The sequence below is a fragment of the Paraburkholderia sp. GAS199 genome (assembly GCF_050436585.1).
In the GTDB taxonomy this organism is placed as follows: domain Bacteria; phylum Pseudomonadota; class Gammaproteobacteria; order Burkholderiales; family Burkholderiaceae; genus Paraburkholderia.
This window is the reverse complement of the sequence record NZ_JBNDMM010000001.1, coordinates 1-115,343: the sequence shown is the minus strand read 5'-3', so window position 1 is coordinate 115,343 and position 115,343 is coordinate 1. Positions and strand designations below refer to the sequence as shown.

91 protein-coding genes and 2 pseudogenes (1 of these 93 running past the window's edge) are annotated in these 115,343 nt (G+C 57.8%); 52 read left to right on the top strand and 41 right to left on the bottom strand.

The genetic code is table 11. The annotated features are described in order from the left end of the window. Window positions 1-861, bottom strand: the 5' portion of a protein-coding gene (locus P3T18_RS00465) for a multidrug effflux MFS transporter (RefSeq protein ID WP_429297943.1). Its footprint begins 417 nt before the window's first position; only the first 861 of its 1,278 coding nucleotides appear in the window; it begins with the start codon at window positions 859-861; its stop codon lies off the left edge, out of view. 106 nt (window positions 862-967) lie between these two features. On the opposite strand from P3T18_RS00465, the gene P3T18_RS00460 reads away from it, so the two are divergent. Then, entirely contained in the window at window positions 968-1,336 is a 369-nt protein-coding gene (locus P3T18_RS00460) for a helix-turn-helix domain-containing protein (RefSeq protein WP_429297942.1), read from the top strand. Between the two features lie 302 nt (window positions 1,337-1,638). On the opposite strand, the gene P3T18_RS00455 is transcribed toward P3T18_RS00460, so the two are convergent. The 3 genes from P3T18_RS00455 to P3T18_RS00445 all read right to left on the bottom strand — a co-directional run bounded on the left by P3T18_RS00455 (window position 1,639) and on the right by P3T18_RS00445 (window position 4,676). Continuing rightward, complete coding sequence (locus P3T18_RS00455; RefSeq protein WP_429297941.1) at window positions 1,639-3,396, bottom strand: phage integrase family protein; 1,758 nt, start codon at window positions 3,394-3,396, stop codon at window positions 1,639-1,641. A 675-nt stretch (window positions 3,397-4,071) separates the two neighbouring features. Then, complete coding sequence (locus tag P3T18_RS00450) at window positions 4,072-4,395, bottom strand: CcdB family protein (protein ID WP_429297940.1); 324 nt, start codon at window positions 4,393-4,395, stop codon at window positions 4,072-4,074. Then, entirely contained in the window at window positions 4,395-4,676 is a 282-nt protein-coding gene (locus tag P3T18_RS00445; protein ID WP_429297939.1) for a type II toxin-antitoxin system CcdA family antitoxin, read from the bottom strand. The genes P3T18_RS00450 and P3T18_RS00445 overlap by 1 nt, the downstream gene beginning before the upstream one ends. A gap of 774 nt (window positions 4,677-5,450) precedes the next feature. On the opposite strand from P3T18_RS00445, the gene P3T18_RS00440 reads away from it, so the two are divergent. The 5 genes from P3T18_RS00440 (at window position 5,451) to P3T18_RS00420 (ending at window position 7,971) form a co-directional block, all read left to right on the top strand. Beyond that, window positions 5,451-5,729, top strand: a complete 279-nt coding sequence (locus tag P3T18_RS00440) for an HU family DNA-binding protein (protein WP_429297938.1) — start codon at window positions 5,451-5,453, stop codon at window positions 5,727-5,729. Between the two features lie 191 nt (window positions 5,730-5,920). Then, on the top strand, window positions 5,921-6,316 hold the full coding sequence (locus tag P3T18_RS00435; RefSeq protein WP_429297937.1) for a P-loop NTPase fold protein: 396 nt from the start codon (window positions 5,921-5,923) through the stop codon (window positions 6,314-6,316). Further along, window positions 6,313-6,807, top strand: coding sequence for a hypothetical protein (locus P3T18_RS00430; RefSeq protein ID WP_429297936.1), 495 nt, complete (start codon window positions 6,313-6,315; stop codon window positions 6,805-6,807). The genes P3T18_RS00435 and P3T18_RS00430 overlap by 4 nt, the downstream gene beginning before the upstream one ends. A 147-nt stretch (window positions 6,808-6,954) precedes the next feature. After that, window positions 6,955-7,497, top strand: a complete 543-nt coding sequence (locus P3T18_RS00425; RefSeq protein ID WP_429297935.1) for a hypothetical protein — start codon at window positions 6,955-6,957, stop codon at window positions 7,495-7,497. Window positions 7,498-7,809: 312 nt separating this feature from the next. Further along, entirely contained in the window at window positions 7,810-7,971 is a 162-nt protein-coding gene (locus P3T18_RS00420; RefSeq protein WP_429297934.1) for a hypothetical protein, read from the top strand. A gap of 82 nt (window positions 7,972-8,053) precedes the next feature. Here P3T18_RS00420 and P3T18_RS00415 read toward each other — a convergent pair whose 3' ends face one another. Together P3T18_RS00415 and P3T18_RS00410 are read right to left on the bottom strand one after the other, a co-directional pair. After that, the gene (locus P3T18_RS00415) at window positions 8,054-8,506 is read right to left on the bottom strand and encodes an immunity 26/phosphotriesterase HocA family protein (protein WP_429297933.1); all 453 of its coding nucleotides are present in this window, start codon (window positions 8,504-8,506) and stop codon (window positions 8,054-8,056) included. 46 nt (window positions 8,507-8,552) lie between these two features. Then, on the bottom strand, window positions 8,553-10,025 hold the full coding sequence (locus P3T18_RS00410) for an RHS repeat-associated core domain-containing protein (protein WP_429297932.1): 1,473 nt from the start codon (window positions 10,023-10,025) through the stop codon (window positions 8,553-8,555). Between the two features lie 69 nt (window positions 10,026-10,094). On the opposite strand from P3T18_RS00410, the gene P3T18_RS00405 reads away from it, so the two are divergent. Then, window positions 10,095-11,269 (top strand): IS3 family transposase gene (locus P3T18_RS00405; RefSeq protein WP_429297931.1). Its coding sequence is split into 2 segments (ribosomal slippage): window positions 10,095-10,365 and window positions 10,365-11,269, totalling 1,176 coding nucleotides; the frame shifts between segments, so codons are not numbered across the junction. Window positions 11,270-11,743: 474 nt separating this feature from the next. Beyond that, complete coding sequence (locus tag P3T18_RS00400) at window positions 11,744-12,019, top strand: hypothetical protein (RefSeq protein ID WP_429297930.1); 276 nt, start codon at window positions 11,744-11,746, stop codon at window positions 12,017-12,019. Here the strand turns inward: P3T18_RS00400 and P3T18_RS00395 are convergent. Together P3T18_RS00395 and P3T18_RS00390 are read right to left on the bottom strand one after the other, a co-directional pair. Further along, window positions 12,012-13,316, bottom strand: coding sequence for an MFS transporter (locus tag P3T18_RS00395; protein WP_429297929.1), 1,305 nt, complete (start codon window positions 13,314-13,316; stop codon window positions 12,012-12,014). The genes P3T18_RS00400 and P3T18_RS00395 overlap by 8 nt on opposite strands. A gap of 68 nt (window positions 13,317-13,384) precedes the next feature. Next, on the bottom strand, window positions 13,385-14,488 hold the full coding sequence (locus tag P3T18_RS00390; protein ID WP_429297928.1) for a glycerol dehydrogenase: 1,104 nt from the start codon (window positions 14,486-14,488) through the stop codon (window positions 13,385-13,387). A gap of 339 nt (window positions 14,489-14,827) precedes the next feature. On the opposite strand from P3T18_RS00390, the gene P3T18_RS00385 reads away from it, so the two are divergent. Continuing rightward, complete coding sequence (locus tag P3T18_RS00385; RefSeq protein ID WP_429297927.1) at window positions 14,828-15,511, top strand: SDR family NAD(P)-dependent oxidoreductase; 684 nt, start codon at window positions 14,828-14,830, stop codon at window positions 15,509-15,511. A 122-nt stretch (window positions 15,512-15,633) separates the two neighbouring features. Here P3T18_RS00385 and P3T18_RS00380 read toward each other — a convergent pair whose 3' ends face one another. Continuing rightward, window positions 15,634-16,314 carry a GntR family transcriptional regulator gene (locus P3T18_RS00380; protein WP_429297926.1) on the bottom strand — a complete coding sequence of 227 codons (681 nt, stop codon included), beginning with the start codon at window positions 16,312-16,314 and terminating at the stop codon, window positions 15,634-15,636. 60 nt (window positions 16,315-16,374) lie between these two features. After that, a complete protein-coding gene (locus P3T18_RS00375) occupies window positions 16,375-17,202 on the bottom strand; it encodes a shikimate dehydrogenase family protein (RefSeq protein WP_429297925.1) in 828 nt (275 codons plus the stop codon). 303 nt (window positions 17,203-17,505) lie between these two features. Here P3T18_RS00375 and P3T18_RS00370 point away from each other — a divergent pair, with 303 nt between their 5' ends. The 14 genes from P3T18_RS00370 to P3T18_RS00305 all read left to right on the top strand — a co-directional run bounded on the left by P3T18_RS00370 (window position 17,506) and on the right by P3T18_RS00305 (window position 33,981). Further along, complete coding sequence (locus P3T18_RS00370) at window positions 17,506-18,375, top strand: transketolase (RefSeq protein ID WP_429297924.1); 870 nt, start codon at window positions 17,506-17,508, stop codon at window positions 18,373-18,375. 2 nt (window positions 18,376-18,377) lie between these two features. Beyond that, complete coding sequence (locus tag P3T18_RS00365; protein WP_429297923.1) at window positions 18,378-19,367, top strand: transketolase family protein; 990 nt, start codon at window positions 18,378-18,380, stop codon at window positions 19,365-19,367. A 142-nt stretch (window positions 19,368-19,509) separates the two neighbouring features. Continuing rightward, a complete protein-coding gene (locus tag P3T18_RS00360) occupies window positions 19,510-21,108 on the top strand; it encodes a GMC family oxidoreductase (RefSeq protein ID WP_429297922.1) in 1,599 nt (532 codons plus the stop codon). 123 nt (window positions 21,109-21,231) lie between these two features. Then, entirely contained in the window at window positions 21,232-22,656 is a 1,425-nt protein-coding gene (locus tag P3T18_RS00355; protein WP_429297921.1) for an aldehyde dehydrogenase family protein, read from the top strand. A 460-nt stretch (window positions 22,657-23,116) separates the two neighbouring features. Beyond that, a complete protein-coding gene (locus tag P3T18_RS00350; protein WP_429297920.1) occupies window positions 23,117-24,217 on the top strand; it encodes a glycerol dehydrogenase in 1,101 nt (366 codons plus the stop codon). Between the two features lie 72 nt (window positions 24,218-24,289). Continuing rightward, a complete protein-coding gene (locus tag P3T18_RS00345) occupies window positions 24,290-25,555 on the top strand; it encodes a sugar ABC transporter substrate-binding protein (protein WP_429297919.1) in 1,266 nt (421 codons plus the stop codon). Between the two features lie 60 nt (window positions 25,556-25,615). Beyond that, complete coding sequence (locus P3T18_RS00340; RefSeq protein ID WP_429297918.1) at window positions 25,616-27,106, top strand: sugar ABC transporter ATP-binding protein; 1,491 nt, start codon at window positions 25,616-25,618, stop codon at window positions 27,104-27,106. Window positions 27,107-27,117: 11 nt separating this feature from the next. After that, entirely contained in the window at window positions 27,118-28,104 is a 987-nt protein-coding gene (locus P3T18_RS00335; protein ID WP_429297917.1) for an ABC transporter permease, read from the top strand. A gap of 36 nt (window positions 28,105-28,140) precedes the next feature. Further along, window positions 28,141-28,872 (top strand): SDR family oxidoreductase, encoded by a 732-nt coding sequence (locus P3T18_RS00330; protein WP_429297916.1) that lies wholly within the window; start codon window positions 28,141-28,143, stop codon window positions 28,870-28,872. 25 nt (window positions 28,873-28,897) lie between these two features. Further along, entirely contained in the window at window positions 28,898-29,650 is a 753-nt protein-coding gene (gene deoC, locus P3T18_RS00325; RefSeq protein ID WP_429297915.1) for a deoxyribose-phosphate aldolase, read from the top strand. 51 nt (window positions 29,651-29,701) lie between these two features. Then, window positions 29,702-31,252: a xylulokinase gene (locus tag P3T18_RS00320; RefSeq protein ID WP_429297914.1), complete on the top strand. Its 1,551-nt coding sequence runs from the start codon at window positions 29,702-29,704 to the stop codon at window positions 31,250-31,252. A 45-nt stretch (window positions 31,253-31,297) separates the two neighbouring features. Continuing rightward, on the top strand, window positions 31,298-32,056 hold the full coding sequence (locus P3T18_RS00315; protein WP_429297913.1) for a GolD/DthD family dehydrogenase: 759 nt from the start codon (window positions 31,298-31,300) through the stop codon (window positions 32,054-32,056). Between the two features lie 91 nt (window positions 32,057-32,147). After that, a complete protein-coding gene (locus tag P3T18_RS00310; RefSeq protein ID WP_429297912.1) occupies window positions 32,148-32,900 on the top strand; it encodes an SDR family NAD(P)-dependent oxidoreductase in 753 nt (250 codons plus the stop codon). Window positions 32,901-32,997: 97 nt separating this feature from the next. After that, window positions 32,998-33,981, top strand: coding sequence for a zinc-binding dehydrogenase (locus P3T18_RS00305; RefSeq protein WP_429297911.1), 984 nt, complete (start codon window positions 32,998-33,000; stop codon window positions 33,979-33,981). A gap of 32 nt (window positions 33,982-34,013) precedes the next feature. On the opposite strand, the gene P3T18_RS00300 is transcribed toward P3T18_RS00305, so the two are convergent. Together P3T18_RS00300 and P3T18_RS00295 are read right to left on the bottom strand one after the other, a co-directional pair. Continuing rightward, entirely contained in the window at window positions 34,014-34,871 is an 858-nt protein-coding gene (locus tag P3T18_RS00300) for an SIS domain-containing protein (protein WP_429297910.1), read from the bottom strand. Between the two features lie 150 nt (window positions 34,872-35,021). Further along, the gene (locus P3T18_RS00295; protein ID WP_429297909.1) at window positions 35,022-36,461 is read right to left on the bottom strand and encodes an FAD-binding oxidoreductase; all 1,440 of its coding nucleotides are present in this window, start codon (window positions 36,459-36,461) and stop codon (window positions 35,022-35,024) included. Window positions 36,462-36,716: 255 nt separating this feature from the next. Between P3T18_RS00295 and P3T18_RS00290 the strand changes: the two genes are divergently transcribed. The 6 genes from P3T18_RS00290 to P3T18_RS00265 are packed head-to-tail and all read left to right on the top strand — an operon-like array spanning window position 36,717 to window position 42,336. Beyond that, window positions 36,717-37,364 (top strand): glucose-6-phosphate isomerase, encoded by a 648-nt coding sequence (locus P3T18_RS00290; RefSeq protein WP_429297908.1) that lies wholly within the window; start codon window positions 36,717-36,719, stop codon window positions 37,362-37,364. Next, on the top strand, window positions 37,361-38,323 hold the full coding sequence (locus P3T18_RS00285) for a shikimate dehydrogenase family protein (RefSeq protein ID WP_429297907.1): 963 nt from the start codon (window positions 37,361-37,363) through the stop codon (window positions 38,321-38,323). Before P3T18_RS00290 ends, P3T18_RS00285 begins: the two co-directional genes overlap by 4 nt. Window positions 38,324-38,363: 40 nt before the next feature. Further along, complete coding sequence (locus P3T18_RS00280; RefSeq protein WP_429297906.1) at window positions 38,364-39,137, top strand: SDR family NAD(P)-dependent oxidoreductase; 774 nt, start codon at window positions 38,364-38,366, stop codon at window positions 39,135-39,137. Next, entirely contained in the window at window positions 39,128-40,066 is a 939-nt protein-coding gene (locus P3T18_RS00275) for an MBL fold metallo-hydrolase (RefSeq protein ID WP_429297905.1), read from the top strand. The genes P3T18_RS00280 and P3T18_RS00275 overlap by 10 nt, the downstream gene beginning before the upstream one ends. Window positions 40,067-40,113: 47 nt before the next feature. Continuing rightward, entirely contained in the window at window positions 40,114-41,628 is a 1,515-nt protein-coding gene (locus P3T18_RS00270) for a xylulokinase (protein WP_429297904.1), read from the top strand. Between the two features lie 3 nt (window positions 41,629-41,631). Then, on the top strand, window positions 41,632-42,336 hold the full coding sequence (locus P3T18_RS00265) for an HAD family hydrolase (protein WP_429297903.1): 705 nt from the start codon (window positions 41,632-41,634) through the stop codon (window positions 42,334-42,336). A 6-nt stretch (window positions 42,337-42,342) separates the two neighbouring features. Here the strand turns inward: P3T18_RS00265 and P3T18_RS00260 are convergent, their stop codons facing one another. Together P3T18_RS00260 and P3T18_RS00255 are read right to left on the bottom strand one after the other, a co-directional pair. Next, complete coding sequence (locus P3T18_RS00260) at window positions 42,343-43,329, bottom strand: alcohol dehydrogenase catalytic domain-containing protein (RefSeq protein ID WP_429297902.1); 987 nt, start codon at window positions 43,327-43,329, stop codon at window positions 42,343-42,345. A 49-nt stretch (window positions 43,330-43,378) separates the two neighbouring features. After that, window positions 43,379-45,103, bottom strand: coding sequence for a GMC family oxidoreductase (locus P3T18_RS00255; RefSeq protein ID WP_429297901.1), 1,725 nt, complete (start codon window positions 45,101-45,103; stop codon window positions 43,379-43,381). A 182-nt stretch (window positions 45,104-45,285) separates the two neighbouring features. Here P3T18_RS00255 and P3T18_RS00250 point away from each other — a divergent pair, with 182 nt between their 5' ends. The 4 genes from P3T18_RS00250 (at window position 45,286) to P3T18_RS00235 (ending at window position 49,259) form a co-directional block, all read left to right on the top strand. Continuing rightward, window positions 45,286-45,975 (top strand): GntR family transcriptional regulator, encoded by a 690-nt coding sequence (locus tag P3T18_RS00250; protein WP_429297900.1) that lies wholly within the window; start codon window positions 45,286-45,288, stop codon window positions 45,973-45,975. A gap of 64 nt (window positions 45,976-46,039) precedes the next feature. Further along, window positions 46,040-47,140, top strand: coding sequence for a lactonase family protein (locus tag P3T18_RS00245; RefSeq protein ID WP_429297899.1), 1,101 nt, complete (start codon window positions 46,040-46,042; stop codon window positions 47,138-47,140). A gap of 4 nt (window positions 47,141-47,144) precedes the next feature. Further along, window positions 47,145-48,056, top strand: coding sequence for an NAD-dependent epimerase/dehydratase family protein (locus P3T18_RS00240; RefSeq protein ID WP_429297898.1), 912 nt, complete (start codon window positions 47,145-47,147; stop codon window positions 48,054-48,056). 15 nt (window positions 48,057-48,071) lie between these two features. Beyond that, the gene (locus P3T18_RS00235) at window positions 48,072-49,259 is read left to right on the top strand and encodes an alpha-hydroxy acid oxidase (RefSeq protein WP_429297897.1); all 1,188 of its coding nucleotides are present in this window, start codon (window positions 48,072-48,074) and stop codon (window positions 49,257-49,259) included. A gap of 783 nt (window positions 49,260-50,042) precedes the next feature. Here the strand turns inward: P3T18_RS00235 and P3T18_RS00230 are convergent. The 4 genes and pseudogenes from P3T18_RS00230 to P3T18_RS00215 all read right to left on the bottom strand — a co-directional run. Then, window positions 50,043-50,990: a TIGR03571 family LLM class oxidoreductase gene (locus tag P3T18_RS00230; RefSeq protein ID WP_429297896.1), complete on the bottom strand. Its 948-nt coding sequence runs from the start codon at window positions 50,988-50,990 to the stop codon at window positions 50,043-50,045. A gap of 81 nt (window positions 50,991-51,071) precedes the next feature. Then, on the bottom strand, window positions 51,072-52,274 hold the full coding sequence (locus P3T18_RS00225) for an MFS transporter (RefSeq protein WP_429297895.1): 1,203 nt from the start codon (window positions 52,272-52,274) through the stop codon (window positions 51,072-51,074). A 509-nt stretch (window positions 52,275-52,783) separates the two neighbouring features. After that, on the bottom strand, window positions 52,784-53,683 hold the full coding sequence (locus P3T18_RS00220; protein ID WP_429297894.1) for a fumarylacetoacetate hydrolase family protein: 900 nt from the start codon (window positions 53,681-53,683) through the stop codon (window positions 52,784-52,786). Window positions 53,684-54,573: 890 nt separating this feature from the next. Beyond that, window positions 54,574-54,762: pseudogene (locus P3T18_RS00215) on the bottom strand (fumarylacetoacetate hydrolase family protein); the annotation flags it as partial. Window positions 54,763-55,932: 1,170 nt separating this feature from the next. On the opposite strand from P3T18_RS00215, the gene P3T18_RS00210 reads away from it, so the two are divergent. Beyond that, window positions 55,933-56,391, top strand: coding sequence for a carboxypeptidase regulatory-like domain-containing protein (locus P3T18_RS00210; protein ID WP_429297893.1), 459 nt, complete (start codon window positions 55,933-55,935; stop codon window positions 56,389-56,391). Window positions 56,392-56,673: 282 nt separating this feature from the next. Then, a protein-coding gene (locus P3T18_RS00205; protein WP_429299006.1) for an IS3 family transposase occupies window positions 56,674-57,872 on the top strand; the annotation gives its coding sequence in 2 pieces (ribosomal slippage) (window positions 56,674-56,989 and window positions 56,989-57,872; 1,200 coding nt in all). 450 nt (window positions 57,873-58,322) lie between these two features. Here P3T18_RS00205 and P3T18_RS00200 read toward each other — a convergent pair. Further along, window positions 58,323-59,486, bottom strand: a complete 1,164-nt coding sequence (locus P3T18_RS00200) for a porin (RefSeq protein ID WP_429297892.1) — start codon at window positions 59,484-59,486, stop codon at window positions 58,323-58,325. Window positions 59,487-60,756: 1,270 nt separating this feature from the next. Here P3T18_RS00200 and P3T18_RS00195 point away from each other — a divergent pair. From P3T18_RS00195 to P3T18_RS00180, 4 genes are all read left to right on the top strand, one after another. Continuing rightward, window positions 60,757-61,116 carry a DUF485 domain-containing protein gene (locus tag P3T18_RS00195; RefSeq protein WP_429297891.1) on the top strand — a complete coding sequence of 120 codons (360 nt, stop codon included), beginning with the start codon at window positions 60,757-60,759 and terminating at the stop codon, window positions 61,114-61,116. Continuing rightward, the gene (gene actP / locus P3T18_RS00190; protein WP_429297890.1) at window positions 61,113-62,810 is read left to right on the top strand and encodes a cation/acetate symporter ActP; all 1,698 of its coding nucleotides are present in this window, start codon (window positions 61,113-61,115) and stop codon (window positions 62,808-62,810) included. Before P3T18_RS00195 ends, actP begins: the two co-directional genes overlap by 4 nt. 146 nt (window positions 62,811-62,956) lie before the next feature. Beyond that, window positions 62,957-64,474 (top strand): aldehyde dehydrogenase, encoded by a 1,518-nt coding sequence (locus P3T18_RS00185; RefSeq protein WP_429297889.1) that lies wholly within the window; start codon window positions 62,957-62,959, stop codon window positions 64,472-64,474. Between the two features lie 40 nt (window positions 64,475-64,514). Next, window positions 64,515-65,669, top strand: a complete 1,155-nt coding sequence (locus tag P3T18_RS00180; protein WP_429297888.1) for an amidohydrolase family protein — start codon at window positions 64,515-64,517, stop codon at window positions 65,667-65,669. Window positions 65,670-65,991: 322 nt separating this feature from the next. Here P3T18_RS00180 and P3T18_RS00175 read toward each other — a convergent pair. The 9 genes and pseudogenes from P3T18_RS00175 to P3T18_RS00135 form a co-directional block, all read right to left on the bottom strand. Beyond that, window positions 65,992-67,336, bottom strand: a pseudogene (locus P3T18_RS00175) (NAD(P)/FAD-dependent oxidoreductase). A gap of 94 nt (window positions 67,337-67,430) precedes the next feature. Next, complete coding sequence (locus P3T18_RS00170) at window positions 67,431-68,591, bottom strand: NAD-dependent formate dehydrogenase (protein WP_429297887.1); 1,161 nt, start codon at window positions 68,589-68,591, stop codon at window positions 67,431-67,433. A 496-nt stretch (window positions 68,592-69,087) separates the two neighbouring features. Then, window positions 69,088-70,887 (bottom strand): D-lactate dehydrogenase, encoded by a 1,800-nt coding sequence (dld, locus tag P3T18_RS00165; protein WP_429297886.1) that lies wholly within the window; start codon window positions 70,885-70,887, stop codon window positions 69,088-69,090. Window positions 70,888-71,749: 862 nt separating this feature from the next. Continuing rightward, window positions 71,750-73,327, bottom strand: coding sequence for a methyl-accepting chemotaxis protein (locus P3T18_RS00160; RefSeq protein WP_429297885.1), 1,578 nt, complete (start codon window positions 73,325-73,327; stop codon window positions 71,750-71,752). 147 nt (window positions 73,328-73,474) lie between these two features. After that, on the bottom strand, window positions 73,475-73,666 hold the full coding sequence (locus P3T18_RS00155) for a hypothetical protein (protein ID WP_429297884.1): 192 nt from the start codon (window positions 73,664-73,666) through the stop codon (window positions 73,475-73,477). A gap of 308 nt (window positions 73,667-73,974) precedes the next feature. After that, entirely contained in the window at window positions 73,975-75,090 is a 1,116-nt protein-coding gene (locus P3T18_RS00150) for a porin (RefSeq protein ID WP_429297883.1), read from the bottom strand. A gap of 667 nt (window positions 75,091-75,757) precedes the next feature. Beyond that, complete coding sequence (locus P3T18_RS00145) at window positions 75,758-76,069, bottom strand: fumarylacetoacetate hydrolase family protein (protein WP_429297882.1); 312 nt, start codon at window positions 76,067-76,069, stop codon at window positions 75,758-75,760. A 191-nt stretch (window positions 76,070-76,260) separates the two neighbouring features. After that, window positions 76,261-76,602 carry a hypothetical protein gene (locus P3T18_RS00140; RefSeq protein WP_429297881.1) on the bottom strand — a complete coding sequence of 114 codons (342 nt, stop codon included), beginning with the start codon at window positions 76,600-76,602 and terminating at the stop codon, window positions 76,261-76,263. Window positions 76,603-77,922: 1,320 nt separating this feature from the next. Continuing rightward, a complete protein-coding gene (locus P3T18_RS00135) occupies window positions 77,923-78,249 on the bottom strand; it encodes an HdeA/HdeB family chaperone (protein WP_429297880.1) in 327 nt (108 codons plus the stop codon). A gap of 1,944 nt (window positions 78,250-80,193) precedes the next feature. Here P3T18_RS00135 and P3T18_RS00130 point away from each other — a divergent pair. Next, the gene (locus P3T18_RS00130; protein ID WP_429297879.1) at window positions 80,194-80,799 is read left to right on the top strand and encodes a hypothetical protein; all 606 of its coding nucleotides are present in this window, start codon (window positions 80,194-80,196) and stop codon (window positions 80,797-80,799) included. Window positions 80,800-80,883: 84 nt separating this feature from the next. After that, window positions 80,884-81,276 (top strand): hypothetical protein, encoded by a 393-nt coding sequence (locus P3T18_RS00125; protein ID WP_429297878.1) that lies wholly within the window; start codon window positions 80,884-80,886, stop codon window positions 81,274-81,276. A gap of 1,194 nt (window positions 81,277-82,470) precedes the next feature. Here the strand turns inward: P3T18_RS00125 and P3T18_RS00120 are convergent. From P3T18_RS00120 to P3T18_RS00095, 6 genes are all read right to left on the bottom strand, one after another. Beyond that, on the bottom strand, window positions 82,471-83,388 hold the full coding sequence (locus P3T18_RS00120; protein ID WP_429297877.1) for a LysR substrate-binding domain-containing protein: 918 nt from the start codon (window positions 83,386-83,388) through the stop codon (window positions 82,471-82,473). Window positions 83,389-83,477: 89 nt separating this feature from the next. After that, a complete protein-coding gene (locus P3T18_RS00115; RefSeq protein WP_429297876.1) occupies window positions 83,478-85,064 on the bottom strand; it encodes a methyl-accepting chemotaxis protein in 1,587 nt (528 codons plus the stop codon). A gap of 90 nt (window positions 85,065-85,154) precedes the next feature. Continuing rightward, entirely contained in the window at window positions 85,155-86,285 is a 1,131-nt protein-coding gene (locus P3T18_RS00110) for an NADH:flavin oxidoreductase/NADH oxidase (protein ID WP_429297875.1), read from the bottom strand. Window positions 86,286-86,804: 519 nt separating this feature from the next. Then, window positions 86,805-87,713: a LysR family transcriptional regulator gene (locus P3T18_RS00105; protein WP_429297874.1), complete on the bottom strand. Its 909-nt coding sequence runs from the start codon at window positions 87,711-87,713 to the stop codon at window positions 86,805-86,807. Window positions 87,714-87,766: 53 nt separating this feature from the next. Continuing rightward, window positions 87,767-88,465 carry a VOC family protein gene (locus P3T18_RS00100; RefSeq protein ID WP_429297873.1) on the bottom strand — a complete coding sequence of 233 codons (699 nt, stop codon included), beginning with the start codon at window positions 88,463-88,465 and terminating at the stop codon, window positions 87,767-87,769. A 55-nt stretch (window positions 88,466-88,520) separates the two neighbouring features. After that, window positions 88,521-89,774 (bottom strand): MFS transporter, encoded by a 1,254-nt coding sequence (locus P3T18_RS00095; protein ID WP_429297872.1) that lies wholly within the window; start codon window positions 89,772-89,774, stop codon window positions 88,521-88,523. 780 nt (window positions 89,775-90,554) lie between these two features. Here P3T18_RS00095 and P3T18_RS00090 point away from each other — a divergent pair. Beyond that, entirely contained in the window at window positions 90,555-91,034 is a 480-nt protein-coding gene (locus tag P3T18_RS00090) for a redoxin domain-containing protein (protein ID WP_429297871.1), read from the top strand. Between the two features lie 17 nt (window positions 91,035-91,051). Further along, window positions 91,052-91,579 (top strand): DsbA family protein, encoded by a 528-nt coding sequence (locus P3T18_RS00085; RefSeq protein WP_429297870.1) that lies wholly within the window; start codon window positions 91,052-91,054, stop codon window positions 91,577-91,579. Between the two features lie 112 nt (window positions 91,580-91,691). Here the strand turns inward: P3T18_RS00085 and P3T18_RS00080 are convergent, their stop codons facing one another. The 7 genes from P3T18_RS00080 to P3T18_RS00050 form a co-directional block, all read right to left on the bottom strand. Beyond that, window positions 91,692-93,956: a molybdopterin cofactor-binding domain-containing protein gene (locus P3T18_RS00080; protein ID WP_429297869.1), complete on the bottom strand. Its 2,265-nt coding sequence runs from the start codon at window positions 93,954-93,956 to the stop codon at window positions 91,692-91,694. Beyond that, a complete protein-coding gene (locus P3T18_RS00075) occupies window positions 93,953-94,465 on the bottom strand; it encodes a (2Fe-2S)-binding protein (RefSeq protein ID WP_429297868.1) in 513 nt (170 codons plus the stop codon). The genes P3T18_RS00080 and P3T18_RS00075 overlap by 4 nt, the downstream gene beginning before the upstream one ends. Then, a complete protein-coding gene (locus tag P3T18_RS00070) occupies window positions 94,462-95,742 on the bottom strand; it encodes a c-type cytochrome (RefSeq protein WP_429297867.1) in 1,281 nt (426 codons plus the stop codon). Before P3T18_RS00070 ends, P3T18_RS00075 begins: the two co-directional genes overlap by 4 nt. A 74-nt stretch (window positions 95,743-95,816) precedes the next feature. Further along, a complete protein-coding gene (locus tag P3T18_RS00065; RefSeq protein WP_429297866.1) occupies window positions 95,817-96,935 on the bottom strand; it encodes an alkene reductase in 1,119 nt (372 codons plus the stop codon). A gap of 151 nt (window positions 96,936-97,086) precedes the next feature. Then, entirely contained in the window at window positions 97,087-98,301 is a 1,215-nt protein-coding gene (locus P3T18_RS00060) for an MFS transporter (protein ID WP_429297865.1), read from the bottom strand. 38 nt (window positions 98,302-98,339) lie between these two features. Further along, complete coding sequence (locus P3T18_RS00055) at window positions 98,340-99,488, bottom strand: FAD binding domain-containing protein (RefSeq protein WP_429297864.1); 1,149 nt, start codon at window positions 99,486-99,488, stop codon at window positions 98,340-98,342. Further along, window positions 99,485-100,138 carry a DsbA family oxidoreductase gene (locus P3T18_RS00050; protein ID WP_429297863.1) on the bottom strand — a complete coding sequence of 218 codons (654 nt, stop codon included), beginning with the start codon at window positions 100,136-100,138 and terminating at the stop codon, window positions 99,485-99,487. The genes P3T18_RS00055 and P3T18_RS00050 overlap by 4 nt, the downstream gene beginning before the upstream one ends. Window positions 100,139-100,251: 113 nt before the next feature. Between P3T18_RS00050 and P3T18_RS00045 the strand changes: the two genes are divergently transcribed. The 9 genes from P3T18_RS00045 to P3T18_RS00005 all read left to right on the top strand — a co-directional run bounded on the left by P3T18_RS00045 (window position 100,252) and on the right by P3T18_RS00005 (window position 115,253). Then, window positions 100,252-101,172 carry a LysR family transcriptional regulator gene (locus tag P3T18_RS00045; RefSeq protein ID WP_429297862.1) on the top strand — a complete coding sequence of 307 codons (921 nt, stop codon included), beginning with the start codon at window positions 100,252-100,254 and terminating at the stop codon, window positions 101,170-101,172. Window positions 101,173-101,539: 367 nt separating this feature from the next. After that, window positions 101,540-103,009, top strand: coding sequence for a mechanosensitive ion channel family protein (locus tag P3T18_RS00040; RefSeq protein WP_429297861.1), 1,470 nt, complete (start codon window positions 101,540-101,542; stop codon window positions 103,007-103,009). 195 nt (window positions 103,010-103,204) lie between these two features. Continuing rightward, entirely contained in the window at window positions 103,205-103,846 is a 642-nt protein-coding gene (locus P3T18_RS00035; protein WP_429297860.1) for a phosphohydrolase, read from the top strand. 32 nt (window positions 103,847-103,878) lie between these two features. Beyond that, entirely contained in the window at window positions 103,879-105,603 is a 1,725-nt protein-coding gene (locus tag P3T18_RS00030) for an FAD-dependent oxidoreductase (RefSeq protein ID WP_429297859.1), read from the top strand. Between the two features lie 237 nt (window positions 105,604-105,840). After that, window positions 105,841-106,215 (top strand): response regulator transcription factor, encoded by a 375-nt coding sequence (locus P3T18_RS00025; protein ID WP_429297858.1) that lies wholly within the window; start codon window positions 105,841-105,843, stop codon window positions 106,213-106,215. Continuing rightward, window positions 106,212-111,803 carry an AAA family ATPase gene (locus P3T18_RS00020; RefSeq protein WP_429297857.1) on the top strand — a complete coding sequence of 1,864 codons (5,592 nt, stop codon included), beginning with the start codon at window positions 106,212-106,214 and terminating at the stop codon, window positions 111,801-111,803. Before P3T18_RS00025 ends, P3T18_RS00020 begins: the two co-directional genes overlap by 4 nt. A 289-nt stretch (window positions 111,804-112,092) precedes the next feature. Continuing rightward, a complete protein-coding gene (locus P3T18_RS00015; RefSeq protein ID WP_429297856.1) occupies window positions 112,093-113,130 on the top strand; it encodes an alpha/beta hydrolase in 1,038 nt (345 codons plus the stop codon). 75 nt (window positions 113,131-113,205) lie between these two features. Next, the gene (locus tag P3T18_RS00010) at window positions 113,206-114,525 is read left to right on the top strand and encodes a chloride channel protein (protein ID WP_429297855.1); all 1,320 of its coding nucleotides are present in this window, start codon (window positions 113,206-113,208) and stop codon (window positions 114,523-114,525) included. A 476-nt stretch (window positions 114,526-115,001) separates the two neighbouring features. Continuing rightward, window positions 115,002-115,253 carry a helix-turn-helix domain-containing protein gene (locus tag P3T18_RS00005; RefSeq protein ID WP_429297854.1) on the top strand — a complete coding sequence of 84 codons (252 nt, stop codon included), beginning with the start codon at window positions 115,002-115,004 and terminating at the stop codon, window positions 115,251-115,253. The last annotated feature ends 90 nt before the right edge of the window (window positions 115,254-115,343 follow it).

Below are 115,343 nucleotides of genomic sequence, written 5' to 3'. Positions count from 1 at the left end.
GGTCACCATAATCCCAATGATTCCCGCTGCGAACAGCAGGCCGTACCCCTGTGGCGAAATATGGTGGTAAGTAATAAAGGCAAATGGCGTTCCGGCAATGTAAGCGTAAATGCCGCCGTAGAAAAAGCCACCTGTCCCGGCGTAACCCAACAGTGGCCAGCTTCGGAGCAATTTTCCGTACGCTATGAACGCTTGCTTCAGCGGCTCCTGGTTTCGGCGCGCCGGCGGCAACGTCTCAGGTAAAAGCGTCAGGGCCAACAGAGTGAAAAGCCCAACGCCGACAAGCGTCCAGAAGATGGCGCGCCACGATGCGAGATGCAGGATGACGCCTCCCACACTCGGTCCCACCAGCGGTGCAATGGCCATGACTGTTATCAGCGTGGACATCATCTGCGCTGAACGAATACCTGTGTATAGGTCTCGAACTATGGCACGCGCAAGGACGACGCTGGCGCACGCGCCGACGGCCTGCACGGCCCGCCACACAATCATCGTGTGCGCGTCAGTGGACAATGCGCAACCTGCGGACCCCAACACGAACAGCACGAGGCCCGCAGAAATAGGCAATTTCCGGCCGAATCGGTCGCCGATTGGACCCCACAGCAGCTGGCCAAGACTGAAGCCGACGAGATATCCAGAAATGGTGTATTCGAGCGTTCCCGCGTCGGCACGAAGAGCCTCTGCCATGCCTGGCAGTGCGGGCAGATACACGTCTGTGGAAAACGACGCGAAGGCCATCAGCAAACTGAGAATGGCCAATGTGCGCAGGCTGTGAGTCCTCGCGTCTGCCACAGCCACAGATTGTCCAACCACCTCGACATTGCGAGCGTTCTTCGCGGGTGAATCTGACAGGTTGGTCATGCGATGTGGGCGCGCCGGTGGATTTTGCTAAGTGCTTAAGATAGACCACCATCTTAAATTCAACAATCCGCAACTGATTGCAAAGCCTTTTGAGAAATATTCATGAATGCTTTGCGCCACCATAGCCGACCTCTCTACCTTCATCGCAATTGCGCAGCTCGGAAGTTTCAACGCTGTGGCACGGGCGTTTGGCGTCACACGTTATACGCTCAGTTATGCCATGTGTGCCCTCGAGGCTCTCCACCAGCGTTGTGTCCGTTCGTGGCCGCGTATCACCCAGTTCAGATTCAAAACCAGACTGGACTGCGTCGTCTTTCTGGTATCAGCCACATCGTCGACGCGCGCTAGAGAGCCACCTAAAAAACATCCGGTGCTCGCGACTAACCAGCTAGGACGAGGGTTCATCATGGGCATTTGGAAATGTCGCCGGCCGCCTTCGGGTCGAGAGCACGGCCGTGTGGATTTCGTCTGGTGAGGCTGCAACCTGCAAGAGAGCACGTCCCAGAAGTGGGCGTTGCTAAACTGATTTCAATAACGCGAACTACTGTCAGTTCGCCGCGTGTCGCCGTTAGCAACCGACTGCTAGCTTTGCATTCGAGCGGGGGCGCACCTAAAAGCGCAGGGCGTGGTGCCATGACCAGACGTTTACGGATCGCGGTTGCGTCACGACGCTGTGATGCTGCCGGCGAGCCAGCATCATGTCCGCCATGGCAGTCATTCCGATCCACGCGTTCCCGAAAATCCTCACCATTCGGAATCACGTGATGCGAGACATCTTCACGACCGCCTTCCAAATGCCGCATCAAGCTGCCGTGCACGTTTCACTTCATCACCCTGCAGATAGATCGATGTCGTTGCGATCGACGCATGACGCAGATTGTCACGTACGGTCGTGAGTTCGGCGCCATGGGCGAGGGCGTGTGTCGCGTGTGTATGCCGCATCCAGTGCGGACTCGCGCGCCGGAGCTTTTCCGCCAGTGGCGGGTGATCTCCTTCAATCAGGCCGGCGGCTTGGTGAAAAAACCGCCGCATGACATGCCACAACCTCGCCGACGTGATACCTGAGGTGTCACCGGTCTCGTCGCCAAGGCGCGCCAGCAGCGGCATCTTCGGCTTCCAGTGTGTGGGCGTGACGGGCAGTCCGCGCTGGACCAGCGACTGCTCCAGTGCATGCCGTGCGAGGGGCGGCAGCGCGACCTTGCCCGGGCGACTGCCCTTACCGATCAAACGCAGCCAGTGATCGCCGTTTGCATCGGTCAGGATGTCGCCCAGCGTCGCGTTGACCATTTCGCCGGCACGCAATCCCGTCGCGTAGGCGAAGTCGAGAACAAACCGCAGGCGCTGTGCGGCCGGGACCTCCCAGCCGTACGACCATTCCAGTCCGTCGGCGAGTGAGCGCACGATCTGCCATTCGCCGTCCGTGAATCCGCGGGATGTGTCGAGCGGCGCCACCCGCGTGCGTCCTCGTACCTTGACGCCTGCAAACGGGTTGGCCAGCACGTAGCGCTGCTCGATCAGCCACCGGAACAGCGCCCCAAGGACCGACAACGCGTACGCGGCCGAGCGCGGGGACAGCGCGCGGGCGAATGGGCGCCAGTCGGGCGCGTGCCGCGGCCTGGGTGGCCCGACCCAGCGACTTCGTGGCGTCGGATGGGTCAGGAACGCGCGATACGCGATTGCATCTTCGGTAGTCAGCGACGACAGCGCGCGGCCTCGCTCCACGATCGCCCAGAGGATCAGTCGCTCGGCTTCCTTGCGATAGGCACGCTGGGTCGATGGCGCCTCCTGGAGCGAAAGCCAGGCGTGCACGGCCTGGTAATCGTTATTTGCATCGAGTGTGCAGGCGCCGCGTGGTGCCCTGAATGCTCCATTTTCACCGTCCACGTCCGGCGGCACGCGCAGGCGCTCCCATGGTGCGACCACGCCGTCGCCCGCGACGCCCCGTCCGCGCAAGGCGGACGGTTGGCTCGCGACCAGGGCGCGGGCGCGCTCAGTCAACCCGGGATGGTTGGCAAAAAACGCTTCAATCTCCTTTGCGGTGGCGGCACCCAGCCCTTCGATCGCACGCCACCATTGACGGCGGCGCGGTACCCGAACGGTCAGGTCGGCGAGACTGGCGATACCGTGCGCACGCAGCACCCGCACGGCGCGCGGACGTAACCACTGTGCGATGTCGTCAGCGAGTTGTGGCTCGGGGTCGGCGAGCGCCGGCAGAAGGGTGATCGCGTGAAGCACGGCGACAGCGCGTTCGATTCGTTCGTCCGCGGGATGTCTGAACAGAGCAACGAGGTCGGATCGGTGGCGGCGCGCGGCGAAGGCGGCGAGTTGCCGGCGGATCTGGCCGAGCACGCCACGCGCGCTTGCGTGAGGCGCGCGTAACGCGTGCGGCAGGTAGCGTCCGACCGTCTCGCGTGAGGAGAGCCCCGCATACCAGCCGCGCAGGGCGGCGAGGGCGTCAGCATCGGGCAGCGACGGGGCGGCTGAACGTTCGCCCGCAGAGCTGACAGATCCAGGTGAAGTGTCACGCGTTTTCATAAACGCAAGTTTAAGACAAAAACAATGCTACTGTGATAAGAAGGATTATCTGAATAGATTCGTCTTGCCATCGGCTTTTGAGAGGAAGCTCGTCTGATCTCGCAACCAATGTTTCGTCCAGCGCGCTGATGCGTAGCGAAATCACGGTCAACTCGCGTTTTCAGGCGTAGCTCTTAGTATTAGCGTAATGGTACGTTGTCGCGGTTATGCGTTGGCAGGTCACTCGCAGCAGCAATTAAGAAGAGATCACGGCAAGTGCAGCAAGGCAGCGATCCGCTCCTGTCATTCAATAGTCTGCGGGGCGCGAGCGAGCTCGTCGCGGACGATGACAAGAGCTTTGTCGCGTCTAGCTCATGTAAATGCGTGGCCGCGTCGATAAGACTGACAGACAGGGTCGTCCGGAAGGAATTTGCTGATGGTGACGCCACTGTTGCGCGTAGAAAGAAGCCAGCCGCTGCCGGGCAGGTCCATCCGAGCAAGGTATGGCATCCGGACCCCGGCTGGCTGGAGTTCGAGCCGCAACTACAAGCCGCCATGATCATCGGGAATCAGTCGCCTCCCGTACTGACAGAGCAGCACGTCATGACAGTCGAACTCGCCAGAGTCATGCTCGATTTGCTTCATGCCGTCGATGGTTGGGCCTGGCAAGATCCGACTGGTCCACGGCACCTCTAATCAGTAAGCGCCGAAAAGACGATCAAGCGCAGCCGCAATGCGGCCCTGCTCGGATTTAAGCGTCCCGGTTGCGAGACCCAGATCGCTCGTTTTAATAGCGGCAAGGAACGGTGTTTCCAATACGAACTTCTCGCCGCCGATCTCGATGATCGGAGCCAGATCCTGTGCAACCTTGCCCGACGTGTAATTTCCTGCCACGTGTGTGAGCGGAATTACAACCCGTGACAATAGCTCTCCCAGATGGTCGCTCTGCACGTCAAGCAGGTATGGCGATTTTGCCCTCGACCTGGATGAAGGGTTTTTGTAAAAATCGAAACGGGCCATCAGAACATCCGGTATTCGTCGAGCGGTAGGCCATCGCGCTCGACACGCGCGTTAAGCTCCGCAATGAAATCCGCGTGCTGACCTGACCACGCGCGTGCTTCGGCCTCGCGCACTTCATCGCGCAAGCCACGTTCACTTGCACGAGAGACGTTGACGTCCAACTGTTTCGCTCGGTCGAGCAGGTCGGTCGGCAATGACACATTGGTGGGTTTCCGAGTAGCCCTGCGCGCCTGTGGAGTCCCGGTTCGCTCTTTGGCCTGCCGAATTTGTTCAGAAGTCATGTGCTGTTCCTATGCGCATAAACATGCGCATTGTATCGCATATCCGTGCCCAGCGAGGAGGCGTCCAAAAAGGCTGAGGCCATCCTCCACGATCGGATAACATCAAATATCCAGATTAAGGTGGCCCCAATTTAAAGATGCTTTTTAGCCCTAAGGCTCGCCATTAAATGCAGTTTTGGTACTAGCAGCTATCAAAACTGGAGCGAAGGCCATATTCGGCGATTGATGCCTACAGCGCCGGTCGAGCAGACGGCCGTCGCCGTGACCAGATGCTGCTGGGGTTTCGACGCGAAGATCCAGTCTTACTCACTTAATTGCGGAAATCCCCGAACCATGCAAGGCTCGCAAGGCGGGGAAGATTGAAGGCCCGGATAGTTGTGGCTATCCGACCGTTCGTTTGAGCACTATCGAGGCAGGAGGGGATGAAAGTTACGGCTTTCATCCCCTTAGTTTCGTGTAGTTCGGATGGTCGCCGATTCACCCGGAGCGCCGACCCTGCCTGCGGGGCCCGGCACGGTATGCCTGTTCTTGAGGAAAAGTGCCGGCGTCCGGTCCGCTGGCCGCCTGCGCATAAAGGGTCCTTTCTGCTTTGGAGGCGTCGTAAAGCCAATCGCGTGACGGGCGTCCGTGTAAGGTGAGCCGATACGGGAGGCCTGCTGTGCATGGACGCGCGGTCCGGTTTTCAAACCGGTGTGCAGGGCGCGGCCGGCTATTGCGGACGGGGGAGCCGATCGGGTAGGGTGGCGCAATCAACAACCATCAAAGGGAATAGCCATGAACAAGCAGGAACTGGTCGACGCCGTCGCCGCAAAAACCGGCACAAGCAAGGCGGCCGCCACCGCCGCCGTCGACGCACTGATCGGCACCATCACAGCAACCGTGACGCAGGGCGACACGGTGCAGCTCATCGGGTTCGGGGCGTTTTCGACGGGCGCGCGCGCGGCCCGTACCGGTCGCAATCCTTCGACGGGCGCGGAGATCCAGATCCCGGCCGCGAAGACAGTGAAATTCACCGCTGGTAAAGCCTTCAAGGATGCAGTGAACGCAAAGTGAAATCAGTTTGCGCGCATTGCGACGCGATCCCGCCTGACGCGTACCATCGATTCTGACTCAAGCGCCCAGCAGCATATGCGGTCCCCGGCTGTAGCCGGGATCGACGCTGGATAACGGGGGGCGCCGCCCGACTGACAAATTAGGCCTGTGCGTTACCAGGTCAGGAAATCAAACACCGGGGACTCAGATCAATGAGCAAGGCCATCATCGAAAAGGTGGTTACTGATTTCATTGGCGCCAGGACACCGGGGGTGCTTGCCGTAACGGGATCATGGGGAGTCGGAAAGACGTTCCTTCTCCGGGAAACGATTGCAAAGTATCGCGGGACCGATGGCCTGACGAAGTATGCGTACGCTTCTGCCTTCGGCGTTCAGACGATTTCCGAGATCCGGACGATGCTGCTGGCGAAAACCCGGAAGCTTCCGTTCGAAGACAGTTCATCAAGGGGAGTGAGAGGCTGGGTCGAGGAGAAGGCGGCAAAACGGAACCTCGGGGCAGCCACCAGGGCGTTGAAGGAAAATGATTCCCTAGGGAGGCAAACACCTGGTCGTTGCGCTCGAAGCCGTCGCAGGCTCGCTGCAAGGTGATCCTGGTTTTCAACCATGACCAGCTGGATGAATCTGCGAAGAAGTCGTATGAGCGGCTCGCGGAAAAGGTCGTCGATCAGAAGCTGGACTTCGTGCTTGATGTCGCTGACGCGATCGACATCGGGCTATCGCCTGATACACCCATGCGGGAAATGCTCGTTGCTCCACTCACCGCACTTGGAGTGAGTAACATCCGGGTCATCATGAAGGTTGAGGCCGCGGCTCGCATGGTTGCCCAGGAGATCGCCGCCCGTTCTCAACGCGTGCATCAGCAGGCGGCGACCACCATTGCGGTGTTGGCGTGCTCGCTATATGAGCGGGGCAGGGGTTTTCCGCCGCCGGATGAACTGGTCAGATATAACCGTTTCACGCATCGACTGGCTCGCGACGAGGCCAACAGGCAGAATGCGGAAGCGGCCCAGGAGTGGATAGACAAGCTGGAAGCGTGCAACTATTCGGCAACCGATGATTTTGACAAGGCGGTGCTGTAGGCGATACGCCGGGGCTATGTCGAAGGCACCGACATCATCACGCAAGCGCTTGCCCTCGACGCTGTCATCGACCGCGAACACCTGGAAAGCGTCTTCTCCGATGGCTGGGACCTTTTCCACCAGCGTTTTGATGCCGGCCCGAATGATGTGGCGGCTGCCCTTTCGAGTGCCGTTGCTCAATGTGCAAGCGTCATTTCGCCGTTGAACCTGAACGCTACAGTGAAGCTTTTGCGAGAGCTTGGCTTCGACGATCGCGCGGATGAGGCACTGGAGATATACATACGATCGCGACGCGACCGGCCAGAGATTTTCGACCTGGATCACGCCGGAAGGATGGGCGATATTGACGACCCCAAAACACGAGCGAGGTTCGCTGAAGAGTTTGTCGCGGCGCGGCCGTCGATGACATTGGAACAGGCGGCCGACATGATCATTCGAAACACCGACTGGCATGACGGCATACCGGTTGCGTTTGGCAGCGCTACGGTCGAGCAGCTCGTTGTTCTGTTATTGAGCCATCAGGGCCCATATTTGCGCCACCTTGTTTCAGGTGTTTTCCGGATGCCAGTTCCGGAAGATGAACGCGAGGGCATCAGGCTGAAAATGGTTGCGGCGCTGCGGGTCGTCGGGCGCCGATCAGTTATTGATCGCATGCGGGTTGAGAGACTCGGCGTTTCGATGGATGTCTGAGCGTAGTCCTCATGGTTCGGCCGCCCCGGCTCGTCATCGTCCGTCGGTCGCCGGTTCATGGCAAGGGGCTATGTGCGAACGATGCGTTCACCGCCGGCGAATGCATGCTCGAGTACAAGGGTGAGATTCCAGTCTGGCGGTATGCGCTGCGCCGACAGCAACTTGAGGGTATCACCGGACACACTTCCTTTTTCGGTCTGTCAGGTGGTGGAGTTACTGACGGAAGCCGTGGACGCAATAGTGCACGGTGGCGGACTCATGTTGCATGACCAATTGCGAGGCGATCGACGCCGGCGAACGGACTTTATCTACATGCTCCTGCCGATCGGCGAGGGCGAAGAGATTTTCATCGACTACCTGCTGTGGATCGACGATTCTGACGACCAAGTCCGAGCCGAGTATGCGTCCGCGTGCGGTTCGCCCGCGTGTCGCCGTTCAATGCTGGTGCCCACCAACTGTTGTTGTCAGCGCTGAGAAATACCCTCCCGTAATCAATCGCCGGCAGCTGCCATGCACACTTGGAGAAATCGCGGCCATTTCTTCGCGATCATGATGCTCACGGTTTCAACAATTCAACCCATTTGTTGGGTCGTCCGTCAAAATGATCTCGCAAGCGATCTTCGATATGCTCTGGATTCCACACTGCGGCACATTCAAGTCCTATACATTGGGCTCGCGTAGCGGGAATGTCAGTGCTATCGCGGTATAAGCTGAATGCTTTATCTCTTCGATCGTACTTGAAGAAAGTCGGCTTTGATTTCAAATTGTCATCAAGCGGCTCATTTCCTATGATTTCCCACGTAGGTCTTTTCACCGCCTGATTCATTACCCAGACTCGAAACAGTACGGGAGAACTGAGAATTTCCGACAAACTGACTTCGGTGCGTGTGGATATATCGTAGAAACACATTAAGGGTTCGTCCAGAATTCTACCGTAGGCGAATGAACCGTTTTCCAACGAAATTCGCAATACATCACCGATCTTCCCTCTCCCTCGAACCTTAGCCACCGCTAACTCCCGTTAATCAACATTTCATTATCTATTGCAGCTCGCTTTACTCGAAAGGAATCTCTGCGCCATGTGGCAACATTTGCGTGGAAAGATTTCCGCCGCCGCCTCCACGACCGAATTCGTTAGCGGCTGCTCCCATATATTGACCCATTTTCGGATTGGTAGGGGAAATTCCGTTGATCGCATTTCCGGAGCGGCCGCCCATGGATCTCGCTCCACCGAATTCATCAATATTCTGCTGTTCGCGCCCGCGAATCGCGTCACTGTTGTTTGACGATCGATCTAATTGAGCCGGGCCCCAGCACTCATCCAAGTGATGACCTAAGTCGCGTCGTGCGACGTTTTGTTCGGGAGTGCCATAGCCGCTGGTACGTCCCGAATATATTACACCTGTTTCCAGATTGACCTTGGTGTACGTTTGATATGTCTTTGTTCCTTGCAGACCCATGGGGTCCACCCACTGCAGCGGATTGTAAGCGTATGCATATAGGTTGGTCTGCCCACTGGACCAACCAATCGGGTCCTCACTAATGAACCGGCTTTCGTCCGTCTTGTAATACCTGTTTCGTAAGAAATATAAATCAGATCCGTCATTTTCTCGACCAGTATACTGAGATGGGTTTGAGCTCGTTTCGCCGGTCGCCGTTGTATGACCATATGGTTCGTAGGAGTATGTAGTCTTGAATGACCCCGCGGTATCAACGAGCGCGACGGTGCTACCGGCCGCATCCACGATAAAGTCCCGCGGCCCAACGGAATCCGTGCGTCGATAAGTTTCATCGATCCCCAAGCCATGCAGAATCTCGGCGGTGGCTTGACCGTTTGATAACTCTTGCGACGCATTTAGACCGTCATACACGTAGTCAATCTGTGATCCATTTATCGACTTGCTGGTCCGCCGATTGAACCCATCATAAGTGAACCGCGCTGTAACGGCGCCAGCCAATGTAATAAGTCGGTTCCGCGAATCCCAGCTGTAAGTTACTTGGCCGTCATCGAGTAGATTTCCATTTCCATCATAAGCTTGCAATTTCTGGTTCCACGTCACGAGACGGTTAGCAGCATCATATGTTGCGCTTGAATCGGATGGCGGCTGGTTCCAACTTGACAACGTGCCGCTGGTTTTAGTTCGGTTACCTACGCTGTCGTAGCTGTATAGGAGCGAACCAACCGTTTGGCCTCCGCTTGCGTAGGTGATCTGAAGCAACTGGCTGGCGATATCGTAGGCGTATGTAGCCACGATGCCGCTGGGTAATGTCATTGTTGAACGGCGTCCCGCAGGATCGTATCCGAACGTCACGCGCGCATCAGTCTGTGCAATCGATGTAACTCGATCTGCGTTGTCGTAACCGTAACTGACCGTTGGCTGACCTGAGATTTGAAAGCTCGTTCGACGACTCGCGGCGTCGTAACTGTATGTGACGTTGCCTTGCGCAGTCGTTTCTGATGTAACTCGGTCAAGATCGTCATAACCACGAGCGATGTTCCCACCTTGAGAGTCGCTGATTCCGGTCACCCGACCGCCTGAGGTCAGTCGAAAAAAGTAGAGGCCAACGTTTCGTACAATCGTGAAACGGAGGTATGGATGAATCGAATTCCCAAGGCGGTCTACCCGAGCGAATTTCGTGAGCAGGCGGTCAAGCTGGCGCTGACCGAAGGTGTAGGCGTTTCGGAGGCGGCACGTCGGCTGTCAGTTCCGATGAAGACGTTGGCGAACTGGGTCCGTTCGGCTAAAGCGGGCAAGCTTCGGGAGGTCGGCAAGGAGCAGAAACCACAGACCGAACTGGAAGCCGAGCTGGCCCGCGTGCAGCGAGAACTGGCGGAAGTGAAGATGGAGCGCGATCTCTTAAAAAAATTCGCGACGTACTTTGCGAGGGAGTCGCGGTGAAGTACGGCGTAATTGAACAGATGCGACAGGACTATCCGGTGCCACCGATGTGCCGCTTGCTCGGCGTCTCGGTCAGCGGTTATTACGCATGGCGCAAACGCACGCCCTCCAACCGGGCGCGGCAGGAAGCCCGACTGGAGACGGAGGTGCTCGCGGCCCATCAGCGTACGCGCGAAAGTTTCGGTCCGGAGCGGTTGCAAAGGGATCTCGAACGGCACGGCGTTTGTGTGGGCGTACACCGAATAAAACGGTTGCGCAGAAAGCTCGGCCTGCGGTGCCGGCAGAAGCGTAAGTTCAGGGCCACCACTAATTCAAAGCATGACTTGCCGGTCTCGCCGAACCTGCTGAACCAGAAATTCTCCGTGTCAGCGCCCGATCAGGCCTGGTGTGGCGACATCACGTATATTGCGACTGACGAAGGATGGCTATATCTTGCCGGCCTGAAAGACCTGTACAGCGGCGAAATCGTTGGCTATGCAATGAGCGAACGCATGACGAAAGATCTGGTGATGCAGGCGCTGTTTCGCGCCGTCTCAAGCCGACGTCCGAAGCCCGGCCTGATTCAGCACACCGACCGCGGCTCGCAATATTGCGCACGGGCTTACCAGGAGCTCGTCAGGCAGTTCGACATGCGCGCGTCGATGAGTCGCCGCGGCAATTGCTACGATAACGCGCCGATCGAATCTTTCTGGGGTTCTCTCAAGAGCGAACTGATCTATCATCTGCGCTTCGCTACACGGGAGCAAGCCAAACTCGCCATCAGCGATTACATCGAAATGTTCTATAACCGGCAGCGCACGCAAGCCCGTCTCGGCTACCTGTCGCCTGCCGCATTTACGCAGCGATTTTATCTGGATCGTACTGCGGCTTAACGCGTTGGCCTCCACCGATTCCGACCGACCTCACCCGCTCGGCAGGCGGTCGAGTGCGACGTGCGGTCTCTGCGTTTTCCGGGATTTTCGCCTATCTGCCGACGTGGGGTAATTGACATGTTTAACTCGGATTTCGGAAGCCCTTGTCCAGCAAGGCTTCGAGGCATTCCACGTATGTGCCTCGGCGAATTGACAGCTTTAATATCGCAATTTTGACAACTTTAATGCGTTCTACGGCATTGTCAAACGCTGTCGGAACGACATAAATTCGTCAACTCGCCTTAGTTCGACTTGATTTTGTCAATTCGCGTTCTAAAGTCCGTAACCCGTCCATGAGGTCTTGATCTTATGGAACATTCCCTTCATTCAAGCGCTCCGACAGCTGCGACTCGCCCGCGAGGTGCGCACCGGTTTGGGGCTTTCAGCCCAAAGCTTAGCCGCAGGCTTACGGTTTGCCGACGCACCGTATTGGATGTGGATATCATCGAGACTGATCCATCAGTCGTGGCCTCTAGTGAACGACGAGGGACGGTTTTGATCGGCGAGAATCGTCGTCAAGTCGACTTTTTGGTCCGATATGCCGACAGAGACGAGTTGCTGATCGCGGCAGATCTGCCGGTCGATGGGGACGCCGCTGTTTGTGATACGATCAACACATCGGCATCACCGATACGCTTTATCCCCCGCGCGGAACTAGTCGCCGCGCGCATGTGGATCGATATGCCCGCGCCCACCCGCGCGCTCAGGTGATCTCACTCATCGGCTTACCTGTGTTGTTCTTCCAAGTCGATACGATAACGCTCGCGATCAAGGCAATCACGATCAAGTAGACATGAAAGAACCAAGCCTTGTCGATGGAAGCTAGCCAAGTGCTGATGTACGAAGCGGTGCCGCCGAAAAACGCAACGGCGAGCGAGATGAAGAAACCAAATAGCTTCGTTCGATAACGCGTCGGCACCTGCTCGGAGATGGAGGCAGGCTTTGCGCCCGTGATGAAACCGACCAGAATCAGCCCGATTGTCTGCGCAACGAGCAGCGTCCACGGCGCCGTTGAAATGAGACTCCATAGTGGAAAGATCGTGATGGCAATACCCAGCAACGAAATCAATGTAGTGATCTTGCGCCCGATCAGATCAGACAGGCGAGCAATAAATGGGAGCGCGACGAGATAAATTACCTGTGCGTAGCAACTCACGGTGAAGGCCTCATGCGCGTCCATGTGCTTGACGCTGATCGCGTAGATCGCGGCTGAACTGACCCACGTGTAATAGGTCAGCGTCGAGCCTGCTTCGTACATGAACAACTTAAGACCTTCCCTGAGCATTTTTGCGCGGGACCATGTCTGAGCGAGAGGCGTGGGTTCTGCCGCGAGCTCGACGCTCTCCACCATGTTGCGGCGCATCCACATGGCAAACGCAGCGAGCAGGCCGCCAGCGGCAAAAGGAATGCGCCAACCCCAATGTTGCATGTCGTCGGTGCTGAGCGCCTGAGTGAGAAGTGCCATAAAGAAAGTGGCAATCAGGGAGCCCGCTCCGACCGACAGAAACACAGTGCTTGACCAGAGGCCGCGGCGTTTGGGCGGTGCGATTTCGGCGATATACGCATATGACGCGGCGGTCTCGCCACCGTGCGCTGCACCCTGAATGAGACGAGCTGCCAGCAAGGCCGCGGACGCCCAGCCACCAATGACCTCGTAGGACGGAATCAGCGCGATCAGAAAGCTGGCGACCGCCATCAGCAGCATGGTTGTAAGCAGAACCGCGCGTCGCCCGATCCTGTCGGCCATCGCGCCGAAGACGATGCCGCCCAGCGGCCGCGCAAAGAAACCGGCTGCGAAAACCGCTAGCGTATTGAGCAAGGACGACATGCGATCGGTTTTATCGAACAGCGCCGCCGCGATATATACCGACGCAACCGTATAGACAGTCCAGTCGAACCATTCGAGCAGATTGCCTGCGCCCGATGCGAGCAAGGAACGCCGGTACGATATGTGTCGAACTTCCTGAATATTGCCATCAGCGGATGTTGCTCCCTGAACTTGATTCACAGCTCCTCCATCATTTTTGAGTTTTTAGTGGTTTGTGCATGTCATCAGAGATGTGATGCACGATGTGGCTAGCGAAGTTCGTGTGTCATGCTGTCTATCGCTTCCATGGCTGCGACGATATCTTCTGCATTCAGGGTGCGCTCGAAATTACGAATGTGCGGTGCGGTCATGGTGTAGTCGGCGATGCTCTGGCGAATGGCGCGATCATTCGATGTCGCGCCGAGTTCGCTCAACGTTTTGGGCAAGCCGATTCGCTGATAGAACGACAGCAACTCGTGTATGAAGCTCTCGCTTCGTCTTTCAAGCCGCAACTGCACGAGCAGGCCGTAGGCCACAGCAAGACCATGCGCTGCAGTTGCGCAGCCCGGCACACGCGAAAAGCCGCGTGTCATGGAGTGAGCCACCGAGAGCCCGCCGCTTTCGAAGCCCAGCCCGCTCATCAGAATCACGGCCTCGATCAGCCGGTCGAACGCGACAGTAGTGGCGCAGCCTTGCGGTGCAGACGGAAGGCCCGTCAATGCATGTTCAGCGTATTCGCGGATAGTCGCATAGCACGCTTTGGCAAGCACGAAGCCGGAATACGACGGACGCGCGCCGAACAGATTGGCACCATTGGACTTCATACACTGCTCGGCTTCGAAGTATTTCGACAGCGCGTCACCGATTCCGGCAATCAGGAAATGGCGGGGCGCTCTCGCGAGCAAGGTGGTGTCGGCGATGACGAGCACCGCGCTGCGGGGCATGTTGCGCACTTCGGCAAGATGATGATTGTCGTCGTAGATGACGTAATTCTTCGACGTGGGCGAGTCGTTCGACGCGACAGTGGGCACCGCGACGAAAGGACGGTTCGATGAATGCGCTAAAGCCTTGCCTGCGTCTAGCGTCTTGCCCCCGCCTACCGCCACAACGAGTTGAAAATCCGCCGATTGCGCTTCGCGCTTGAGCCTATCGACAGCCTGCGCGGTCAATTCTCCATCGAACTCGATCCACGCCGTGCGAATGTTCTGACCGTGGCACGACGAAACGATCGTGGGTTTGACCAGCTTGCCGACGAACGCGTCACATACGAACAAAACCTGATTCGCGTAGCCGGAGAGATAAAGCCCAAGGCGGTCGAGAAGTGCTTCGCCCTGGATGTAGCGGCCGGGGGATCCGAAAACGATGGGTGACATGTGATGCGCTCCGAAGTAAGCGCGGTGCAGTGCCGCGGCTTTTGGTTATGTCTCGGACAACTGGTTGACGCGCGGGCTAGCCGCTCTAATTCGATCTTCTTCCTGAGGATGCCGTGAACAAATTTGATGCAAAATATATGATGTATGAATTAACAAACGTGAGGCAATCAGGGTTATCCCGTTCATCAAAATCATGTTCATCTTGTAGATGCATCATATATCATTAGGGTCAAGATGTTGTCCTGCTCAACGAACATAAACAACCGAACCGGCAGAGCTACGCTGGAGACGAATCCGAATGGGAGATAACCGATGATTTCAAATGTGACTACGAGTCAGGTGGCGGTGATCACGGGCGGCGGCACCGGAATCGGCCGTGCTGTAGCGGAGTGTCTTGCGCAAACATGCAAGGTGATTGCACTCGGCATCGACGCCGACGCGGACCTCGATGAACGCATCGTGTTTCGTCAAGCTGATGTGACTTCGGTCGACGAAGTCACATCAGCTTTGCACGATTTGTCTGACATCAACTATCTGGTGAATTGCGCGGGCATCATCCTGCACGAGGGCAAGGAGTTCACGCCAGCGGGTTTCCAGCGCGTGATCGACATCAATCTGTGCGGGTCGCAGTTACTGATCGACGTGACCCGTGAACGCATCACCCGGTGCGCGGGCGCCATCGTGAACGTGGCATCCATGTGGAGCTTTTTCGGTTCGAAGAACAATCCCGCGTATGCGGCAAGCAAGGCGGGGATTCTGGGCCTGACGCGTTCCTATGCGGTGGCACTGGCCGAGCACGGCGTGCGGGTCAATGCGATCGCGCCGGGTTGGATCAGAACTCGCCTGTCATCGGGGGCTCTAGATAATCCTGAACGCAGCACTGCGATCATGACGCGCCTGCCGATGAAGCGGTGGGGCGAACCGGAAGACGTAGCACGCGTGGTGGCATTTCTGTGCTCGCCGGCAGCGAGTTATATCACGGGTGTCGTGTTGCCGATCGACGGCGGCTTCGGCATCGCGTGAATCTTAGACGAAGCATGCCGAAGCCGTGATCGTTGAATGATGTGGGCTTCGGCCTGTGACGCGGTGCCCTCAGTAACCGGTTGCTGGCGCGGTTGCAATTTGCGGCCAGATTCGAGGTAACCTCACGCCGTTTGAACAGCGTGCTGCGACATCCAGTCGGTCAGAATGCGCTCACCCCACGCGATATCTTCCTGGATCGCCTTCGCCACCGCTGTGGAGTCTTTCTTCTTCAACCCGCTCAACACTCGATAGTGCGGGTGGTTGCGGTTTGAAATCGCCCGCACCGGCAAGTGCGAATGGAAAACGTGCAGCAACGGCCCCATTCGAACCCACAATCCTTCGACGATATCGAAGAGGGCGGGCATATTCGCTACGGCCATTAACTGGAAGTGAAAATCCCGATTGATGCGGGCGGCGTCGGCAGGACTGACGGACACCGCCGCGATGAACTCGTCGTGCGTGGTGGAGAGCCCTTCGAGTTGATGCTTTGTAATGGCGACTGCGGCACGCTCGGCGGCGGCGCCTTCAAGTAGTCGACGCATCAGCTGAATCTCGGCAACTGTTGCCGCATCCAGTTCAGGCACGGTGATCGACGTCGCCGCAGTCATTTCGAGCGCCTGCTCGCTGACCAGTCGGAAAATGGCTTCACGTACCGGCGTGATGCTGATGCCCAGCGCCTCGGCCATATTGGCGATGCGGATACGATCGCCCGGCGAATATTCGCCATTCATGAGCGCACTTCGGATCTGGTCGTACGTGCGCGACGAAAGATTGCTTTTCTCGAGGCGTAGAAGCGATTTCATAGTGTGTTGAGGGCTAACGTGTTTTCTACATGATATACGATCGCATTGGTCGCGTGTCCGTCAATCCGGTGAAGCCGGGTTGAGCAGAAATTGTTCGAACAGTTCGAGTTGCGGCACGACCATGTGCTCGCCCTCGTGGATGCGCATGCCGCGTCCGGCCGCGGCAACCAGCAGCGGCGTGACGGCGGGTTGCATGATAACGTCCGCGACCACCATGCCACGCTCCAGACGGGATACGTCGCAGGGGAGAGCGTCGCCGGGTTTCAGTCCCAGCGAAGTCGCGTTGATAACGATGTCGTGCCCGCTCGGGTCGGCGCTGCCGGTCTGGACTATCGCATGCGGCACTTCGCCCGTGACGGCCTCTGCAAGCAGGCCGGCTTTCTGCGCGCTTCGATTGGCGATGGTCAGCGTGGCGACATCCTGGCGCGCCAGTGCCAGTGCAATGGCCATTGCGGCGCCGCCCGCGCCCAGAAGTAGCACGCGCTTCCCAGTAAGCACGATGCCCTTGGCCAGCATGCCTGCGACGAATCCCACGCCGTCGTACATACGTCCTGTAAAGGTCCCGTCCGCATTGCGACGCACGGTATTGACAACTTCCAGAAGCGCCGCGTCGCCTTCGAGTGTGTCGCAAAGTTTCGCCGCAGTTTGCTTGTGCGGAATGGTGAGAACGATTCCGGCCAGGTTGTCGACGTAACGCAGACCTTCCCACGCTTGGGCGAGGCGTTCGGGCGACACGGCCCATGGCACCATAACTGCATTGATTTCGCGAGCGCGGCATATGGCGTTGAAAAACGCCGGCGTGCGAACGTGCGACGCTGGCCACGCCATCAACACGATTACGCGAGTATTGCCGTTGATCTGGGCGACGCCGGTCTGTTCCGAATTCAATTGATTGTCTCCTGTCGAAATGCAGCTTAAATTTCACTCTGATATGATATATGATGCATTTAAACTTGACAATCGGTTGATCAGCGACGGCGCAAGATCGGCAGAACAGATGATCTGATCTTCGCGTAATCCCGAGGACAATAATCACGTATGAAGTCTTGCGACGTCTAAATTTTCGATGCATCATATATCTTTGTGATTGACGTGATTGACGTGATTGACGTGATTGACTTGGCCAATTGCGGGAGGAAATGAAATGCGTCCTCACTGCGCGCCAGCAACAGCATTTTCAAAGGAGACTGTATGTCGGAAGCCATACTCGAGCGCGAATTGCCGCTCAAGCAGGAGACGCTAGCGCTATTGCGCGAGAAGGCGCAGTTCGTTCGCCTCGAAACGATCCGCCTCATCGAAATCGCGAAGACCGGCCACTATTCATCGGTCTTTTCGGCGGCGGAAATTTTCGCGGCGCTTTACTACGACGTCATGTCGATCCGTCGCGGCGAGCCGGCCTGGAGCGAGCGCGACCGGTTCACCATGGGCAAAGGGCACGCAGCCGTCGGCTTGTTTCCGATTCTCGCCGACTACGGCTTCATCGACGCTGAAACGCTCGACGGGTATACGCGGCTCGGCAACCCGCTCGGCGACCATCCGGACATGACCAAGGTACCGGGTATCGACTTCAGCTCGGGCTCGATCGGTCACGCACTCTCCAATGGTGCGGGCATGGCTAAGGCGGCGCAGATGGCCGGCAAATCGTTCAACACCTTCACGATGCTGGGCGATGGCGAGATGCAGGAAGGCCAGGTGTGGGAAGCCGCGCTTTTCGCCGCTCATCACAAGCTGAACAACCTGATCGCGATCGTGGATCGCAACGGTTATCAACTCGACGGCAAGGTCGACGACGTGATCGGCATCGAATCGCTGGCCGCTAAATGGCGTGCGTTTGGCTGGGAGACGCACGAGGTCGATGGGCACGATCTCAATGCACTGGTTCCGTTGCTGCGGCGCCTGAAAGCGGACAAAGCTCGCTCGGCACCAGTCTGCGTCATTGCACGCACGCTCAAAGGCAAAGGCGTTTCGTACATGGAAACGGAGCCGGGTTGGCACCTCGGCTATCTCGCACCGGACGACGCACAACGCGCGATCGACGAAATCAAGAGCAAGGTAATCTGAACATGTCCACACCGCAAAACCCCGATTCATGGCAATACCGTGCGCTCAACGCGCGTAATCCCGGTCTCGACTATCTGTCGGACGCGTTGATCGATCTCGCCAACGAGGGCCATCCTGTCGTGGCCGGCTCGGCGGACTTGCAGTATTCGAACGGCCTCAACAAGTTCGCCACGGCGTTTCCGGAACGCTACGTTCAGTTCGGCATTTCCGAGCAGAACATGGTGTCGGCCGCGGCCGGCATGGCAACCACGGGCGTGTTGCCGTTCGTCGCCACGTTCGCCTCGTTTCTCGGGTTACTGTGCTGCGAGCAGATCCGCATGGATGTCGCGTACACGAGGCTGCCCGTGCGTCTGATCGGCCATCACACCGGTATTTCGCTGGGCTTTTACGGCACCTCGCATCACGCCACCGAAGACATCTCGACCATGCGCGCAATTGCCAACCTCACGGTGATTTCGCCTGCCGATGGCGCACAATTGGCCGCTGCCATCAAAGCGTCGGTGAACTGGCCCGATCCGATCTATTTCCGTATCGGACGCGGCCGCGACCCCAAGGTGTACGAGGACGGCGTGCCGTTTGAGATCGGCAAAGCGATCGAGCACATTGAAGGCACGGAGGCGACGATCATCGGTTGCGGCCTGCCGGTGGCGGCCGCACTCGAAGCGGCCCGCAAGCTCAACGCCGAAGGTCGTTCGGTCGGCGTGATCGACATGCCGACCATCAAACCGCTCGATCGCGAGGCGATTCTGGCTGCGGCGCGGCGCTCGAAAATCCTGATTACGGTCGAAGAACACAACGTGATCGGCGGTCTTGGCGCGGCCGTCGCGGAAGCAGTGGCCGACGAAGGCATCGGAGTACGTGTGGTGCGTCACGGGATCTACGACGAGTACAGCCTGATCGCGCCGCCGACTCATCTCTACGCGCACTACCACCTCGACGGCCCCGGCATCGAAAAGATCACGTGCGAAGCGCTTGCGAAAGTCAGTAATTGAAGCCGGGAATGGCTTGAGTCAACAGATAGATCGCGATGGGCGCCATGAGGGTCACGCTTGTTGCGATCTAAAAATACATCATATATCATTGTTTGAAGGCTTTGCCAAAGCCACAAAAACAGATGATGGAGACAACAAGATCATGTACGACTACGTGGTAGTAGGTGGAGGCTCGGCTGGCAGCGCGCTGACCGGGCGCCTGATCGAAGCAGGCGCATCGGTTCTGTTGCTGGAGGCCGGACCACGCGATCGTCATCCTCTGATTCACATTCCGGCGGGCTTCACGCGCCTGCTTTCGACCGATCTGCTCTACCACTATGAAACCGTGCCGCAAACTGGCATGGATTCGCGCCCGCGCATCGTTCCGCAAGGCAGAGCGCTCGGTGGCGGCAGTTCGGTGAATGCGCTGATCTACATTCGCGGCCAGCGCGAGGATTACGACGACTGGGCGCGCGCGGGTTGCAGCGGCTGGTCGTACCGCGACGTGCTGCCGTATTTCAGGCGCGCTGAAGACAACGAACGCTTCAACGACGAATTTCACGGCGTAGGCGGCCCGCTGGGTGTCGAGGATCTGGTGCAGCGCTGCGAACTGTCCACTGCCTTCGTTCGGGCCGGACAACAGGCCGGCATTCGCTACACGCCCGATTTTAACGGCGTGCGTCAAAACGGCGTGGGTTTCAATCAGATCACGACGCGCAGGCAGCGTCGTTGCAGCGCGGCGGTCGCGTATTTGAGGAAGGCAGAAGAGAGCGGGCGGCTCACTATCGTAACGGGCGCGCAGGTCGACCGCATCGTTATCAAGAGTGGTCGTGCGACAGGTGTGGTCTACCGTCACAACGGCCGTACCGTTGAAGAAACGGGCTGCAAGGAAGTGATCGTATCGGGTGGCTCGATCCAGTCGCCACGACTTTTGATGCTCTCGGGAATTGGCCCGTCCGCAGAGCTGGAAAAGCACGGTATTCCGGTTCTCAGCGATCTGCCCGGCGTGGGTGGCAATCTGCAGGATCACGCGGAATTTCCGGCAGTTTCGTATTGCACGGGGCGTTACGGCTATTACGGCCAGGACTCGGTGCTCAATATGGTCAAGAATGGCTTGCAGTACCTGATGTTCCGCACCGGGCCCGTGGCGTCGAACGTGACGGAGGCGTGCGCCTTCATCAATGTCGATGAACCCGACGAGCGGCCCAACGTGCAGATGCATTTCGTGCCGATCGTGTTCCTCGACCTCGACGCGGATACGGTGAAGAAGGCCGGCGCGACGATCAATCCGTGCGTGCTGCGGCCCATGAGCCGTGGCGAAATTCGTCTGAAGAGCGCGGACCCGGCTGCGAGCCTGTCGATCGATCCGCGTTATCTGCAGCATCCCGAAGACTGCCGCATCGCGGTGAAGGGCCTCAAGGCCGCGCGCGAGGTACTGGCGCAGGACGCCTTGCGCCAGTACACCGAAGAAGAGTCGTTGCCGGGGCCTTCGGTGCGCGGCGATGCCGAACTGCTGGAATTCATCCGCCGGCGCGCGAAGACGGTTTATCACCCGGTGGGCACCTGCAAGATGGGCATGGACGACGAAGCGGTGGTCGATCCCGAATTGCGCGTGAGAGGCATCGCGGGGCTTCGCGTGGTTGACGCGTCGATCATGCCGAATCTGATTTCGGGCAATACCAATGCGGCGTCGATCATGATCGGCGAGAAGGCGGCCGACATGGTGCTCGGTCGCCCCCTCATGACCGCGGCCACCATTTGAGCGGTCGGCGCGTGCCCCACCAATCGGGCCGCACTGGTTAGATAACGAACGCCGCTGTATCAACCCAGCCGCCTGAACCCATCACGGCGGATCTTCACGAGCCACCTCTGTCTGGAGACACAGATGTCCGATTCGACACAGTTCTATATCAACGGCAAGTGGGTAACGCCTCGCTCGACGCAGCGTATCGAAGTCGAGCACCCTGGCGACCGCTCCAGCATCGCGACGATCACGGCGGGTTCGGCCGAAGACGTGAACGACGCCGTTGCGGCAGCCAAGGCGGCTTTTCCCGGCTACTCGAAAACGACGCCGATGCAACGCGAAGCATGGCTGTCCGATTTGCTCGAAGTGTACAACCGTCGCTATGAGGAAATCGCCGCGACGATCTCGCTGGAAATGGGCGCGCCAATCGACTTCGCGCGCGAGCAGCAGGCGCGCACCGGGCAAGCCCATCTCGAAGCGGGTCTCGCCGCGCTGCGCCGGTTCCCCTTTGCGCACGACGTGGAGGGCGGCCGCGTTGTGCGCGAGCCGATCGGCGTGTGCGCGCTGATTACGCCATGGAACTGGCCGATCAACCAGATTGCCTGCAAGGTTGTGCCGGCGCTCGCTACCGGTTGTACGATGGTGCTCAAGCCCAGCGAAGTCGCGCCGTTGAGCGCCTTGCTGTGGGCTCGGATGATCGACGAAATCGGTTTGCCACCGGGCGTGTTCAATCTTGTCAACGGCGACGGCGCGACGGCGGGCGCCGCGCTTGCGGCGCATCCCGACATTGACATGGTGTCGTTCACCGGTTCCACGCGAGCGGGCGCGCTGATCGCGTCGAACGGTGCGCAGACCGTCAAGCGCATCACGCAGGAGCTTGGTGGCAAGTCGCCCAACGTGATTCTCGACGGCGCGGATCTGAAGCGTTTCGTTCGCGCGGGCGTGTTGCACTGCATGTCCAATAGCGGCCAGTCGTGCAATGCGCCGACACGCATGCTCGTCTCCGAGCGCGATTACCCGGCCGCTGTCGAGATCGCCCGCGAAGCCGCCGAATCCATCTCGGTCGGTCGTCCCGGCAAGTCGGGCGAGCATATCGGGCCGGTAGTCTCGTCGGTGCAGTACGAGAAGATCCAGTCGATGATCGGCGTGGGCATCGAGGAAGGCGCGCGACTAGTGTGCGGTGGTCAGGGCAAACCGGTTGGTCTGGAAGACGGCTACTACGTCAGGCCGACCGTTTTCGCCGACGTGCGCAACGACATGCGTATCGCTCGCGAGGAGATTTTCGGGCCTGTACTCGCGCTGATTCCGTATCGCGATCGTGCCGACGCCATCCGTCTGGCCAACGACACCCCCTATGGTCTCGCGGCTTACGTTCAGGGCGATGCAGCACAAGCCGAGGCGGTGGCCGCCGAATTGCGCGCCGGCATGGTCCACCTGAACGGCGCGCCGCAGTCTTTCGAGGCCCCGTTCGGCGGCTACAAGCAATCGGGCAATGGCCGTGAGTGGGGTGCCTACGGCTTCGAAGATTTTCTCGAAACGAAAGTAATCAACGGCGCGCACCGGTAGCGCCGGATGGCGGCGACCGAGGTTCGGAGCGCCACCGCATCTCGCGCAGGCAGGGCTCATTTTCGCCACGCCTCGATCGGTCGGCGCTTTCGCAAGCGACCGCGTGTCTTCTTGGTAGTCATAAACCTAACATGTAAAATGTTACATGTTGCATGTTGACAATTTGCGTGACTGAGGCCGGACCGGTCACTCAGGCAGGACAAGGACACTCAGTACTTACGTTGATAACGATAGCGTAACTATCGTTTATCTGGTTTTTGGGGGTCGTTTTTCACGGGTTTTCACTGATGCGGCTTGGTTTTCAATAAAATATCATTATTGAAAATAACGTTATCGTCAGATCGACTACCTGCATGACAGGTCGGCCTGATCGGTATCGGAAGCATGAGTCCTCGCGGACAGTGGCGGTTCGTGCCGCGTTCACTGCCCGTTTCCTCACATCGAACGACGGAGACACGAGATGGCCAGCGCATACGGAGGTCCAGGTAAATACATTCAGCGGGCCGGAGAAATTTCGCGGCTTGCCACTCACCTGGTGCCGCTCGGCCGGCGAGTGCTCGTCGTGATCGACGGCTTCCTGCACGATTCGCTGGCGCCGTCGCTCAGACAGAACCTCGAAGCCGGCGGACTCGTGGCCACCGTCGTGCGTTTCGGCGGCGAATGCTGCGCTGCTGAAATCGAACGTGTTACTGGCCTCGCGCGTCGCGAGCAAAGCGAGATTCTGGTCGGCGTAGGCGGTGGCAAGACGGCCGATACCGTCAAACTGGCGGCGACCGCGGTCGATGCGCGCATCGTCATCGTGCCGACCATTGCCTCGACAGATGCACCCTGCAGCGCCGTCGCCGTGCGTTATTCGGCTGAAGGCGTCTACGAGCAGTCAATGCAGTTGCCGCGCAATCCCGACCTCGTGGTGGTCGACACGGCCATCGTGACGAAAGCACCCGTGCGCTTTCTTGTGGCCGGCATCGGCGACGCGCTCTCCACTTGGTTCGAGGCGCGCTCGAATCTGGAGTCGCGTTCGAACAATTACGTCGGCGGCGGCTTTCCGGCCACGGCTGCGGGTATCGCCATCGCACGAGCCTGTCACGAAGTGCTGATGCGTGACGGCCTTAAGGCGAAGATCGCTGCGGAGAAAGGTTTGTGCACCACCGCCGTCGAGAACGTGATTGAAGCCAACACGCTATTGAGCAGTATCGGCTTCGAGAATTGCGGCTGTTCGGCCGCGCACGGTATCCATGACGGCCTGACAGTGCTGGCCGAAACCCACGGCCTCCTGCACGGAGAGAAAGTCGCTTTCGGCGTGCTCTGTCTGCTGATGCTGGAGAACCGCGAGCAGGAAGAGGTCGAGGCAATGATCCGCTTCTGCCGTTCGGTCGGATTGCCCACTACGCTCGCCGATCTCGGTCTTACGGAGAACCTGCGCGAATCGGCCGAACGTGTGGCGCAAGGCGCGCTCGCAGAAGGCGAGTGCACCTTCGCCACGCCCGTCGTGCTGAGCGTGCCGCTCGTGACCGATGCGATTCTCGCGCTCGACGCTTTTTCCTCGCAACTGGCGGCCTGAATCGGGCCGCGCCGCGGTGAAGACAGAACGAAGTAGTGCAGCAGACACCAATCAAACTATCTGGAGACATGCATGAAAACGCAACCCCGCCTGAATCGCCGCCTGATCTGCGTATCCGTCGCGCTTGGCCTCACCCTCGTCGCTTCGGCGGCCGCTTACGCGAAAGAAGAAATCTATTCGCTGATGCCCAACACCGCCCTCTCCGGCGTGATCGATCCGTATATGGCCGACCGCTCGGACGTCAAGAAAGCATGGCCGAAGAAAGCCGCGGATCCGGCGCATCTGAAAGTGGGCTGGACGGAAATCACGCTGGGCAATCCGTGGTTCGTGGAACTGGCCAAGGGTGTGCGTCAGGTGTCGGCGAAATACGGTTTCGTCACCGACATGCAGGTGGCCGACGGCGACTTGCAGCGCCAGTGTTCGCAGATCGATAACTTCGTCACGCGCAAGATGGATGTGATCGTGGTCGATCCGACCGACACCATCGGCGTGGCGAAATGCATCAACCGCGCCGTAGACGCGGGCATCCCAGTGGTGACGATCGGCACGGTGCCGGATTCGAGCGCGCGCGTGCTGACCACGATCTCGCCGAATCCTTATGAAAACGGCTTCGGCGCGGGCATGTACGTGGCGAAAAGCGCCGGCAAGAATACGCCGATCACCGCTGCGATGATTATCGGCGTGGTGGGCAATTCCACCTCCGAGAGCCGCGTGAACGGCATGGTGTCGGGCATTGTCTATGAGCGCATGAAAGAACTCGGCATCAGTTCGAAGAAAGAAGACGGCATGCTGCGTGGCTTCAAACTATTCGAACAGGTGAAGAAGACTGGGAAGTTCGACGATCCGCAGTTGAAGTTCAAGGTGGTCGGCATGGGCGAAGGCAAGTGGACCGAGCAGGGCGGCCTCGCGGCGGCGGAAGATCTGCTCTCCGCGCACTCGTCAGAAATCAACTACATCCTCGCCGACAACGACTCGATGGGTATGGGCGCCATGCGCGCGGTCAAGGGTATCAACAAGACCGATTCCATCAAGGTTGCCACACCCGCAGACGGACTGCGCGTCGCGCTCGAACAGGTCAAGAAGGGCAACCTGCTGACCACCGGCATGTTCTCGGGTGAGGAAACCGGCGTGGGTGCGATCGAGTTCCTGCATAAGATCTTCTACGAAGGTCAGGACGCGAGCAACCTGCCGATGGGTTCGTACTTCCCGGCCGGAACCATCACGAAGGAAAACGTCGATCAGATGATCGATCCGAACAAGGACAACAAGTTCTACAAGTACACGATCCCGCCGGTCAAGACGATTCCGCAGATCAAGAAAGACTTCGCAGCTAATTGACGTCAGTGGGCGGCGAGGGCGGACCGCGAGTCCGCTTTCGCCACCGCAGGAGTGGAGACGATGAACAATCATCTGGCGATGCGCGGCGTAAGCAAGCGCTTTGGCGGCGTGCAGGCGCTACGCGGTGTCAACCTGGTTGCCGAAGGTGGCCAGGTGCATGCATTGATGGGCGAAAACGGCGCGGGCAAATCGACACTGATGAAAATCCTCTCGGGCGCCTACGTGCCCGACGAGGGTGAGATCACGCTCGGCGGCGAACAACTCGTGATCGATTCGCCGCATGCTGCTCGCGAGCACGGCATCTCGGTGATCTATCAGGAGTTTTCGCTCGCCAAGCATCTCTCGGTCGCAGAGAACATTTATCTGAACGACCTCGGAGAGGGCTCGGCTTACATCAGCTGGCGGCGGTTGAAGGAACGCGCGAGAACGCAGCTCGCCGCGCTGGGATTCGGTGACCTGGACGTCTCGACGCCGGTCTCGGAGTTATCCGTGGCCGAGCAACAGATCGTGGAAATCTGCAAAGCCTTGTCGCGCAAATCACGCGTGCTGGTGTTCGACGAACCCACCGCCGTGCTGACCGATCGCGAGACCAAACGGCTCTTCGATCTGATCGCGCAATTGCGTCGAGACGGCGTCTGCATCATCTATATCTCGCATCGGCTCGAAGAGATTTTTTCGATGTGCGACATGGCCACGGTGCTCAAGGACGGCGGTTATGTCGCGACGGTAAAGATTGCCGATATCGACGAATCGAAGCTCGTGCAGATGATGGTCGGCCGCGATCTGGGCGAGCTGTTTCCCATCCGTCATGCGCAGATCGGCAAGCGCATGCTCGAAGTGCGAAATCTGCGTGTGAAAGAGCGCGTGCGCGACATTTCGTTCGAAGTGCATGCCGGCGAAGTGGTCGGCTTCAGTGGCCTTGTCGGCTCGGGCCGTACGGAGACGATGCGAGCCATCTTCGGCGCGGACAAGCGCGACTCGGGCGACATCCTGCTTGACGGCAAACCGCTTCTGAACCGCTCGCCGCGCCAGGGGGCGCTCTCGGGTATCGGCATGCTGCCGGAGGACCGCAAGCATCAGGGCGTGCTGCTCGATCTGTCGATTCGCGTGAACGCGATGATGACGCCGCGCAACACGTACGCGCGCGGCGGCTGGCTGCTAGGTCCGCGTGGCGAATCGGATGAAACCGGGCGGCTCATCAAGGCGCTGCGCGTCAAGACGCAGGACATGGAAGAACCCGTGTCGAGCCTCTCGGGCGGCAACCAGCAAAAAGTAGCGCTGATGAAATGGGTGTCGTCGGGCTGCCGGGTCTTGATACTCGACGAGCCGACACGTGGTGTCGATATCGGCGCCAAGATCGAGATTTACCAGATCATCAACCAGCTTGCCGAGCAGGGTGTCGCGGTGATCGTCGTATCGTCGGACATGCCGGAGATCATCGGTCTGTGCGACCGCGTGCTGGTCATGAGAATGGGTCAAATTGCGGGTGAAGTGCGAGGCGATGACATCACCGAGCATTCGCTGATTGCTTTGTCGATGGGGGTCAAATAATGGAAACTGCAATGACCGGCGCACCGCGCCGTACGCCGATACTGAAGGGTGTGGTGCGCTACAACGCGATGATCATGCTTGTGATCCTGTTCGTCGTATCGAGCCTGATGTCCAGCGCGTTTCTCAGCTCCGGCAACCTGTTCAACCTGCTGCGCCAGCTCACGCCGATGCTGCTCGTGAGCCTCGGCATGCTGCTCGTTATCAACACCGGCGGCATCGATCTTTCGGTTGGCTCGATCGCCGCTGCCGGCGGTCTGCTGCTGCCCATGATCCTGCCGATGATGCCGACTCAGGGCGCGCTGGGTCTGCTGATCGCGGTGATGGGTGCGATTGCGCTCGGCGCGCTGTTCGGCGCGATGAACGGGGTGCTCGTCACGCTCTTCGGCCTTGCGCCGTTCATCGTGACACTGGCATTAATGACCGTGGCGCGCGGCTTCACGTTCATGATGTCGAACGGTCAGCCGGTTCCGCTGCCCGACGACATGGTAGCGTCCGACATCCTCAATGCCTTCGGCAGCGGCTCGATCGGCGGCATCAACGTGCCGTGGCCGGTATTGCTCGGCGCCGTGCTGATCGGCGTGTTCTATTTCGTGATGACCCGCACCACGTTCGGCCGCATGGTGATCGCCACCGGCAGCAACGAAACGGCCGTGCGCCTCGCGGGCATCTCGGAGAAGAAGTACAAGTTTCTCGTCTACGTGATTTCCGGCGCGATGAGCAGCCTCGCGGGCATCGTCTACACGTCGCGGACCGGCGTGGGCGTGCCAGTGACCGGTATCGGCCTCGAACTGGACGCGATTGCTGCCTGCGTGATCGGCGGCGCTCTCCTTTCCGGTGGCCGGGGCACGGTCATCAATACGGTGATTGGCGTGCTGGTGCTCGGATTGATCGGCAACGTGATGAACCTGCTGAGCGTGCCGGTGTATCCGCAACAGATCATCAAAGGTTCGATCATCATCTTCGCCGTGCTGATGCAGCGGCTTGGCCAGCGCGCATAATGCTCGCGCCTCACGCAAACCGAATCGGGAAACCAGATGAGCTTGAGCAATAATCCGCTCGTAATGATCACCGGCGCGAGCGCGGGTATCGGCGCCACCACGGCGGCGATGTTTTCGAACGCGGGCTATCCGCTGCTGCTGCTGTCGCGCCGCGTGTCTTTGATGGAAGAGCTCGGCTTGCCCGATTGCGTGTGCGTGGCCGCCGACGTGCGGGACCGCGAGGCGGTCGGCGCGGCGATCGGGCAGGCCGAAGCCCGCTTCGGTCCAGTGGACTGTCTGATCAATAACGCCGGTGTCTCGCGGCTTTCGCGGCTCGAAGAGCAGGACCCGGAGCAATGGCGTGACCTGATCGACATCAACTGCGTGGGCGTTCTGAACTGCATGCATGCCGTGATGCCCGCGATGAAAGCACGCCGCCACGGCACCATCATCAATGTTTCGTCGATGGCGGGGCGTAAGGTCTATCCGCATCACGACGTCTACGGCGGCACTAAACACTTCGTTCACGCGATCACCGAAGGCGCGCGTCAGACACTGTCGCAGTTCGACGTGCGTGCCATGACCATCTCGCCGGGTGTGACGAAATCGGATATCGAGCAGACCATCACCAACCCGAACGCGTTCGAGTTCTGGTCGAAGGGTCGCGACGCGATGGACGGCGGACTGGACGCGGACGTTGTCGCGCGAACCATGCTCTATGCCTACGAATTGCCGCAAAGCGTGAATCTGCTGGAAATGAGCATCACGGCGACACGCCAGGAATTCTGACATCTCACTTGAATCAGGTCGTTTCATGACATCCACGAATCAGACGGCAGATGTGCCGCACGTGCTTCGCGCAAGCGAGCTTGCGCAGATGATCGACATTAGCGCGGTGCAGGCATTCCATACCGAGGCCGACGTGCAGGCAGTGGCTCGCAGCGCGCGCGAGGGCGGCTTTATCGCGGCGCATGCGTTGCCGCATTTCATGCCGCTGCTGCGCCGCCTGATTCCGGCGGACGGCCCGACGCGCGTCGGTGGGCCAGTGGGTTTTCCGTCGGGCGGACACGCCAGTGCAACGAAGGTGGTGGAAGCACGCACGCTAGTGTCGGAAGGTGCAGAAGAACTGGACATGATGATCAATGTCGGCCGCCTGAAGTCGGGTCATCTGCAATACGTGACTGACGAGATTCGCGCCGTGGTCGAGGCGATCACGCCGGTTCCGCTCAAGGTGATCCTCGAAATCTCGTATCTGACGGACGACGAAATCCGGCGTGGCTGCGACTGCGTGATCGCGGCGGGAGCGGCCTTCGTCAAGACAGCCACGGGCTGGACGCCACCGGGCACGACCGTCGAACGCGTTGCACTGATTTGCGATGCAGTACGCGGGCGCGTGCAGGTGAAGGCGTCCGGCGGCATCCGCGATCTACAGACGATCGCCGCGATGATCGATCTGGGCGTCTCGCGCTTTGGCATCAATACTCAGGTCGCGCTCGACCTCGTGCAGCAATGCGAAGCATTGCCGCAAGGCGGCTTGCAGATCGCGTCCAGCCGCGCTGATGCATGACACGTGCGCGGCTGAACCAACGTTGGACTTTTTCATTTTCGGATATCGTTCATGTCGAAGTCGGTGATAGCGTGTGATCTGGGCACCGGCAGTGCGAAGGTCGCGTTGTTCGGCGACGACGGCGCATGCATCTGCGAGTGCGTGGTGCCCTATGAGACGTTCTATCCGGGCCCGAAGCTCCACGAGCAACGCGTGTCCGACTGGTGGGGCGCAATCGTGTCGGGCATCCGCAACGTAATCGCGCAGGCGCCGGACGAGGAGATCGCAGCGATCGCGCTGTCGGGCCATAGCCTCGGCTGCGTGCCGCTCGACGCCGAAGGCGGCCTGCTCGCGACGCACGTGCCGATCTGGTCGGACGGCCGGGCCACGCAGGAAGCCGAGTCGTTCTTTCGCGAGTTCGACTACCGCACGTGGTACGCGCGCACCGGCAATGGTTTTCCCGCGCCGCTCTATCCGCTGTTCAAGGCGATGTGGCTGCGCACGCATCGGCCCGAGGTGTTCGCGGCGGCGAAAGTATTCGCCGGCACCAAAGACTACGTCAACTTCCGGCTGACAGGACGGCTCGTGACCGATCCGTCGTATGCGTCGGGATCGGGTGCCTACGATCTGCATCGCGGCGAATACTGCGAAGAGATCCTGCGCGCGGCGGGCTTGCGTCGCGCGCAATGGCCGGAAATCGTGGCTTCCACTGCCATAGTGGGCGAGGTGCTGCCCGACGTGGCGTCCTTGCTCGGCCTGCCGCCCGGCGTGAAGGTGGTCGCGGGGGGCGTCGACAACAGTTGCATGGCGCTGGGCGCGGCAACCTTCCGCGCGGGCGACGCCTATTGTTCGATGGGTTCGTCGAGCTGGCTGACCGTCTCGTCGCAGAAGCCCTTGATCGATCACGACGTCGTGCCGTACGTGTTCCAGCACGTCGTACCGGAAATGTTCATTTCGGCGACTTCAATTTTTTCGTCGGGCACGAGCATCAAGTGGGTGCTCGACACCTTGCTCGCGAACGTGCATTTGCAAGCCGGGCGCGACGGCCGCGATGGCGCAGCGGCGCTGGTCGATCTGGCCGCGACGGCGTCGGGCGGCGCGCATGGGTTGCTGTTCGTGCCGACGCTCGGCGGCGGCACCTCGTTCGAAGGTGGACCGGAAGTGCGCGGGGCCTTCGTGGGTGTCGATCTACAGCACGATGCGGCCGATGTCGCTCGCGCCACGCTTGAAGGTATCGCCATGGCGCTCGCTCAGGCGCTCGACGCATTGCGTGGCCTCACCGACATTCGCCCGCAGATGACGATTGTCGGCGGTGGCGCGAAAAGCGCGCTCCTACGCCAGATTCTCGCCGACTATTTCCGCTGCGCGATTGCCAAGACGTCGGTTGATCAGCAGGCAGCGGCACTCGGCGCGGCAGCGCTCGCCCTCGTCGGCATCGGGCAGTGGGCCGACTTTTCCGCTATCGAGCGTCTGCAAGCGGTGAGTGGGATCACGCAGCCCGATTCCGGCGTTGCGGCGCAATGCGAGGCCGCGAGGGAGGCGTTTCGCGAGGCCAGCGCCCAGCAGCGCGCGCTTGCGCCCCGGCTCGCGAAGCTGCGCGAGTCCCGCTTCGCCACATGCTGATATGCCGACACCTCATTTGCCGTTGAACCCACCAGGCGAATTACCATGACTATCAGGCACAACGCTCAATACGATTTCCACGACACGATCGTCGTTGTCACTGGCGCGGCCACCGGCATTGGACGCGCCGTTGCCGAAGCCTTTGCCGCTGCAGGCGCGACGCTCGCGCTGCTGGACCGTTCACCGTCAGTCACCGATTTCGCCGCCGGGCTCGGCGTGGCGCATCGCGCCTGGGTCGTGGATATTAGCGACGCCGAAGCGGTCGAGGAAAGCGCGGCGGCCGTGCTCGCCACGCTCGGCCGCGCCGATGTCCTCGTCAACAACGCGGGCATCGGACCGCTGGCGCCCGCCGAAGACTTTCCCATCGACACGTGGGACCGCACCATGGCGATCAATCTGCGCGGCGCGTTTCTCGTGGCGCGAGCATTCGCGCCCGATATGCTGGCACGCGGGCGCGGGCGTGTCGTCAACATGGCGTCGCAGGCCGCGGTGCTCGGCATCGAAGGGCATCTAGCCTATTGCACCAGCAAGGCGGGGCTGCTCGGCATGACCAACTGCATGGCCCTCGAATGGGGTCCGCGCGGCATCACGGTCAATGCCATTTCGCCGACTGTGGTCGAGACCGAGTTGGGGCTGAGCGGCTGGGCCGGTGAACGCGGCGACCGAGCGCGCGCCGCGATTCCCACGCGACGCTTTGCGAAGCCCGCTGAAATCGCTGCCGCCGTGATGTACGTGGCCAGTGCGGAAGCAGCCATGGTGAACGGCGCGAATCTGATGATCGACGGCGGCTATTCGATCGTCTGACACGCTGAGTTTCGATTCGCAGATCTAGAAACGCCGTCGCGGCTCACGACAGCCGATCCGCGATGTCATGACATCCGACAAGGAGACACGCATGCAGGACATCATCGATAGTTTTGGGTCACGCCTGTTCGAGTGCAAGCACGTCATCGTTTCCGGCGGTTCGAGCGGTATCGGGCTGGCGATCGCGCGGGGCTTCGCTGCTCTCGGCGCCCAGGTGATCGCAACCGGCACTTCGGCGGCCAAACTCGACTTGGCCAGCAGCGACCCGAGCAATGCAGGCATGCAGTTCGCCACGCTCGACGTGCGCGACCGAACCGCCGTGCAGCGCTTCATGGCGGCACAACCGCGTATCGACGTGCTGGTCAACGGTCAGGGCGTTGCCCGCCCGGACGAGGAATGGAGCGAGGAAACCTTTCTCGACGTGATGGACATCAACCTGTCGAGTGCCTTTCGCCTGACGATGGCAGCCTTGCCGAAGCTCGAATCGACGCGCGGCACGGTGGTGAACATCGCATCGATGCTGAGCTATCTCGCCGACGGCGCGGTGCCTGCGTACACGGCGAGCAAGACCGGCGTAGTCGGACTGACGCGTGCGCTGGCGCACCGCTTCGGCCCCTCCGGCGTTCGCGTGAATGCCGTCGCACCCGGCTATCACCGTACCGAGATGACCCGTCGGTTGTGGGAAGACCCGCAAACCGAGGCGAGCATCGCAGGTCGCTCCGCGCTCAAGCGCTGGGGCACCGCCGACGACCTGATCGGCGCCACGGTGTTTCTGTGTACGCCGGCCGCGACGTTCATTACGGGTGCGGTGCTGCCGGTCGACGGCGGCTATCACACGGGTTGAACGCGGGTTGAGCGCGGGGTGAAAACACATCGTTTTCACCCCGTGCCGGCTGCAATCCCTAGCCGGTTCGAATCGTTATCACAGGAGGAAGGTACGCATGGTCGAGCAGCACCGTGAATCGCCCAGTGGCGCATGGCAATGGAATCCGCAGGACGAACCGCGGCTGACATGGCGCGACGCTCCCATGCCGGAGGCGGGTCCGGATGAGGTTGTCGTCAGGAACCGGGCGGCTGGCCTGAATCCCGTGGACTGGAAGTTCATCGAGTGGGGCCCGGAGATCTGGTCGCCGGGGCAGATTCCGGGCGTGGACGGCGCCGGCGACGTGGTGCGGGTCGGCGCGAACGTGAACAGCGACTGGCTGGGTCAGCGCGTGGCGTATCACCAGTGGCTCGGCCGTGCCGGGAGTTTCGCGAGTCATACGGTCGTGCCGTTGCGCGCCCTGATGCGCGTGCCGCCGGGCATGACGTACGCGCAGGCGGCGGCACTGCCGTGTCCGGCACTCACGGCGTGGCAGGCGCTTCACAAAGTTCCCGCCGACGCCGGTCTGAGCGTGCTGATAACGGGCGCGGGCGGCGCGGTGGGTGCCGTGCTCGTGCAACTGGCCATTGCGCGTGGCTGGGAGGTCTCAGCCATGTGCAACCAACGTCACTGGGATCGGCTGGAGCGTCTAGGCGTGCAGGCGTTCATTGCACCGAACGCCGCTCAGTCGCTCACGCGCGCGCAACGCTTCGATGCCGTATTCGACACCATCAGCGGCGACCACGCGAACTCGCTGGCCGGTTGCGTTGCGGCCAATGGGCATCTGGTGTGCGTGCAGGATCGCGTGACGGCGCCGCCGCTGCCGCCTTTCACGACGTCGATCTCATTGCACGAGGTGGCGCTCAATTCGATGCACGTCGAGGGGACCGACGTGCAGTGGCGCCGCTTGAGCGCGGCGGGCGAGCGCATGATGGACGAGATGCTGCGCGGTGACCTGGAGCCGCTGCCGGTGCAAACCGGCCTGTTGACCGAATTGCCTACGTTGCTCGATGCCTTGCGCGAGCACAAAGGCGCTGGTCGCCCGGTCGCGTTGTGCGGATAAGCGCCCGCCACTAAGCGAAAAACGCGAGCGGTTCAGATCGTCCCGGCGGAACGGATTTCGGCTAGCCGTTTTTTCATATGCAGGACTTCCTGAGTGTGCTGGTCGCCTTTACGCAAGGCGACGCTGGTCGAGAGGATGTCGATAATCACCAGCGCCGCGAGGCGCGACGTGGTCGGCGTATAGACGTCTGTATTTTCCAGCGTCTCGGCGATCACCGTGACATCGGCGTAACGCGTGATCGGACTCTCCGAGCCCGTAATGACGATCACGCGTGCGCCACGTTCATGCGCGGTGCGGACCACTTCGACCAGCGAGCGCGTGGCGCCCGTATTCGAGATCGCCACGACCGCATCGCCCGGCTTGAGCATCGACGCCGCGATGAACTGCTGATGCGAGTCCTGATGCGCCACGCAAGGCACGCTGAATAGCGGGAACTTCTGTTGCGCGTCGAGCGCGACGATGCCCGAGGCGCCGAAGCCGAAGAATTCGATCCGGTTGGCCGAGTCGAGAACGTCGACCGCCCGGCGGATCGCGTCGAAGTCGAGCTTCTTGCGCGCCCAGTCGAGACTCGTGATCGTGTAGTCGAATATCTTGGTGGCGACCGTTTCCGGATCGTCGTTGCCGGTCAGTACGGAGTGTGCCGCCGGTGCGCCGAGTGCGAGACTCTGCACCACCCGGATCTTGAACTCGCGAAAGCCGCTGCAGCCAATCGTCGTGCAAAAGCGCAGCACGGTCGGCTCGCTGACTTCGGCGAGACGCGCGAGTTCGGCGAGGCTGAGCTCGGCGATCGAGGCGAGATTCGCGAGTATGTATTCCGCCACCTGACGGCTGCCGCGCCGCAAAGTAGGGCGGACGCGGTCGATCATTTCCAGGATGTTGTAATCGGCCACTGCATTCCTTCCGTAAAAGCGAAGCCGCCACGGCCGGCGCAGCTCGCATGGACCAGAAGCCAAAGTGTATCGGATGCGCGCGTGCGGGTGAGCGGCAACAGGCGGCGCACGACGCAAGACCGCACAACGCGCACCTGTCGCGCAACGATGTCAGCGTGACAGAACCTTGCCGGGATTGAGCAGGTTCGACGGATCGAGCGCCGCCTTGATGGCGCGCATTGCCGCGAGTTCGGCTGGCGTGCGCGACAACGCCAGCACCTTGAGCTTTTTCAGTCCGATGCCATGTTCTGCCGACACCGAACCGCCCATCTCGCCCGTCACGCCGTAGACGACCGCTTGCACTTCGGGCGCGGTGGTAGGCGGCCAGTCCGGTTCCTGCACGACGATGTGCAGATTGCCATCGCCGAGATGACCGTAGACCAGAATCGTAGCGTTCGGCCAGCGCTCGCGCAAACGCGCTTCGCAGCGCAGCGCAGCCTCGCCTACGTCGGTAATGGAGAAGCTCACGTCGAACGAGACGCGCCCAGGAATCAGACGTGGATACTCGCCGGGCGCGTCGCGAATGGCCCAGAACGCGGCCGCGTCCGCTTCCGACGAGGCGAGCGCGGCGTCGGCGATCACGCCGGTTTCGAGCATCTCGCCGAGAAAGTCTTCGAACGCCTCACTCTGTCGTTCGGGATCGGCGCCGCTGCTTTCGAGCAGCACGTAAAACGCATGGCGGCCTTCGAGCGGTGCTCGCAGTTCAGGAAGGCGCTGCAACACGAAATCGTAGTAGCCAGGCCACATCACTTCGAATGCCGATACGCCCGCGGGCAGACGCGACTGTGCTTCGCGCAGCAACGTGGTGACGCTGTCGTAGTCGGGCACGCCGCACCATGCCGTCGATACGGCTCGCGGTCGTGGCCGCAATCGCAATACCGCGCGCGTGATGACCGCGAGCGTTCCTTCGCTGCCGATCAGCAGATTGCGCAGGTCGTAGCCCGTGTTGTTCTTGATCATCTTGCGCAGACCGCCCACCACGCTGCCGTCGGCCAGCACGGCCTCCAGATCCAGCACCTGCTCGCGCATCATCCCGTACTTGATGACGCGATTGCCGCCCGCGTTGGTGGCGAGATTGCCACCAATCGTGCAACTGCCGCGCGCGCCGAGGTCGAGCGGAAACATGAATCCGGCGGATTCGGCGGCTTCCTGAACGGTCTGCAAAGGCGTACCCGCAAGCACGGTCATGGTCGCGCCAATGGTGTCGATGCTCTCGATCCCGCTCATCCGTTCGAGGCTCATCGCGACTTCGCCGCCCAGCATGCACGCGCCGCCCGCGAGTCCGGTCAGGCCGCCCTGGGTGACGACTGGCTGGGCGTAGCGATGGCAAATCTTCATGGCCGTGACCACGTGGTCGGTGTTGCGCGGACGGATCAGCACGACAGGGTCCGCGCTCGGCGTGCGGCTCCAGTCCGCATGCTTTCTGCCCGAAAATTCGTCGGGCAGGCTGACGATGTCGGCGCCCAGCGCGTCGCGCAGTGCACGTACGACATCGACGCCCGGCTCTGTGGAATGCGCGCAACCGGCGTCGTCGTGCATCTCGTCGTGCATCGTGTGTCTCCGGAATCGATCACCAGGTTTGGCCGGCTTCGTCGGCGACTGCGAAGAGCGCGTTGCGAGCCGTGTGCCAACCCTTGGCGTCTTGTTGGGATCATCTTGCAAACGATAGTAACACTATCATTGATGATGTGTAAATATTGGCTATTCTCGGGATAACCCGAGTAAATAGATGTATTTCTTCAATTAACGTTATTGAAGTTAACGTTTATACTGTCTCCAGACAAACCAGCATTGGAGGAGATTTTCATGAGATGGCCTGAACCACGCTCGTTCAACGTGAATCTGCAAACCGGTTTGATGGACGGCACCGGCACGCGTTATCAGAAGCGCCTCGCAGACCTCGACGGTCTCTACGCCGACGCGGAGAAGTTCAATGCGCTCGCCGCCGGGCACGGCGACGACATCGTCTACGACGTGACGGACCACCGGCCAAGCGACCGGCCCGGCGATCTGATTACGGGCGTCACGCGCATGAGTCCCGGCAAGGTGGGCGCCGAGTACTTCATGACACGCGGCCATATTCACGCGAATATCGACCGGCCGGAGTTGTACTTCGGACTGAAGGGAGATGGGCTGATGTTGATGGAGTCGCCCGACGGCGAGACGCGGATCGTGGAGATTCACGCCAATACCGCTTGCTACGTGCCGCCGCGGTGGATTCACCGCTCGGTGAACGTGGGCACGCAGGACTTCGTCATGCTGTTCTGCTATCCGGCCGACTCGGGGCAGGACTACGCGATCATCGAGCGATCGAACGGCATGCGTTTGCGTATCGTCGACGACGGCCAGGGGGGCTGGCGCAGCGAGGCCAACCCGGCCTATAGCGAGCGTTCGGCAGCGGATGTGGAAGCGCTCATTGCACGCACGAGCCGCACTGAAGGAGTGACGCCATGAGCTATCAGGCCGCGCACCGTCCCACTTTCTATTTCATCGGCGTGACCACTGCACAGAGTTCGATCATGCGCGTGTTCCCCGAGTGGGCCAAACATCTCGGGCTCGGTGACGTCGAGATGAAAGGCATCGACTTCAAGCCGCATTCGGCACCGCAGGCGTACCGCGAAGTCGTCGCGTTTTTGCGTAACGATCCGCTCTCGCTCGGCGCACTGGTGACGACGCACAAGATTGATCTGTATGCGGCCTGCCGCGATCTTTTCGATGAGATCGATCCGCATGCTGCAATGATGGGCGAGACAAGCTGCCTGTCCAAACGCGACGGCAAGTTCGTGTGTCATGCCAAAGATCCCATTACGTCCGGCCTCGCGCTCGACGGCTTTTTGCCGCCGGAGCATTTTTCCCGGACCGGTGCGCCAGTGTTTTCGATGGGCGCGGGCGGCTCGACCATCGCGCTGACCTGGCATCTGATGCAGGCAAGCCGGGGTGCAAACCGGCCTTCGCGCGTAATCGTATCGAACCGCTCGGCGGCGCGGCTCGAAGAAATCGAACGGATTCATCGAGAGATCGATTCGGGCGTGCCTTGCGAATACGTGGTCGCACCGCGCGCAGAGGACAACGACGCCGTGCTGGCGGGTCTGTCGCCCGGCACGCTCGTCATCAATGCCACGGGACTCGGCAAGGACGCGCCGGGCTCTCCGCTCAGCAGCGCAGCCGTGTTTCCGCGTGAGGCCATCGTGTGGGATCTCAACTATCGCGGCGAACTCGTATTCCTCGATCAGGCGCGCGCCCAGGAAAAGCAGCAGCAATTGCAGATCGAAGATGGTTGGACCTATTTCATCTATGGCTGGACGCGGGTGATCGCCGAGGTGTTTCACGTCGAGATTCCCTCGCACGGACACGCATTCGACGAGATCGGCCGGATCGCCGCGCAGGCTGGCAAGCCGGCAGTGGTGCGTTGAAACGCGCGCATCTCATTGGACACACTCGAAAGGCTGATCGATGTATCTGGACAAATTCAGAATGGATGGCAAGCTCGCCGTCGTCACCGGTGCGGCACGCGGCATCGGTCTCGCGGCGGTCGAGGCATTGGCCGAGGCGGGCGCGCGCGTGGTGCTGACCGATATGAACGCGGCGCTGCTCGATCAGACGCTCGACGCTTTGTCGACACGCGGCCTGAACGTGGAAGGCGAACAGCTGGACGTGACCGATCCATCCGCGGCGCAACGCGTGAACGACGCAGTCGTCGCGCGGCATGGTCGCGTGGATGTGCTCGTGAACAATGCAGGGATCGCGATCTCGAATCATCCTGCCGAAACCATGAGCGACGAAGTCTGGAACAAGGTGATCGACGTCAATTTGAACGGCGTGTTCCGGAGCTGCCGCGCGTTCGGCAAAGGCATGCTGGAACGCGGCGGCGGTAGCATCGTGAATGTCGGCTCCATGTCGGGTTTCGTGGTCAACCGGCCGCAGGAGCAGGCGAACTACAACGCTTCGAAGGCGGCCGTGCATCATCTGACGCGTTCGCTCGCTGCCGAATGGGGTGGCCGCGGCGTGCGCGTCAATGCGGTCGCGCCCACCTACATCGACACCGAAATGAACAAGTACGTGTACGAAAACGAAGAGATGCACCGGCACTGGGTTGGCGGCACGCCGATGAACCGGCTCGGACGAGTGGACGAGGTGGCTTCCGTGGTTCTCTTTCTTGCCAGTGACGCGGCGAGCCTCATGACCGGGTCGATCGTGCTCGCGGACGGCGGCTACGTATGCTGGTGAATCGCAGCGCGAACAGTCGCAGCGAGGCCGCCGAAAGCGGCCATGCGCCGGTTCGTGTGTCCGAAGAGCGCTTCGGGACAGATCTTGCGCATCAGTTGGCGAATCCCGCGAACCTGCCGGCGCACGGCGAAGTGCTGCTGTACTGGCTCGGTCAGGCGGGCTTCGTGATCGAATGCGCCGGCTTGCGGATGCTGATCGATCCGTATCTGTCGGACTCGCTGGCGGAAAAATATCGCGGCACCCGCTTTGCGCATGTGCGTCTGATGCCGGCCCCGCTCGAACCGTCCGGCCTCGACCGGCTGGATCTGGTGTTGTGCACGCATCGGCATACCGACCACATGGACCCCGGCACCTTGCAGCCGCTGGCGCAACGATTTTCGCAGTTGCGTTTCGTCGTGCCCGCCGCTTCGATCGACGAAGCCATCAAGCGCTGCGGCGTTGAAGCCGACCGCCTGATTCCCGTCGACGTGGACCAGCGCGTGCAAGTCGCCGACGATTGTTTCGTGATGCCTATCGCCTCCGCGCACGAGACACTCGACGCTGACGAACAGGGCCGGCATCCGTGGCTCGGCTATGTGATCGAAGTGGGAGGCGTGCGTCTCTATCATTCCGGAGACTGCGTGCCTTACGCGCAACTCGCGCAACGGGTGCAGAGGCTTCGACCGGATGTCGCGCTCCTGCCGGTGAATGGTCGCGACGAGGAGCGCAGCTGCAATGGCGTGCCCGGCAACTTCACGCTCGACGAAGCGCTCGCGCTGACGAAGGCGGCGCAAGTGCCCGCGATGATCGCGCATCACTACGGCCTGTTCGACTTCAATACCATCTCGCCGGACGCGATCGACGCGCGTATGCTCGACGAGCGCCGGCAAGGAAGCGCCTGCGCGCTGTTCCGGGCGCAGTTGCAGCGTGCGTGGCGGCTGCGTCGATAGCGCCGCGCAGCGTCACGATATGTCGGCACAACTCCAGGCATTCAATCATGCGAACTACGATGGAGACGTTCTATCTGGCAATCGACGTCGGCACCGGCAGCGTGCGCGCCGCCCTGGTCGATTCGCGCGGCACGATACGCAGCATGGCGGCGCGCGAGCACGAGCAGATCGTGGAGCGCTACGGCTGGTCGGAACAACGACCGGCCGACTGGTGGACCGGCGCCACCCATGCGATCCGCGAAGTGCTAGACAAGCTGCCTGGCGCAGCGGCGAAGATCGCCGCGATCTGCGCATGCGGACAGATGCATGGCTCGGTATTGATCGACGCCGACGGCGAACTCACGCTCAACACAGCGCCCCTCTGGAACGACAAGCGTACGCTGAGCCAGGTCGAGGCCTTCCGCGCGAGCCACGCGTCCAAAGCCTATCTGCCGCGCACCGCGAACCCGGCCACGCCAGCATGGTTCGGCTTTAAATTGCAGTGGCTCAAGCAGCATCGGCCCGACGCATACGAACGTGCCAGCACGCTGTTCATGCCGAAAGACTACGTCAATTTCCGGCTGACCGGCGAGCGAGCCTGCGACTGGACCGATGCCTCCACCAGTTTTCTGATGGACCCGGCGAGCCGCACATGGTCGCAAACCATGCTCGATATGCTCGGGCTCGATCGCCGCAAACTGCCGCGCATCGGCGCGCCGTCCGACGTGCTCGGCGCAGTGACCCGCGCGGCGGCGGCCGCCACAGGCCTACGCGAAGGCACGCCGGTGCTGGTCGGCGGTGGCGACTACCCCGTTTCGGTGCTCGGCTCGGGCGTATGCACTCCGGGGCTTGCCTCCGACATCACCGGCACTTCGTCGATCATCACGGTCATCGCCGACACGCCGATGCTGCATCCCGAAGTGTCGAACGTGGCGACGTGCGAGGGTCTGTGGGGACGCTTCATGCTGCTCGATTCGGGCGGCGATGCGGTACGCTGGGCGCGCCGCGCATTCCACGAAAACGCTTTGTCCTACGAGGCCGTCGCGCAGAAAGCGGCGAGCGCGCCGGTTGGCGCCGAGGGTCTGTTCTTCCTGCCGTATCTTTCCGGTGAACGGCTCGGCGAGCATTCGAACTCGCGCGCGCAGTTCTTCGGGATCGCCGCGAAGCATGGTCTGGCTCATCTGCATCGCGCCGTGCTCGAAGGTGTCGCGTTTGGTGTGCGACGGCATATCTCGCTGCTGCAATCGCCCGGAGTGCGTATAGAGCGGCTGGTGGCCGCGAGCGGCGGCGCAAAAGCGTCGTTGTGGCTCGACATCAAGGCCAGCATGTATCGCACGCCGATTCTCGTGCCGGCGGAAGTGGAGTGCGGCGTGATGGGCTGTGCCATTCTGGCCGCGAGCGCGCACGGGCAGTTCGCTAACCTCGCCGATGCAGTCGGCGCGTTTGCGCGCTTCGAGCGCGAAGTGCAGCCGGACCCTTACGCGAGCGACATCTATGACCTTATGATGCCAATATTCGATCGTCTGTATCTGCATTCGCAGCAGTTCTACGATGACCTCGACCAACTCTCTTCAAGCGATTGATTCATGACTGTGACACGGGGTTTCAAGGCTGTCCTCTGGGACATGGACGGCACACTCGCCGACAGCGAGCCACTGCATCTGCGCACGCTCATCACGGCGTTGGCGCACCACGGCGTCGAAGCGGGCGACGAACTGCATCCGCTGATTTTCGGCAAGACCGGGCGCGAGGTGCATGCGCTGGTGTCGGAACGCTTCGGTATCGAGATCGAATTCGAAGCATGGTCGATGTTCCGGGCTCGCGCCTATCTGGCGGCGGCGCCGTCGATCGCAGCCCGGCCGGGGGCACTCGAAGTCTATCGGGCCGTGCGCGCAGCGGGCGTCGCGCAGGCCGTGGTGTCGAACGCGTCGCGCATGTTGCTCGAAGCGAATCTTGCGGCGCTCGATCTGCAGGAGCCGCAATTAGTGACTGTCAGCGCGAACGACGTACGAATGGGCAAGCCTGATCCCGAACCGTACTTGCGCGCCGCGTGGCTGCTGCGGCTCGAACCGCGCGAGGCCATCGTGGTGGAAGACAGCCCGACCGGAGCGCGCGCGGCCGTCGCGGCCGGTATGCGGGTGTTGGGGTGGCCACTGGACGACGCCGCCGCGAGCGCATTTCCAGACAGCGTACGCATCGTGCACGCGGCATCCGAACTGGCGCATGCGCTGGGCGTCGAGCCGGCGGAGTGGTGCGCGTCGGCCGAGGCCATACAGTCGGCGGCGAACTAGGCCGCGTTAGCGGGCGACATCCACCACGATTTTTCCCGCGCTCGCGCCTTCACGCAAATCCCTCAAGGCTTGCGGGACTTCGTTCAGCGCAATCGCTCTGTCAATCATCGGATCGAGCCTGCCTTGCTCGACCATGCTGAGCAAAGTCTGCAACATCTGCGGGAAATCCCGCTGGGTCGGCAGGTGGCCGCACGCATACGCGCCGCCGAGAGCCACTTCATGGATCGAAGCCGCATAGGTGTAGGGCGGCACGTCTGCGAGATTCGGCATTGGGTCGATACATAGCAACTGCCCGTTATAGCGGATCAGGTCCAGCGACTTTCTTGCGTCACCCGGATTCGCGACCTCGAGCATGACGTCCACGCCGTAGTGGTCGGTCAACTCGTGAATGCGCTCCCGCAGCGCTCTATCGTGGCGGTCGAATACGAAGTCGGCGCCGAGTGTGCGGACCCGGTCGAATAGCGCCGGTCTCGCGAGCGCGATTACGCGGGCGCCCAAAGACTTTGCTATCTGAACGGCGAATCCGCCGACTGCGCCGCCTGCGCCCTGGATCAGCACCGTTTCTCCGACCGTCACGCGCGCTTTGCGCACCAATGCCTGAAATGCAGTCATCGCGGCGCAGGGCAGGGCGGCAGCCGCGCCAAAGTCGACGCTGTCGGGAATTCGGGCCAGCACATGCTCCGGTGCGACGGCGTATTCGGCGAACACGCCGTCGCGGGCGAGATTGCCGTGCCATGCGACCCGATCGCCGACGCGCCAGTGATCCGCATCTTCGCCCACGGCATCGACGACACCCGCGCCGTCCAGTCCGAGAATGCGCGGCGGCGTCATCCACGGCGCGACGCCGCAGGCCAGTTTCCAGTCCACCGGATTCAGCGACGCCGCGTGGATCGTTACTCTCACTTCCTTGCGGCCGGGTTGGGGCACGGTGCGCTCGCGCATATGAACGCCGTCCAGCGCGTTGCTGACGGCCTCGCAAACAATGGCTCTCATACGTGTCGTGTTCGATTGGTTTGAATAACTTGCCCGACCCGAACGCTCGTCACGCGGCATGGGTGATCGGCGCGTTTCGTGCGGGTTCGTCGGACCGGGTATTCGTATCGGGCTGGGCGGTTAAATGAGAGGAAAAATGAGCAGGCAAGGTTTCGCGCATCATCGGCGCAACGCCGCGGTCCGCGACGGCATACGTCGTGGCGACCGTATTGCCGCTAATGATGGTCGGCCACGACGACGTGTCGAACACGCGCAGCCCTTGGATGCCGCGCACGCTTAGATCGCTTTGCAGCACGGCCATGGGGTCGGTGTCCGCACCCATGCGCGCGGTGCCCACCGGATGGTAGACCGTTTTGACGGTGCGTCGGCAGTGCTCCGCGAGTACGGCATCCGAGGCCGAAGAGGGATCGGTCACGGCGGATTCGTCCGGCAAGACGATACGATCCACAATCTCCGCGAGCGGTCCCGCGCGCATGATCTTCGCCGCGCGCCGAAGGCCCGCCACCGATAGCCGCAAGTCGTCCGCGTGATGCAGGTAGTTGGGATACACGATCGGCGAGGCGCGCGGATCGGCAGATTCGAGGCCGACGCGGCCACGGCTTTTTGGGCGCATCACGCAACTGTTCAGCGTGAAGCCATAGGTTGCTTTCGCGGAGGTCACGTCGGGGTCGAGGTACACCGAGGGCACGCAGAACATCTGGATCGACGCGTCGCCGGTTGGATCGTCGGGATTGAAAAACGCCCCGGCTTCGACCGCGTTCGAGGCCACCGGACCATTGCGACAAGCCAGATACTGCAAGCCGTTGCGAATTTGGTTCCAGCCGCGATCCTGCCTGAAATAGCCGTAGCGTCCGTTGCAGAACGCGACCACCGGCACCTCGTGATGGTCTTGCAGATTTTCGCCCACGCCCGGCAGATCGGCCACGACCGGAATATCCAGCCCGGCCAGCGTATTTGCCGCGCCGATGCCCAAGAGCATCAACAACTTTTGCGTCACGAGCGCGCCTGCCGTCAGAACGACCTCGCCCGCGAAAACCGTTTCGCGCTGCGAGCCGCGTTGAATCTCCACGCCTCTGGCGACACCGCGTTCGATCAGAATGCGCGTGACCTGCGTGTCGGTACGAATGGTCAGTCGCGGATCATTCATGACAGGTGCGAGGAACGCGTCCACGGCGCTGCAACGACGCCCCTGATGGGTCGTGGTCTGAAAGAAGCCCGTGCCGGTCTGCGTACCGCTGTTGAAATCGGCGTTAAAGGACAGGCCAATGCCTTGCGCGGCGAGCACGAAAGCGCGTGACACGTCGCTCAGATTCGCACCATCGGAAATTTTCAGCGGACCGTCGATGCCATGCGCCGCATTGTTGAAGGTGGCATTGCCTTCGAGACGCGTGAAGTGCGGCAGCAACCGTGGGTACCGCCAGGCTTCGTCGCCCGTAATGGCTGCCCATTCGTCGTAGTCGCGCGCCTGGCCGCGTATATACACCATGGCGTTGACCGAACTGCCGCCGCCGAGCACCTTGCCTTGCGGTATGTACGGCTGACGTCCGCCGAGGTGAGGATGTTCGGCGCTGCGATGGAAAGTCATGTAATCGCGATCCGACAGTAGCTTGACGAAGCCCGCCGGCATGTGGATGAGCGGGTTGCGATCGCGCGCGCCGGCCTCGATCAACAACACGCGTGCCCGATGGTCGCGCACGAGACGGCCAGCGCACAGGCAGCCCGCCGCACCCGCGCCGATCACGATGAAATCGTACTGGCTCGCTGCACTAGCCATGATTTTGCCTTCGCTGCGATTTTGCCATGTCTCACTCCTGATTTGATTCGGTGCTCTGTCTGCACTGTGCTCCTTGCTTGGCAGGCTTTTTGATGTAGTGTAACATTTCACATGTTAGATGTTGAAGTTAATCAGTATGACCGCCTGGCTACCGGCAGGCTTTTGGAACGAGGAGTTTTCGTATGAGCCGCGTCTTTGCGCCGATACAGCACACGCATCTGAGCGATCAGGTCTACAACGAGGTGCGGGACCGGATCCTCAGCCGCGTCATCAAGATCGATGAGCAGATCAACGTCGAAGAGGTGGCGGCGGAGTTGCAGGTGAGCCGGACGCCCGTCGTGGATGCCATCAAGCGTCTGTCCGCCGATGGTCTCGTGGAGGTGCGAGCGCGTCGCGGCACGTTCGTCAAAGGCATAACCGAGCACGACGCCGTCGAGATTTTCCAGATCCGCGAGGCGCTGGAGTTGTTCGCCGCGCACTTCGTGATCAAGGGTCCGGACAACGCAGCGGTGAGCGCGCAAATGCAGGCGCTGCTCGATGAAATGGGCGGCTTCATGTCCGATAGCGATTTCAGGGACTACGCCGCGTTTTCCATGGCCGACAAGGCGTTTCATTGCGCCATGATCGACGCCTGCAAGAATCAGCGGATGAGAGCGAGCTACGAAAACCTCAGCATTCATCTGCACATCATGCGCAGTTATTTCTTCAAGCCGCTCGATCCGCCAAAACGCGTGCACGCAGATCACGTGGAGATACTCGAAGCGATCGTCGCGAAAGACGTGGCAGCCGCGGAGCGCGGGATCAGAAAGCACCTTTCGTCGATCCGTGAAAAGATGATCGACAACATCCGCGTGAACGGCGGCGTGTTGTAGCGTCGTGCCTAAAGAGACGGCCCGATCCGGACACATCGACCCGATATCACTAAAGGAGACAGACGTGAATCAGGAGCAGTCCTCCATCTCGAGCCTAGCCGTCGGCACCTACACGCGCCGTATGCCTCATGTAGACGGCAAAGGCGAGGGCATCTATCTGCTCGACTTCGATGCCGCAACCGGACGGTTGCGCGAAGTCGCGATACAGAAGGCGTCGAATGCCTCGTATCTCACTCTGTCGGCGGACGGCAGCCGCCTTTACGCTGTCCGGGAAGTCGATCCCGCAGACGGACCAGGCATCGGTGTCTACGAACGCGATGCGTCGTCCGGTTCGCTCCGGTTATTGCACGAAACAGCAACACCGGGCGGCTGGCCGTGCCATGTCTTCGTGGACGCTGCGCGCTCCCTGCTGCTGGCCTCGAACTACATGAGCGGCGAAGTCATCGCATTCAGGCTCGACGCGGACGGCGTGCCCGCAGGCGAACCGGTCGTGCTGAGCCGTGAAGGCACCGGGCCGAACGCGCAGCGCCAGGAAGGACCGCATGCACATTGCGCAGTAGCGAGCCCCGATGGCCGCTACGTCTATCTGGCCGATCTTGGAACAGACGCCATCGTGCGTCATCTGCTGAGCTCGAATGGCGGTAGTGCGCTGCCTTGCGCGAACGCCGACTTGCAGCTGGACGCCGCGCCTGGGGCAGGCCCGCGTCACCTCGCATTCACGCCTTCCGGTGCGTATCTGCTTGCCAACTACGAATTGTCCAACACGGTCCGGCTCTATCGCACTGAAGGGGAGCGTGCGACGCTCGTGAGTGAGGTGTCGAGTCTGCCGGATGATTTCAAGGGCGAAAGCGGCGCCGCAGGCATGCGTCTGCATCCGTCCGGACGGTTCGTTTATGTCGGAAATCGCGGCCACGATTCGATATTTGGCGCACGTATCGACGAAGCAACGGGCACGCTGACGCCGATCGGCGCCTTCGATCTGGACGCCCGTACACCGCGCGACCTTGCCGTGTCGCCGGATGGCGCGTGGCTGCTTGCGGCATCGCAGGACGACGGCTTTATCCGCGTGTTTTCAGTCGATCAGCAAACGGGTGTGCTGACTTCGACAGGCTACGACTATCCGGTTCCTAGCCCCGTGTGTATCGAATTCGTCCGGGAACAGTGAAGCCATGACCGATATTCTTCCACGCAAGATCATGGTGACGGGCGCGGGTGGCAACCTCGGTCATAAAGTCGTTGAGGCGCTCGCACGCACGCAATGGTGCGAGCAGATTACCGGCATCGATCGCAGCAACGACGACACGAAGTTTTCAGACGTGGCGCGCCGCCGTCTGCGCATGATCGCCAGCGATCTGACCCACGCTGATGGCGAGTGGGTCGGAGCGCTCGGCGATGTGCACGCCGTGATCCATTTCGCCGCGTCGAACCCATTGCCGGATTCCACATGGCTGCAAGCCATGGCGTCGTACGATATGACGCTGAATCTGTTGATGGCCTGCACGCGCGCCGGGGTGAGCCGTTTCGTCTACGCCTCGTCGAATCATGCGATGGGCGCGTACAAGGACATGCCGCTCGCGGCGCAGTTAGGCGCGGGACGTTTGACGGCCGAACTCGCGCCTGCGCCCGGCACGAAGTGGCATGACGGCAAGCGCGAATTGCACTCGCTCGCCTACGGTACGTCGAAAGTGATGAGCGAGAAACTCTGCGCCTCGATGGTGGAATTGGCGCAGGGCAGGTTGAGCACGGTGTCGGTGCGGGTCGGTTGGGCGTTGACCGGCGAGAACGACCCGCGCGACATCACACACTCGGGCTCGCCCGCATCGACCTCCGACATGGCAGTGCTCGACGACGATGCGCGCCGTACGCTGCGCTGGTTTCGCAACATGTGGCTCTCCAATCGCGATCTCGGGCAGTTGTTCATCCAGTCGGTGCGAGCGCCGAGTGCTGCGTGGCCTTCGCAGTCGATCATCGTGAACGGAGTGTCGAACAATCGGGAGATGGACTGGGACCTCTCGGGCGCCATCGAGTGTCTGGGCTATCGTCCTGCGGACGACGTCTACGCACATGTCGAGCGGCTTTAACAGGACGATCCGCTGATGACCATCTCCAACATCGAAGACTTGCGGCAACAGGCGCGTCGCAAGTTGCCACGAATGTTCTTCGACTACCTCGATGGCGGCTCGTTTTCCGAGCGCACACTCGCGCGCAACACTGACGACTTCGATCAGTTCACGCTGGAGCAACGCGTGCTGGTCGATCTGTCCTCGCGCAGTCTCGCCACCGATTTTTTCGGCGCGCGCTATTCGATGCCCGCGATGCTCGCGCCTGTTGGATTTGCCGGTTCGTTCTGGCCCGACGGCGAAATTCGAGCGGCGGAAGCGGCGCGTGAGGCCGGCATTCCGATGTGCCTCTCCACCTTTTCTATCAATTCAATCGAGGAAGTGGGTGCGGTCATGCCGCATGGCCTTGCCATGCAACTCTATGTCTTCAAAAATCGCGATCTGGCGTCCGGGATCATCGAGCGTGCGTGGAAGGTCGGCGTCAGGACGCTGTTTCTGACGGCGGACACCAATGTGTCGTCGGTGCGCGAGCGTGACACGCGCAACGGTTTCCGAACGTCCTCATCGCTCAAACTCCGCACGGTGCTAGATGTGCTTTCGCGCCCGGCATGGTGCTGGCGCATGGGCTTGCACGGTCGTTTGCTGCTTGGCAACGTCAAGGATCAAGCGGACATGCCACGCGATCTGATGTCGCAGGCCGCGTATCTGTCCGCGAATGTCGATCCGAGCATGAATTGGTCCGATCTCGCGTGGCTGCGGCGGGAGTGGCCCGGCAAGCTCGTCGTCAAGGGCATCCTGTCGATCGATGACGCGGGCCGCGCGCTCGACGACGGCGTGGACGGCATCTGCGTATCCAATCATGGTGGCCGTCAACTCGACGGCGCGCGCTCGTCGATTTCCGTGTTGCCGGAGATCGCGCGCTTTGTCGCCGGACGCGCCGAAGTGCTGCTGGACAGCGGCGTACGACGCGGCAGTCATATCGTGAAAGCGATCGGCCTCGGTGCGGACGCGGTGCTGCTCGGGCGCGCGTACGCCTATGGCCTGGGCGCATCGGGCCGTAAAGGCGTGAGCCAGGCGATCGAACTCTTACGCAACGAAACAAGCCTCACACTCGCGCTGATGGGGATGTGCTCGATCAGTGAATTGAGAGCTAACCGAGCTTCTGTGCGCGAGCTTGAGGCGGTTCGCAATGAACTTGTTATCGCGAGTCGATCGACGGTTTGATGCAGTATCTTGCAGTGGGATATCACATACGATGTATGCGATCGAATTGTGGTTTCGCTAACCAGACGGAGCAATTCCATCGCAGAACCGCAATATCTTTTCCACTGTGCAGAGCGAAATAATGCAGCGCTTCTTCGCGGAATCGCTAGGTCATCTATCGTCATTCCAATTAATGCGGGGACGGACGAGCGGCACGCATTCCCGAACCAGTAAAAGGCGGGCCAGCGGTTCGATGCTAGTGGCGGCGTGCCTTGCCAGAGAGACGCTAGGAAGTACCTCGCTTGCGATTTTGCGGGCGAGCAACTTCAAGGAGGGGCCGCCGCGAGATTCGACGAGCGTCTTTAGACGATTTAACCCATCGCGGTAAATCCGTTTGTAGTGAATCGAAAGATCGGCTGCGTTACTTGTATTGGCGGGCATAAAGCGGCTGGACCACGTCGCGACGGAGCATGCATCTCGATCGTCGTGAACGGACATCGTGCCTATGTAGCCAGACACGGCGCTTGGGCCTTCGATGAGCGCCTAGCTATATCGCCGGCCGGCCTCGCTAAAGTCAAGCAGTCGCTCGACGATGACCGTGCCAGTCGCTATCGGCGAGCCGGCTGCGGCAGACAACATTTAGCCACACGGGCAGACTACCGAAGCCGGCGAAAATCGACCAGACGCGTGGGGCCGATGCGTTGATGGAAAGAGAAACGCCACTTCGGTCATTCTTTGAATTCTTCTTTCTGAGGCGGAACATCGCATGACAGCATATCGCGGCATATCCTCGGCGGCAGTTCGTTACGCTACTACGTGAAACTCGGGTAACACGTATGCGGCGATCTCTTCCAGCGCTTGCGCGACGGGCCGTTGGTTGCGGCGCAAATGCAGACCGATATGCTGAACCCCAGCCTCACGCATCGCTTGCAGTTCGGCAATCAAGCCATGGCGGCCGGTTGCCAGGCCGAAGCGATGTCGCTGCGCCGGTGCAGTAGGGGCGTCGAGCAGATCGAGATGGATAAAGCTTATATACGGCTTGTCACCAGCCACGCTACGCCAAAACGCACTTCGCTGGACATGGTCCTCGGGTGTGCCCGGGTAAGCGAGCCATCCGTCCAGATGTTGACCGACCCATTCCGGGCTCTGCTGCGCGAGGCCGGCCACCAGCAGCGGCACAGCTTGCTGCTGGGGACGTGGCAGCAACTGCACGCCGGGCGGTAATATCCCATTGCCCCAATTGCGTAGCAAGTCAATCTGCGCACGGAAGGTATGGCCGCGCTCCTCGAAGTCACGGCCGAAGATTGGGTATTCAATTGGGCGGTCGCCGCTTGCGACGCCTAGTAACAGGCGTCCGTCGCTCAGCCGGTCGATGGTGGCGGCCGATTTCATCGTCAGCATCGGCTCGCGTAGAGGCAGGACCACAGCGGCGGTGCCGAGCAAGATGTGGTCTGTGATACCAGCGAGATAGCCCAGATAGCTGAAGGCCTCGAATACCTGCCCAGCGTCGCCGAACTGCGGGTCGTATAACGGTACGTCGCGTATCCAGAGGGCGCGAAAGCCAAGGAGGTCTGCGAGCCGTGCAAGCGTGGCATGGCCGCACATGTTTGGCTCGCCAGGAGACCGACCGGCTTCGCGACGCTGGAGTTCGCCGGTAGGCGACCAGTCGTTGTCGAGCGGCAATTCCAAGCCGATGCTGAAGCCGTCGGCGATGAGTTTCTGCAAAGCGAGTGGCTTGTCGGGATGCGTCACGTTGGGTGTGTTTGTGTCAATTGTGGATGAGGGTGTGATGCCTGACGGATAACCCGCTTTGCTTTTCTCACTACACGGTGCTTAATGGCCGATCGGTGCCGGACCCTCGAATCGCGTCGCGATGCCGCTGCGTTTGTCCAGGACGCCGCTCCAGGTTGTGATCAAGAGCGACACGAGAACTACCAGCGCGCCGATCCATGTGGTGTTCATAATCCCAAGGTGCGTCACGATCAAACCACCCAGCCACGCAGCCGCAGCGATCCCAAGGTTGAACGCTGCGATGTTCAGGCCCGACGCCACGTCGACGGCCTGCGGCGTGAAGCGCTCGGCCTGTTTGACGACATAGACCTGCAAGCCCGGCACGTTGCCGAATGCGACTGCACCCCACAGCAACACGGTCAGCAAAGCCATCCACTTGACGTGCGCAGTGAACGTCAGAGCGAACAATACGACAGCCAGCAAGGCAAAGATAATTTGCAATGCCGCGATCGGCCCTTTCCGGTCGGCAAGCCTGCCGCCCCACAGATTGCCTGCCGCAACCGATACACCGTAGACCAGCATCACCCAGCCCACGGCACTGGCGCTGAAGCCCGAGACCTGTTGCAAGATAGGTGCTAGAAATGTGAACGGTATGAACGAGCCGCCGTAGCCTATCGCGGTCTTTGCGTACACCATGAGAAGCCGTGGTTGTGCGAGCACCATAGCCTGCTCCTTGAGCGAGGCGGGAGCGGTATGGCGGATGTTTCGCGGCACGAAAATCAGGCTGCCGACGAACGCGATCACGCCCAGCGCTGACACAGCGAGAAAGGTTTCGCGCCAGCCGAAATGCTGGCCGATAAAAGTGCCGAGAGGCACGCCGGTGACGAGCGCGACGGTCAGGCCGGTAAACATGATCGCGATCGCGCTGGCTGCCTTCTCTTTTGGCACGAGACTTGTGGCGATGGTAGAACCGATCGAGAAGAAAACACCGTGCGCCAGGCCGGTGAGGACGCGCGCGATGATCAGCGATTCGTAGTTCGGCGCTTTCCATGCGAGCAGGTTGCCAACTGTGAACAGCGCCATCAGGCCTAGCAACAGGGTCTTGCGCGGCAGTCGTCCAGTGAACGCGGTAAGTACTGGGGCGCCGACCGCGACGCCCAGCGCATACAAGCTGACCAGCAGGCCGGCCGAAGGTAGGTCGATCCCAAGATTGGCAGCAACAGTGGGAATGAGGCCGACAATGACAAACTCTGTCGTACCAATAGCGAAGGCGCTGAGGGTCAGCGCGAAAAGGGCAATAGGCATGGAACACTCCGTTTGAGTCCGGAACGGAGTGTGAACTCTCTATATTTGCGGAAAAACCCTGTTTGAAGTACATCATCCTTGATTTCAACGCAAGAATTCGTTAGTTACGCGGGCTTTGGCAGGTGGGCAGCTTGTCGTTTATTCCGGAAACGGAGCGTCGACACGAGCAACTGTCGCAAGGCTCGACTGCGCAATGCTTGCCGTGGTGGACGCTCACGCTGGCGAACGCCCTGCATGCCGCATGAATGCCGTTTTCGAGTCCTAGGGACAATTGAGACGTAGCACCATGAGGCCACCTTAGATAAGGCCCCTAAGACGGCAAACGCCATCGAGCTCTAATCACGAATCTCGCATGCAACGGTCGGTTCGTTCCAGACCACAACGGATCGCGTCGTTCACCTTTGTCATCGCTCGCGAGAATGCACGACGGATTCCGTAGCAGACATGCAGGTAGCCCATCGAAACGCTCGTTGGCGCGATTACTTCGGGCGGACATCAGGCGTAGCAATCTACCTGAACGAGTGCGAACGCATGGCGGTGGGGGGGCTGGTCTCGCATTTTCCGAGAACGTTGCGTAGCGTGCCGATCTGGTCGATTTGGACTTCGCAAATGTCGCCGGCGCCCGGCGGGTTAGAGAGCGTTAGAGGCACGACACTGCACGCTAGGCCAATAATGATGAGATCACCCGGCATCAGCGTCATCACGGCGCTGACTAACGAGACGGCGTCCGCCACGCTGATCGCCGATTCGCTCGTGCCTGTTTCGTGGAGTGTCATTTCGTTCAGCTTGGTGCGAATGCGCAGACCGGCCGCTCCGCATGGAACCTCATCGACTGTGACCAGTGCAGGCCCCATTGCACCGTTCTCATCGAAGCGCCGATCGCCGCTCCAGTGCGAACTTGAAACCTGCTCGCCGTTGAACACCGGGCAGCTGAAAACGGTGTATCCAGCAACGTAAGAAAGCGCGGAATCATGAGAAAGGCAGTTGCCGACGCGGCCCATCACTGCGACAAGTTCGCCGTCATAGCCGAGAAGCGTTGCCTCGCGCGGCTGTCGCAGTGAGGCGTTCTGACCGATCAAGTTGATACGAGAGAGTACCGACACGTGTGCGCATGCCGGCTTCTCGCAGCCTTCCTCGCGCGACCTGTCGGGGTAGCTTGGACGGACCCGAATAATCTTGCCAGGTGCTGTTATCGGGGGCAGCAGGGCGCATGCTGCAAGATCGACAGGCTTCCCGCTTCGAGTCAGGATGTTGGCCGCGTTTGCCAAAGCACCCGCGCCCGCCCGTAGCAACTGATTCAGCTTGCCCGGGAACCCCAGATCAGCCTGATCTAGGCCGTGATAGTGGCCGTCTTCCAACTGAAGGGCGACGCCCGTAGTGTTGCCGCGTCGATAACTGATGAAACGCATCGTAGGTCTCCGGGGCGGCGCATCCGTGAGAAAGGCAACGCTGGAAAGGGGGCATCCGTCGAGCTCGCGACCGCGAAGTTTTCCGGACCGTCCCCCTTGGTGCGCCGTATCCGTCGCCTCTCAAAAGGTGATGCCTGATGCGAAGAGATTACCGCGACATGGGAATTGCGGGTGATGTAATAAAGCCAATGTTTTCGCGGATCCGGCCACAAAAAATCAGCTGGCGGATATCTGAATACAGCCGGATCGGGGGTTCGCATGCGAGCGTAGCCAATCGATCAACGGCGCGGGGTGGCTGGCCAGACACCGATGCTCATCCGTGGGCAGGAGAGCGCGGCTCAAAGGGGACGACGCTCCAAATGTCCGAGGAATTCAGCAGGACGCTATTGCCAATGTCGGCGTCAGGCTGGATCGGCGGCCTATGACCAGCCACCAACTGGCGCGATCAGGGGGCTGAAAGCCGGATTCAGTCCCCCCTTAAGAAACGGCCGCATTGGGCATCGGCGGCAGTGCGAACTGCTGCATTTCGAAGCATTCACATCGAATACGAATCGCGACAAAGCCAGCGATACAAAGTACGGAACCAACAACCGTGACGAGCAGGGCGATCAGCAGGACATTGCTGTTGAGGCTCGCTCGGTGCATTTTCGCCGGCTAGAGAAAAGAGCGCGGACGGCAACGCGTAGTCACGAGCATCGTGTTGATTGCCGTGAGAAGCATACTGCTCCGAGCGAGCTTCCCCGCTGTAGCCCTTCGCTATCGAAAAGAAGAAGAGAACTAGCGCGAACTCTATTTCCTGAAGCATTTTTTATCTCGCTCCATCTCTTCGCCTGAGTGCCTGCGCCGATACGGAGCGGAGCCGAAAACAAACATGAATTCGCTTTTACCTTCTAACGAAGCAGCCCGATCCTTTCGATCTCCCCTTCGCAGACGTCACTCGCCTTCATCCAGAATTGCAGGGTGCGTGCCATGCCGTTACCGGAAGGCGTACCCGTCACGATGAGATCGCCAGGTTCGAGCGTCATCGCGGCACTGATCAAGGCGGCGAGTGTTGCGACATCGAACACCATCTGGATCGTGTTCGCGTCTTGTCCGACTCATTCATTCAGCTACGTCTAAATCCGCAAGCCTTTTGCGCCGAGCGGTAACTCATCAGCTGCGACGAACTCTGGTCCGATCGCATCGGTTGCATCGAAGTTCTTCCGCATTGTCCACTGCGGAGTGCGAAACTGACAGTCGCGCAACCTAGCGTCGCTGAAATACTGTATAGCCGACGCGAGCGCTTGCGGCCCTTCGCGTGGCAGTGAAATAAGATCATCGGTAAAACTAGCCTCTGCATGCGTTAGACCATGGGCGACTCCATCGCCGGTCCTCACGGCAACATCAGCTATGTCAGGGCGAATGAAGCTGATGAGGCGCGTGTCAGGATTTTCTTGTTCCGACTCCGAAGGCGCGGTTACATCCGGTGATCGAAGAAGAAGGTCGGGTGAGCTATCGCTCAAACATTGTTAATTTCTTTGTGATTCCCCGTTGGCACAGAGTGATCCGGAGAAAATAAGACCGTGGCGGCGCAAAACGATTGTCTGTTGCGAGCGCTATGCGGAGTAATGTCGTTGCGGTTTGCGCGTCTCGCCTGAAGGCCATGATTGTGAGCGTGTCACGCACTACCAGGAGCATTGATAATTCAATGGTTCAATGAGTTTGAGAGCACGTCGTTGCTGAAAGCAATAACAAAAATGGTTGGTGTCCGGCTTCTAGGCACGCAGCAGCGCGAGCAGGAGCTGATAAGTTTATTTGCAACCGACGCAGTCGCTGATGCAGCTCTCCGCACTGCTTGTGCCACCAGCGCGACCCGCGCAGGTTGATCAGCTTGTCCCGCAGGGTTATCTGAGGCCGCACTCGCGTCACTCCTGGCTCGCCGTTGCCAATGGGGCAACTCGACTACGAGGTAGTGCGTCTTGGCCGCGATTGTATGGGGGCAAGCGCCAACCGAGTCGTATCCGAATAAACGCTGGCCGCGGTCAAGTTTTCCCCGCGACTCTGCGGAGAAACACCTCCGTACCGCAGGTCGCTTATACCTGAGTACGATGGCATCTCTTATCGGTTTAAGAGCGTTGTCGACAAGGATTAATTCGGGAGATCAAAGCCTGAACAGGGGATTATTTCGACCCACCATTCGTAGAATGGCGCGCGGCAAGGTGTGGCATTAACTTTTCGTTTCCACCTCACCATGATCTAAGGAACGGAAAGTGAAATCCATCAATGCATTAGCATCGATCGTACTTGCAACTACGCTCACCATCGGCGTGACTGACAGCGTTCGTGCGCAAAACATGACCACCACCGCAAGCACGACGCTGGCGGCTGGCCTGCCCGCAATCCTTGAACAAGGCAACGTGCGCTACGTTTCGGGCGGTGTGGGGCACGACGAAGCGAAAGCGATGCGCCGCGCCGCATCCGGCTGGCCGCTGTCGCTAGATTTTTATGGACCAACGCGCGATTATCTTGCCGATGTCCACGTGCGCCTCGAAGACGCAAACGGCATCGAACTGCTGCAAGCGGACTCGCGTGGTCCATACATGCTGTTGCAATTGCAGCCCGGCAGCTACACGGTTTTTGCTCGCTACAAAAACAAGGAACAAAAGCGGACGATCAAGGTTAGCCCGACAGGTCACGTGAATCTCCCGTTCACGTTCGATGTCCAATGACTCTGCGAATGCAATGCGGGGCTGTACTGCACGGATAGCTGCCGCTGCGAAACTTGCAGGGCAAGTTTCGCGGCGGTTCCGATATCAGTGGGGAAATGCTTCGCATGAAGTCATCAGCAATTTCAAAGAAGATTTCCTAATGTTGGTTGCAGTGTCATAACTCGTGGAGTAGCCCCTTGATTCTCAGGTGGAGTAGCCCCTTGATTCTCAGGGCACGCGGCACCTCTTAAAATAAGAGGGAGTCTTGTGACTGGTTTTAAGCCTAGGCAAATTGTGGAAAGCATCGAAATTTTGAGCGAACCGGAGCGCCGGCGGCGGCGCTCGGTGCAGGAAAAAGTCTCCATCGTCCAGGAGACTATGGAACCGGGCGCAACGGTTTCAGCGGTCGCCCGGCGTCACGGGGTGAACCCAAACCAGGTATTTGCGTGGCGCAAGCAATACCAGGACGGCAGCCTGGCGGCGGTGAAAGCTGGGGAAGCGGTGGTGCCGGCTTCGCAACTGGCCGCAGCGATGAAGGAAATCAGAGAATTGCAGCGTCTGCTTGGCAAAAAGACGCAAGAGGCCGAGATACTGAAGGAAGCAGTCGATTACGGCCGCTCAAAAAACTGGATTGCGCGCTCGCCCTTACTGCCCGGGGACGACCAATGAAAATGGTCTGCGATGTTCTCGGCGTGGCGCGCTCTGCTTTGGCAGTCAGGAAAGCCCGTTCCCCGGACTGGCAGGATGGCCGTCGCGCCCGGCATATTGATGACACGGAACTGGTTGCTGCAATCCACGAGCATGTGGCTGTCTTGCCAACGTATGGGTACCGCAGAGTCTGGGCGTTATTGCGACGTAGCCATGAAATGGCTGGCGCGCCGTGCGTGAACGTCAAGCGGGTCTATCGCGTCATGTGCGACCACCAGTTGCTGCTGAGACGTCCGGGTCAACGACGCGACACCCGCCGCCATGATGGACGGATTGCGGTTGACCGAAGCGATGTCCGCTGGTGCTCAGACGGCTTTGAGTTCCGTTGTGACGATGGCTCGCCGTTGCGCGTGACATTTGCGTTGGACTGCCACGACCGGGAGGCCATCAGTTGGGCCGCGACGACCGGCGGCCATAGCGGCGACGTCGTGCGTGATGTGATGCTCGCAGCGGTCGAGCAACGCTTCGGCACGGCGCAGGCAGGCTCAACCATTGAATGGCTGTCGGACAACGGCTCTGCCTATATCGACCATCGCACACGTAGCTTCGCTCGCGAGTTGGGTCTGGAGCCATTGACGACTCCAGTTCGTTCGCCGCAGAGTAATGGCATGGCCGAGTCGTTCGTGAAGACCATCAAGCACGATTACATTGCCTTCATGCATAAGCCTGATGTGCCGACAGCGCTCGCGCATCTGGCCGGCGCCTTCGAGCAATACAACGAGCGTCACCCGCATAAAGCGCTGAAATATCGGTTCCCAAGGGAGTTTCGTCGTACTGCAGCATCAGCAACTTAACGGTGTGCGAGTGTCCGGAGTTACAGGGGCAACTCCAACTCGTCTGTCATCAACACGTCTTGATGCCGCTTGCGGCATGTGGTGTTGCTCGTTATCCACTTAATGTCAGCCAGCTAGAAAAAATCCTCACATTTGGAATTAGGTTGGACCATAACTGATACGACGACCCATTGCCGGCCAGTTGCTGAGGTTGAACAGTGTGCCGAAACAGGCATCGCTGAAAGTGACAGACCGATACACCAGCGCGTAGTTGACGCTATGCGGGATTCGGAGTTGCTGCAGTCGGCAGAGCCAATTTGGGTTTGCCAGAGTACCGTTGCTCAAAAAGTTAATGCCTCCCCGTTGCGAATTTCCCGGCACATAGAACCGAAACATCCAATACGTCATTGCCCGTGGCGTGAGGATCATTAGCGGCCGGGGATACGGATCGGCGGTGTTCTCTTGCTTCTATCAAAAACGATGACGGATACCGAGCCGAAGTGCCAACTGGTTGTTTGCACCCGTGCCGGAAGGTCCAAAGAAGTTCGCGCTAGAGCCGATTTCAGCTTGCACGTTCTGCTCGCCGTTCCGTCCGGACGCGATCTGGTAAATGGCCAGTGCATAAACGTCGGTTCGTTTGCTGAATGAATAGTCGGCGCTGAGGTTTACCTGATTCCAATGGCCTGTGTTGGTGTCGCTCAGATGCATAAAGGTATAACCAACGCCCACGTTGAAGGCGGGTGTAAATGCATACTTGGCACCAGCGTCGTAGGCCGTGAATATGGTCACGGAACCCGTCAGTGTCTCGAACCGCGTGTTGGTGTAAAGCGCCCACAATATTGCCGCGCCGACAGTGTAGCGAGTACCCACGCCGAAAGTGCGTAGGTCTCTTACTGAGCCCGTCGAAACATTGGAAATCGTGGTTGCATACGCTGGTACTGCTTGATTTGGATAGTGAATGTCGGTGTAGGCGGCGCCCACGGCGAATGGGCCGTTGGCGTAATTCACACCGAAGCTGTATGTGCGGGACGATCCAGCGACCGGGGCTGTGGTGGGCCCTGTGGAGGGCGCGCCCGCAAATGCACCGGCCTGATTCGAGAAAGCGTACATCGCACCGAATGTAAATCCCGAGAAATCAGCGCTGCTGAACTTGATCGCATTGTTGATGCGGCTGGACGTCAGTTGATCTACGTCATTGATGTGATACGCGTAGTTGCCTGCAGCGGTCTGGCTACCTGTCGAGTAGCCGGCGCCAAGGTATTTAGTGGAGAATGAGTACTGCCGTCCGAGCGTCAATGACCCTATGCCAGTCTGCGACAACCCTATGAACGCTTGCCGCCCAAATAACGCCCCACCTTGGTTGAGCGTACCGGTACCACTATTGAATCCGCTTTGCAACATGAACAATGCCTTAAGGCCACCTCCCAGATCTTCGGTGCCGCGCAGACCCCAGCGGCTGCCGGATGCCACGCCGTCGTCGTACTTGAGGAGGCTATCGTGGCCGGAGCCCGCGCGCGCGTGATTCACGTAGCTGACGCCTGCATCAATCAGCCCGTAGAGCGAAACGCTGCTCTGCGCTTGTGCGTTGAGTGCAACACCGCTCAGAACAGCGGCTGTAACCAGAGTCTTCTTCATCTCGTATCATTCATGAGTTAGGACCTGTCACGGGAAGTCAATACCGGGAATCTCCTCGATAGGACCCACTTGATCAGATCTCCAAGTGACCTAGTAGCGGCGCCAGCATCGCGTCTCCGTGTCGAACACATTTTCAGAAACGCACGATCGGCGCCTGAAGGTAGAAAACTTCTTTCAATAACTAATAATTATCGATTGAATAATCCAATCGCTATATTCGTTGGTATATTTTGGTCTGTAGGATCCAGTCACAGCGATGCACATTGATCGAGTTCTTGTTCAGGAAATCAAAGTCCTGCGTTGGGCTTCTAATTCGGGGGATCCAATGCGCGTTCGCTATACCGATATCACTTAGCGTCGCGAAGACACCTCTTTGACGCATTAAATAGGCCGTTTCGGGCGCGCCAGTTCGGCCTACCTCCATCGCGCCGGAGTCGGAGTGAAACAGGGCTGGAGGCTTGCCCCCACTGACAGCGAAATCATGCGCTCTTTGCTTCGGAGAGAGGCTAGTTGAAATTTCGCTCATTGCCGCTACGAAAACAAGCTTTGCCAGCAGGCTAGATATTCAAATTGATGCCTGCTTTGCGTCGCGCCTGGGAAGATAAAGATCAGGAAGCAACCGAGCAAAAGATAATCTGAAAACTAGCGTGACAATAGTTGGTCATCTGCGTTCGGATCGGAATTCTAAAGAGTTTAGAAAGACAGCTCGCTGGACAAAACCATTTCGTTGATATCGCTGTGCACACGTTCAACCGGCGTTTTTGCCTCGGAAACGGCAATCGCGTTTGGCAGTATCTGTCACTCCGATACCGCCTTGGCAGCCTGCGCTTTATTCCGTCCGCATTTCATGGGCCTCAATTTCGTCTTCCTAGACTAGGAGCACACGCGGGCATCAAGCGTTTGCGTCGGAGGGAACGTGGAAACGCCCTTCGCACCATGCTCCTGCTGGCATTAGCCTCGCCGGACGCACGCCAGACTGATGTTGCATGTTCGAATACATTGTCCGGCAACGCTTTCGGCCTTGAGATTCGGTGGAATCGGGCCGTCACTGTGACTGGTAAGTGCTTGGACGCTGCCAGGGATAGTCCTGGTTATCGCTCACAATGTTTGCTGTAACTTATCGCGTAGAAAGTGATCGATCGATTAATTAATATTGGAGACAGATCATGACCCCAATGGAACGTGGACGCCGCTGGAACGGGCGAGTGTTCGTTGCCTCAAGCTTGCCGGGCTTCGGCTTGCGGTTGATTATGAACTCGGGAGTGCGAGCATGAGCAAGATGTCTGGAGTCGCATTTCACGAAGTTGGCGCCGGCGGCGAGCGTGCGGAACCGGCAAGCAGTTTTGTGGTGAACGCGCGTCTGGAAGCGCTGATTTTTCGTAGACAAATGTTCTCATGGGGCTTGGCGGCTTTAATGATGCTTGGCTACTTTTTGTTTGTACTTTCCATCGCATATTTCCCCAGTCTGCTTGGTCGCCTGATCACAGGCCTTGCGCCCGCCACGTGGGGTATCCCAATAGGTCTCGGCCTCTTGCTTTTGCCGTTCCTGATTGTCGCGTTGTACGTCTACCGTGCCAACAATGTGTACGACCGCGAGATGGCTGATATGGAAATCGGAGACACAGCGTGAACTACCCTCTTCGAGTTGGGCTCGCTCAGGTGGCGTTGGTGGCATTCTGTGCTACAACGCAGACTGTTTATGCTTCGGAGTCAGGGGTTGCTACGCATCAGGCTATGAACTCTGTGGCGATTTCGATGTTTTTTATCGTCATTGCGGTAACGCTGTCAATTACCCGGTGGGCAGCGAGCAAGACCCGCAGTATTGACGATCACTACGCCGCAGGCGGTCGCATCAGTGGCGCGCAGAACGGGTGGGCAATCGCAGGTGAGTATCTCTCTGCAGGCTCGCTCCTCGGCATTTCCGCAATGGTCTATTCAAGCGGTTTTGACGGACTGATCTATTCAATTGGCTTTCTCGCGAGTTGGCCGATCATCCTCGCCCTTATCGCCGAACCGCTCCGAAACCTTGGTCGTTTTACTCTCGCGGATGTGGTGTCTTACCGCTTGCAGCAACGGCCTATGCGCGTTTTCTGTGCTGTTTGTTCTCTTGCAATCGTACTTCTGTACTTGGTTTCGCAGATGATTGCTGCTGGAAAGCTGATTGAGATACTGTTTGGCGTTTCGTACGCGCCTGCCGTGATTGGTGTTGGCATGCTAATGGTGGTCTATGTGTTTTTTGGCGGAATGCTCGCTACGACGTGGATCCAGATCGTCAAAGCCGGCGCTTTGTTGGCTGCATGTCTGTTCATGGCGGGAATGGTTCTGTGGCAATACCACTTTAGCCTAATTGAACTCTTCGCCGCGGCCGTCAAGGTGCATCCTTTGCACGACGCGATCATGCGACCCGGCGGCCTTCTTCACGATCCAGTCTCTGCGATTTCGCTAGGTTTAGCACTAATCTTTGGTACCGCTGGACTCCCGCATATTCTGATGCGCTTTTTTACCGTACCCGATGTTCGTGCCGCACGGAAAAGCGTCCTGCACGCAACTGCGATCATCGGTATTGGCTACTTTCTGATAGTGATAATCGGCTTCGGGACAATTGCGATCGTCATGCCGGACGTTCGCTACCACAGTGTCGGAGGCGGACTGATTGGTGGCGCTAACATGGTCGCGGTTCATCTGGCGCACGCAGTCGGCGGAAACGTCCTGCTCGGTATCATCTGCGCAGTCGCGTTCTCTACAGCACTGGCGGTCGTGTCTGGTTTGACGCTTGCTGGTGCTTCTGCTGTTTCGCACGATCTCTATGCGAACGCGATCAAGCAGGGGCATTCGTCCAGCGTCGACGAGTTGCGCGTTTCTAGAGCCACGACAATCGGTCTAGGTTTGCTTGCGATCGTCTTTGGCATTGCATTCGGTAACCAGAATATCGTATTTGTCGTTAGTCTGGTCTTTTCCGTTGCTGCCAGTTCTACGTTCCCTGTGCTTCTCCTGTCGATCTATTGGCGAAACCTGACCACCCGCGGCGCCGTGATTGGCGGTTCATTAGGACTTTTGTGTGCGGTATTGCTCACACTGACAGGGCCGACAGTTTGGGTGCAGATTCTCGGGCACGCTCACGCCATCTTTCCGTACGAATACCCCGCATTATTTTCGATGCCGGTAGCATTCGTCACCATCTGGCTTGTTTCGATTACGGATCAAAGTAAGTCTGCCGCCGCAGAACGTGCACGGTTTTCGAGTCAACGACTTATTTCCTCGATTGGGCGCCGGCCGAGTACGCAGATCGATCCCCAGATTTCAGGCAGCCATGCGCCCCATTGATTCACGCCGAAGAGCCGTTTCTCGACTTTGAATCGTTGATCGCACTCGATTGAGTGCGATCACTATTCCATGTACAAATTCGTCGAATATTCGTTTTTAAGATCAAACCTCAAGCCGCTATGCGGCTTTTGACCTCAGGAGCATAAATGTCCGAATTTCTGAAGAACGCATCAGTTCATGGATTGTTTGTCGACGGTGCGAGTCGCCCAGCGTTGTCTGGAAAAACCATGCCAGTCGTTGCGCCGGCAACTGGTGAGATCATTGCGCAGGTTGCCGATGCTGATACGGGCGATGTCGATCTGGCAGTGGCGAGTGCACGCCGTGCATTTGAGTCGAGCGAGTGGCGCGACATGTCTCTGCGGACACGAGCGAGACTCGTGAACAAGCTTGCTGACGTCATGGAGTCGCATATGGACGAGCTCTATGAACTCGAAACATGGAACAACGGTCGTCCACTGCGCGAGACGCGGGCACAGTTAGCGCGGGTGCCGGAATTGTTTCGCTACAACGCGTCCCTTGCCGTAGCACGACGTGACGCAACTATTCCCGTTGAAGGCGACTATCACACTTTTACGAACAGAACCCCGGTAGGCGTGGTGGCTAACATAACGCCGTTCAACCATCCGTTGCTGATCGCATCACGCAACCTCGCGCCGACTTTTGCATCGGGCTGCACCACGGTCGTCAAACCTTCCGAGCTTACGCCTTTGACGACTCTACGGCTTGCTCACCTTTTTGCGGACGCCGGATTGCCACCGGGAGTGTTCAATGTAGTGACCGGTGTGGGCGCGGCTACAGGTCAAGCGTTATCCAAACACGTGGATATCGACAAACTGGTTTTGACAGGCGGTACCGAAGCGGGGCGCGCAGCCGGTGCGGCTGCGGCGCACAACTTCGCACGCCAGACGCTTGAATTGGGCGGCAAGACGCCGGTAATTGTGTTCGATGACTACGATGTCAAGCAGGCAGTCGACTACGCTGCATTTGGTGCTTTCGTCGGAGCAGGTCAGACCTGCGTCTGTGCTGCCAGACATATCGTACAGCGTAGCGTTTACGACGAATTTGTCAGGCGTCTGGCAGAAAAAGCCGACGCTCTCGTAGTAGGTGATCCGTTTAACGCCGCGACGCAGATGGGGCCGGTCATCTCCGCTCGCCAGCGCGAACGTGTTTTGCAGTATGTTGAAATCGGCAAGGATGAAGGCGCCCGTCTGGTTGCCGGCGGGATCGTGCCGCCGGCCCTACGCGATTCGAAAGGTTTTTACGTGCGGCCCACAGTCTTCGCGGACGTGTCACCGTCCATGCGAATCGCCCGTGAAGAGGTGTTTGGACCATTCACGGTGGTAATTCCATTCGATACCGAAGAAGAAGCTTTGCATATTGCCAACGACTCCGAATACGGACTGGCCGCGGCAATTCGCACGCGCGATGTCGCCCGCGCGCATCGCGTGGCGCGAGGCTTGCAGGCCGGCATTGTCTGGGTCAACGATCATCACCGTGTCGACGCTGCGTCGCCTTGGGGCGGTGTCAAGTTGTCCGGAACCGGTCGGGAGTTCGGCCTCGAAGCATTCGAGGGCTATTTTGAAACGAAGGCGGTGATGGTCAACGTGGGCGATGAGCCATTCGACTGGTTCAACATGGAAAAGGTAGACACGCGTCTGAACTAAATCTGCAACTTATCAAATCGTCTTGCTGAAAGGAATTTACATGCTTTATACCTGCTCTCCGGGTTGCCGTGACCCGCGCCATGGCCACAGCGCCTCAGACGGAGCCCGCACACATCCTGGTAACTTCACCGTCGACGTGCATTGTCACCGTCTTGATGTATCCGTTGCCAAAAAGGCGGCCGCGCTTGATCCTGCCGCGCATGATCCGAGCACAATCTTCGCTAACCAGTTGACACGCGATACCAACGTCCGACAGATGAGCGAGCGAGCGCCACAATTAACGGATGTGAATCGACGCTTGGCCGACATGGATCGGATGGGGATTGACGTGCAGGTCGTAAGTCCCGCGCCGTTCCAATACCATTATTTTGCTCCCGCCAAGACCTGTGCATCTTTGGCGCGAGAGATCAACGAGGGAATGCAGGAGCTCGTAAACGGACATCCCGATCGCTTCGCAGCGCTCGGTACAGTGCCGCTGCAGGATTCTCCGCTTGCTGTCGACGAACTAACGCACGCAATGTCGGTCCTCGGTTTGCGTGGCGTGGAGATTGGGCCCAACGTCAACGGCAAGAATCTGACCGATCCGAGCTTAGGACTCGAACCGTTTTTTGCCCGCGCAAATGAACTTGAGGCCGTCATCTTTCTTCATCCTGTTGGCTACAGCGATGGTGCTCGGTTGACCGAACACTACTTTAATAACGTAATCGGTAATCCGCTGGAAACGACGGTTGCAGCGAGTCACCTGATATTTGACGGCGTGGTGGCGAGATATCCGCGTATTAAATTCCTGCTGGCTCACGGCGGCGGCTACGTAGCGCACTACTGGGCACGAATGGACCACGCATGGCATGCGCGTCCCGATTGCCGTGGCTCGATCGATCGACCTCCGAGCGAATGGCTACGCAAGATGTATTTTGATAGCGTGGTTTTCGATCCGGTTCTGCTCGGTCATTTGATTTCGAAATATGGCGCAAAGCACGTGCTACTTGGTTCAGATTATCCGTACGACATGGGTGATGACGATCCGGTGGGCCTGGTCGCAGCAGTAGAAAACCTCTCAGCCGAGGAGCGAGCGCAGATACTGGGCGGAACCGCAAGCGAGTTGTTCAAACTGAATGCACCCGTTGCAGGTAATCGTGTACCAACGCGAGATAGCGAGTCAATGACGGATTCCGGTGCCGACCGGCAACGATAACAGTACAGTATTGTCTGACGGAAGTCGTCCGGAAACGGGCGATAACTCCAGGCTAATGATGATCTTTTCTTTCTCACTGCCCACGAAGTAACGCTTGCATGACATCGCTCAAATTCGGGGCATGGACTCGGAGAAGCTGTCGTTATCTTCGTGGGGCAATCTAATCCTAGGCGGCGGACGCAGTTGTAGACGCATAAGTCACGGCATAGTATTCGGTAGTCTGAGCCGGCTCCTCACCAGTGTGATCGTGAGCAGTAAGATGGTGGTGTTTGTCCAATCTAGGCGCTGAGCGCTCGTCGCGAGCGCCTAGTTGATGAGCTCGTCAGTGTAACTTAACTCGCGTTGCAACTTTACCGCGCAGCCAGTCGGCGAGAATATCAAATGCCATGCGGCGATATCCCCGTAACGCATGCAACATGCATTCGATAAAGAGAAGCATACATGTAGCGCGCGATTATCCCTTCGACAAACATGTCTTTGCCGATTAGACGCCCCATCAAACTGCCCACAGCAGAGTAGTGACCAAACGACACAAGCGAGCCAAAATCTCGATATTTGTACACCGGCAGCGGTTTGCCGTTCAGGCGAAGTTCTAACGATCGGGCGAGGAAAATGGCCTGCTGATGGGCCGCTTGCGCTCGCGGAGGTACTCCTCGTTCGTGACCAGGCCACGGACAGGCTGCGCAATCGCCAAACGCGAACACGTTTTCGTCGGCTTCGGTTCGAAGCGTCTGACCGACCACAATCTGGCCGTGTGGCGTGGTTGCTATCCCGTCCAGATTCGCGAGTACTGCCGGAGCTCGAATGCCAGCCGACCAGACGATTAGGTCCGCGATGATCGTTTTTCCGTCTGCTAGGTGAATTCTTCTATCGTCAATACTGGACACGGCGTGGTCGGTCATCAGCTTGATATTCCTCTTTCCAAGCAAATCTGCAGTCGCGTCGGAAAGCCGCTGGGATAAGCCGGGTAAAATCCGTGGCGCAGCCTCGATGATGACGATTTCGATGTCTCGGAGCGGGTCGAGCTTTTTCAAACCATATACTTGCAATGTCTCGATCGTATTGCGCAATTCCGCTGCCAGCTCTACCCCTGTGGCACCGCCGCCAATTATTGCAATTCGCACTCGCGATTCACCTCTGTTTGCAGAGGTCGATTCTCTATCTATTTGAAAATTAGCACGCGTACATGCTGCGATAAGCCGCGTATGGAAAGAGACAGCCTGATCCACGTTATCTAGCGCGAAGCAGTTTTCCTGCGCGCCTTCCACTCCGTAATAGTTTGTAGTGCTGCCCACGCACAGTACCAACGTGTCGTACTGGAGGTCACGTGGTGGCAGCACTTCCTGACCATCGTGATCGAGTAGCGGTCCCACTGAGACACGCCGTGTCTTCCGGTCCATGCTCGACATGGCACCGTGCATAAACTCGAACCCGTTCCGAAGAGCCTGTGCGGGGTATTCAATTTCGTGAGCATAAGAATCGATGCTGCCTGACGCAACTTCGTGCAGGAGTGGCTTCCACAGATGCGTTGACTTTCGATCGATCAATGTCACCTGAGCGCGCGAACGGCCTTTCGTCTTTGCCCCATTGCTTCCATATTTGTTACCGAGCCGCGTGGCGAGTTCAAGTCCGCCCGCGCCTCCGCCGACGATTACAAATCGATGCATGAGTTTATTCTCCTAGGCTTAGTGTATTTGAGACACGCTGACCGCTGGCCTGTGGCAAGTAACGTATTCGCCGCAGGCCAGGGAAGATGTGCAGTTAGGTTAGCTTGTACGAGCCCGCGCCCGTGCCGGCAAGGTTGCCGCCGTCCACGATCAGATACTCAGGGCGAATTGGCCTACCTTCGAAAAAGCATTCGAGAATCTCAAGCGTACCCGCCGCGTAGCGGGCTTGGCCTGACAACGAGCTGCCAGACATGTGAGGGGTCATGCCTTGATTGGGCATGGTGCGCCAAGGATGATCGACCGGTGCTGGCTGCGGAAACCAAACGTCGCCGGCATAGCCCGCCAGTTGCCCTGACTGCAAAGCTCGCACGATCGCGTCGCGGTCGCACAAAGCGCCGCGCGCGGTGTTGATAAGATATGCGCCGCGCTTCGTCAGGCTCAGCAGTCGGTCGTCGAAGAGACCTTCGGTAGATGGATAGAGAGGCATTTGCAGGTTGATCACATCGGAAACCTTGACCAGTGATTCCGGCGTTTCGTGGTATGTGAGACCCAGTTCGGCCTCGATATCCTGCGAAAGGCGATGAGGATCGTAGTAGTGCAGCTTGACGTCAAACGGCTTAAGGCGGCGCAGAACGGCGAGGCCAATGCGGCCTGCCGCCAGAGTGCCGAAATGCATGCCTTCGAGGTCGTAGCTGCGGCTTACACAGTCGGCGATGTTCCAACCACCATTTACTGCGTACTGGTGTGCGGGCAGATAGTTACGCACCAGCGACAACACCATCATCACCACGTGTTCCGCCACGCTGATGCTGTTCGAGAATGTTTCCTCTGCCACCGTGATGCCGTGTGCGGCCGCCGCTTTCAGGTCGACATGGTCTGAGCCGATACCGGCGGTCAGCGCGAGTTTGAGGTTCTTTGCTTTCCCTATACGTTCGGCGGTCAGATAGGCGGGCCAGAACGGCTGTGAAATCACGACATCGGCATCGACCAGATGACGGTCAAAGGTCGAGTCCGCTCCGTCCTTATCACTCGTCACGATCAGCTTATGGCCGTTTTTTTCAAGGTAAGCACGCAGTCCCAGTTCGCCTGACACACACCCCACCAATTCGCCGGGTTTGAATCCGAGAAGCCCTTTGGGAGAGGGTACCGTCTGTCCGTTCGGATAATGAGTGATGACAGGAATATCGTCGCGCGCATATTTGGGCGGATATCCTGTAACAGGATCGGGATAGAGAACCAACAAGATTTTTGCCATGCTAACTCCTGAAAGGGCGATTCGAGCGGTTGCCTGATCGGCACGCCGAGTCTAGTTTCCGCGCAACCAACGCTCTTTCAAATTTGCACGCTAAGTCCGCTGCTAGACGTTGATTCTGGCTTGAATTTCAATGATTAAATTCTATCGGTTTTTGGGGGACGATATATCCGTACGAATATAGCGCTAGTGTGATGGCCAGACATGCAATTTTGCGCATGCACAAACTTCATCGAAGGTTCTGCAACTATGGGAACATGTCGTTGCACCACATGTTGTTCGCCGCAAACTCTGATACGTGATTTGTCGAAATGGACCTGTCATACATCGAGGAAAATCGACTTGGAATCGAAAATCCTTTTACATGGTGTGAGGGAGGAGCTTATGAGCCACCACCGATACCGGCGTGCCCACAATCGAAGACGGGCGCCTATAGCACCCGGACTGGGCGGCCCCTTGTGCAACGTCCAACTGCCTAGATCGGCAGCTTACTCGCGAATCATTGGCCAGTCTTCCCATTCTGCGTTGGAGCGCCGGGCAGATGAGGGGCGGCTATCTCAATCTCGCGATAGTGTGCGAACTTGGAGGTATGACCGATCCCCGGGTTGAAGCGGTTGCAGGGGTCGAGTTCCTGATAGTGATTGCGTAACGCTGGCTTGGCGACGTAGAGATGACCAACGTTATGCTCAGCTGGATATTCGGCACCGCGGTTGTCGAGCAACTTCCACATTTTATGTTCGATTGCCATGCAGTCGTGTCCTTTCTTGACAATGTAATCTTGGTGAAAAACATGACACAGAAAGTGGCCGTAATACAGCTTGATCATGATTGGCTCTTCGATCTCTTCAGGCAGTCGTTCGAACCAGTCCATGTTATTGCGCGGCAGCGCGATGTCTAACGCAAGGATGTTTTCAACAGTTTGCTCGTGTAACGCGCGGTATCGATTCGCAGCGCCGGCGGCTGCAAATCGATGAAGAAATGCCTTTTCGCCCTCGGCAGCTGTGCATTCGAAATAGCTTCCTGTTGCGTTGTCGAAGTATTGATTTAGAAAGGAACGTGCTTCATCTGCACCTTCGGCCGACACTTTAAGCAGTAAATGATGATCGAACTTTTTATGGTAAAGCCTGATTCGCTCGGGGAGGTGATTGGGAAATAGATAGCTGGCGGCCTGCAAGACTCGGTCGGTCAGATGTGAGGGTAAAAAGTGAAACCGTTCCAGCAGAGCGTCGCATCGTGATTTCAGTCCAAAAAGCGCTGGCAAACGTGATGTGCCAAGATAGTGGATCAGTAGGAAAGTATCTTTGCCATATTTTTCCGCAATCTTGAACGCGTCGCGGTGCAGATATTCGCCTGAGATTGGCATGTGGTGGAAATTTGATAGTACTTCTCGACGAATTTGCGTCAGTTCTTCTGTGCGATTTGTCCCGATGTAGAAAACCACGGGGTTTTTTTCAATCGGGAATGTATCCAATCGCACGGCAAAAACCATTACTTTCCCAGCAGATCCTGAAGATTCGTAGAGGCGATTCGGGTCCGCATTGAATCGGGCAGGTGTCGGATCGTCGACCCTACGTACATGCTGGATATACTCGTGATCCTGACCGGCACCAGCATCCTCGACTACATCTGTTTCAGAAAACGTCCCGCGATCAAGGCATTCCAATAGTTTCTCCTCGGGACCCGTGATGCGAACTCCTAGATGGTTTACGAGTTGGACTTCTCCTCGCTCATCCACTCGTGCGAACACAGACATCTCCGTGTAGGCCGGGCCGCGCTGAACCAAGGCACCCCCCGAATTGTTGCAGACGCCGCCGAACACAGAAGCGCCGATACAGGTTGATCCAATCACCGAATGAGGTTCCCGCCCCAGCGGCCGGAGCAATTTCTCGAGTTGGTCGAGCGTCGTTCCCGGCAGACATATGACCTGCTTGCCGTTGTCGAGAACATAGGCTCTTTTAACCCGTGTCATGCTCACGATTACTAGGTCACGGTCATAATCGTTGCCATCGGGAGTTGAGCCGCCGGTCAGGCCCGTATTCGATGCTTGGGTGATGATAGCCACGCCTGCTCCGAGGCAGGCCTTGAGAACTTTCCACTGCTCGACTAGCGTGCCAGGTCTTACAACGGCGAGCGCGTTACCAGAACCGAACCGAATGCCGGTGCGGTAACGACGGGTCGCGGAGGGGGAGGTCAGGGTATATTTGGCGCCAACAATTTGACGCAGACTGTCAAGCAAGACTTGATTGGATTTCCAATGGTACGCGCTGGAACTATCCTGAGTCGTGGCCGCGATTGACATTGCATCCTCCTGGCTGACGTGAATTGCTAAATTTTGCGGTCGAGCACATATATAAACAGCGTCATCCCGTTGGAATTTTAGAAAATGCACGGCAACAGCGGACTTGGTCGGCCGGCGTGGCGGAGGCCGAGCGTCGCGGTTGCTGCCGGAATTTGATCCGTCAGAGCCTTTTCGTTCGATCTGGCGTGTATACATGGCGGAGTTCATCAAAACAGGGCCGCTTGCCGCCCACGCCTGAGTTTTCCGGGTGCATTGAATTGTTTAACGACGCGGCCTTTGGCAGCGCCAACCCCGGCGGGATAAATCTTTTCGTCAGTGATCGCAGGAACGCGAACAGGAGTTTGGAATTACATTAGGTCCGACAATTTCAATGTCGCAAGTGCAATTGACTAATCCACGTAACATTAGTGATGGCGCCGGCCGGAACGACTATTCATGGTGATAAACTGCAATCCGTATGATCAGCTAGACCCAACATCGGTCTTGTGCCCGCTCGGAACATGGGGAAGTTTGCCGTCGCTAGAATTCGACGCTCGTGTTCACGCCGTTTGCAGCCTACTGCGCTAATAGGAGGGGTGATCTGCGCACTCGAATGGTAACGTATAGAACTTTGCTTTGGTCAAGCAATTCAAGCGGTCGGAGCCCTGCAGAACGATGGAAAGGGAGAGCGCGAGCGCTTATATTTCGCCAAGCTCGACAGATAGTTTGCATCTAATCGATGAAGGCATTGCTCGCACGGCACGTTCTCTTAAAAAAGATATCGTGGCGAGCTTGTTCGCTGCAGGCGCTCAAGCACCAGAAAATGGCCTCTGATTACTAGCCGGCAAGCCGGCATGTAAGTCGGAGATGCAACCAATCAGGCTTATAACAAACGAGCGGATGCGCTAGTCTCTCCGGCCAATCGAAACACTGACACTGCAGATTCTAGCTCTCCCGCCTGCGATTCAAGCGAGAGGGCCGCGGCTGAAGCTTGCTCTACTAGGGCTGCGTTCTGTTGGGTCACTTGATCCATCTGAGCGACAGCCCGATTGATCTGCTCAATTCCGACTGATTGCTCTTCAGAGGCGGTTGCTATTTCGCCCATCAGATCGCTGACCTTTCGTACTGAATCCAAAATCTGTTGCATAGTATCGCTCGCATCTTTTACCAGCTCAGTGCCGGATGAAACGCGAGTGAGAGAATCGGTGGTCAGTTCTTTAATCTCCTTTGCTGCACTGGCGCTTCGAAGGGCCAGCGACCGCACGTCACCCGCGACCACGGCGAATCCTCGACCTTGGTCACCAGCCCGTGCGGCCTCAACTGCCGCATTCAACGAGAGGATATTGGTTTGAAAGGCTATCCCTTCGATAATGCCAGTTATTTCGGCAATCTTATGGGATGAAAGAGACAGCTCTTTCATTGTCTCCACGACTCGCCGGGACGCTCGACTACCCTTATCGGTGAGTGAGGCTGTATTTGTCACCAATTCTTTGGCTTGTTTAGCGTGTGCAGCATTCTGCCGAACAGCAGAGGTAAGCTCTTCCATCGACGAACTTGTTTCTTCGAGCGATGCTGCCTGCTCTTCGGTTCGCTGCGAGAGATCGACGTTACCAGCAGCTATTTCGCGCGCGGCCGTATCGATTGACATTGAGGTTTCTCGCACAGTTCCGATTGTGCGTATGAGGTTGGCTTGCATGCCTTGCAGCCCCGTCATCATCGTGCCCATTTCGTCACGGCTATGGATCCGAATTGGGGCCGTCAGGTCACCGTCTGCGATAGATTTGAAGTGTCTCAGAGCTTGGTTTAACGGTACATTGATGGCCCGTTGCAACGACCACCATGAAAATGCCGCAGCAATCAGTGCGACAAAAATGCAGCTAGCTGCAAATGCCACGAATTTGTGAAAGCGCTGCTGTGCTATCGAAAAAGTCAACCGTGCTGACTTTACCTGGTACTTTCCAAGAGTGTCGAAACCGTCGGTCACTCCGATGAAAAGTGCTGGTGGCGTGTGCAATGCGAAATCGGCCACTTTGGTGCTATCTCGAGCTGCGATCGCATCAAACATTGGCTGAATGCCTTCGGCGATCAGTTTGTCGAGCTGTCGACCGGTGGCCTCCGTCAACTGCGTTTCCTCCGGGCTGTTTGATGGCAACGCTCGATAGGCAGCCCACGCCTCACGAGATCTACCCAGCAGATCCTTCGCGTTTTGAGCGAGCTGGGGCACATTCGGACTGCTCGGATCGAGCGCAATGCGGTATAGCCAGAGACGCATTCTTGATAGCGATACACTTGCTTCACCAAGTGCTGTCGATGATGCAAGTTGATTTGAGTATAGATCCTTGACGTCTGCGTTACTCATCGAGACCCCAACGATCCCGATAATCCCTCCAAGAAGGAGAAGTAGGCCCAAAGTGGCAACGGTTATTGCAAGGCGGGCGCGGATACTTAAGTTTTTTAACACGATAGTTACGTCACTATATTTGCCGTGCTCGGCCTCGGGACCGACGCTCGGCGGAAGAATATTTGCGGTATTTGACCGCTGCAGAAGTCGGCTCGTCCACTCTTGCCGGGAGCCTTGCTGGCCTTATCGGCATTCGTGAAGAAAAGGTTAGCGGGTGATCAATGCGGCTTTAAATAGATTGCCGAACTTGGAGGGGTTTTGCATGAAGATCGACGGCAATGGGCGATTTGCAAGTGAGAACGCAACGTAGCATTGCGTCATCTGCAACATGAGTTGCATAAATTGAGCAACGCTGCCGGTCATCGGCATCGGCATCGGCATCGGCATCGGCATCGGCATCGGCAAGCTGCGAGCAAGGTGAAATGAATCGCGAGCTGAAGGTGCATCTCGGCGGGGAAACCTCGAACTGCCTTGCGTCGAGTCTCGGTACCTCTACCGGAAGTAATGGGTTAACTCATCAACGGACAATGTTCCACGGTCCGTGAGTGATTAAGAAGGCTACGTGCAGAGACCGCGCACGCCTCCGGTCACAATGCGGCATTGCTTATCGCAACTTTATGGTGCCGCGCTAACAACGGCCAATGGTTACGCTGAAAGATGCTGGCAAAGCAAAAATATCTAATAGCGGCCGCTGGGGCCGCAAAAGATCAGAACGTATGCCGCATACCGAGTGTCGTCACCAATTGACGGTTCGTGGATGAAGATGTGTAACCCTGAATATCCGCAAGTGCACCGCCACCCGCCTGTTGCATATAAACGATGAGAGCTATGTCTGTTCGCTTAGAAAGATAGTAATCGGCAACGAGGTTTAGCTCGTTCCAGCGTGGCTTTTTACCGGTGATTGTGTAGTCCCCCGTCGTGTAGACGTATGCTGCCCCAAGCAGGAAATAAGGACGAACGTAGTAGTTTGCACTCAAACTGAAGTTTTGTATGTTCAAATGCTGACCATCAAGATAGTTGAAGTTGACGTCCGTATAGAGCGCGCCAAGCTTCAGCAACCCAAAGCTGTAAAATCCACCGGTGCCAAAAATTCTCTGTTTCTTCGCGTAGGCATGTGAACTCAACGCGCTACGGTCGAATGTCAGATACGTTGGCGAGTAGTCTGTATCGATAGCTCCGGTCGGATTGGTGGCGCTATACGGAGAATCGAACTCCGTGTACGCGACGTTCCAGATCAGGCCGCCATAGTTGTAACTGACCCCCATACCAAAGGCGCGGTTATCGCTAAAGCCGCTTGTTGAGTTACTGAACCCATATTGTGCCGTAGCCTGGAAACCGTTGATTTTTTGACTTGTGTACTTGATCGAATTGTTGACGTGGATGTTAGCGTAGGTGTTATCGTTGTCGCCAATGGTGCCGTTCCAGTTGTAAGCGGTATTGAGTCCAAGCAAATCTTCCACCGAATCATATTGCCTGCCAACTGTCAACGTTCCCCATGTAGTGTTAGTCAGACCGATAAAGGATTGACGGCCGAATTCACGAGCATTAAAAGAAGCGTTGCCGGTATAAATATTAAACCCGTTTTCCAACGTGAAAACAACACTGGTACCGCCGCCGACATCTTCTTTTCCGCGGAGACCCCATCGAGGTGACTGGTTTGTCCCGCTGATGGCTTGATATGTGTGGTGCCCGCCCTGATTTGTTGAATATGCCCAGCCACCGGAGATCAAACCGTAAAGTGTGACGCTGCTTTGCCCGAATGCAGTCGAACAAAGCGAGATAAGGCCGAGACCACTAGCCAAAAGCGATACTTTGATTTTCATCACTCTACCTAAAATAGTATTGTAAAAACAGAATCAAGACTCTGCGCAGGCACTTACAATCGCTTTACCGAATTTCTTGGATCGTCTAATAATTTTCAGCTGAGCGGCGACAAATAAAATATCCATCGATAAATAAGCCTCGTGACCGTTACCACGGGCAATCGACGTCGGGGTCATAACTCTCGCCAAAAATAAAGTTAGAACTGCCTCATGTCGAGCGCCGTTGATGTTGGTGAGCGCCACCCACTAGTCAGTTCCAACGTACAGTTTGAGTTGAAAAACCGTTGACCCTAGTCACAGGTTATTCACGTCAAAAATATAGATATATGGGGTGTAAATGCAACGCGGCATTGCATTGGCTGCAATGGAGTCCCGAAAAGAAGCCCGCAGGCGCGGGCTAATGGAACGCTCAGGGCGTCACCGTCGATCAACTGACCATCATGGCTCTCAGGTTCACCGGCGGGGTTTCTTCACGATGGCCTACTTTGACACCGCCTGGCTCTTCACAACTTTGATTATCGTATGAATAATAGTCGGGCAATGCAAGTGCAACGCAAAATAAAGCGAATCTGCGGAAGGGTGCCTATCATCTTCTGGACACGTGCCTACAACTCCGCAGGGCTTCATCGCCAGTGCCGCGACTTGAAGCGCGACTAGCGCATTCCGATCACGGTTCGGAGGACGCCAATGTTTTCAATTTTGACTTCGAGGACGTCACTTGCCTCGGCGCGCGTGCCGGGTCGCGAAATGTGCCGAAGCGACACGAATGACCCATGGCGAGCAGATCTCCCGGCTCGAGCGGCATCGCGTCGCTGACTAGCGATACAGCTGTTGCAATGTTAAATGCGAATTCGTTTATGCTCATTTCATGAACCATCATGCCGTTCATACGGGTTTGAATGTGCAACCCGATCGCGCCGTTGGGGATTTTGTACGCCGTCACAAGTTCGGGACCCCGCTGCGCTTCGGAAATCGACAATCTGATTAGATTTTCAGTATCGAGTCGGAGCGCGTCTAACTTGAAACATCGGAGTGCTTAGGAGTTTATATCCCGTAACATAAGACAGTGCCAACTAGTTGGGAACGCGTTTGGCTAGGCGGCCTATAACTGCGACCAACTCACCCTCGTAGCCACGGACGTCCAGGTGAGCCGGCCATTTCAGCGGTCTGTTATGGCCGATCAGCCCGGAGCCGGATAAGATTGAAATTTGCGCAGGCCGGTTTCTCACAATCCACCTCCTGCGATTGATCCAGGTAGCGTGGGCGGATGCGAATAACTTTTCCGGGTGCGAAAATTGGTGGCAGGGATGAAAATCTGGCGGGATTGACCGAGGTGCCGGATTCAATGAGGAGTTGTGCCGCCGTGTGCATAGCTGGTGGGCCTGCGCGCAAAAGCTGGTCAAGGCTACCGGGGAACCTAAGATCAGGCTGCTGAAGTCCACGATAATTATCGATGCCGATTTTGATTGCGATACCCATTGAGTTGCCCTTGGCATAACTGACGAATCGCATCTGGGCCTCCTGGCGCGACTTGGGCATTAGCAAAAGCTAGGCGCAGAAAATTGCTTGCAATCAGGCAACTCATTTGGACACCTAGCCGTATGGCTGCTTTTCGGACCGGTGCATTCGCGTGCCGAGACTGGCCGTGGAGAGGAAAAATTTGAGGTTCCGTCGACAGCATCAATCCGTGTGGTCGGACGGCGGTTCCGACGACCGAAGATTAGCTTGGCAAGACTGTTCCGAGTGATGAAGTCGGGACATTCTATTTGCGTATATGGTCAAAAGTAAATCGGAAACACTGATCCTTGAGTGCTTCATCGTCTGAAGTATTCGCCGTCTGGATTTTCGTTTGGAAGCGGGTAGCTAGCGGCAAAAAGCTTCTTGGCGGAGACTCATCTGCTTCTTGAATTTAGGCCAGACCTAATTAAAAAATATGAGTAAGCCATCATTGAAGGGGCGATTTGGCAATCAATAGAGAACTGCGATCGGAGCAGGCTCAGGGGTGGTTGGCTACGGCGCAAAGGCGATTGCTCGATTTCAAGGGGCCGTTGTTCCGGTTTCCGAGGTGCCTCGGATTCAGGATGCCGCTAATCAAGCTGCGGCGAAGCCAGATCAACTCATGGGGTTGTTGCTTGCCGACCTCGGGGCTCAGCAGACGAAGAGATCAAAGCTGCATCGCAGTAAGCCATGGCTCGGTTTCGAACCTATTGTTGCTATCTGTCGACTGGAGGCTCAACGATGAGCGGCGAAAACGCAAAGTGGCTGGACAGAACGCGGTTACTGAACACTGGAAGAAGGCCCCCTTCAACACCAGACTTTCGAAATGGCTGCGAGCCTGGCTCACAGCCACTGAGCGAGAGAAGAGTGCGCCGGTACTGATCGGGGGAGCTCGACGCCTGATTCATCAGCTCACGCCGCCAGACCCGTAAGCCAACGGGCGAATTTACACTCGGGAATTCGCTTTTGACGGTCAGGCCGAAGCGTGAATTCAGCATTCCAACCCGGTGAGCCCAACTACAAATTGACCAAATTTCTCTGACTCGACCGTGCCAAATAAACTTTGGGACGCAGCGCCTCAGCGTGGTCGTCGCGGCGAGGTTGCGAAAAGGTATTTTCGCTGGAGTTTGGGGCTCAGCGTGGGCATCGAGATGCGCTGGCATGACAGGCTGCGGGAGCGTAAGGAGATGTAATGTACGATTTTCTCACTTTGGTAACTGCCTATCAAAAAACTGTTAGACGCGCATCATGACCTTCTCCAACAGCCTCTAGTTCCACGCAGAAGGTATGAGTATCCGGCGCGACCCTCGAGTGAAGCCGCGCCCGTCTGGTTATTCAGTGATGGTCAAAAAGAGCGAGCTTGCCGGCGTTGTACATTTCTCGAATCTTCGCGCGGAACGATGTTTTCGGGCTCTTCTTGCACTCCTCGACTACTGCGGCGATCGGTGTCGCCGTGTCTTCCACGATGGTGTCCGTCCCTGTGACGCCGAGCTTGTCGACGCCGGCAACGTAGTAGACAACGGCAGGCTTGTATTCGTCCGCGACGGCGACGAAATCTTCGCATTTCATTTTGGTTGGATTCATCTTGTGCGCGGTCTGTGCCTGTACGGACGAAGCAGATACGGCTGCGATAAAGAACGCAATGATTACAGCACGGTTCATGTGAAACTCCTTGGTGCGCAGTGCGATCACGTCACTACGATCGCGTATTGATAACCCCTTGTGGTGGGGGGAAGCCGACCGCATGCATTCGAAAAATACTTGTTGCGTAGAAAATTTCTTCCGAAGCGAGTCGATGCGAAGAAAGCATAAAACAAACTGACGCTGAGCGCAGAGAGGGTGGGGGTGAGGGTGTTGTATCCTTGGTCGACCAATTTCCATGGCCCCAAGGTTTGGATGCAATTCAATCGGTATCTTCCGCTAAGGCGTCCGCGACCGAGTTCGAATACGGTTGGCTTAGAGAGTAGATATCCTATTGGAGATAGTATGAGCAACTACTCGAACGTCGGGGTCCGTGCTCCGAAGCCTGAAGACAGTGCGGATTGACTGCGTGTGATACGACTAAGCTAGCAATCGAGTTTCAGCTGGCACTCAATTGTACGATGCAGTGAATCAGCTTCATATCGATCACCCTACGTGATCTGTCGTCCGGTGCGGCAACGAGCACACGATACAAGGAGGTGCGAGTCAAATAGCCGGTGTGAACCTATGCAAGGGAGTACCCATTGGTCATTCAGACTCTGACGTTGCCCATGCCGGTAAGTTATCGCTAGAAATGAGCACGCTGAAGTTGTGCTCGGAACTGTCAAGGACCGACTTGTTTTCATATGAAGCCAGTGCTGATGTAGAAGAGTGATTCGGTTTGTCCGCGTGGCGGAAGCACGCGCGCATGATCTGCTCAAGTATCGACGGAAAAGTTCGGTTAGAAAACGAACGTTCGTCGCCGGCGACATGCAAGGGCGTGGCAACGATTATGTGATCCGTACGATTAGTCCGCGTGTCATCGAAACCGTCGAGTGCGTTACGTGCGCGAATTCGGCGTGGCCGAACGGTCGAAGCAGCAACGATCGGCTTACCGCTCTTCTGGCGGAGCGTGTTGCGATCGTTTTCGCAACCTGCTCACTGTGCTCAAGAGAATTTTTAGGGGGTGGGCATCATGCAGCTATTTAGGATCGCCCAAAGGGGATGCTTGACCACTACGGGTTGTGCGAAACCACGACTGCCTACCTTGCTCGTTAGGTGACTGAGCAGGAACGTACGAACAGAAGCGTGCCGTTTTCACGACACTCTGTGCGTGGTACCAGTCGAGTACACGGTGCCGGTTGGCAAGCTTGAGAATCCGTGTCAAAACATACCCGTGGCTGAGGGAGAAATTGGCATGCGTAGATCGATGATGTCGCATATCTGAACATGTGACTGAGGTATTCATGAAAAGTCGTGCCCGGTTTCATCTCGATTTTCGCTGGCCGTCGTGCGGGTCTTGGCAGCACACATTCATGCCGGAGGATTGATGATTCGCAGCGTTGGGAACCTGGTCTGGGCCATGGAGGAGCGTCCTAAAGTGCGTTACTCCGGAGTCGCACTGTGCTGAGGCAGTAGGAATGTTTCCGCCTCCATCCACCGCATAACGGTGCGACCGCAGATCGGTTCCAACCGCGTAACTGCACTATCAGTAAGACGGGTTCGGCCACGCTAAGCTCATCAAAATCATCTCTGCGGCGGTAGTGATGCCAGGGCGACTTTCTCGTTCCGCGGTATCTTGATCCTAACCGATAAACGCGATGAATGCGAACTCGAACTTCTTTGGTTTCGAATGCGATTGTCGGTCGTAGACGGCTCTTCAAGTCTGCAAGATCAGGTCATAGCCCTCTTGGCATATGACGATCGGGTGTCCAGTCCACATCGGCGGCTCAATCTGGGGCATAAGCCAACCCGTGGCGTTGACCGCTGACCGTGCGAGGATAAAACAATCCGCGCAAATTTGAAATGCCACGAGTTTTTACGGAGGCAAGATGGAATCAGTGGGGTTTGCCGGCTGGAGTATCTGCGGCGCGTCCTTTTTAGGGAAACCTGTATTCGTGGCGTAACGCGGAGGAGGGCAAGAAAATGACGGAAAATATTGGAGAGCTGACGCAAGGTGTGTCGAAGTACTGGCCGGTTGCGATTGGCTTCTTTGGCCTTGCAACGGGCTACATCGTGATGGGTGGGCAGGCGCTTTTCAACTATCCAAAGTCCACCCCAGAGGCCGAGAAATCTATTGCCGTATGGGCACTATGGATGGCGGGCTTCATGCAGTTTCTTACCGGGATCGTTCTCATCATCGGCTTGACTTGGTTTGACGTTTTTAATAATGCGCCGCCGCTTTATATGGCCGCAGTTGCTTTCACAGCGTTCGGCGTGCATTGGTTTGCTGTCGCTCATCGGAGATATGTCGGTGCGAGTCAGACGCCGGAAGGCTGGATGGCAATCTGCTTTGCATTTCTCGCGGTGCTTGGCGTAGTAGTGTTCACGATAGCGGGCGATATACCCGTAGCAATCGTTTTTCTCGGTCTGACGCTCGTGTACTTGACGGAGATACCGACACGTTTTGGCGTCTTCCCCCGCGGCACACGACTAATCGGACTATGGCAAGTGATTACCGGTAGTTGGCTGTTGTACCTGACCTATGGCGTTGTCATAAATCTCGCTGTTGGCGGTAACTGGTGGGTTTGATCTGGAATTTCCCCCATTCGTAGGCGGTTGCGAAATCCGATGCGCAGCCCCATGACGTTTTGTTTTTTCCAACAAGGAATAGCAATGCTGAATGTGACCAAATCCGTAATTGCCATGGCGACGTGCTGTGTCTTGGTAGCCTGTGCGTCGCCGGTCGAGTTGGCGAATGAGAAAGACGACCTTCTGGCATCTGCAGGTTTCACGATTGTGCCTGCTAATACAGAAAAGCGGCGCACTGAACTGGAAACATTACCAGCCAATCGAGTCGTGCAACGCACACACGGTGAACGTGTGGTTTTTCTGTATGCTGATCCATATGCGTGCGGCTGTCTTTACATTGGTGATCAGAAGGCTTGGGATCGATATCGTCGTGAGCAGTTTCAACAAGGGCTCGTTCGCGAACAGGAACTGACTGCACAAATCAACGATGACGCATCTTGGAATTGGGGGGCATGGGGCCCAGGCTGGTGGTATTAACTGCCGCGTCCGGCGTGCTCTCTTCAAATGCCCGGATGCGATAATTACGTCCTAATCCGCCGTGTCTGCAAGTCTAGGGCCGCGACTATTTGTCCGTGGCTTGCGGAACGAACGCAATTCCATTGCTATCTTCTAGCGTGCAACATCCAAATTGTAATGTCCAGTCCATGGCAGTTGGAGATTCTCGATTGAGTGAACAGCGCTGCGCGCTGCTGTAAACTTAGACAGGCGGATGCGAACGATATGCATTCTGCAGTCGCTAAACAGCAATCAAATTCAACCGCCTGAGAGTCAACGCCAGCGTATTCGTAGACGCTGGCGAATTACTCTAGGGTCAGTTTCACTTCAATTTCTTCTGGTTGGAAGAAGAAAGCGAGACTAGATCCACGCAGGGATAAATTCTAAATGGATTGGGCTTGAGCCATTGCGCAGTTTCATTGGCTGCAATCGCTTTTTTCTGGAATGGCGCACAACTGTGCGAGAAGCACGTTTGCGTTGGCAGGACCGTCCACAACGCTATGACCTCAGTGCACAACGCCTGGCCGGGGTCGATCTCTCTCCGTGCCGCACAACTTCGTGAGTCAGGCATGTGCTGCATTTTCGCTCTGAAACGTCTGGTGTGATAGTAAGGGTGACCAGGCACTATGCCGCGCATCAGAGCAAAGTGTCGGAGCAACCGCTCGACAAGACACTGCGCGTAATATGATGTCCGGTTTTAATTCCGATTTCACGATTGCCCTTCTTAATACAATGGATGTATGGTGCGACGCTCGGATAGCAAGCAGTTGCAATAAGAATACGAATGGAGTGGCTAGCCAAACGGTATACGTTTGAAAATAATGCATTCCGGATAAATCGGGAAATAAACGACCGAAGGGGCGAACGAAGCCAATGCTGTCGCCATAGCGATCGTCAGACGCTAGAGAGGCGCCGGTCGAGTTGCAATCAGTATCAATACGCGAAGATTGTCGACCTGTAGGCTCCAAGGGACGGTGAGTACGGAAGGGCTGAGGCCAGAGATCGCGCGATTTCTGTATTCATCTTTAAAAGCGTTTCTTGATGTTCACTCCACAGCGTACAGAAACGGTAACAGCAAGAATTCGCGCTATCGCTGAGTTGGACGAGGGGGGACCGGGATTGTGCGTCCCCGCGGCGCGGCGGCCGAATGTGATCGGCTAAGCTGTGTAAGTAGCTCTACAGCCCCTTGCCTTGCAAAACTGGGTTTGCCGCATAGACGGTAGAAATAAACTCAATAAACACTTTCAGTTTCGCAGGAAGATGTCGGTTCGGCACATACAGCACTGAAACTGGGCGCGGAGCGGTGTTAAAAGACCGTAAAATCTGAATCAGCGCACCTGAGCGCAGATGTGGTTCGACGAGGTACATCGCCGTCTTTGCGAGGCCAAGACCAGCAAGTGCGCAGGCGACATACGCGTCAGCGTCGTTCACGGCGACTGCGCCTCTCATTTGTACAGTTTCCGCCTTTCCATCGACAAGGAAATCCCAGTGCCGTGGCCGCCCCGTATCGGCGGACACATAATTCACCCCGAACTGCTGATCGAGTTCGCCGATCGAGGTCGGCGTACCATGGAGCGCTAAATATCCGGGTGATGCACATGTGCAGGTTTGCATCATCCCTATGCGCCTTGCGACAAGACCTGAATCGTCGAGCGTGCCCACGCGAACGACGCAGTCGACGCCTTCGCCAACGACATCGACGTGACGGTCTGTCAACCCCAGCTCAAGATCGATGTCGGGGTACTGTGCGACAAATTCGGGTAAGGCGGGAATGACTATATGCTTGGCCATGGCCGTTGGAAGATTCACTTTCAGACGGCCCTTGGGGGAACTCTTGGCGTTAAGGAGGTCCGCTTCCATTTCATCGATCTCATTGAGCACGTTAATGCAGCGCTCAAAATATAGGCGCCCATCTTCCGTCAGCGAAACCTTGCGGGTTGTTCGCTGTAGCAACCTGCAGCCGAGACGATGCTCAAGCGCCTGCAAGAGCTTGGACACTTTGGGTGCAGTGAGACCGACGGAGTCTGCAGCTTTTGTGAAACTTCCTGCCTCTACAATGCGCACAAAAACCTTCATTGCGTAAAGTGTATCCATCTACAGCTCCGTATTATTGCAGTCCCAATCAAAACGCCTTACGAAATCTGCCCGTAAGACGACGTTGACTCTTCTCCCGACATGCTTGGTTAGACCTTTCCGGGGACGCGAAACACCGAAACGACGGTCTCAAGGTCGCTGGCCTGTACTTCAAGTGATAGCGTCGCAGCGGAGGCCTGCTCGACCAGTGCTGCGTTCTGCTGAGTGACTTGGTCCATTTGCGCGACCGCGCGATTGATTTGCTCGATGCCGATCGATTGCTCGTCGGACGCCGCCGCAATCTCGCCCATCAAATCACTGACCTTGCGCACTGATTCAAGGATTTCTGCCATTGTTTGACTTGCGTCTTCCACCTGCTGCGCGCCGGTGGATACACGCGAGAGCGAATTGCTCGTCAATTCCTTGATTTCCTTTGCCGCGGTCGCACTGCGCAGTGCCAGCAGTCGCACGTCACTGGCGACGACAGCGAAACCGCGACCCTGATCCCCTGCGCGAGCAGCCTCCACCGCGGCGTTAAGCGACAGGATATTAGTTTGGAATGCAATGCCTTCGATAACACTGGTGATTTCAGCGATTTTGTGCGACGAACTTGACAGTTCCTTCATCGTCTCTACGACTTTTTGAGAGGCCTGATTTCCCTGATCGGTCAGGGAGGCCGTATTCGTCACTAGTTGCTTGGCATGCTTCGCATGCGCGGCGTTCTGCCGGACCGTCGAAGTCAGCTGTTCCATTGACGAACTCGTCTCCTCCAACGATGCAGCCTGTTCCTCCGTACGTTGCGAGAGATCGACATTGCCAGCCGCAATTTCGCGTGCAGCCGTATCGATCGATGTTGCGCCTTCGCGGACGGCTCCGATCGTTTGAATGAGGTTGTTTTGCATCGCCTGCAGGCCATTCATCAATTGCCCCATCTCATTGCGGCCCGGTACATGAATTTGAGTTGTGAGGTCTCCGTCAGCAATTGCTTTGAAGTGACCGAGTGCTGTGTCAAGCGGGCCGCTGATCGCGCGCTGGAGTGACCACCATGACAAGGCGGCCGCTATAAGCGCGGTGACAATTCCGACGACAGCCAAGGCAACGAATCGATGAAAGCGTGCCTGTGCTGCCGAAAATGTCGCGCGTGCCTCGGAGACTTGGTACTTGCCAAGCAAGTCTAGGCCGTCAGTCACGTCGATAAATAGGGCGGGAGGAGTATGTAGAGCGATGTCGGCGAGCTTCGATGGGTCTCGAGCTGCAAGCGCGTCAAACATCGGCTGGACACCGTTGGTAACTAGCGCGTCAAACTTAGTGTTGGTCGTTTCAGCGAGATCTCTTTCGTCTATAGCGGCCGGCAGGGCGCGATACGTTGCCCACGAAAGGCGCGATGCGTTCAGCAGCTTCTGAGCGTTTTGTGCGAGCTGTGGCACATTTGGGCTGGTTGGATCGAGGGCGATTCGATAGAGCCAAAGCCGCATTCTGGAAAGCGACACACTAGCCTCGCTGAGCGAGGTCGATGAAGCAAGCTGGTCCTTATAGAGTTGTTCGACATCGCTATTGCTCATCGAAATGCCGGAAATTCCCATGACGCCGCCAATCACCAGCAATAGTCCCAAGAAGGTCGCAGTCAATGCAAGTCGAACGCGGATACTAATATTTTTTAACACGGTAATAACGTTGATTTGATGGGATCGTGTCATGTCGCGATCCCATCGGGCGAAAAAAAGACGGGCACCATGCAGGCGCCCGTCAGCAGTAAATAAGCACTAAGCGACGGGAAAGGTCTTATCTCAGGCTACGTTTGCCGCCGCTGGCCGGGCAAGTTGTGCACCGGCCCAAAGTGCTGGCTTGCTACGCTCGTATTGCGGCGGGAAGACGATTGATTCTTCGGCGCCCAAGCTCTGGGCCGCGTGCCAAACCCAGCGCGGATCGTCAAGAAACGCACGACCGAGTGCAACCGTATCCGCTTGACCGGACGCGATGATCGCCTCTGCCTGATGCGGATCGGCGATCATGCCGACGGCGCGCGTATGAAGCTTCACATGCTCCTTGACGGTGGCTGCGAAAGGAACTTGGTAGCCAGGCTCTACTGCGATCCGGGCGTTGACAACGCCACCCGTGGTCACGCACACATAGTCGGCACCACGATCCTTCAAGGCATTGGCGAATTGGATGGTTTCGGTAACATCGATCCCCCCGTGCGTCCAGTCCGACCCGGTGATGCGCAGTCCAAGGCAAACTGAAGGTGGCAGCGCTTTGCGAACCGCCGCTGCCACTTCAAGTGGAAAGCGCATGCGGTTTTCCAGCGAGCCGCCATACTGGTCCGTTCGCTGATTCGCCAATGGTGAAAGGAACTGGTGTATGAGATAGCCGTGGGCTGCGTGGATCTCAATAACATCAAAGCCAATTCGAAGTGCGCGGCGAGTTGCCGCTACGAACCCTTCAAGGACGCGTGTCATGTCTGCGTCAGTCATGACCTTAGGTGTATGCCAGTGATCACCGGCGGCAATTGCCGAGGGTCCTTCCGTTTGCCACGGATCTTCGAGCGGTCCCAATGAAGCCCGGCCTTCCCAAGGCCGTTGTGCCGACGCTTTTCTTCCTGCGTGATTGATCTGGATGCCCCAACGGGTTTGCGGCGGCGCTACGCGGCGCGCCGCTACCATTACATGGGCGAGGGCTGCCTCGTTGGCGTCGCTGTAGAGACCAAGGCAGCCGTGTGTGATGCGGGCGTGACGCTCAGTAGCTGTGGCTTCGAGAACGATTAGCCCAGCGCCGGATATTGCTAGTTGCATCAAATGCATTTGATGCCAGTCGTTTGCGCAACCGTCGTCAGCGCTGTATTGACACATTGGGGAAACGACGATGCGATTCGCGAGCGTGACTGGTCCAACAGTGGTCGGGGAAAAAAGGGCGGTACTCATTGCTTTATCTCCAGCAAATTACAAATTAGTACTGTTAAGATGGGCGACTCGCTTGCTTTCCGTGTGAAAGGTCGAATCGTCGGTGTCCGCCAGCAACGGGAAAGCTGGTTAACTTCTGGGCTCTATGCTGGGACGGCAGGCGTCCGCCGACGAGACAGGGAACGCGAGTCACAATGCGTCCGCAAATATAAATTATCGATCGATAATATTTGCTAGATGCTGAGTTTAAGCCGATGTGGCCACCACGCTTCGTTAGACGTGCCGCCGCCTCCCGCGTGCACTAGCGAGCACTCCCTTTCGGATGACATGCGCTTTCTCCGTCTTAACCGGGTTGTACCCAGCTTGGTCTATTGCAGACTTTCTCGATTGCGAGCAGGGCAATGACTTTTCAAATTCGCACGAAATAATTTAGGAGACGACTGGAGGCGACGGGAAGGCGTGAATCGGCGGTAGGAAATAAGGCGATCGTTCAAGGAGGTACTGAAGAGTGGCGGTGTGGGCGGAATCGCTTCACCATGCCTAGGTCGGCACCGCGATGGCGTGCTCTGCGAAATCGATAAACGCGTGGACTTTTCGAGAATGACGCCGATTTGGCAGGTAAGTCGCGTAGACAAAAGCGTCGCCGCCTTCGGGTGTCACTTGTGCATCCGTGAACAGCGCCACTAATTGTCCAGCTGCCACGTAAGTCCCGACAAGCCACTGTGGCAGCAAAGCTATGCCGTGCCCACCTAGAGCGGCACCGGCGAGCATGTCGAGATTGTTTGTCAGAAGCTGCCCGTTTACGTCGATCGATTCGGAGCGCGCTGGATAACGAAAGACCCATCTTTGTCGATTGCCGGGCTTATAGACGAATCGCAGGCACTCGTGGTCGATGAGTTCTGCTGGCTTATGCGGCGTTCCTCGTCTATGCAGATAGTCTGGGCTGGCAACTACGAACCGCTCGCTTTGGCGTAACCTTTTTACGATCAGCCGGTCGTCCGCCGTAGGAACGCCGACTCGCAAGGCAAGATCCAACCGCTCGCTGACCAAGTCGAGATGGCTGTCCGATACGACGAGCTCGAGGTTCACACGCGGGTTCTGCTTGAGGAAGGTGGCGATATGAGGGGCAATGTGCAATCTGCTGTAGGTCGCGGAAACGCTCACGCGCAGTGCCCCCATAGGATCAATCCCGCTATCGATCACACTGTCGTCTGCCCCAGCCAGGTCGGTCAATACCTGGCGGACCTGTTCGACATAGGTCACACCAGCATCGGTCAGCGAAACGTTGCGCGTCGTGCGGGTCAGAAGCGACGTACCTAAGGAAGCTTCAAGTCCATCCATGAGACGCATAACGGACGAGGTCGTTTTTCCAAGCTCATGGGCTGCGGCTGTGAAGCCGCCTGATTCCGCGACCGCGAGCAGAGTTCGCAAAGCTAACAGCTTATCCATACCTTCTCCGGTACCACAGCATCAGGCAAGCCCTCTCTAATGTTTTCGACGAATCAGATCTTCACCGCCGAGCGCCGGATTTCACGCTCACCATCGTTAGTCCTTACACCCATCGCGTACAACCCGGAACTCTTTTTGTTGTAGCGAATCTCAAAAGGAAAGTCCGATGGGCTGGCAATCTCGCCGAGCCATGATGCCAGCGCGGCTTCGTCTTCGCCAATTTCGATCCAGTTTAGCCCTTGGCCGTGCACAGAACCAGTTCCTGGTTCGGTCGGCAGGCTGGCGGTGTGCGGGCCGTTACCCGGCTTGAAGTACAGGTTCGGCTTTCCGATCGGCCACGCTGTCAATGCGCTGGGCGTCTGCAAGGCAAAACCGCGATTGCCATTCATCATCTGGCGGCCCGCGTCCTTGCCGGTGGTACTTTCGTCGACGACCGTGTTGTGGTGTTTTGCGAAGGCCTTCAATTCTTCGAGGGAGTCAGTGCGCAAACACCAGCCGACAAAGCAGTCGCCTTCCCGCGTCTGCTGTTCGAAGAAAGTTGCCAGAGGCTGTCCTCGCTTGAGGACGGTGTGATCGACAATGCCTTCAACTTCAATATAAATGTCCTGCGCCAGAGGCACGACCTTGTGGCCAATGCCGTACAACGGGAAAAACCCGCCATCGTAATTGCCGAAACCCGTTTCGCGGCTAAGTCGAAAGGTCGCTTCGTAAACGTTTTGTGCTGCAAGGCAGACGTGGTCAAAGTGGATCATTGATACTTTCCTGATAACAGTGGACGACTGGGTAAAGCGCATTAATCGTGGATATTCAGTCCGAGATACTCGGGCTGAGTCGGTTCGTCGGTTCGTCGGTGTGGCCGTCGTATCGAGGCAGCAAAAGGAATACAAAGGCGGCGGCAGCGGCCAATATGGCGCTCAGCACGAGACCTGGCTGGTAGCTGCCGAGTTTGTCCGCTAGCCAGCCCACCCCCAAAGGCCCAACGCCCGCGGCGATGCAAAGTGCGCCATACTGAAACGCATAGGCGCGAGGAAACATCCTGAGACCAAAGTAGCGGGTGCACATCAGCGCGACCAAATCGATCTCGCCACCGAACGTCCAGCCAACCGTGAACGCATACAAGGGCGCGTAGTTGATGCCGCCGAACTTGAGTGTCAGAACGCCTGCCATGCCGACTAGGCAGGAAAATGCCATGAGCCGCGGTGCATGCACGTAATCTGACAACCAGCCCACGATCAGACGAACACAAACCGTGCCGATTCCGAGCAGGCTCATGTAGCGGGCTGCGGAGGTGGCATCGGCACCAAGTTCACGAAGCATCGGCGCCATATGCTGCGCGCTGCCCGCGACGAACAGCGTAGACAATGTAAAGGCGAGAAACATGATCCAGAACGTACTGGTCCGTTTGACATCTGCGAATTCTTTGGCCAGTTCTTGCATATCGGGCGCTTCAGCCGGCCCAGACTGCTCCGTGGCGACTGACTGGCTGTCGCGCAGGATCAGCAATGCAATCGGTGCGCCCGCCGCTGCAATCGCTGCAAGCATCAAGTAGCCAGAATGCCAGCCGCTTTTCACGATCGTACTGGCGATGATCGGTGGCAGGATTGCGCCGCATAAGCCAAGCCCAACCTGGGTCAGACCGAGCGCAAAGCCCCGGCCGCGGTCAAACCAGCCGCTCACGATGCGTGTGAAGGTAAGGCCACTTGTGCCGCCGCCGAAAAAGCCGGCGAGACCGACCAGAAGAATGTAAGCCGTCGGCGACGAGATCATCTCGGCCATCGCGACGAAGCACGCGGCGAGAGCAAGCGCGCTACCGGCTGCGGTGCGTGCCGCGCCAAATCGCGAAAGCAGGCGCCCCCACATCTGCAACCCCAATGCAAGGCCCAACGTGAAGGCGAGGTATCCTGCACCATATTGGGTCTTTGTGAGACCAACGGCGCCTTGGAGGTCCTTTGCAAAAAGGCCGAGGTTATATGAGCCGAGTCCGATCACACCGATCCCGAGACCTACGGTCGATCCGATCAACTGCACCCATCCGCGTCTAAATTCAGCTAGTTTGTTCATCGAAGAAGTCATGGAGCCAGTGTTTAAATGATCTATCGATTAATATAACAGCGGCATCATGTTCCGATATCCGCAATCAGAGGCGGGGGTTAGCTGGCTGGCAGTAACCACACGCAGCGCCTGACTTCCCGTCAGGCTCGAGCACGCCGCAAGTTATGGTGCAAAACCATCAGCGATCTCGCTTCAAACTCAATACAGAGCTTATTCAGGCCAAAATAATTGATAAACCGGGTCCAAAAGCAACGCAGCATTGCATTTTCTGCTACGCAGCGGTAAGCGAAAAGCTCCCGGATTTGTCGCAGGGGAGATGTGCTCGATCGTTTGCCCCGTCGCCACAGTTCGTCTATCCAGATGATTGCGAACGTGACGGTATGACGCATTTGGCACAGGTGGTTTCCGAGTGAGGCCTGCCGTGCAAAAAGAGCGTTGTCGCACTCGGCCGCACGGCCTGATCTGGAGTGTCAGGCGTTCGTACTTTCGAGTATCGGATCGGGCTATGAGCGTCAACATGATCGTTTGGCTGAGCTTAGGGGTGGGAATTGATGAGAAACAGGTCGATCTGATCATCCGCATCCCAACATTTTTTTCGCAAGTGCACTGAGCTCTTGGAAGCCGCCACTGAGAGGGTGAGGACCTATACTCAAGTGTTAGATGCCCTCAGAATCGTTTGGGTTGCCGAACCTAATGCATGACTGTTCCCGCAAACTTTTACGGCTTATCCTGTGATTACAGGATCGCTCAAATCCTCTCAGTCCGCGTTTTTCAGGAGAGCCGTCGATCATGACGACCGCGCAGATTGCTTTGCTCCGGGAGAGTACTAAAGCCTCGGACTTCACCTTGCGACCAATTCCTGATCAGAGGATATCGCTCTCGGAGTGGCGTGGTGCGCCAGTCATCATCGCGTTCTATCCACCGGACTGGAGTCCCGTTTGCGGCGACGAACTGGAGGTCTTCAACTCTGCGTTGCCGGCGTTTCACAGGTTTAGTGCCCAACTAATTGCAGTCTCTGTGGACACTGTGTGGAGTCACGCAGCTTTCGTTGAACAGTGCAAGTTTCATTTCCCATTACTAGCGGACTTCGAACCCAAAGGCGAGGTCGCGCAATGCTATGACGCCTACCGCGCCTCAGAAGGTGTATGCGAACGCGCGCTGTTCGTCCTTGATGCCCACGGAATAATCCGCTGGTCCTACGTTTCTCCTATCACGGTGAACCCTGGTGTCGACGGAATCCTTGACGCGCTTCAAAAGATCCCTCAATAGACAGAACAGGACATCTCATGAGCCATCTCTCTCCTCCGGTTGGAACTCTCGATCACACGCAAGGCCCCGAAGACGCACCCGTGACTCTTGTTGAGTACGGCGATTTCGAATGCCCCTATTGCGGCGCCATGTATGGCGTTATCAAGGCGGTGCAGCAAGTCATGGGCGAACAACTCCGATTCGTGTTTCGGAACTTCCCGCTGACGGACATGCATGCACATGCGCTACATGCTGCGGAATTTGCCGAAGCTGCGGCTGCAGCGGGAATGTTCTGGGAGGCTCATGACATTTTGTACGCGAATCAGATCGCGTTGACCGATGACGATCTGAGCCGATACGGTGCCGGTTTGGGCTTGGACGCGCGCGAGCTCGCGAGTGCTTTTTCGGGAAAGTATGATGAAACGATCCAGAAAGACTTTGACAGTGGGTTGCGTAGCGGTGTGAACGGAACGCCTACGTTTTTCATCAACGGTCACCGGTACGAAGGGGCTCGAGATGCAGAAACCCTGATCACGATTTTGCGCGCTTCAATCAAGACCACTTAGGCCTCCCGTCAAATGAGTAAGCGGCAAAGCAATTTCAATTCGCCGCTTCTTTGTTACGACAGAGAGCTTACGACACGATTGTCTAGATCGCGTGATCTGAGCGCTAAACTCTTCAGACATCGATAAGTTCCCGCAGCCGGTCGCCAGCCAACGGCATGTCGCGGACTCGCTTTCCTGTTGCATCGAATAACGCATTGGCTAGTGCGCCGGCGGTCGGTCCCATCGACGCTTCGGCTGCACCCAGAAAGGGTGCACCTGGGCGATTTATTAGATGAACATTGATGCTGCGCGGTGCGGCCGAATAGCGAAGGATTGGATAAGTGCTCCAGTCGAAGCTGCGGATTCTGGACGTGTCGAACTTAAGCTCTTCGTAAAGCGTCCAACTGGCCGCTTGAACCACGCCCCCCTCGATCTGGTTGCGAATACCATTCGGATTGACGATTTGCCCTGAATCTACCGCGACTTCGGCGTGTTCTAGAACTACCTGGCCGGTTTCAGGCACGACCGACACTTCAACAGCTATCGCCACATACGCCATCAGATTCTTGTATTTTCCGAATGCAAAACCGACACCATGATTGCGCTTGCGCGGCGGCCTTGGCCAGCCGAATTGGCGGGCGGCGAGCGTGATGACGTCGCGCGCGCGTGGATCCTGCATATGCTTGAGACGGAATGCGACCGGATCGGTGCCCGCGGCCGCGGCTAGTTCGTCCATAATCGCTTCGATAGAGAACACATTCATATGCGCACCGAGTGAGCGCATCGCCGACGTGTGCAAGGGCATGGTTGGCGAAAAATTGTTCACGATATGCATGTTTGGAAACGAGTACAGCGGAATCGCGTTCCGGTCACCGCCCCCTTCTGGTTGAACCATCGGCACGGACGGTGCAGGTACAAAGGGTTTTTCCAACATTTGTGCTGGAATCAGGCGGCCGGCATTGACAATGCGCTCATTATGCGAACTGCTCCACAGCGCGTAGTTCCAGTCGACAATGGTGCCGCTCGCATCGAGCGAGGCACTGACTTCTGTGACCATTGCCGGCGTATAGTGATCCCAGGTGTGCTCCGTCTCGCGCATCCATTGCACGCGTACGGGCGCTCCTTGCATCTCACGCGCGATCAGCGTTGCGTGAGCCGCGACGTCATCCGCACCATTGTGGCCGTAGCACCCCGATCCCTCCACATGGATGCAGCGGATCTTTTCCTTCGGCATCGACATCATTTCTGCGAGCCCGTCGCGCAGAGGGTAGACGCCTTGCGAGTGGGTCCAGACGGTCATTTCGCCATCTTTGTATAGTGCGACCGCGGCAGATGGTCCAATCGACCCGTGCATCATGTAGCGCTTGGTGTATTTCGCGCTCAATGTCTTCACGGGCGTGCCGGCCGGGTGATGGGAATTGGCAATTTCGATATGCTCAGTCGAAATCTGCTTCAGATCGCGATGCACCGTGGCAGGGTCGGGCAGCGTCCGACCCGTGGTCCACTTGGAGCCTGCAGACAACGCACGATGTGCCTGTACGGCGTGCCACTCACCGGTAGCAACCACGGCTAGCATGCTGCCGTTGCGAACGATTTTGACCACGCCCGGCATTTTGAGAACCTCTGGCGCATTGGTGTCCAGAAGTCTGGCCTCATACACCGGCGGCATCACGACACGCGCGTGCAGCATGCCAGGCATCATCAGGTCCTGAACGTAGCTTGGACTGCCGGTGACTTTGGCGGGGATATCTACACGTGGCAGCGAAGTACCAATCGTGTCGAAACTTGCCGGGTTTTTCAGCGGCGACGTTGGCGTTGCTACGCGGTGCAGATCGACCAGTCCGACTGCTTCACCATACGTCATGCGACGCCCGTCCGGCGCTTTGATCACCGCGTTGTGTGCACTAAGCTCGCTGCTTTTAACGCCGAAATGGTTCGCCGCAGCGTCGACCAGCAGGCCGCGCACTTGGGCTGCAGCATTAAGCAAGGCACTCCCGCTGTCGGCGATGGTGTGACTGCCAGCGGTTAGACCCTCATCAGGCGACGCGCCGGTGTCCGCCATCAAGAATGTGATGAGTGCAGGCGCCATGTCCAGTTCTTCTGCAGCGATTTGCAGCAGGGCCGTGCGCACACCGGTGCCGAGTTCGACCTTGCCGGTATAGACAGTCACTTTTCCCGTCGAGTTGATCTTGATCCAGGCATCGAGAAACGGGTTTGTTTTCAAACTGCCGGCTAAATCCTGAGTCGATTTGCCGATGTGCACGGCAGCGCCTTCGTCGGCAATCACTTCCTGTGCCATGGCACTGACGCCGGGGAACATACTGAAGCTCACCAGCAACGCGCCAGACATCATGAAACGCCGGCGCCCTTCATTAATTTTTTCGTCCATCGTGCTCATTGCGCTGCTCCGAAACTTCCAATCTCCATGGCCTCATTGGTGAGCGCATTTCCGGCCGGCAAATGGGCGACCTCACGAATCGCGGCGAGTATTCGGAGATGCGTGCCGCAACGACAAAGGTTGGGTTCCATATGCTTGAGCAACTCTTGCTCGGTCGGTCGGGGGTTGCGATCGAGCAATGCTTGGGCGCGCATGATCATGCCCGCGATGCAATAGCCGCACTGCGCGGCCTGATGATCGATGAATGACTTCTGCAACGGGCTCGGGTGGTCGACCGTGCCGAGGCCTTCTACCGTGCGGATCGGACGTTTGCCAATCGACGACACAGGAATCAGGCAGGAAAACACAGGCTTGTCGCCGACGATAACCGTGCAGGCACCACATTGACCAAGTCCGCAACCGAATTTCGCGCCGTGCAGATGGAGGTCGTTGCGCAGCGCATAGAGCAGCGGTGTTGACGGATCAATATCGAGGGCGTGCTGCAAGCCATTGACAGTTAGGGTGATCATCGCGCGTCGTTCTCCTTTCTGATGTTTTCTACCGTTTTTTCGACGTCCGTCCACGGGGCACGTTGCGAATAGGTCGCACGAATGTAGGACGCGAGATCGGCAACCTGCTGGTCGCTATAGACCTGATTGAAGGCTGGCATATAGTTCATTGTGTCTTCGCCATGCCAATTTATGCCGCCGAGAATCATCTGGATCACATTGCGTGGTGTCGTCGCGTTCACGGCAGTGCTGAACGCGAGAGTGGGACGCTCGCCGATTGATTGCATCGGAGCGTGTGGCCCATGACACTGTGCACACGACGCGGCGAACAGGACAGCGCCGTTCTGCACATCGGTCGAGAGCGCAACGCTCTGGGCGGGGGCGCCAGTAGCGGCAGGCTGAGGTTTCTGAACCGACAGGAGGTATGTGGCGATCGCTTGCACGTCTGCTTCCGGTACAGCAGCGAGATCGCGAGTGACGGGCAACATTGGACCGGCCGCCGCGCCGTGCTCGCTGGCACGACCGGTGCGCAGATACGTTACGAGCTGAGCTTGTGTCCAAGGCTTTGTCGCGGCGCCAAGCGCATTGAGTGGAGGTGCTTCCCACCCATCGACGACGCCGCCATCGAATGCGCGCCCTCGTTCCTCTCCGCCGATCAGATTGAGCGGCGAGTGACAAGACGCGCAGTGACCGAGACCGTCAACCAGAAGCTTGCCACGGTTCCATTGCGGGTCTTTCGAGGGATCGCTGGCCTGAGGACCTGGCCGTAGAAACAGCACGTTCCAGAAGGCGAGCAGGGGGCGGAAGTTCAACGGAAAGATCAGCTTGTTCGAGGGAGCAGTTGCCTTGACAGGATCACGCGTCATGAGATAGGCGTAGGCTGCCGAGATATCGCCATCCGACATACGGGTGAAGTGAATATACGGAAACGCCGGATAGAGCAGATGACCGTCGCGAGCGATCCCGTAACGGATCGCACGGGTGAATGCCTCGAGCGACCATGTGCCGATACCCGTCTCGGCATCGGGCGTGATGTTCGTGGCGTAGATCGTACCAAAGGGTGTCGCCAAAGGCAGGCCGCCAGCGAACGGTTGGCCACCTTTCGCAGTGTGACAGACTATGCAATCGCCGAGCGCCACGACGCGCGCACCCGCGAGGCGGGTTTGCGCGTCGAATGATGCAGCCGGAGGTGGGATAATGGGCACAATCGCGGGTTTCCACATCAGCGTGATGGCGGCGATGACCATGGCCGCAACGAACACGCCGCCGCCCCATAGCAATCTAGGTTTGAGTGTCATTTACGCACCTTCTCAAATCTCCGATCGGAAGTTTGGTACACGTAGCCACGCAAGCGAAGCATCGGACGTCGCCTTCATGCCTGCGCGGTGCTGCTGTCGAACGGATAGTCGATATAACCTGCGCTGTCTCCGCCATACCATCCTGCTGAGTGCGGTGTGGCGAGTGGTGCCCCTTTCGCAATCCGCTCGACGAGATCCGGATTGGCAATATAGGCCCGTCCGAACGCGACGAGATCGGCGTCGCCAGAGCTAATCAATGTGTCGGCGTGTTTTATGGAGATGCCGCCGTTCACCATCAACGTGCCATCGAACACCTTCCTGATGCGCGCAATGATGCGTGTCAAATCAGGCGCTCCGCTCCAGCCGTTCGTATCGGCAGCGTGAACATATGCAACGCCGAACTCGCCAAGCATTGCACCCACGTAGTCGTAAGTGCTGTCAGGGTCAGCGTCACGAACGTTGTTATAGAGCGCGTAGGGCGAGATGCGAACGCCCACTTTGTCGAAAGCAATCACAGACCCGATTTGCGTCAACACATCACGCAAAAAATTGGCGCGTTTCGCAATCGACCCGCCATAGCGGTCGTCGCGTGTGTTGGTAGTCGAGGACAGGAACTGATGCGGCAGATAACCATTCGCCGCATGAACTTCGATGCCGTCGAAGCCCGCTGCGATCGCGTTGGCTGCGCCTTGCCTGAAAGCATCGATCGTGAGATTCACCTCGTCGAGGGACATGGCGCGCGAGGGAGTTGCATGAATCCGCGTGTAGTGGCCGTTCTGCAATTGCCCCCACACTTGCAGTTGCTCTAGATCGTCGTTTACGCCGGAAGGCGAGAGCGGTGCTTCGCCTCGGAGAAGTGCAAATGAACTAACGCGGCCGCTGTGCCAGAGCTGCATGTACATACGCCCACCAGCTGCATGCACGCGGCTGGTTATATTGCGCCAGCCTTCGATTTGCTCCGTGGTCATGATGCCCGGGGTCAGTTCGAACGCCGCTGAGGCAGGGCTGACGTTTGTCGCTTCAGTGATGATCAGTCCCGCCGATGCACGCTGCTCATAGTATTGCGCCATCATTTCGGTAGGACAGCCACGCACAGGCGCACGCGACCTTGTCATGGGTGCCATCACGACACGATTCGGCAAGTTCAGGCCATGCAGATTGTAGCTATTCAAAATAGGCGAATGGGAGGACATGCTTAATTCCTTGTGCAAACTGTCAAGCGTTTTTTCAGGTCGCAGAAATTTCTGCCTAGCGTATCGGTAGCGCTTCGTTTTTTCCTGAAGTCTCGCTGAAATGTTATTAATGGACGGCACGCCGTCCAGCGAATCGGATTTCTGTGTTACTTCAGCCCGCGCGCGCGGCGTGCGGACGACCAATCGCTAGATAATGAGTCAAAGCGGCCAGCGGGAATGCAGTTGCGACTCCTGCGACCAACGGCCAGCCTCCGTGCTGATAAAGCGGGCTAGCGAGTGCTGAGCCAAAGGCACCGCCGACAAAGATACTTGTCATATATAGTGCGTTGAGGCGGTTCCTGCTTGCCGCGTGCAGGGCGTAAATCTCTCGCTGACCCAATACCATGTTCATCTGTACGCCAAAGTCGAGGACGATACCCGTTGCAACAAGGCCAAACACACCCCACGAGGGATGGATCAAGGCGGGAGTGTAGGCGAGTGCACCCACCATGAGTGCGATCAACGTGGCGCGTACAGTATGTCCAGCGTCAGCAAGTCTCCCGGCGACCGGTGCGGACGTCGCACCGATAGCGCCGACCAGCGCGAAGATGCCGATCTCCGTTTGGGACAGCCCAAACTGCCGGGTTAGCTCGATGGGTATCGCGGTCCAGAACAGACTGAACGAGGCAAACATCAATCCTTGGTATAGCGAGCGATGGCGCAGGATCGGCATTGTGCGGACCAAATGGCCGAGGGAGCCGATCAGTTCGAAATAACTCGCTTGATGGTCTGGTTGACGGCGGGGAATTGTTAAAGCGAGCACGCTGGTCACGGCAGTCATGAGGACGGCGGCAGAGCCGAATACCGCGCGCCAACCGAAGTGCCCAGCCAGTACACTCGAGATTGGCCGCGAAAGTAGGATGCCGAGTAACAAGCCGCTCATGATGGTGCCAACTACCTTTCCGCGGGACTCATCAGGCGCAAGATGCGCGGCGAGAGGTATGAGAATCTGTACGGCAACCGAGCTGAACCCGACCAGCAGCGAGATAGCGAGGAACCAACCAGGCTGATGGGTGAAAGCGGCCGCAGCAAGACTTACAATAGACACAAGTGCGGTGGCGATCATCAGCTTGCGGTTCTCCAGAAGATCGCCAAGCGGAACCAGAAAAAATAAGCCGAGCGCATAACCGATCTGAGTGATCGACACTATCAGACTAGCCATGTCTGACGACATGTGAACGTCCGGCGCGATCAGTTCAGTGATAGGTTGTGCGTAATACAGGTTGGCGACAATTGCGCCGCAACAAAATGCGAAAAGCGCGATCAAACCACTCGTTAGTTTGACCGAACTGCTTCCACCCGTCGCAATCGATGTCTGAAATGACATGACGACTCCTTAGACCCAAAGAACTAAAAAATTTCCGCTTAACGTGCGATATTCATCACCCGATTGCCAAGCGAAATGCCGAGCGAAGTCATGAGCTTGCTGCGTTCCAATTGCTGGCTTTCCCATTGCTTAAGAGCCGAATCGATCGTTTCGCCGTTGCGCTCGGCCGATTGCAGTGCTAATGCCAGGGTGTGCGCATTGGAGGCCGCTTTCGCAGTGCTGCCCGCCGTGTGTGGGCGCGGCACAGAGGCGGCGTCGCCAAGCAGCAGTGCTCGACAGAACACCATCTTGGGCGTACGAAGATCGACGATCGGTTGCATGAACGGATCGTCGGTCGAGTCGACCAGCGCGTGAAACGTTCGCCCCATCATGGCTTTTGCGTCCTCTTTTAACTGCGCGGTATCGGTGCTCTTCGCCGTTCCCGGTGGCAAGGAGAATGGACGCGCTGTGCCATGGCGGTCGATTAGCAACTGATTGAGTTGCTCGCGCGTGTACTTGCGATACCACACCCAATTCCAACGGCGCCTGCCGATCTGAGTGGAGTCGTCTTCGCCCGGTATCAGGTAGGAAAGCGCCAAATGGCCGTCACTATGCTGAAATACAAAGCGATCACGCAGGATGTTGGCGGCGAGAAGCGGAAGATCTGGTTCTTCCACAAGCCCACGCCACGCCACATATCCTGCATACGCGGGCACGACCTCGGGTAGCAGTCGGCTACGCAGCGTCGAGCGAATGCCGTCGGCGCCTATCAAAAGATCCGCCTGCTCAGCGCGCCCGCTCTCAAACTGTGCGATAACTCGTTCACCTTCCTGCCGGAAGTTGGCGAAAGTTTCGCCGCCATGCAAAACTTGTGTAGGCAAAGCGTTCTTCATTGCGCGGTAGAGCAGAGTCCAGGAAGTCTGCATCTGCGGCATGTAGAGTTCTTCGATACGGTTGTCGTCGCGATCCAGGTAAATGCGCTCGCCCGAAGGCACGCCAGGGGGATCGGGCAACCTCACGCCAGCAAAATGTAATGCGTCGAGCACGTCAGGCTGAAGCACCACTCCGCCGCCACGGCTCTCGAGCTGATTGTGTGAGGTCTCGAACACGTCGACATCCCAGCCAGCCGCGCGCAGTGTGACGGCTGCGAGAAGGCCTCCTAGTGATCCGCCAACGATGATTGCACGATGGTTCGCAGGGAAACTCATGTCACGCTCCTGAGCGAAGCTGAGCGTAGCGCCTGAGTGAACGTCGCAATAGGTTGTGCGCCGCTGATGATCTCACCGTCGATCACCGTCGTGGGGACAGCGCGAACACCCAAGTTGTCTGCTCGCTGGCGAGCTGCATCGATTTTGTGTTCGCCTGAACGGGAAGTCAGATAAGCACGGACTGCGTCTTTGTCGAAGCCCCTCGCCGAAGCGATCGAAACGAGGATATCCATAGAGCCGATGTCGCGGCCTTCAGAGAAATAGGCGGCATAAATGGCTTGATACAACGCTCCCGTCATACGCGGTTCGTTGTGCTCTTGAGCAAATTGCATCAGTCCATGTGCAAGACGCGTGTTCGGCGTGCGCGAGACGATGTTGTAGTTGATCAGTGCGCCCGCGCCGAGGCCGGCGGCAGCAACCTGCGCATCCATGCTTTGGGATCGGGCCCAACTGCCAAACTTCTGAGTGCGATATTCGCGCCGATCCATGCCTTCAAGAGGCATTGACAGGTTAAGTTCGTACGGCATATAGCGAACCGTAACGGAGCCTGCGACGCCGGACTCCGCAAGCGCAGCGGCAAAGTTACGTTGACCGATCCAGCACCACGGACAAATGAAATCGTAATTGACTTCAACTTGAATGGTCTGCATGCTGCACCCCCCTACTAGGCAACGGCTGGAGCTTATACGTTGCGACATCGCTATTGAATAACGATAAAATGCAACGCAACGTTGCAATGTGCGCAACTAATCGGGTGCTCTTCATGGACAAATTCCTTGCTCTTAATACATTGCTGGAGGTCGCAGACGCCGGAGGCTTTTCGAAAGCCGCACAGCGTCTTGGTGTGGCGACTTCCTCAGTGACGCGTCTCATGGATTCGCTGGAAACCTCTCTTGGCGCGGTCTTACTGACTCGAACTCCGCGAAGAGTTAGCCTGACCGACGCCGGCACTGCCTATGTCGAGCAGATTGGTAAAGTGCTCGACGATCTGGCCGAGGCGGACGAGAGCATTTTCGACAGCGGCGCGGCGCCAGTCGGGTCGCTCAGAATTTCCGTCCCGTCTACATACAGCCGGATGAGGCTCGCGCCACATCTCGCGGCGTTTCTCGCCGCGAATCCCAAGGTATTTCTAGACGTGGTTGTCGCCGACCACTTCGCGGATCTCGGGTTGGAGCGAATTGACGCTGCAATTCGCATCGGTCTACCGGACCGCGATTCGAACCTGATCGCCCGCAAGCTGGCGGACAACCCGCGCTACGTCGTGGCAAGCCACGATTACCTCGAACGCCGCAGCACACCGGAGGATCCCGAGGCGCTTGGCGATCATGAATGCCTCCGCGTCGCATACGGTGGCGGCTACCGTTCGCGCCAGATCTGGACTTTTCGCAGCGGAACCGCACAAGAACAGGTTGAGGTGCGCGGTCATTTGCAGTCGAACAGTCTCGACATCCTTCTTGAAGCTGTTCTTGCCGGGCGAGGCATCGCACTGCTGCCGGAATGGCTCGTCGGCGCGGAGATCCGCGCGGGACGCCTGATGCGATTGCTCGAGAACTTCGATGCTAGCCCCCACCAAGGCGATGCCATTGTCTATGCTGCCTATCTGCCAAACCGGCGACACTCAAGCAAGGTGCGCGCACTCGTTCAATTCCTCGAAGCTCGCCTCAATTCGTCACTCGAAGGCTGAGCCATCCACGCTAATGCTCTTGACGCGTCCGCCATGGCGAGTTCTGTACCACGTTCACTGTTTCGCTGTTCCGTGTGATTGAATACAGTGTATGAATGCATTGCCAATAAAGTCCTGTATAAAATGTGAAACGTTCTAAGCAAAAATAAATATTAAAATAATATTTGTCGATGCGATTTATAAGAAGTGCTTTTACGAATATTCAGTGCTTTTTCTAAAAACGAATCAAATATTAATCAATAGAATGAGACCGCGGAATTCGCCGCCTGCTCGATTCCGTTGTTGGAAAAAATGTACTTCGAAGGCTTCATTGGCCCTTTTATCGTAGTTGGCACATAGCGTGACCAATCAGTGACTGAGAAATTTCATGCCGACTCTAACGGATGGTGTGCTATACGGGATGGCAGTTCTTGTCCTCGATTTCCTTGCATGGCGTTTTATGGACCGTGCGAACGAGATGGCGCGATTCTCGATTCGGTCGGTGATGTTCATATTTTTTACCTGCATATTGTTCAGTTCGGGCATGAATCCGATGCGGGCGGCACCGTGGCAGGCTGAGCCATTTCGTCATGTTCTCGCCCAAATGCTGGAAATTGTCTGGTGGCTTCAGGGAGCTCGACTAGTAATCATCGTCCTTGATCGCGTGGTCTTGCCGCAGGCGTGGCACAAGGAGCGATTGTTTCAAGATGTGCTTGGCGCGTTGGTTTTTCTGGCTGCTGCAGTCGGTGCGATAGCGTTCGTGCTGCAATTGCCCGTGCGTGGCTTACTGGCCACGTCTGGCGCTCTTGCGATTGTTCTGGGGTTGGCAATTCAGAGCACCCTGAACGACGTATTTTCTGGCGTCGTCCTGAATGCAACCCAACCTTTCCGGTTGGGCGATTGGGTGTCAATCGGTGACGCGCAAGGGAAGGTAATAGAGAGTAACTGGCGTGCTACAAGCCTACTCAATGGACAGGGTAATCTTGTAATTATTCCAAACAGTGTGGCGGCGCGCACGAATATCGTCAATTCCAATCAACCGCCCCGCACGCATGGAATTAGCGTCGTACTGCCCATAAATCCGGGAATTCGGCCAGCGGTTGTTCTTGGTGCCCTCGCCAACGCGGCGGAGAGTTCTGCGGATGTATTGGCCGAGCCCAAAGCGAGCGTCAATGTGCGCGGAGCCACCAACGATGCTATTGAATACGAGATTGTGTGTTACGTCGATACGCTAGATAAAAAGGATGACGTACGTAATCGCCTGTTCGATCTCGCGCACCGGCATCTGTTGTCGCGCGGTGTGATATTGCACTCCTTGTCGACACCACCACCAGTCGCGTCCGGCGTTGATGAGAAGCGCCGACTACTCCACAATGTACTGATTTTTCAGACGCTAGATGACAGCGAGATCACGGAACTGGCGACGAGGTTGATCGCACGAGAATTTGATGCAGGCCAAACCATTTACGACGCGTCCGCCGAAGGTGCCGGCGACCTTCACATTCTTGCTCGCGGGGTCGCAAAAGTCGTCGCTCTAAAAAGCGCGGGAGAGGTTGAATTACGCAGGCTTGCACCAGGTGACGCGATCGGACAGGTCGACGCCATTGCGGACTTGGCGAACGTCGTTGTCGCGCGTGCGATGACCCGCGTCATGATTTATCAGTTGGACAAGTCGTCGTTGGCCTCTCTATTGACTCGGCGCCCGGATGTGGCAAGGGAAATGTGCCGACTGGTATCGGAGCACCACGCAAACGAGGAGATGCTACTTGCACCGCGGCCTGAGATGAAAATCGTGGACAGCAACCTGCTGCAATGGATCCGTGATGGCGTGAAGCGATTTCACGAGTTGACAACTTGACACGGCTTGCCGGCAGGCTTTGTCGATTTAGAGTTTTTTAGTTTCTTCTAAAGTCTTTATAGATTTAGTTCGCTACTCTGCAATCCGGAGATTCTGTCGAAATCCAGGCGATCTTAGGGAGCCGTCTGCCAACGATGACTCGGGGCAGGTACGGTAGGGTTGCGAAGTAAGTTCCGAATACAGAGGAGTCGGAGTATGAGTCACACGACTGCGGGCGTCGATATTCCCGATGGGCCAATTGCCCAAGCAGCTGCTGACCAGATTCGTGTCACGGAGTCTGCGCTGATGTTTCATCACGCATACCGTGCGTTTTTGTTCGCGGTGCTGACGGGCCATCGGCAACACTTGAAGTTCGACCCCGAAATGCTGTTTGTTGCCATGATGTTTCACAATGTGGGGTTAGGTGCGATTTACAGGACATCGATCAATCGTTTTGAAATTGATAGTGCAAATGAAGCACGTGATTTTCTGAGACAAAATGCCGCTGCAGATCATGCTGCAGCCGAAGTATGGACGGCCATAGCGTTGCACACGACGCCCGGAATTCCCGAGCACATGTCTCCGCTGGTCGCGCTGACCAGCGCGGGTGTACAGATGGACCTGCGCGGCGCCCGTTACGACGATTTCACTGCGGAGCAGCGCGAAGATGTACTTCAGGCATTTCCGCGCGAGTCCGGCTTCAAGAAGAAGATCATTCAGGCTTATGCGCGAGGCATGGAGCATCGTCCGGAGACAACCTTCGGAACGGTGAATGCAGACGTTCTGGATCGATGGGACCCGAACTATCGGCGGCTGAATTTCTGTGGTCTGGTGCTCGGGTCTGAATGGCAGAATTAATGTGTGGTCGGGATGCGCGAGGAGGTGATGCAATGGAACCAACGGATTTGCCATCTACGGCAACGACGCCCCCGGAACTTGAGATTCCGTATTCGTCGCTGCAGTTTCGTCGGCATCAGATGTTCCCCCGCCTCTCGGTACAAGAAATTGAGAGCCTGCGGCGTTTCGCTACGTCAATATCGTTCAAAGCGGGTGAGTTTCTCGTCGAAACCGGACAGGTCGCCAGAGGTCTGTTTCTAATCTTAAGTGGGCGCGTGCGCGTTTGCTCGCGCGACAGACTGGGGCACTCGACGCTCATTATCGAACATGAAAGCGGGGATTTCATTGCGGAGATGGCTCAGCTGTCTGGCCGGCCTGCGTTGGTCGACGGTGTGGCACTGACGGATGTCGAGGCGCTCGTCATTGATCCGGGTAAGCTCCGGGCGCTCATCGTTGCGGATGCCCAACTTGGTGAGCGGATCATGCGGGCGCTGATTTTGCGTCGGCTCGGGCTCATAGAGAAAGGGCTGGGCCCGGTTATCGTGGGTAACGGTGAGGATGGGAAACTGATCCGCTTGCAGGGTTTTTTGCGACGCAACGCTTACCCGGCGACGATAATTGACGCGCGGACAGACCCTGAAGCGATTGCTTTGCTCGAAGGCATGACTACCGGGCCTGACGATTTTCCACTTGTGTTCTGCCCGAATGGCGACGTGTTACGAGCTCCGGACGAGTCACAGCTTGCGTCGAGCCTTGGATTCGTACCCACGTTCGACCCGTCACACGTGTACGATGTCGCGATTGTCGGTGCTGGACCGGCGGGCCTCGCGGCAGCGGTTTATGCTGCTACGGAGGGCCTATCTGTAGTCGTCTTTGATCAGCGCGCGCCAGGCGGTCAAGCCGGAACAAGCGCCCGGATTGAGAATTATCTGGGCTTTCCCACAGGCATTTCGGGACAGGCGCTCGCCGCTCGTGCCTACCAGCAGGCTCTGAAGTTCGGCGCGCATGTCGCGATTCCCGGCGTTGTTACACGCGTGCAGCGCCAAAAAAACCGGCTTTTTATTTTGAGCTTGAAGGACGGGCAGGGGATTAGCGCACGAACCGTCGTAGTGGCTAGCGGCGCCGCCTATCGTAAGCCGATGGTGAAGGGGTTTGAGCGTTTTGAAGGGCGAGGAATTTACTATTGGGCGTCACCGATCGAGGGAAGGCTCGTGAAGGGACGGGATATTGTATTGATGGGCGGGGGAAATTCCGCAGGGCAAGCCATTGTCTTTCTCGCTAATTTCGCTCGCAGCATTCGTGTCGTGATTCGGGCCGAAGATCTGCATGCAAGCATGTCGAGATATCTGATCGAGCGCATCGGCTCGCTATCAAACGTCGCATTGTGCGCGCGATGCACCCTACGCACGCTTGCAGGAAACGACACTGGCCTTACGCAAATCGAGCTTCGCCACGAAGAAGAAAACGTTATTGAAGTTGTTTCAACCCGGCATCTATTTATGTTCATCGGCGCCGATCCAAAGACCGATTGGCTCGCCTCAAGCGGCGTGGAACTCGACAAACGTGGCTTTGTCGTTACCGGCCAGGCGCGCCTGACCCCCGGGCGCTTCGAAGCCGAGGAACCTTACGCCCTAGAGACCAATCTGGCCGGAATGTTCGCCGCTGGCGACGTTCGCGCGAAGTCGGCCAAGCGGGTAGCAGCCGCTGTCGGCGATGGTGCAGCCGTGGTAGCCCAGATACACGCCTATTTGAGCCGTTCTAGCACGGTGCCGGTCTAGCGTCAGCGACTGGCACAAATGCCGTTGCCGACCTCTGGCAACGGTTCCAACCGCAAATCCGCGCCAAGGCCGCGACATACCTATGTATGATTTCGCACCGTCGTGCGCGCCGCTATTATGCAATCGGGTAAGCTCGAGCAGCCGCGAGGGCGGGACAGTCGGAATCTCTCATTCTTAGAGGGGCACCTGACTTTTCCGGGCCAACGTCATATGGAAGTACGGGGAGTGCGAGGGGCTATGAGCTTCGTTTGTATCGTCGACGACGACGCTTCGCTGCGCAGTGGACTAACTAATCTACTGAGGTCGGCCGGCTACGCGGCGGTGAGCTTTTCTTCGGGCGAGGCGTTTCTGGCGTCTGCCGATATTGATGATGCTCTCTGTGTATTGCTCGACCTCAGAATGAAGGGTATGCAGGGGCTCGACGTGCAACGTCAAATGAACCAGCGGCATGGATCCGTTCCAGTCGTGCTCATGTCGGCGCATGGAGACGAAATGGTGATCCGGCACGCCCTGTCACAAGGTGCAGCTGGCTTCTTGCATAAGCCTTTTCCCGAAGAAGCGTTGCTCGACCTGGTCGCGGTCGCCGCCAGCCGGAAGGGAGATGAAAATTGAGCACCGACGCCTTGATCGACAGCGGCCGCAAATCGTTCCCCGACTCTAATTTACCTCCGCAGTTTGATCAGGCTTGGTTCGACGAACTCATACTCGAAGCACTCTTGGTCGATGGCGACATCGTGCGGTATCGGGCGCGTTCGCCAGACCATAAGAAATCCTGGCTGATTGCTGTGTCGGGTGAGTTGCAGTCCGAAGCTGCGTTTAGACGGTTGCAACACGAGTTTGCGCCGGCAGACAAACTCGAATCCGCCTGGGCCGGGCGACCACGTGCTCTCATACAACTAGCGCGTGGGCCCGTGCTGGTCTACGACGATTTCGGAGGAGCAATCGTAATACCGCCCGCACAAGGACCAGCCGCGATCGGCCGATTCTTGCGCATTGCCGTTGGTGTCACACACGCGGTGCGGCTGGCACATTTACGTGGCGTCCTGCACCTCGATATTAAGCCGTCGAATATCTGGGAAAGTGCGGATGGCTCAATACGCTTGCTGGGATTTCGCGGGGCGGCCAACGTTCCCGGCAATTTGCCTTCTGAACTATCTGATACGTTGTACGGGACCCTTGCGTACATGTCGCCCGAGCAGGCGCGTCGAGCTGAGGGCCCGGCGGACGAACGAAGCGATCTGTATTCGCTGGGTGTAACCTTGTACGAGTTGCTCACAGGGAAACTTCCATTCGATGCGGCCGATCCGATCGAATGGATCTACAACCATGTTGCCCGTGAGCCGGACGATCCGCGCCAACACCACCCGGCCGCCCCTGATGTCCTGGGGGCGATCATCCTTAAGCTGCTCTCCAAGAGCCCTACGGAACGCTATCAGAGTGCGTCAAGCCTTGAGGCGGACTTGCGGCGTTGCCTCGCCGACTGGAACGAGATCCAACATATCGTCCCATTCGAACCCGCGGCTGAAGACAATGTACGGAATTTGACCGTTACCCACCGTCTGTTTGGCCGGGCGCAAGAATATGATTCGCTACTTGATGCTTTCAAGCGGAACGCCACGCAGGGGCTACCCGAACTGATCCTCGTCTCTGGCTACTCGGGAGCGGGGAAATCGGAGCTAGTACGCAGCGTGCACCGCGCCACGGTGCAGACACCCACGCTATTTGCTGCTGGCAAGCTGGAACAATATGGCCAAAACGCGCCTTATGCGCCTTTGATGCAAGCCATACGATCCCTTTTTCAGCGCATCCTCGGCGAAAGCGACCGGGAACTAGAAGATTGGCGCAGTGTGCTGCGAGCCGCCGTGGGTGTTCAGGGGAGACTCCTAGCCGGCTTCATCCCTGAGTTGGAACTGGTTTTGGGAGTCCAGCCGGACGTGTCGGAACTGCCACCCGTTGAAGCGCAATTGCGCTTTCAAGCGTTGATTATCCGACTGCTATCCACGTTTGCCACGAACGCGCATCCGTTAGTTTTATTTTTTGATGACGTCCACTGGTTCGACGATGCCACGTTAAACTTTATCGCAAGCTTCGTCGCGACTGTCGAATTACGGCACGTATTGCTGATCTGCGCGTATCGTGATAATGAAGTCGATCGGTCTCCCAAGTTCAAGGCTTTCCTCGACTCGCTACCAGTCAGCAACTCGCGTGTTACGAAGCTTGCGGTCAACCCGCTCGATACCGCAAATGTTACTGCTTTATTGGCGGATGCGCTTCATTCCAATGCTGCGAGTATCTATCCGCTGGCCGTAGTGGTTCACGAAAAGACAGGTGGCAATCCTTTTTTTGTTAAACAATTGCTGCTGTCCCTTGCCGACCATCAACTGATTTCCTACGACGGGATTGCAGGGTGCTGGCAATGGGATATTGACCGGATCGCCGAATATGAATCATCGGCTAACGTGGTCGACTTGATGGTGACACGCCTGTCCAGGCTTCCCAGTGACGCGCAGGCCGTTCTTCGGCTGCTGGCTTTCATGGGGCGGCGTCTGGACCGCTCGGTTCTGGCACACATCGACAATATCGGTGGCGCTGAACTGGATCGCCGACTGCGGCCCGCAGTCCAGGCGGGGCTCATCCTCGCCGACCGAACGGGCTTCGCTTTTTCGCACGACAGAGTGCAGGAAGCGGCATACGCACTGACGCCTGCGGACGAATGTGGATATGAGCATGCGCGCATAGCGCGCAAGCTATTAGATGAATTCGAGGTACAGACTAAGCTCAAATCGGCATTTGAGGTAGCGCATCACGTCGAACGCGCGCAGGTGCTCGGTGCGCTGGGCAACCTCACGCTAACTGAAACGGAAGCGTTCAGCGGTGTCTGTTTGCAGGCTGCGCGTCACGCGAAAGAGGCGATCGCAATTCAATCGGCGCTAAATTATCTCGATGTGGCTCAAAGTTTAATCAACAGCGGTGACGGTGATTTTGTCCAAACGCGCGGATACGAAATTAGCGTGTTGCGGATACAGTGCCATATTCACAACGCCGACTTCGATGCCGCCGGAGCTGAGATCGGCCGTGTATTAAGGCAAGAGTTGTCGATCGTCGCGCAGGCGTCGGTTTACAAACTCAAAGTCGATATGCTGCAGCATCTATCTGACTATGAAGCCGCTGTCGACACGGCGCTAGAAGGCGTTAGTCTATTTGGCACTTATCTGCCACGCTATCCGGAAGCATTGGACGTCGAATTAGCATACGACAGGATCAACGAATCTCTCAAGACTCGGACGATTGCCTCGCTTGCTGAATTGCCGCCCCTTCGCGATGTCGCGATCGAGTCGGAAATGAACCTGCTGGCAAGTATGTATGCTCCAGCCTCTTTCGTTAACGAAAGGCTTGGATTCTTACACCTGTGCCGAATGGTGCAACTCACCATCGATAACGGGATCACAGCAGCATCCGCACATTGTCTTTCTTGGTTCGGCGTGTACGTCGCGGAATTTTTCGGCCGCTATGAAGAGGGTTACCAGTTTTCACTACTGGCCAAAACCCTAGTGGATGAGCGCGGATATCTCTCTGTAGCGACTAGCACGCTAGTGGCGCTCGATACCGTGAGTGTCTGGACTCAGCCGCTTCCCTACGTGCTCGAGTGCGCGCGCGAAGCATTCGAGTCGGCGCGGCCGAGTGGCGATCTCGTAATGAGTTGCTATTCATGCAATCACATCGTGTCGGATCTGTTGATCATGGGTGCACCGCTCGAACAGATCGACAAGGAAATAGACGTCGGACTATCGTTCGCCAGACGTGTGCGTTTTAAGGATGTCGAAGACATTCTCGAATTGCAAAAACGATTCGTGCATAGCCTGACAGGGGGGCCAGGGCTGCCTGGCAGTTTTGGTGTCGTCGTCGACGGAAGAATGACTTTCGAAGAGAACCTGCTCGACACCCAGATGGCGACCCTCCGATTCTGGATCTGGTTGCTAAAAGGCATCTCCTGCTACTTTCATGCTGATTATCGAAATGCGTTGTACTGCTTGGCAGAAGCGGGCGAACTGAAGTGGGCCACACCGGCTCACGTCCATCTGCTGGACTATCACCTCTTCACTGCGCTGACATTAGCTAAGGTTCATAGGAGTGACTTGCCGGAGGATGCGTCTGCCGCGGTGGTGAGGATCGAGCCGCATCTGGCGAAACTGCGCACGTGGGCCGAACTCAACCCGGCTACTTTTAAAGACAAGCTTCTAATTGTGGAAGCTGAAGTGGCCCGTTTGAACGGTGCTTCGCTTGCGGCCTTGACGCTCTATGAGAAGGCTGTGGCGTCGGCATCGGAGCATGGCTTCACACAGGGCAATGCGCTAGCGCACGAGTTGGCGTCTGCAGTGTGCGACGCCAATGGGCTAGCCAGCGCAGCCCGTCATCATAGGCGCCGTGCAGTGGATCACTACACGCGATGGGGTGCGCTCGCCATGGTCGAGCGGATCGAGCGAATCAATCGGCCGTCGGTGCTGCCTCGCGAAAAGGCTGCGGCGACGCAACCGTCGATAGAGATTCCGGCCGCCCAACAGCAGTTCGATCTTGTGTCCGCCTTAAAGTCGTCCCAAGCACTTTCTGAAGAGATCGTGCTCGACAAACTGATCCGCACACTCGTCACACTTGTAATCGTCCACGCCGGCGCACAAAGTGCCATGCTGATTTTGATGCAGGACAACGTTCCGGTGATCGAAGCAAGCGGCAGCCAAGAAAAGAATGGGGTGCGCGTCACGCTAGGCGGTGAAAAGGTGACGCGGGAGGATCTTCCCGCGTCGATGTTCTATACGGCACTGCGCACCCGTAAGCCCGTTGTGGTCGATGACGCACAGCGAGATCAGCGTTTCTCGTTTGATGTTTCAATGTCGAACCGGACGGTGCGTTCCGTATGCTGCTTGCCCCTGGTCAAACAGGGCAATGCAGTCGGTGCCCTCTACTTGGAAAATAACCTTGCGACCGGTGTGTTTACTGAAAACCGCACATCTGTACTCGAATTGCTCGCGTCACAGGCCGCCATTTCCCTGGAAACCGCTCGACTGTATGCCGAACTTATCGAGGAAAACAAGCGTCGCCAAGAAACGGAGATGGCTTTGCGCATGAGTGAAGAGGCGCTTGCGCTGGGGCAGAAAATCAGTCGCTCGGGGAGTTACATCTGGAACACGCTAACGGGAGAGCGTTACTGGTCTAAAGAGCTCTATAACGTATTTGCGATCCCGACGCACCGGGGAAGTCCGGAAACTGCCGCGATCCTCGAGAGGATTCATCCCGAGGATGTCGGCGCATATCAGGAAATAACCGGTCGTGCTTCACGTACTCGCACCGCTTTCCGGCAGAAATTCCGCATCGTGACGCCCGAAGGCGCGATCAAACATCTCGAAGTGCTTGGGGAGCCGTCGGGTGTCAGCAATTTTGTCGGTGTGGTGACAGACATAACCGATCGCCACACTACCGAGTTGGCATTACAGAATGCAAAAACCGAGTTGACCCAAGCTTCACGGGCTCGCACCATGGGCGAGCTGTCCGCGTCGATCGCTCATGAGATCAATCAACCGTTGGCATCCATTGTCTCCAATGCGAGCGCGTCTTTACGTTGGCTAAATCGCCCCGCGCCCGACATTCCGGAGGCGCTGGCCGGTTTGCGCGATATTGTGAAAGATGGTAAGAGGGCGGGCGAGATTATCCGAGCGTTGCAGTCACTTGCAAAGGAGGAAGCGCCCAGCTACTTGCCGACTCTCATCGACAGTGTGATTCGCGAGGTGTTTGAACTGGCGGCCGTTGAAGTCGAGCAGCGTGGACTAATCGTCAAACTCGATCTGGCTGTGGATCGAACAGTGATGGCGGACCGCGTGCAATTGCAGCAGGTTCTTTTCAACCTTGTCATGAACGCCGCGGATGCAATGCGTCATCTCGACGCGAGACAGCGGCAGTTGAGAGTCAGTTCGTGCGTCAGCGATCAAGGCAGCGTGATTGTTTCGGTACAGGACAATGGTACTGGCATTGATGACGCGACCATGGCGCGTATCTTCGACGCATTTTTCACGACCAAAACGACTGGCATGGGCATGGGGCTTGCCATCTGCAAGTCCATAGTCGAAGCACATGGCGGGACATTGACCGCCGGGCCTGGGTATCCAGGCGGAACGGTGTTCGTCTTCACCTTACCGATTGGCGATTAGCCGTGGTTGCCGCACCGTTGCTGGCACCCGCCTCATTGCTCTTATACGTGGGTATAGCAGTTGAAAGCGCGGTCACGGTTTATTCTGCTGGGAACGCAGACGTTATTAGCATTGGCAGCTTTCTCCGACCGAAACCAAGATATAAATCGAACAAACCTATCGTAGCGACTTGAAAACGAATGTAGGGATAGTTTCATCAAGGTCATTGGGATAACTTTCAGTTGTGGGGATTGCCCCCGCTGGATGTAATTCAAATGACCGGTTCGCACCGGTATCACGGAGAATCACAATGATGAAACTTGTCTCATTGATAGCCGTTGGGTCCGCTTTGATTGCGGGTTCGATTTCGAATATCGCAGCGGCCGAGACCATCCCCCAACTCGAGCCGACCACCCAGGCATTCATTGACAAGCTGACCGCCGCCGGCGGCCCGCCGCTCTACACGATGACCCCCCAAGCAGCGCGCAAGGTTCTCGACGATATTCAGGCCACACCTGTCAAGCTCGCGCCCGCTGAAGAGAAAGAAGTGACGCTGCCAGTCGGCCCAACAGGGAAGACTCAGGTGCGTGTTATTCGGCCGGCCGACGTGAAGGGTGCGACGCCTGTGATCATGTACTTTCACGGAGGTGGGTGGATTCTCGGCAACGCCGCAACCCACGACCGACTGGTGCGTGAACTCGCGAACCTCGCGCATGCAACGGTAGTGTTCGTCGAATATGAACCGTCACCCGAAGCGCGATTCCCGGTTGCAATTGAGCAGGACTATGCGGCAACCCAATACGTCGCCGAACATCCAAAGGAGTTCAACGTCGACGCAAATCGCCTTGCAATTGCCGGCGACAGCGTGGGAGGGAACATGGTGGCAGTCGTGGCCCAGATGGCGAAGGAGCGCCATGGCCCGGCAATTCGCTTCCAGGCGATGTTCTATCCCGTCACCGACTACACCCTCGACGACCCGACTTATGATGCTTTCCCCAACGGTCCGTGGCTGACGAAGCCGGCGATGAAATGGTTCTGGGACGCATACTTGCCGAACGCAACGCAAGCGCAGATGAACGATCCACACGTGTCCCCGCTGCGCGCTTCCGTCGACGCTCTTAAGGGTTTGCCGCCGGCGCTCGTCATCACTGACGAGAACGATGTCTTGCGGCATGAGGGCGAGGCTTATGCACATAAGCTTGCCCAGGCAGGGGTGAACGTCACTGCGGTGCGTTTTCTCGGCACGATGCACGATTTCATGATGCTCAATCCGATCCGCGATACGCCAGCCGCATTGGGCGCTACTGCATTAGCCGGTAGCATGCTGAACCAGGCGCTGGCGAAGTAACAGGGAACGCTCACAGCTGCGGCTGCGCGGTGCGGAAGATCTTGAAGTGATGTTTTACACTTTTTCGGTTCTGACATGCATCACCAATCCGAATCGCGCGGCCTCGGCCACGCCTTGCGCTGGACGCTGGTCGCGGTTTTGACTGGCGTGGCCGGCGGCTTAGCGGGACTCGGGCTCGCCGCGTTATTGCACGTTATCCAGCATGTCGCATACGGATACAGCCTTGATACGCTTTTCAGCCAGGAGAGTTTTCAGGCGGGTGTTATGGCTGCAACCCCATCCCGTCGCGTTGCCATACTCACTCTGTGCGGCCTCATTGCAGGGTGTGGCTGGTGGGCAATCTACCGCTGGTGCAAGCCGCTCGTTAGTATTTCTCGCGCTGTACGGGGCGACAGTCCATCGCTACCTGGCGTCGCCACCACTTGCCATGCTCTACTGCAAATTGTCACGGTAGCACTGGGTTCTCCGCTGGGACGGGAAGTCGCGCCACGCGAAATTGGTGCGATGCTCGCCGGCAAGCTTTCGTCGTACGCTGCGCTTACGGTGGATGAATCAAAAGTAATGGTCGCGTGCGGCGCCGGCGCGGGTCTCGCCGCTGTATATAACGTACCTGTAGCCGGCGCGATTTATGTCGTCGAAGGTTTGCTGTTCAGTATTGGCTGGCGAACTGTCCTGCCAGCCATCGTCACCGCTGTGATCGCGGCGCTCGTTGCCCGCATCGGGCTGGGAACCCTTCCACAATATGATGTTCCGCACTATGCGTGTACGCCTTCGTTGATAGTTTGGTCAATGCTCGCCGGTCCGCTCATTGGTCTGGCGGCGTCGCAGTTCACCCGGCTCACCGACCATGCACGGAGTCGCGCACCGCACGACAGCCGGATGCTACCGTATTGTCTCGCAAACTTCCTATTCATCGGTCTGCTCGCTACTCTGCTTCCTATGCTTCTGGGGAATGGCAAGGGACCCGCTCAAGTCGGGTTCGATGGCGCGGTGTCTGTGCAGCTTGCCGCGATTCTGCTGTTGCTGCGCATCCTGATTACTTGGACGAGTCTGCGTTCCGGTGCCGCCGGCGGTCTGCTGACACCCGGTTTGTGCAATGGCGCGCTGCTCGCCATTCTGTTAGGAGGCGTCTGGTCGGTATTGTGGCCGGGCACGCCGGCGGGAGCATTTGCCGTGATAGGCGCAGCGGCATTTCTGGCGACATCGATGCGGGTGCCATTTACCGCCGTGGCATTGATCTTTGAATTCACCAGGCCTTCTCCAGAATTTATTTTTCCTGTACTGCTTGCCGTCGCAGGTTCGGTCGCTACATCCGGTTATCTACGCCAAATTCTTGACCGGGCGCGACGTCCGCAAGATGATTCCCGCACCGCCGCTAAGCAGGCGGGTCTCTAAGCGGGCATTGGCGTTCCATCGGGCATGGTCCGTTTCTGCGCGGATGCGCTATTCCAGATTTCTAGCACGCTGTTCGCCAGAAGTTTTTCTGCGAGACCCTCGCCGAACGGCGCTTCAGTTGCGCCGTCATTGCGGGCGAGGTGAACGTGAACTCCACCGGGTTCGATTTAAGTGTCGAAGACAAACCGTACCTTGCCACCTTCGTAGACGCTTCCGATCAGCAACTGCTTCGGCAATCTGGCGCTGCGATCGCGGTGGCTCCAGCCCCTGATCTAACGAGTACCAGAATTTGCGCCGGCGTCAGCACCTCGATCATTATTATTTCAGCGAGCCGGTTCAGAATTCTGGATCAAAGTGTTGTTGGCCGTTGTCATCGGCACCTGTAAATTGATACACCGTCGGCACTGAGGAATTGATACACCTCGACGAAGGGATAATGGCCGCTTTGAGCGGCGATGATCTCGTACGAGGGATACATGCAAATCAGGATATTGCACAAGCAGGGCAAGAGTCTGCGTGCCATTGCTTGTGAGGTTGGCTGCTCAGTCAACACGGTGAGGAAGTATCTGGCGACGACTCAGGACACGCCGACGTATCGACCCGCGGCGGCTCCGCGCGAGTCGATACTGAAACCGTTCGAAGCCTATCTTCGGGAACGGATCGCGTCAGCGGCACCGGACTGGATTCCGGCGACAGTTCTGTGGCGCGAGATTCAGTCGAAGGGGTAACCGTTGCCTCACCACCGTCTGTTCATAGGTGCGCTCAGTCGGCAACCTAGTTCCCACCAGATCAAGTGGGGACCAGAGCGATGGAAACGA

What these genes read in the sequence shown, in the direction of transcription:
- P3T18_RS00460 (WP_429297942.1), top strand. Translation starts at nt 968, where the DNA reads ATGCTTTGCGCCACCATAGCCGACCTCTCTACCTTCATCGCAATTGCG.
- P3T18_RS00455 (WP_429297941.1), bottom strand. Translation starts at nt 3,396, where the DNA reads ATGAAAACGCGTGACACTTCACCTGGATCTGTCAGCTCTGCGGGCGAA.
- P3T18_RS00450 (WP_429297940.1), bottom strand. Translation starts at nt 4,395, where the DNA reads ATGGCCCGTTTCGATTTTTACAAAAACCCTTCATCCAGGTCGAGGGCA.
- P3T18_RS00445 (WP_429297939.1), bottom strand. Translation starts at nt 4,676, where the DNA reads ATGACTTCTGAACAAATTCGGCAGGCCAAAGAGCGAACCGGGACTCCA.
- P3T18_RS00440 (WP_429297938.1), top strand. Translation starts at nt 5,451, where the DNA reads ATGAACAAGCAGGAACTGGTCGACGCCGTCGCCGCAAAAACCGGCACA.
- P3T18_RS00435 (WP_429297937.1), top strand. Translation starts at nt 5,921, where the DNA reads ATGAGCAAGGCCATCATCGAAAAGGTGGTTACTGATTTCATTGGCGCC.
- P3T18_RS00420 (WP_429297934.1), top strand. Translation starts at nt 7,810, where the DNA reads ATGCTCCTGCCGATCGGCGAGGGCGAAGAGATTTTCATCGACTACCTG.
- P3T18_RS00390 (WP_429297928.1), bottom strand. Translation starts at nt 14,488, where the DNA reads ATGTCACCCATCGTTTTCGGATCCCCCGGCCGCTACATCCAGGGCGAA.
- P3T18_RS00380 (WP_429297926.1), bottom strand. Translation starts at nt 16,314, where the DNA reads ATGAAATCGCTTCTACGCCTCGAGAAAAGCAATCTTTCGTCGCGCACG.
- P3T18_RS00370 (WP_429297924.1), top strand. Translation starts at nt 17,506, where the DNA reads ATGTCGGAAGCCATACTCGAGCGCGAATTGCCGCTCAAGCAGGAGACG.
- P3T18_RS00365 (WP_429297923.1), top strand. Translation starts at nt 18,378, where the DNA reads ATGTCCACACCGCAAAACCCCGATTCATGGCAATACCGTGCGCTCAAC.
- P3T18_RS00360 (WP_429297922.1), top strand. Translation starts at nt 19,510, where the DNA reads ATGTACGACTACGTGGTAGTAGGTGGAGGCTCGGCTGGCAGCGCGCTG.
- P3T18_RS00355 (WP_429297921.1), top strand. Translation starts at nt 21,232, where the DNA reads ATGTCCGATTCGACACAGTTCTATATCAACGGCAAGTGGGTAACGCCT.
- P3T18_RS00350 (WP_429297920.1), top strand. Translation starts at nt 23,117, where the DNA reads ATGGCCAGCGCATACGGAGGTCCAGGTAAATACATTCAGCGGGCCGGA.
- P3T18_RS00345 (WP_429297919.1), top strand. Translation starts at nt 24,290, where the DNA reads ATGAAAACGCAACCCCGCCTGAATCGCCGCCTGATCTGCGTATCCGTC.
- P3T18_RS00340 (WP_429297918.1), top strand. Translation starts at nt 25,616, where the DNA reads ATGAACAATCATCTGGCGATGCGCGGCGTAAGCAAGCGCTTTGGCGGC.
- P3T18_RS00335 (WP_429297917.1), top strand. Translation starts at nt 27,118, where the DNA reads ATGACCGGCGCACCGCGCCGTACGCCGATACTGAAGGGTGTGGTGCGC.
- P3T18_RS00330 (WP_429297916.1), top strand. Translation starts at nt 28,141, where the DNA reads ATGAGCTTGAGCAATAATCCGCTCGTAATGATCACCGGCGCGAGCGCG.
- deoC (WP_429297915.1), top strand. Translation starts at nt 28,898, where the DNA reads ATGACATCCACGAATCAGACGGCAGATGTGCCGCACGTGCTTCGCGCA.
- P3T18_RS00320 (WP_429297914.1), top strand. Translation starts at nt 29,702, where the DNA reads ATGTCGAAGTCGGTGATAGCGTGTGATCTGGGCACCGGCAGTGCGAAG.
- P3T18_RS00315 (WP_429297913.1), top strand. Translation starts at nt 31,298, where the DNA reads ATGACTATCAGGCACAACGCTCAATACGATTTCCACGACACGATCGTC.
- P3T18_RS00310 (WP_429297912.1), top strand. Translation starts at nt 32,148, where the DNA reads ATGCAGGACATCATCGATAGTTTTGGGTCACGCCTGTTCGAGTGCAAG.
- P3T18_RS00305 (WP_429297911.1), top strand. Translation starts at nt 32,998, where the DNA reads ATGGTCGAGCAGCACCGTGAATCGCCCAGTGGCGCATGGCAATGGAAT.
- P3T18_RS00295 (WP_429297909.1), bottom strand. Translation starts at nt 36,461, where the DNA reads ATGCACGACGAGATGCACGACGACGCCGGTTGCGCGCATTCCACAGAG.
- P3T18_RS00290 (WP_429297908.1), top strand. Translation starts at nt 36,717, where the DNA reads ATGAGATGGCCTGAACCACGCTCGTTCAACGTGAATCTGCAAACCGGT.
- P3T18_RS00285 (WP_429297907.1), top strand. Translation starts at nt 37,361, where the DNA reads ATGAGCTATCAGGCCGCGCACCGTCCCACTTTCTATTTCATCGGCGTG.
- P3T18_RS00280 (WP_429297906.1), top strand. Translation starts at nt 38,364, where the DNA reads ATGTATCTGGACAAATTCAGAATGGATGGCAAGCTCGCCGTCGTCACC.
- P3T18_RS00275 (WP_429297905.1), top strand. Translation starts at nt 39,128, where the DNA reads ATGCTGGTGAATCGCAGCGCGAACAGTCGCAGCGAGGCCGCCGAAAGC.
- P3T18_RS00270 (WP_429297904.1), top strand. Translation starts at nt 40,114, where the DNA reads ATGCGAACTACGATGGAGACGTTCTATCTGGCAATCGACGTCGGCACC.
- P3T18_RS00265 (WP_429297903.1), top strand. Translation starts at nt 41,632, where the DNA reads ATGACTGTGACACGGGGTTTCAAGGCTGTCCTCTGGGACATGGACGGC.
- P3T18_RS00260 (WP_429297902.1), bottom strand. Translation starts at nt 43,329, where the DNA reads ATGAGAGCCATTGTTTGCGAGGCCGTCAGCAACGCGCTGGACGGCGTT.
- P3T18_RS00255 (WP_429297901.1), bottom strand. Translation starts at nt 45,103, where the DNA reads ATGGCTAGTGCAGCGAGCCAGTACGATTTCATCGTGATCGGCGCGGGT.
- P3T18_RS00250 (WP_429297900.1), top strand. Translation starts at nt 45,286, where the DNA reads ATGAGCCGCGTCTTTGCGCCGATACAGCACACGCATCTGAGCGATCAG.
- P3T18_RS00240 (WP_429297898.1), top strand. Translation starts at nt 47,145, where the DNA reads ATGACCGATATTCTTCCACGCAAGATCATGGTGACGGGCGCGGGTGGC.
- P3T18_RS00235 (WP_429297897.1), top strand. Translation starts at nt 48,072, where the DNA reads ATGACCATCTCCAACATCGAAGACTTGCGGCAACAGGCGCGTCGCAAG.
- P3T18_RS00225 (WP_429297895.1), bottom strand. Translation starts at nt 52,274, where the DNA reads ATGCCTATTGCCCTTTTCGCGCTGACCCTCAGCGCCTTCGCTATTGGT.
- P3T18_RS00220 (WP_429297894.1), bottom strand. Translation starts at nt 53,683, where the DNA reads ATGCGTTTCATCAGTTATCGACGCGGCAACACTACGGGCGTCGCCCTT.
- P3T18_RS00200 (WP_429297892.1), bottom strand. Translation starts at nt 59,486, where the DNA reads ATGAAGAAGACTCTGGTTACAGCCGCTGTTCTGAGCGGTGTTGCACTC.
- P3T18_RS00195 (WP_429297891.1), top strand. Translation starts at nt 60,757, where the DNA reads ATGAGCAAGATGTCTGGAGTCGCATTTCACGAAGTTGGCGCCGGCGGC.
- P3T18_RS00185 (WP_429297889.1), top strand. Translation starts at nt 62,957, where the DNA reads ATGTCCGAATTTCTGAAGAACGCATCAGTTCATGGATTGTTTGTCGAC.
- P3T18_RS00180 (WP_429297888.1), top strand. Translation starts at nt 64,515, where the DNA reads ATGCTTTATACCTGCTCTCCGGGTTGCCGTGACCCGCGCCATGGCCAC.
- P3T18_RS00170 (WP_429297887.1), bottom strand. Translation starts at nt 68,591, where the DNA reads ATGGCAAAAATCTTGTTGGTTCTCTATCCCGATCCTGTTACAGGATAT.
- dld (WP_429297886.1), bottom strand. Translation starts at nt 70,887, where the DNA reads ATGTCAATCGCGGCCACGACTCAGGATAGTTCCAGCGCGTACCATTGG.
- P3T18_RS00155 (WP_429297884.1), bottom strand. Translation starts at nt 73,666, where the DNA reads ATGCCGATGCCGATGCCGATGCCGATGCCGATGCCGATGACCGGCAGC.
- P3T18_RS00150 (WP_429297883.1), bottom strand. Translation starts at nt 75,090, where the DNA reads ATGAAAATCAAAGTATCGCTTTTGGCTAGTGGTCTCGGCCTTATCTCG.
- P3T18_RS00140 (WP_429297881.1), bottom strand. Translation starts at nt 76,602, where the DNA reads ATGCGATTCGTCAGTTATGCCAAGGGCAACTCAATGGGTATCGCAATC.
- P3T18_RS00135 (WP_429297880.1), bottom strand. Translation starts at nt 78,249, where the DNA reads ATGAACCGTGCTGTAATCATTGCGTTCTTTATCGCAGCCGTATCTGCT.
- P3T18_RS00130 (WP_429297879.1), top strand. Translation starts at nt 80,194, where the DNA reads ATGACGGAAAATATTGGAGAGCTGACGCAAGGTGTGTCGAAGTACTGG.
- P3T18_RS00125 (WP_429297878.1), top strand. Translation starts at nt 80,884, where the DNA reads ATGCTGAATGTGACCAAATCCGTAATTGCCATGGCGACGTGCTGTGTC.
- P3T18_RS00120 (WP_429297877.1), bottom strand. Translation starts at nt 83,388, where the DNA reads ATGGATACACTTTACGCAATGAAGGTTTTTGTGCGCATTGTAGAGGCA.
- P3T18_RS00115 (WP_429297876.1), bottom strand. Translation starts at nt 85,064, where the DNA reads ATGACACGATCCCATCAAATCAACGTTATTACCGTGTTAAAAAATATT.
- P3T18_RS00110 (WP_429297875.1), bottom strand. Translation starts at nt 86,285, where the DNA reads ATGAGTACCGCCCTTTTTTCCCCGACCACTGTTGGACCAGTCACGCTC.
- P3T18_RS00105 (WP_429297874.1), bottom strand. Translation starts at nt 87,713, where the DNA reads ATGGATAAGCTGTTAGCTTTGCGAACTCTGCTCGCGGTCGCGGAATCA.
- P3T18_RS00100 (WP_429297873.1), bottom strand. Translation starts at nt 88,465, where the DNA reads ATGATCCACTTTGACCACGTCTGCCTTGCAGCACAAAACGTTTACGAA.
- P3T18_RS00095 (WP_429297872.1), bottom strand. Translation starts at nt 89,774, where the DNA reads ATGAACAAACTAGCTGAATTTAGACGCGGATGGGTGCAGTTGATCGGA.
- P3T18_RS00090 (WP_429297871.1), top strand. Translation starts at nt 90,555, where the DNA reads ATGACGACCGCGCAGATTGCTTTGCTCCGGGAGAGTACTAAAGCCTCG.
- P3T18_RS00085 (WP_429297870.1), top strand. Translation starts at nt 91,052, where the DNA reads ATGAGCCATCTCTCTCCTCCGGTTGGAACTCTCGATCACACGCAAGGC.
- P3T18_RS00080 (WP_429297869.1), bottom strand. Translation starts at nt 93,956, where the DNA reads ATGAGCACGATGGACGAAAAAATTAATGAAGGGCGCCGGCGTTTCATG.
- P3T18_RS00075 (WP_429297868.1), bottom strand. Translation starts at nt 94,465, where the DNA reads ATGATCACCCTAACTGTCAATGGCTTGCAGCACGCCCTCGATATTGAT.
- P3T18_RS00070 (WP_429297867.1), bottom strand. Translation starts at nt 95,742, where the DNA reads ATGACACTCAAACCTAGATTGCTATGGGGCGGCGGCGTGTTCGTTGCG.
- P3T18_RS00065 (WP_429297866.1), bottom strand. Translation starts at nt 96,935, where the DNA reads ATGTCCTCCCATTCGCCTATTTTGAATAGCTACAATCTGCATGGCCTG.
- P3T18_RS00060 (WP_429297865.1), bottom strand. Translation starts at nt 98,301, where the DNA reads ATGTCATTTCAGACATCGATTGCGACGGGTGGAAGCAGTTCGGTCAAA.
- P3T18_RS00055 (WP_429297864.1), bottom strand. Translation starts at nt 99,488, where the DNA reads ATGAGTTTCCCTGCGAACCATCGTGCAATCATCGTTGGCGGATCACTA.
- P3T18_RS00050 (WP_429297863.1), bottom strand. Translation starts at nt 100,138, where the DNA reads ATGCAGACCATTCAAGTTGAAGTCAATTACGATTTCATTTGTCCGTGG.
- P3T18_RS00045 (WP_429297862.1), top strand. Translation starts at nt 100,252, where the DNA reads ATGGACAAATTCCTTGCTCTTAATACATTGCTGGAGGTCGCAGACGCC.
- P3T18_RS00040 (WP_429297861.1), top strand. Translation starts at nt 101,540, where the DNA reads ATGCCGACTCTAACGGATGGTGTGCTATACGGGATGGCAGTTCTTGTC.
- P3T18_RS00035 (WP_429297860.1), top strand. Translation starts at nt 103,205, where the DNA reads ATGAGTCACACGACTGCGGGCGTCGATATTCCCGATGGGCCAATTGCC.
- P3T18_RS00030 (WP_429297859.1), top strand. Translation starts at nt 103,879, where the DNA reads ATGGAACCAACGGATTTGCCATCTACGGCAACGACGCCCCCGGAACTT.
- P3T18_RS00025 (WP_429297858.1), top strand. Translation starts at nt 105,841, where the DNA reads ATGAGCTTCGTTTGTATCGTCGACGACGACGCTTCGCTGCGCAGTGGA.
- P3T18_RS00015 (WP_429297856.1), top strand. Translation starts at nt 112,093, where the DNA reads ATGATGAAACTTGTCTCATTGATAGCCGTTGGGTCCGCTTTGATTGCG.
- P3T18_RS00010 (WP_429297855.1), top strand. Translation starts at nt 113,206, where the DNA reads ATGCATCACCAATCCGAATCGCGCGGCCTCGGCCACGCCTTGCGCTGG.
- P3T18_RS00005 (WP_429297854.1), top strand. Translation starts at nt 115,002, where the DNA reads ATGCAAATCAGGATATTGCACAAGCAGGGCAAGAGTCTGCGTGCCATT.